Source organism: Streptomyces sp. NPDC013317, from assembly GCF_055563155.1.
The window spans coordinates 111421-224181 of sequence record NZ_JBVHDX010000007.1; the positions used below are offsets into that span (position 1 = coordinate 111421).

General features: G+C 73.0%; 99 protein-coding genes and 1 riboswitch (2 of these 100 cut by a window edge). Of the genes, 37 read left to right on the forward strand and 62 right to left on the reverse strand.

What is annotated here, in order from left to right; translation table 11 throughout:
- The 3 genes in view from ACZ3IJ_RS19855 to ACZ3IJ_RS19865 are tightly spaced (at most 1 nt apart) and all read right to left on the reverse strand, a layout consistent with a single transcriptional unit that may run on beyond the window.
- On the reverse strand, positions 1-437 hold the 5' portion of the coding sequence (locus ACZ3IJ_RS19855) for an ABC transporter permease (RefSeq protein WP_467469889.1). The gene continues 385 nt to the left of window position 1, outside the view; only the first 437 of its 822 coding nucleotides appear in the window; it begins with the start codon at positions 435-437; its stop codon lies beyond the left edge, outside the window.
- Positions 434-1408 carry an ABC transporter ATP-binding protein gene (locus tag ACZ3IJ_RS19860; RefSeq protein ID WP_467469891.1) on the reverse strand — a complete coding sequence of 325 codons (975 nt, stop codon included), beginning with the start codon at positions 1406-1408 and terminating at the stop codon, positions 434-436. The genes ACZ3IJ_RS19855 and ACZ3IJ_RS19860 overlap by 4 nt, the downstream gene beginning before the upstream one ends.
- A 1-nt stretch (position 1409) precedes the next feature.
- The gene (locus ACZ3IJ_RS19865) at positions 1410-2213 is read right to left on the reverse strand and encodes an ABC transporter permease (protein ID WP_467469893.1); all 804 of its coding nucleotides are present in this window, start codon (positions 2211-2213) and stop codon (positions 1410-1412) included.
- A gap of 185 nt (positions 2214-2398) precedes the next feature.
- On the opposite strand from ACZ3IJ_RS19865, the gene ACZ3IJ_RS19870 reads away from it, so the two are divergent.
- Positions 2399-3280: a winged helix-turn-helix transcriptional regulator gene (locus ACZ3IJ_RS19870; RefSeq protein WP_467469895.1), complete on the forward strand. Its 882-nt coding sequence runs from the start codon at positions 2399-2401 to the stop codon at positions 3278-3280.
- Here the strand turns inward: ACZ3IJ_RS19870 and pdxH are convergent.
- The gene (gene pdxH, locus ACZ3IJ_RS19875) at positions 3272-3976 is read right to left on the reverse strand and encodes a pyridoxamine 5'-phosphate oxidase (RefSeq protein ID WP_467470266.1); all 705 of its coding nucleotides are present in this window, start codon (positions 3974-3976) and stop codon (positions 3272-3274) included. The genes ACZ3IJ_RS19870 and pdxH overlap by 9 nt on opposite strands.
- 285 nt (positions 3977-4261) lie before the next feature.
- Here pdxH and ACZ3IJ_RS19880 point away from each other — a divergent pair, with 285 nt between their 5' ends.
- Positions 4262-5371: a citrate synthase 2 gene (locus tag ACZ3IJ_RS19880; protein ID WP_383171123.1), complete on the forward strand. Its 1110-nt coding sequence runs from the start codon at positions 4262-4264 to the stop codon at positions 5369-5371.
- Positions 5372-5666: 295 nt separating this feature from the next.
- On the opposite strand, the gene ACZ3IJ_RS19885 is transcribed toward ACZ3IJ_RS19880, so the two are convergent.
- Positions 5667-6719 (reverse strand): isopenicillin N synthase family dioxygenase, encoded by a 1053-nt coding sequence (locus ACZ3IJ_RS19885; RefSeq protein ID WP_467469898.1) that lies wholly within the window; start codon positions 6717-6719, stop codon positions 5667-5669.
- Positions 6720-7075: 356 nt separating this feature from the next.
- Here ACZ3IJ_RS19885 and ACZ3IJ_RS19890 point away from each other — a divergent pair, with 356 nt between their 5' ends.
- On the forward strand, positions 7076-8827 hold the full coding sequence (locus ACZ3IJ_RS19890) for an FAD-dependent monooxygenase (protein ID WP_467469900.1): 1752 nt from the start codon (positions 7076-7078) through the stop codon (positions 8825-8827).
- Between the two features lie 57 nt (positions 8828-8884).
- Here ACZ3IJ_RS19890 and ACZ3IJ_RS19895 read toward each other — a convergent pair whose 3' ends face one another.
- The 10 genes from ACZ3IJ_RS19895 to ACZ3IJ_RS19940 form a co-directional block, all read right to left on the reverse strand.
- Positions 8885-9463: a TetR/AcrR family transcriptional regulator gene (locus ACZ3IJ_RS19895; RefSeq protein WP_467469902.1), complete on the reverse strand. Its 579-nt coding sequence runs from the start codon at positions 9461-9463 to the stop codon at positions 8885-8887.
- On the reverse strand, positions 9451-10158 hold the full coding sequence (locus tag ACZ3IJ_RS19900) for an enoyl-CoA hydratase family protein (RefSeq protein WP_467469904.1): 708 nt from the start codon (positions 10156-10158) through the stop codon (positions 9451-9453). Before ACZ3IJ_RS19900 ends, ACZ3IJ_RS19895 begins: the two co-directional genes overlap by 13 nt.
- Before the next feature lie 19 nt (positions 10159-10177).
- Entirely contained in the window at positions 10178-11755 is a 1578-nt protein-coding gene (locus ACZ3IJ_RS19905) for a 4-coumarate--CoA ligase family protein (RefSeq protein WP_467469906.1), read from the reverse strand.
- A 61-nt stretch (positions 11756-11816) separates the two neighbouring features.
- Entirely contained in the window at positions 11817-12950 is a 1134-nt protein-coding gene (locus tag ACZ3IJ_RS19910; RefSeq protein ID WP_467469908.1) for an acyl-CoA dehydrogenase family protein, read from the reverse strand.
- Complete coding sequence (locus tag ACZ3IJ_RS19915) at positions 12947-14869, reverse strand: acetyl/propionyl/methylcrotonyl-CoA carboxylase subunit alpha (protein WP_467469910.1); 1923 nt, start codon at positions 14867-14869, stop codon at positions 12947-12949. Before ACZ3IJ_RS19915 ends, ACZ3IJ_RS19910 begins: the two co-directional genes overlap by 4 nt.
- 8 nt (positions 14870-14877) lie before the next feature.
- The gene (locus ACZ3IJ_RS19920) at positions 14878-16476 is read right to left on the reverse strand and encodes an acyl-CoA carboxylase subunit beta (RefSeq protein WP_467469912.1); all 1599 of its coding nucleotides are present in this window, start codon (positions 16474-16476) and stop codon (positions 14878-14880) included.
- A gap of 19 nt (positions 16477-16495) precedes the next feature.
- Complete coding sequence (locus ACZ3IJ_RS19925; RefSeq protein WP_467469914.1) at positions 16496-18193, reverse strand: acyclic terpene utilization AtuA family protein; 1698 nt, start codon at positions 18191-18193, stop codon at positions 16496-16498.
- Positions 18194-18982, reverse strand: coding sequence for a TIGR03084 family metal-binding protein (locus ACZ3IJ_RS19930; RefSeq protein WP_467469916.1), 789 nt, complete (start codon positions 18980-18982; stop codon positions 18194-18196).
- Positions 18983-19213: 231 nt separating this feature from the next.
- Positions 19214-19456, reverse strand: coding sequence for a hypothetical protein (locus tag ACZ3IJ_RS19935; RefSeq protein WP_467470268.1), 243 nt, complete (start codon positions 19454-19456; stop codon positions 19214-19216).
- 58 nt (positions 19457-19514) lie between these two features.
- The gene (locus ACZ3IJ_RS19940) at positions 19515-20477 is read right to left on the reverse strand and encodes an EamA family transporter (RefSeq protein WP_467469918.1); all 963 of its coding nucleotides are present in this window, start codon (positions 20475-20477) and stop codon (positions 19515-19517) included.
- A gap of 141 nt (positions 20478-20618) precedes the next feature.
- On the opposite strand from ACZ3IJ_RS19940, the gene ACZ3IJ_RS19945 reads away from it, so the two are divergent.
- Entirely contained in the window at positions 20619-21476 is an 858-nt protein-coding gene (locus tag ACZ3IJ_RS19945) for a LysR family transcriptional regulator (protein WP_467469920.1), read from the forward strand.
- Between the two features lie 22 nt (positions 21477-21498).
- On the opposite strand, the gene ACZ3IJ_RS19950 is transcribed toward ACZ3IJ_RS19945, so the two are convergent.
- Positions 21499-22092: an MBL fold metallo-hydrolase gene (locus tag ACZ3IJ_RS19950; RefSeq protein ID WP_467469922.1), complete on the reverse strand. Its 594-nt coding sequence runs from the start codon at positions 22090-22092 to the stop codon at positions 21499-21501.
- A gap of 94 nt (positions 22093-22186) precedes the next feature.
- On the opposite strand from ACZ3IJ_RS19950, the gene ACZ3IJ_RS19955 reads away from it, so the two are divergent.
- Positions 22187-23170 carry a GlxA family transcriptional regulator gene (locus tag ACZ3IJ_RS19955; RefSeq protein WP_467469925.1) on the forward strand — a complete coding sequence of 328 codons (984 nt, stop codon included), beginning with the start codon at positions 22187-22189 and terminating at the stop codon, positions 23168-23170.
- A gap of 10 nt (positions 23171-23180) precedes the next feature.
- Here ACZ3IJ_RS19955 and ACZ3IJ_RS19960 read toward each other — a convergent pair whose 3' ends face one another.
- The 3 genes from ACZ3IJ_RS19960 to ACZ3IJ_RS19970 are packed head-to-tail and all read right to left on the reverse strand — an operon-like array spanning position 23181 to position 27240.
- On the reverse strand, positions 23181-23768 hold the full coding sequence (locus ACZ3IJ_RS19960) for a DUF2867 domain-containing protein (RefSeq protein ID WP_467469927.1): 588 nt from the start codon (positions 23766-23768) through the stop codon (positions 23181-23183).
- Positions 23707-24504 carry a TetR/AcrR family transcriptional regulator gene (locus ACZ3IJ_RS19965; protein ID WP_467469929.1) on the reverse strand — a complete coding sequence of 266 codons (798 nt, stop codon included), beginning with the start codon at positions 24502-24504 and terminating at the stop codon, positions 23707-23709. The genes ACZ3IJ_RS19960 and ACZ3IJ_RS19965 overlap by 62 nt, the downstream gene beginning before the upstream one ends.
- A 9-nt stretch (positions 24505-24513) precedes the next feature.
- The gene (locus tag ACZ3IJ_RS19970) at positions 24514-27240 is read right to left on the reverse strand and encodes an FAD-binding and (Fe-S)-binding domain-containing protein (protein ID WP_467469931.1); all 2727 of its coding nucleotides are present in this window, start codon (positions 27238-27240) and stop codon (positions 24514-24516) included.
- 50 nt (positions 27241-27290) lie between these two features.
- Between ACZ3IJ_RS19970 and serC the strand changes: the two genes are divergently transcribed.
- On the forward strand, positions 27291-28409 hold the full coding sequence (gene serC / locus ACZ3IJ_RS19975) for a phosphoserine transaminase (RefSeq protein WP_467469933.1): 1119 nt from the start codon (positions 27291-27293) through the stop codon (positions 28407-28409).
- A gap of 82 nt (positions 28410-28491) precedes the next feature.
- Here serC and ACZ3IJ_RS19980 read toward each other — a convergent pair whose 3' ends face one another.
- The 3 genes from ACZ3IJ_RS19980 to ACZ3IJ_RS19990 form a co-directional block, all read right to left on the reverse strand.
- Complete coding sequence (locus ACZ3IJ_RS19980) at positions 28492-28857, reverse strand: cupin domain-containing protein (protein ID WP_467469935.1); 366 nt, start codon at positions 28855-28857, stop codon at positions 28492-28494.
- A gap of 68 nt (positions 28858-28925) precedes the next feature.
- Positions 28926-29780 carry an ABC transporter permease gene (locus ACZ3IJ_RS19985; protein ID WP_467469937.1) on the reverse strand — a complete coding sequence of 285 codons (855 nt, stop codon included), beginning with the start codon at positions 29778-29780 and terminating at the stop codon, positions 28926-28928.
- Positions 29777-30805: an ATP-binding cassette domain-containing protein gene (locus ACZ3IJ_RS19990; RefSeq protein ID WP_467469939.1), complete on the reverse strand. Its 1029-nt coding sequence runs from the start codon at positions 30803-30805 to the stop codon at positions 29777-29779. Before ACZ3IJ_RS19990 ends, ACZ3IJ_RS19985 begins: the two co-directional genes overlap by 4 nt.
- Positions 30806-30882: 77 nt before the next feature.
- On the opposite strand from ACZ3IJ_RS19990, the gene ACZ3IJ_RS19995 reads away from it, so the two are divergent.
- Positions 30883-31638 carry a TetR/AcrR family transcriptional regulator gene (locus ACZ3IJ_RS19995; protein WP_467469941.1) on the forward strand — a complete coding sequence of 252 codons (756 nt, stop codon included), beginning with the start codon at positions 30883-30885 and terminating at the stop codon, positions 31636-31638.
- Here the strand turns inward: ACZ3IJ_RS19995 and ACZ3IJ_RS20000 are convergent.
- Positions 31604-32596 (reverse strand): WD40 repeat domain-containing protein, encoded by a 993-nt coding sequence (locus ACZ3IJ_RS20000; protein ID WP_467469943.1) that lies wholly within the window; start codon positions 32594-32596, stop codon positions 31604-31606. The two genes, ACZ3IJ_RS19995 and ACZ3IJ_RS20000, sit on opposite strands and share 35 nt — an antisense overlap.
- Before the next feature lie 91 nt (positions 32597-32687).
- Here ACZ3IJ_RS20000 and ACZ3IJ_RS20005 point away from each other — a divergent pair, with 91 nt between their 5' ends.
- Positions 32688-33383 (forward strand): GDSL-type esterase/lipase family protein, encoded by a 696-nt coding sequence (locus ACZ3IJ_RS20005; RefSeq protein ID WP_467469945.1) that lies wholly within the window; start codon positions 32688-32690, stop codon positions 33381-33383.
- 71 nt (positions 33384-33454) lie between these two features.
- On the opposite strand, the gene ACZ3IJ_RS20010 is transcribed toward ACZ3IJ_RS20005, so the two are convergent.
- Positions 33455-33925, reverse strand: coding sequence for a carboxymuconolactone decarboxylase family protein (locus ACZ3IJ_RS20010; protein WP_467469947.1), 471 nt, complete (start codon positions 33923-33925; stop codon positions 33455-33457).
- 43 nt (positions 33926-33968) lie between these two features.
- On the opposite strand from ACZ3IJ_RS20010, the gene ACZ3IJ_RS20015 reads away from it, so the two are divergent.
- The 3 genes from ACZ3IJ_RS20015 (at position 33969) to ACZ3IJ_RS20025 (ending at position 36330) form a co-directional block, all read left to right on the forward strand.
- Positions 33969-34502: a MarR family winged helix-turn-helix transcriptional regulator gene (locus ACZ3IJ_RS20015; protein WP_467469949.1), complete on the forward strand. Its 534-nt coding sequence runs from the start codon at positions 33969-33971 to the stop codon at positions 34500-34502.
- A 102-nt stretch (positions 34503-34604) separates the two neighbouring features.
- Positions 34605-35594: an aldo/keto reductase gene (locus ACZ3IJ_RS20020; protein WP_467470270.1), complete on the forward strand. Its 990-nt coding sequence runs from the start codon at positions 34605-34607 to the stop codon at positions 35592-35594.
- 118 nt (positions 35595-35712) lie between these two features.
- Positions 35713-36330 carry an HD domain-containing protein gene (locus ACZ3IJ_RS20025; RefSeq protein WP_467469951.1) on the forward strand — a complete coding sequence of 206 codons (618 nt, stop codon included), beginning with the start codon at positions 35713-35715 and terminating at the stop codon, positions 36328-36330.
- A gap of 78 nt (positions 36331-36408) precedes the next feature.
- On the opposite strand, the gene thpR is transcribed toward ACZ3IJ_RS20025, so the two are convergent.
- The 3 genes from thpR to ACZ3IJ_RS20040 form a co-directional block, all read right to left on the reverse strand.
- Positions 36409-36981, reverse strand: coding sequence for an RNA 2',3'-cyclic phosphodiesterase (thpR, locus tag ACZ3IJ_RS20030; RefSeq protein WP_467469953.1), 573 nt, complete (start codon positions 36979-36981; stop codon positions 36409-36411).
- A gap of 639 nt (positions 36982-37620) precedes the next feature.
- Positions 37621-38958 carry an MFS transporter gene (locus ACZ3IJ_RS20035; protein WP_467469955.1) on the reverse strand — a complete coding sequence of 446 codons (1338 nt, stop codon included), beginning with the start codon at positions 38956-38958 and terminating at the stop codon, positions 37621-37623.
- A 56-nt stretch (positions 38959-39014) separates the two neighbouring features.
- Positions 39015-39458, reverse strand: a complete 444-nt coding sequence (locus ACZ3IJ_RS20040; RefSeq protein WP_391800396.1) for a MarR family winged helix-turn-helix transcriptional regulator — start codon at positions 39456-39458, stop codon at positions 39015-39017.
- Positions 39459-39590: 132 nt separating this feature from the next.
- On the opposite strand from ACZ3IJ_RS20040, the gene ACZ3IJ_RS20045 reads away from it, so the two are divergent.
- Positions 39591-39800, forward strand: a complete 210-nt coding sequence (locus ACZ3IJ_RS20045; RefSeq protein WP_391800395.1) for a ribbon-helix-helix protein, CopG family — start codon at positions 39591-39593, stop codon at positions 39798-39800.
- On the opposite strand, the gene ACZ3IJ_RS20050 is transcribed toward ACZ3IJ_RS20045, so the two are convergent.
- Entirely contained in the window at positions 39793-41214 is a 1422-nt protein-coding gene (locus ACZ3IJ_RS20050; protein WP_467470272.1) for an NCS2 family permease, read from the reverse strand. The genes ACZ3IJ_RS20045 and ACZ3IJ_RS20050 overlap by 8 nt on opposite strands.
- Before the next feature lie 169 nt (positions 41215-41383).
- Between ACZ3IJ_RS20050 and ACZ3IJ_RS20055 the strand changes: the two genes are divergently transcribed.
- Both ACZ3IJ_RS20055 and ACZ3IJ_RS20060 read left to right on the forward strand, forming a co-directional pair.
- Positions 41384-41671, forward strand: a complete 288-nt coding sequence (locus tag ACZ3IJ_RS20055) for a DUF2530 domain-containing protein (protein WP_467469958.1) — start codon at positions 41384-41386, stop codon at positions 41669-41671.
- A gap of 129 nt (positions 41672-41800) precedes the next feature.
- Positions 41801-44209 carry a cation-translocating P-type ATPase gene (locus ACZ3IJ_RS20060; RefSeq protein ID WP_467469961.1) on the forward strand — a complete coding sequence of 803 codons (2409 nt, stop codon included), beginning with the start codon at positions 41801-41803 and terminating at the stop codon, positions 44207-44209.
- Between the two features lie 43 nt (positions 44210-44252).
- Here the strand turns inward: ACZ3IJ_RS20060 and ACZ3IJ_RS20065 are convergent, their stop codons facing one another.
- From ACZ3IJ_RS20065 to ACZ3IJ_RS20075, 3 genes are all read right to left on the reverse strand, one after another.
- The gene (locus ACZ3IJ_RS20065; RefSeq protein WP_467469963.1) at positions 44253-45659 is read right to left on the reverse strand and encodes a glycosyltransferase 87 family protein; all 1407 of its coding nucleotides are present in this window, start codon (positions 45657-45659) and stop codon (positions 44253-44255) included.
- 96 nt (positions 45660-45755) lie between these two features.
- Positions 45756-48911, reverse strand: coding sequence for a sacsin N-terminal ATP-binding-like domain-containing protein (locus ACZ3IJ_RS20070; protein WP_467469965.1), 3156 nt, complete (start codon positions 48909-48911; stop codon positions 45756-45758).
- Positions 48912-49113: 202 nt separating this feature from the next.
- Positions 49114-50025, reverse strand: coding sequence for a DUF3027 domain-containing protein (locus ACZ3IJ_RS20075; protein WP_467469967.1), 912 nt, complete (start codon positions 50023-50025; stop codon positions 49114-49116).
- Positions 50026-50350: 325 nt separating this feature from the next.
- Between ACZ3IJ_RS20075 and ACZ3IJ_RS20080 the strand changes: the two genes are divergently transcribed.
- The 4 genes from ACZ3IJ_RS20080 to ACZ3IJ_RS20095 all read left to right on the forward strand — a co-directional run bounded on the left by ACZ3IJ_RS20080 (position 50351) and on the right by ACZ3IJ_RS20095 (position 53998).
- Positions 50351-51715, forward strand: a complete 1365-nt coding sequence (locus tag ACZ3IJ_RS20080) for an MFS transporter (RefSeq protein WP_467469969.1) — start codon at positions 50351-50353, stop codon at positions 51713-51715.
- Positions 51716-51985: 270 nt separating this feature from the next.
- Positions 51986-52465: a DUF2771 domain-containing protein gene (locus tag ACZ3IJ_RS20085; RefSeq protein WP_391800388.1), complete on the forward strand. Its 480-nt coding sequence runs from the start codon at positions 51986-51988 to the stop codon at positions 52463-52465.
- A gap of 7 nt (positions 52466-52472) precedes the next feature.
- On the forward strand, positions 52473-53150 hold the full coding sequence (locus tag ACZ3IJ_RS20090) for a futalosine hydrolase (RefSeq protein WP_467469972.1): 678 nt from the start codon (positions 52473-52475) through the stop codon (positions 53148-53150).
- Entirely contained in the window at positions 53147-53998 is an 852-nt protein-coding gene (locus ACZ3IJ_RS20095; protein ID WP_467469974.1) for a 1,4-dihydroxy-6-naphthoate synthase, read from the forward strand. Before ACZ3IJ_RS20090 ends, ACZ3IJ_RS20095 begins: the two co-directional genes overlap by 4 nt.
- 31 nt (positions 53999-54029) lie before the next feature.
- On the opposite strand, the gene ACZ3IJ_RS20100 is transcribed toward ACZ3IJ_RS20095, so the two are convergent.
- Positions 54030-54413, reverse strand: coding sequence for a cold-shock protein (locus ACZ3IJ_RS20100; RefSeq protein WP_129767066.1), 384 nt, complete (start codon positions 54411-54413; stop codon positions 54030-54032).
- Positions 54414-54567: 154 nt separating this feature from the next.
- Between ACZ3IJ_RS20100 and ACZ3IJ_RS20105 the strand changes: the two genes are divergently transcribed.
- Positions 54568-54837: a hypothetical protein gene (locus ACZ3IJ_RS20105; RefSeq protein WP_391800385.1), complete on the forward strand. Its 270-nt coding sequence runs from the start codon at positions 54568-54570 to the stop codon at positions 54835-54837.
- Here ACZ3IJ_RS20105 and ACZ3IJ_RS20110 read toward each other — a convergent pair.
- Together ACZ3IJ_RS20110 and ACZ3IJ_RS20115 are read right to left on the reverse strand one after the other, a co-directional pair.
- Positions 54825-55463 carry an HAD family hydrolase gene (locus tag ACZ3IJ_RS20110; protein WP_391800384.1) on the reverse strand — a complete coding sequence of 213 codons (639 nt, stop codon included), beginning with the start codon at positions 55461-55463 and terminating at the stop codon, positions 54825-54827. The two genes, ACZ3IJ_RS20105 and ACZ3IJ_RS20110, sit on opposite strands and share 13 nt — an antisense overlap.
- Before the next feature lie 259 nt (positions 55464-55722).
- Entirely contained in the window at positions 55723-56640 is a 918-nt protein-coding gene (locus ACZ3IJ_RS20115; protein ID WP_467469977.1) for a hypothetical protein, read from the reverse strand.
- Between the two features lie 62 nt (positions 56641-56702).
- Between ACZ3IJ_RS20115 and ACZ3IJ_RS20120 the strand changes: the two genes are divergently transcribed.
- Together ACZ3IJ_RS20120 and ACZ3IJ_RS20125 are read left to right on the forward strand one after the other, a co-directional pair.
- A complete protein-coding gene (locus ACZ3IJ_RS20120) occupies positions 56703-59429 on the forward strand; it encodes a helicase-associated domain-containing protein (protein ID WP_467469979.1) in 2727 nt (908 codons plus the stop codon).
- A gap of 210 nt (positions 59430-59639) precedes the next feature.
- Entirely contained in the window at positions 59640-61298 is a 1659-nt protein-coding gene (locus ACZ3IJ_RS20125) for a DNA repair helicase XPB (protein WP_467469981.1), read from the forward strand.
- Between the two features lie 25 nt (positions 61299-61323).
- Here the strand turns inward: ACZ3IJ_RS20125 and ACZ3IJ_RS20130 are convergent, their stop codons facing one another.
- Complete coding sequence (locus ACZ3IJ_RS20130; protein WP_467469983.1) at positions 61324-61713, reverse strand: hypothetical protein; 390 nt, start codon at positions 61711-61713, stop codon at positions 61324-61326.
- 47 nt (positions 61714-61760) lie between these two features.
- Complete coding sequence (locus tag ACZ3IJ_RS20135; RefSeq protein ID WP_467469985.1) at positions 61761-61940, reverse strand: hypothetical protein; 180 nt, start codon at positions 61938-61940, stop codon at positions 61761-61763.
- Between the two features lie 235 nt (positions 61941-62175).
- Here ACZ3IJ_RS20135 and ACZ3IJ_RS20140 point away from each other — a divergent pair, with 235 nt between their 5' ends.
- Positions 62176-64206, forward strand: a complete 2031-nt coding sequence (locus tag ACZ3IJ_RS20140) for a HelD family protein (RefSeq protein ID WP_467469987.1) — start codon at positions 62176-62178, stop codon at positions 64204-64206.
- On the opposite strand, the gene ACZ3IJ_RS20145 is transcribed toward ACZ3IJ_RS20140, so the two are convergent.
- Together ACZ3IJ_RS20145 and ACZ3IJ_RS20150 are read right to left on the reverse strand one after the other, a co-directional pair.
- Complete coding sequence (locus tag ACZ3IJ_RS20145; RefSeq protein WP_467469988.1) at positions 64203-64931, reverse strand: esterase/lipase family protein; 729 nt, start codon at positions 64929-64931, stop codon at positions 64203-64205. The two genes, ACZ3IJ_RS20140 and ACZ3IJ_RS20145, sit on opposite strands and share 4 nt — an antisense overlap.
- Positions 64932-65016: 85 nt before the next feature.
- Positions 65017-65886, reverse strand: a complete 870-nt coding sequence (locus ACZ3IJ_RS20150) for an aminoglycoside phosphotransferase family protein (protein ID WP_467469989.1) — start codon at positions 65884-65886, stop codon at positions 65017-65019.
- An 84-nt stretch (positions 65887-65970) separates the two neighbouring features.
- On the opposite strand from ACZ3IJ_RS20150, the gene ACZ3IJ_RS20155 reads away from it, so the two are divergent.
- Positions 65971-66708: an SDR family NAD(P)-dependent oxidoreductase gene (locus ACZ3IJ_RS20155; RefSeq protein ID WP_467469991.1), complete on the forward strand. Its 738-nt coding sequence runs from the start codon at positions 65971-65973 to the stop codon at positions 66706-66708.
- A 527-nt stretch (positions 66709-67235) separates the two neighbouring features.
- Here ACZ3IJ_RS20155 and ACZ3IJ_RS20160 read toward each other — a convergent pair.
- Together ACZ3IJ_RS20160 and ACZ3IJ_RS20165 are read right to left on the reverse strand one after the other, a co-directional pair.
- Complete coding sequence (locus ACZ3IJ_RS20160; protein ID WP_467469993.1) at positions 67236-67925, reverse strand: copper homeostasis protein CutC; 690 nt, start codon at positions 67923-67925, stop codon at positions 67236-67238.
- 51 nt (positions 67926-67976) lie between these two features.
- On the reverse strand, positions 67977-68942 hold the full coding sequence (locus tag ACZ3IJ_RS20165) for a hypothetical protein (RefSeq protein ID WP_467469995.1): 966 nt from the start codon (positions 68940-68942) through the stop codon (positions 67977-67979).
- Between the two features lie 165 nt (positions 68943-69107).
- On the opposite strand from ACZ3IJ_RS20165, the gene ACZ3IJ_RS20170 reads away from it, so the two are divergent.
- Positions 69108-69398 (forward strand): cation transporter, encoded by a 291-nt coding sequence (locus ACZ3IJ_RS20170; protein WP_467469997.1) that lies wholly within the window; start codon positions 69108-69110, stop codon positions 69396-69398.
- 176 nt (positions 69399-69574) lie between these two features.
- Positions 69575-71839 carry a heavy metal translocating P-type ATPase gene (locus tag ACZ3IJ_RS20175; protein WP_467469999.1) on the forward strand — a complete coding sequence of 755 codons (2265 nt, stop codon included), beginning with the start codon at positions 69575-69577 and terminating at the stop codon, positions 71837-71839.
- Positions 71840-72026: 187 nt separating this feature from the next.
- On the opposite strand, the gene ACZ3IJ_RS20180 is transcribed toward ACZ3IJ_RS20175, so the two are convergent.
- The 4 genes from ACZ3IJ_RS20180 to ACZ3IJ_RS20195 all read right to left on the reverse strand — a co-directional run bounded on the left by ACZ3IJ_RS20180 (position 72027) and on the right by ACZ3IJ_RS20195 (position 83874).
- A complete protein-coding gene (locus tag ACZ3IJ_RS20180; protein ID WP_467470000.1) occupies positions 72027-72731 on the reverse strand; it encodes a hypothetical protein in 705 nt (234 codons plus the stop codon).
- Between the two features lie 35 nt (positions 72732-72766).
- Positions 72767-79249 (reverse strand): RHS repeat domain-containing protein, encoded by a 6483-nt coding sequence (locus ACZ3IJ_RS20185; protein ID WP_467470002.1) that lies wholly within the window; start codon positions 79247-79249, stop codon positions 72767-72769.
- Between the two features lie 152 nt (positions 79250-79401).
- Positions 79402-83091, reverse strand: a complete 3690-nt coding sequence (locus ACZ3IJ_RS20190; RefSeq protein ID WP_467470274.1) for a LamG-like jellyroll fold domain-containing protein — start codon at positions 83089-83091, stop codon at positions 79402-79404.
- A 249-nt stretch (positions 83092-83340) separates the two neighbouring features.
- Entirely contained in the window at positions 83341-83874 is a 534-nt protein-coding gene (locus ACZ3IJ_RS20195) for a GNAT family N-acetyltransferase (RefSeq protein ID WP_467470004.1), read from the reverse strand.
- Positions 83875-83960: 86 nt separating this feature from the next.
- On the opposite strand from ACZ3IJ_RS20195, the gene ACZ3IJ_RS20200 reads away from it, so the two are divergent.
- Entirely contained in the window at positions 83961-84269 is a 309-nt protein-coding gene (locus tag ACZ3IJ_RS20200; RefSeq protein ID WP_467470006.1) for a hypothetical protein, read from the forward strand.
- Between the two features lie 30 nt (positions 84270-84299).
- Here the strand turns inward: ACZ3IJ_RS20200 and ACZ3IJ_RS20205 are convergent, their stop codons facing one another.
- The 3 genes from ACZ3IJ_RS20205 to ACZ3IJ_RS20215 form a co-directional block, all read right to left on the reverse strand.
- Positions 84300-84926 (reverse strand): LysE family transporter, encoded by a 627-nt coding sequence (locus ACZ3IJ_RS20205; RefSeq protein WP_467470008.1) that lies wholly within the window; start codon positions 84924-84926, stop codon positions 84300-84302.
- Positions 84923-85222 (reverse strand): DUF2087 domain-containing protein, encoded by a 300-nt coding sequence (locus tag ACZ3IJ_RS20210; protein ID WP_352191620.1) that lies wholly within the window; start codon positions 85220-85222, stop codon positions 84923-84925. The genes ACZ3IJ_RS20205 and ACZ3IJ_RS20210 overlap by 4 nt, the downstream gene beginning before the upstream one ends.
- Positions 85223-85287: 65 nt before the next feature.
- On the reverse strand, positions 85288-85563 hold the full coding sequence (locus ACZ3IJ_RS20215) for a hypothetical protein (RefSeq protein WP_467470010.1): 276 nt from the start codon (positions 85561-85563) through the stop codon (positions 85288-85290).
- 202 nt (positions 85564-85765) lie between these two features.
- Here ACZ3IJ_RS20215 and ACZ3IJ_RS20220 point away from each other — a divergent pair, with 202 nt between their 5' ends.
- Complete coding sequence (locus ACZ3IJ_RS20220) at positions 85766-86425, forward strand: HD domain-containing protein (RefSeq protein WP_467470012.1); 660 nt, start codon at positions 85766-85768, stop codon at positions 86423-86425.
- Positions 86426-86569: 144 nt separating this feature from the next.
- Positions 86570-87865 carry a Cmx/CmrA family chloramphenicol efflux MFS transporter gene (locus tag ACZ3IJ_RS20225; protein ID WP_467470276.1) on the forward strand — a complete coding sequence of 432 codons (1296 nt, stop codon included), beginning with the start codon at positions 86570-86572 and terminating at the stop codon, positions 87863-87865.
- Positions 87866-87921: 56 nt separating this feature from the next.
- Here the strand turns inward: ACZ3IJ_RS20225 and ACZ3IJ_RS20230 are convergent, their stop codons facing one another.
- Positions 87922-88191 (reverse strand): DUF4031 domain-containing protein, encoded by a 270-nt coding sequence (locus tag ACZ3IJ_RS20230; protein ID WP_467470014.1) that lies wholly within the window; start codon positions 88189-88191, stop codon positions 87922-87924.
- Positions 88188-88544 carry a hypothetical protein gene (locus ACZ3IJ_RS20235; protein WP_467470016.1) on the reverse strand — a complete coding sequence of 119 codons (357 nt, stop codon included), beginning with the start codon at positions 88542-88544 and terminating at the stop codon, positions 88188-88190. The genes ACZ3IJ_RS20230 and ACZ3IJ_RS20235 overlap by 4 nt, the downstream gene beginning before the upstream one ends.
- A gap of 122 nt (positions 88545-88666) precedes the next feature.
- Here ACZ3IJ_RS20235 and ACZ3IJ_RS20240 point away from each other — a divergent pair, with 122 nt between their 5' ends.
- Genes ACZ3IJ_RS20240 through ACZ3IJ_RS20250 form a run of 3 tightly spaced genes read left to right on the forward strand, consistent with a single transcriptional unit; the run spans position 88667 to position 92175 of the window.
- On the forward strand, positions 88667-89686 hold the full coding sequence (locus ACZ3IJ_RS20240) for a MurR/RpiR family transcriptional regulator (RefSeq protein ID WP_467470018.1): 1020 nt from the start codon (positions 88667-88669) through the stop codon (positions 89684-89686).
- A 29-nt stretch (positions 89687-89715) separates the two neighbouring features.
- Positions 89716-90651 (forward strand): N-acetylmuramic acid 6-phosphate etherase, encoded by a 936-nt coding sequence (gene murQ, locus ACZ3IJ_RS20245; protein ID WP_467470019.1) that lies wholly within the window; start codon positions 89716-89718, stop codon positions 90649-90651.
- A gap of 39 nt (positions 90652-90690) precedes the next feature.
- Positions 90691-92175 (forward strand): PTS transporter subunit EIIC, encoded by a 1485-nt coding sequence (locus ACZ3IJ_RS20250; RefSeq protein WP_467470021.1) that lies wholly within the window; start codon positions 90691-90693, stop codon positions 92173-92175.
- Between the two features lie 105 nt (positions 92176-92280).
- Here ACZ3IJ_RS20250 and ACZ3IJ_RS20255 read toward each other — a convergent pair whose 3' ends face one another.
- The 4 genes from ACZ3IJ_RS20255 to ACZ3IJ_RS20270 all read right to left on the reverse strand — a co-directional run bounded on the left by ACZ3IJ_RS20255 (position 92281) and on the right by ACZ3IJ_RS20270 (position 97133).
- Positions 92281-93492: a barstar family protein gene (locus tag ACZ3IJ_RS20255; protein ID WP_467470023.1), complete on the reverse strand. Its 1212-nt coding sequence runs from the start codon at positions 93490-93492 to the stop codon at positions 92281-92283.
- Positions 93493-93542: 50 nt separating this feature from the next.
- Entirely contained in the window at positions 93543-95087 is a 1545-nt protein-coding gene (locus ACZ3IJ_RS20260; protein ID WP_467470025.1) for an alpha/beta hydrolase, read from the reverse strand.
- Positions 95088-95302: 215 nt separating this feature from the next.
- A complete protein-coding gene (locus ACZ3IJ_RS20265) occupies positions 95303-96397 on the reverse strand; it encodes a calcium-binding protein (protein WP_467470027.1) in 1095 nt (364 codons plus the stop codon).
- A gap of 121 nt (positions 96398-96518) precedes the next feature.
- A complete protein-coding gene (locus tag ACZ3IJ_RS20270; protein WP_467470029.1) occupies positions 96519-97133 on the reverse strand; it encodes an isochorismatase family protein in 615 nt (204 codons plus the stop codon).
- A gap of 104 nt (positions 97134-97237) precedes the next feature.
- Between ACZ3IJ_RS20270 and ACZ3IJ_RS20275 the strand changes: the two genes are divergently transcribed.
- Both ACZ3IJ_RS20275 and ACZ3IJ_RS20280 read left to right on the forward strand, forming a co-directional pair.
- Positions 97238-98266 (forward strand): GlxA family transcriptional regulator, encoded by a 1029-nt coding sequence (locus tag ACZ3IJ_RS20275; RefSeq protein WP_467470031.1) that lies wholly within the window; start codon positions 97238-97240, stop codon positions 98264-98266.
- A 68-nt stretch (positions 98267-98334) separates the two neighbouring features.
- The gene (locus ACZ3IJ_RS20280) at positions 98335-98679 is read left to right on the forward strand and encodes a deoxyxylulose-5-phosphate synthase (protein ID WP_467470033.1); all 345 of its coding nucleotides are present in this window, start codon (positions 98335-98337) and stop codon (positions 98677-98679) included.
- A gap of 63 nt (positions 98680-98742) precedes the next feature.
- Here ACZ3IJ_RS20280 and ACZ3IJ_RS20285 read toward each other — a convergent pair whose 3' ends face one another.
- The 6 genes from ACZ3IJ_RS20285 to thrC all read right to left on the reverse strand — a co-directional run bounded on the left by ACZ3IJ_RS20285 (position 98743) and on the right by thrC (position 104178).
- A complete protein-coding gene (locus tag ACZ3IJ_RS20285; RefSeq protein WP_467470035.1) occupies positions 98743-99282 on the reverse strand; it encodes a GNAT family N-acetyltransferase in 540 nt (179 codons plus the stop codon).
- Positions 99279-99746, reverse strand: a complete 468-nt coding sequence (locus tag ACZ3IJ_RS20290; protein ID WP_467470037.1) for an SRPBCC family protein — start codon at positions 99744-99746, stop codon at positions 99279-99281. The genes ACZ3IJ_RS20285 and ACZ3IJ_RS20290 overlap by 4 nt, the downstream gene beginning before the upstream one ends.
- Positions 99747-99894: 148 nt before the next feature.
- Positions 99895-101523, reverse strand: coding sequence for a chaperonin GroEL (gene groL / locus ACZ3IJ_RS20295; RefSeq protein ID WP_352191606.1), 1629 nt, complete (start codon positions 101521-101523; stop codon positions 99895-99897).
- A gap of 323 nt (positions 101524-101846) precedes the next feature.
- Positions 101847-102050, reverse strand: a complete 204-nt coding sequence (locus ACZ3IJ_RS20300; protein WP_005315736.1) for a cold-shock protein — start codon at positions 102048-102050, stop codon at positions 101847-101849.
- Positions 102051-102491: 441 nt separating this feature from the next.
- Positions 102492-102767 (reverse strand): MoaD/ThiS family protein, encoded by a 276-nt coding sequence (locus tag ACZ3IJ_RS20305; RefSeq protein WP_352191605.1) that lies wholly within the window; start codon positions 102765-102767, stop codon positions 102492-102494.
- A gap of 118 nt (positions 102768-102885) precedes the next feature.
- Entirely contained in the window at positions 102886-104178 is a 1293-nt protein-coding gene (thrC, locus tag ACZ3IJ_RS20310) for a threonine synthase (protein ID WP_383225932.1), read from the reverse strand.
- 17 nt (positions 104179-104195) lie between these two features.
- A riboswitch (SAM riboswitch) is annotated at positions 104196-104347 on the reverse strand.
- Positions 104348-104480: 133 nt separating this feature from the next.
- On the opposite strand from thrC, the gene ACZ3IJ_RS20315 reads away from it, so the two are divergent.
- The 4 genes from ACZ3IJ_RS20315 to ACZ3IJ_RS20330 all read left to right on the forward strand — a co-directional run bounded on the left by ACZ3IJ_RS20315 (position 104481) and on the right by ACZ3IJ_RS20330 (position 111312).
- Positions 104481-105422 carry a glucosyl-3-phosphoglycerate synthase gene (locus tag ACZ3IJ_RS20315; protein WP_467470040.1) on the forward strand — a complete coding sequence of 314 codons (942 nt, stop codon included), beginning with the start codon at positions 104481-104483 and terminating at the stop codon, positions 105420-105422.
- A gap of 56 nt (positions 105423-105478) precedes the next feature.
- On the forward strand, positions 105479-107305 hold the full coding sequence (locus tag ACZ3IJ_RS20320) for a DUF7927 domain-containing protein (RefSeq protein ID WP_467470042.1): 1827 nt from the start codon (positions 105479-105481) through the stop codon (positions 107303-107305).
- Positions 107306-107370: 65 nt separating this feature from the next.
- The gene (locus ACZ3IJ_RS20325; RefSeq protein WP_467470044.1) at positions 107371-108810 is read left to right on the forward strand and encodes an alpha,alpha-trehalose-phosphate synthase (UDP-forming); all 1440 of its coding nucleotides are present in this window, start codon (positions 107371-107373) and stop codon (positions 108808-108810) included.
- 186 nt (positions 108811-108996) lie between these two features.
- Entirely contained in the window at positions 108997-111312 is a 2316-nt protein-coding gene (locus ACZ3IJ_RS20330) for an immune inhibitor A domain-containing protein (RefSeq protein WP_467470046.1), read from the forward strand.
- Between the two features lie 41 nt (positions 111313-111353).
- Here the strand turns inward: ACZ3IJ_RS20330 and otsB are convergent, their stop codons facing one another.
- The 3 genes in view from otsB to ACZ3IJ_RS20345 are tightly spaced (at most 23 nt apart) and all read right to left on the reverse strand, a layout consistent with a single transcriptional unit that may run on beyond the window.
- On the reverse strand, positions 111354-112196 hold the full coding sequence (gene otsB, locus ACZ3IJ_RS20335) for a trehalose-phosphatase (protein WP_467470048.1): 843 nt from the start codon (positions 112194-112196) through the stop codon (positions 111354-111356).
- A gap of 23 nt (positions 112197-112219) precedes the next feature.
- A complete protein-coding gene (locus ACZ3IJ_RS20340) occupies positions 112220-112585 on the reverse strand; it encodes a DUF3263 domain-containing protein (protein ID WP_467470050.1) in 366 nt (121 codons plus the stop codon).
- Positions 112586-112597: 12 nt separating this feature from the next.
- A protein-coding gene (locus tag ACZ3IJ_RS20345) for an extracellular solute-binding protein (protein WP_467470051.1) crosses the window boundary here: on the reverse strand, positions 112598-112761 show its 3' portion. Its footprint extends 1108 nt past the window's final position; 164 of the gene's 1272 nt are visible here — the last part of the coding sequence; the start codon falls outside the window, past its right edge; it ends in the stop codon at positions 112598-112600.

Consider the following 112761-nt stretch of genomic DNA (forward strand, 5'->3'; position numbering starts at 1 on the left):
GCCGAGACCGACAGCGCGCCGAAGCCGGTGAGGGCGGCGACGGTGAAGCAGGTGAGCAGCCAGGCGTTCTGGAGGAGCGCTCCCGCCCCGTTGGCGATCATGAGCGTGAGGCGGCCGGCCGGAGAGAGGAAGAGCAGCTCCAGGGTGCCGGTGGAGCGCTCGAAGGAGAAGTGCCAGGCGCTCTGGACGAGGGAGAAGAAGAAGGCGTACGCGAGGGTGCCGGTGGCCAGGAAGGCGAGGAGGCGGTCCGGGTCGGCGGCGAGCGGCCAGTTCGCGGCGGCCGGCGAGGCCGTGGCGACGGGGCGCAGCGTGTAGTAGGTGGTGGCCAGTTGGAGCACCGGCCAGACGAGCATCGAGAAGGCGACGAGCGGCTGGCCGAAGAGGCGGCGGTGCTGCTTCAGCGCCTCCGCCGCGAAGACCCTGAGCGCGTGGCTCATACGAGGGCCTCCTCGCCGGTCTCCGCGAGGGCGAGGATCGCGTCCTCCAGGCTGGCCTCCGCGATCTCCAGGCCGCCGATCGAGCCGCCCGCCGCGACGACGGCCGCGGCGAGGGGGCCCGCCATGTCGTCCGGGTGGCGCAGGGTGATCAGCTCGGCCCCCTCGGGCAGGGGCTCGCGAGCCGCGCCGAAGCGTTCCGCGACCGCGGCGGTCGCCGGGCTCGGGTCGGTGACCGTGAGGCGGATCGTGCGGTGGCTGCCGGTGGCCGCCTTGAGCTCCGCCGGGCTGCCTTCGGCGAGGTGGCGGCCCGCGGAGATCACGTACACGTGGCCGCAGAGCTCCTCGACCTCGGCGAGGTAGTGGGAGGTGAGGAGAACACCCGTACCCTCCTCGGCGAGGCGGGCGACGACGCGGCGCAGGTCGCGGGCGATCGGGGCGTCGAGGCCGAGGGTCGGCTCGTCGAGCAGGAGGTAGGCGGGCCGGTTGATCAGCCCGCGGGCGATGGCGAGGCGCTGGGTCATGCCGCGCGAGTACCGCTCGACCATGGTGTCCGCCGCGTCCGTCAGGCCGACGAGGGCCAGCAGCTCGTCGATCCGGGGCCGCAGTTCACGCTTGGGCACGTCGTAGAGCTGGCCGAAGTACCAGAGGTTCTCCCGGCCGGTCATCCGCGTGTAGACCATGCGCTCGCCGCCCGCGATGAGGTTGATGCGGCGGCGGACGGCGCGGGCGTCGGCGACGGTGTCGAGGCCGTCGACCGTGACCTGTCCGGAGGTGGGGCGCAGCAGGGTGGCGAGGACCTTGATGGTGGTGGTCTTGCCGGCGCCGTTGAGGCCGAGGAGGCCGGTGATCCGGCCGGGCGGGATGTCGAGGTCGAGGCCGTCGACCGCCCGCTTGAGCGAGCGCGGGCCGAAGAAGCCCTTGTCGCGTACGGGGAAGTCCTTGCGCAGCGCGCGCACCTGGATGCCCGTCATGTCAGTAACTCCTCTCTACGGCCCGGGCCTCGGCCCGCGGCAGGTACGTCAGGCCGAGCAGCAGGTACACGGCGCTCACCGCGACGCCCACCGCCAGCCTCGGCAGGAGGTCGGGCAGCGACTGGCCGCCGGTGGTCGCCGCGTGCAGGACGTCCGTCGCCGCGGTCGTCGGGAGCAGTTCGGCGAACCACTGGACGGGCTCGGGCAGGTAGGCGCGGGGGAAGGTGAAGCCGCCGACGAGGCCGAGGACGATGAAGACGGTGTTCTGCGAGATGTGGGCCTCGCCGGCGGCGATCATCAGCCCGCCGAGCCCGACCGAGAGCGCGAAGACCGCACCGGCGAGGGCGAGGACGCCGAGGAGCAGCCCGGCGGCGGAGGCCACGGGGACGGAGAGCCCCAGCAGGGCCACGAAGACGCCGAGCGCGAGGAACTCGACCAGGCTGCTGAGCACGGCGAAGGCGGTGAAGCCGGCGAGGTACGGAAAGCGGCCGGCCGGAGCGACGAGAAGGGCGCCGAGCGTGCCCTCCCGCTGCTCGGTGATCAGCGCCTTGGCGGACCAGAGGATGAGGCGGACGGTGAACTGGAAGGCGGTGGCGCCGACGACGATGTAGGCGAGGTAGGCGGTGGTGCCGCTGCCCGTGGCGAAGTCGTCGGCGACGGCTCCGCCTCCGACGACGTGGTAGCCGAGGTACGCCAGTGAGATGGCGAGCGCGGCGGGCAGGACCGTGCCGACGGCGTAGGTCCATGGGTAGGCGCGGCGGGTCATCTGCCAGGTGCGCCAGGCGGTGGCCCGGGCTATGGGCATGCGGGTGATCCCTCCCCCTGTGGATCTCCGTGGATCAACGTGGATCTCCGTGGATTCCGACGGAACTCCGCGATCGGTCTCTGCTGCTCGACGCGCGAGTTCCCTTTCGGAACTTACACTGAGTTTCTATCGGGAACTCACTCGATGGCGCAAGATGGAGCGGTTGCCCGACCGAGGAGGAGCGCATGGTCCGAGCCGTGCCCGAGCGCGACGCCGCCTGCGCGATCGCCCACGCCGCCGCCGTCGTCGGCGACTGGTGGAGCCTGCTGCTCGTCCGGGAGACCGCGCGCGGCCGGCACCGCTTCGACGAGCTCCAGGGCGAGCTCGGCATCTCCCGCAAGGTCCTCGCCGAGCGTCTCGGTCACCTCGTCGACAGCGGCGTGCTCGACAAGGTGCCGTACCAGGAGGGACCGGTGCGCCACGAGTACCGGCTCAGCCCGGCCGGGCGTGCCCTCCTCCCCGTCCTGGTCGCGATGCAGGACTGGTCCGACCGCTGGCTGCTCGGCGACGGCACCCTCACCGGCTCCGCGGACGAGGGCAGCGCCGAGGCCGTCCGCGTCCACGAGCTGCCCGGCACCCGGCTGCCGCGCCTGACCCTGCCCGCGCACACCGGCGCCGAGCGGGACCCCGTGGACCCGGACGCCGCCGCCACCGTCCTCTTCTGCTACCCCGCCACCGGGCGGCCGAGCCCGCTGCCCGAAGGCTGGGACGACATCCCCGGGGCGGTGGGCTGCACCCTGGAGAACCGGCTGTTCAGGGACGCGTACGGAGACTTCACCGCGGCCGGGATCGCCGTCCACGGGGTCTCGACGCAGCGACCCGACGAGCAGCGGGCCTTCGCCGCCGCCGAGGACATCCCGTTCCCGCTGCTCTCCGACATGGACGCCCGGCTCTCGGCGGCGCTCCGGCTGCCGACCTTCCGCACGGCCGGTCAGGCGCTGCGGCTGAGGCGCGCGGTGCTGGTGGTGGACCGGGACCGGACCGTACGGCACGCACGCTTCCCGGTCACGGACATCCCGCACGCCGTCGGGGAAGCGCTCGCGGAGGCGACGAAGCTGTCAGGGTGAGAGGCGCTCCACGCGCCAGTGGGCCTCGCCCGCCACGCCCTCTCCCCCACCCGCGGCATCGCGCACCGCGTCCTCGCCCCCGCGCACCGCGTCGGCCCCGTCGCCCTCGCGTACGTACCGCAGCCGGTCGTGCAGCCGGTTCTCGTGCCCCTGCCAGAACTCCACCGCCTCCGGCACGACCCGGATGCCGCCCCACTCCGGCGGCACCGGCACCTGCTCGTCCGCCGGGTAGCGGGCCGCCAGCTCCTCGTACCGGGCGAGCAGCTCCTCGCGCGACTCGATCACCGCGGACTGGTGGCTGGCCCAGGCGCCCAGCTGGGAGCCGTGCGGGCGGGTCCGGAAGTACGCGACGGTCTCGTCCCTGCCCGTACGGACCGCGCGGCCCGTGACGATGACCTGGCGCGCCAGCGGGTGCCAGGGGAAGAGCAGCGAGACCTGCGGATTGACCGCGAGCTCGCCGCCCTTGCGGGAGCCGTAGTTCGTGTAGAAGACGAAGCCGGCCTCGTCGTAGTGCTTCAGGAGCACCGTGCGGGAGGAGGGGCGGCCAGCGGGCGTCGCCGTCGAGACGATCATGGCGTTCGGCTCGTGGATCGCCGGGTTCGTGGCGGCGGTCTTGAACCAGCGCGTGAACTGTTCGATCGGTTCGGGGGCGAGGTCGGCCACAGTCAGCTCCGTGGTGCGGTACTGCTCGCGCATGTCGGCGGGATCGAAGGCGTCGGTCACGGGAATCATCCTGCCGCAGAGGCGGAGCCTGCCCGGCATCACGTGCCGCTAATCCTTCCTCGCCGGATCGGCGCACTGTGCCGGATGTCACGCTTCCCCGCATCATCGGAACCGTACAGACTCTTGGGCTGGACGACTGTTCATATCCGACCAAGAGGCCTCAGCGGGCCGACAGGTCCCCCTCAGACCTCCCGGTCCTTCCGACCGAAAGGTCCGCCAACCCGCCGGATGATTGATCATCGATTGAGGAGCCGCATGATGTCCGACTTCGTACCCGGGCTCGAGGGAGTCGTCGCGTTCGAGACGGAGATCGCCGAACCGGACAAGGAGGGCGGCGCCCTGCGGTACCGCGGCGTCGACATCGAGGATCTGGTCGGTCACGTCTCGTTCGGCAACGTCTGGGGCCTGCTGGTGGACGGGGCGTTCGACCCCGGTCTGCCGCCGGCCGAACCGTTCCCGATCCCCGTGCACTCCGGTGACATCCGTGTCGACGTGCAGTCCGCGCTCGCCATGCTCGCCCCGGTCTGGGGTCTCAAGCCGCTGCTCGACATCGACGCCGAGCAGGCCCGCGAGGACCTCGCCCGCGCCGCCGTCATGGCCCTGTCGTACGTCGCCCAGTCGGCGCGCGGCCAGGGGCTGCCGATGGTGCCGCAGAGCGAGATCGACAAGGCCCAGTCGGTCGTCGAGCGGTTCATGATCCGCTGGCGCGGCGAGCCGGACCCGCGACACGTCAAGGCCGTCGACGCGTACTGGACGTCCGCCGCCGAGCACGGCATGAACGCCTCCACGTTCACCGCCCGCGTCATCGCCTCGACCGGCGCGGACGTGGCCGCGGCGCTGTCCGGCGCCGTGGGCGCGATGTCCGGCCCGCTGCACGGCGGCGCCCCGTCCCGGGTCCTCGGCATGATCGAGGAGATCGAGCGGACCGGCGACGCCACCGCGTACGTGAAGAAGGCGCTGGACAAGGGCGAACGCCTGATGGGCTTCGGCCACCGCGTCTACCGCGCCGAGGACCCGCGCGCCCGCGTCCTGCGCCGTACGGCCAAGGAGCTGGCCGCACCGCGGTTCGAGGTCGCGGAGGCGCTGGAGAAGGCGGCGCTGGAGGAGCTGCACAACCGCCGCCCGGACCGTGTCCTGGCGACGAACGTGGAGTTCTGGGCGGCGATCATGCTGGACTTCGCGGAGGTCCCGGCACACATGTTCACGTCGATGTTCACCTGCGCGCGTACGGCGGGCTGGTCGGCGCACATCCTGGAGCAGAAGCGCACCGGCCGCCTGGTCCGGCCCTCGGCGCGGTACATCGGCCCCGGCCAGCGCAACCCGCAGGAGATCGCGGGCTACGCCGACATGGCGGCCTACGCGGGCTGAGCCCGCAACAGCGCAGCGACTCTCCCGGGGCCGGCCCGCACAGCCCGCCCCGGCCCGAGCCCGGGACCGCCACGCGGTCCCGGGCTCGGCCACGCGAGGCGGTCGGGGCCCGGGGCCCGAAAGACGCGGAAGCCCCGGCACGGGGCCCGAAAGACCCGGAAGCCCCGGCACGGGGCCCGAAAGACGCGGGAGCCCGGGCACGAAGCTCGGCTGCCCGCTCTCGGCCGGAACCCGGCCCCGTCAGGGATGCGCGCGGTCAGGGCCCGGACGTCAGGCCGGGCCCGGCCCCCGGGCGTCAGGCCGTGGTGAGGCGGCGGTCCTCGGCGAGGAGCAGGTCCGCGTGGTGGCGGGCCGCGGCCAGCGGGTGGGCGCGGAGCTTGCCCTTCAGCTCGTTGCGGCCGTACTCGGCGAACAGCGGGTTCGCCGGGTCGGTCGTGATCCCGGGCGCCGTCGAGGCGTGCGGGAACGGCAGCGGCGCGATCCGGGCGTCGAGCCTCGGGTTGTAGAAGAACGGGACCGAGAAGCGCTCCGTCGCCCCGCGCGGGGAGACCACCCGGTGGTTGGTGGCGCGCAGATAGCCGTCCGTCGCCACCTCGAGAAGCTCGCCCAGGTTGACGACGAACGCACCGGGCAGCGGCGGGACGTCGTGGAAGAGGCCGTCCTCCCGCTCGACCTGGAGCCCCCCGACGTGGTCCTGCAGGAGCAGCGTCAGGAAGCCGTAGTCCTTGTGCGCGCCCACTCCCTGGTCGGCGCCGTCCCCGGCGCTGCCCGGGTAGCGCACCAGCTTGAGGTGCGGATGGGCCTGCGCCCCGAAGATGTCGTCGTAGAAACCCGTCGGCGCACCGATCGAGGCCAGCAGCTCGTGCAGCAGCCGCTGGGCGACCGCGCTGAGCCGCTCGACCCAGTTGAGCGCGGCGAGGCGCAGCTCGGGGAGGGCGGCGGGCCACTGGTTCGGGCCCTGGAGCCACCAGTACGGGGCCTCGCCGGGGCCCGGGACGCGCGCGGGCCGCTCGGCGCCGATGTCGAGCTGGTCGCGCCAGTCGCGGGAGCCGCCGGTGCGCTCGTCGCCGATGCGGGTGTAGCCGCGGAAGTGCGGTGAGTTGGTGGTGTCGAGGGCGAGCCGGTCGGCCTCCGGGAGGGCGAAGAACGCCTTCATCGCGGAGGTGAGGGCCGCCGTCTCTGCCTGCGTGATGCCGTGCCCGACGAGCTGGAAGAAGCCGACGTCGTGGGCGGCGGAGTGCAGCTGGGCATGGAGGAGACGTCGGTCCTGCGGGCCGCGGTCGGCGGCGGAGAGGTCGACGATCGGGAGCTGGGAGCTGTACGGCTGGGTGTGCGACGAGTGCGTCATGGTGTGCGTCCGCGGGGTGTACGGGTGCCCGGGCGCACCGCCGGGGATGGGGCGGGGGCGCGGGTGCCTGAAGAGAAAGAGAGGGGCTCGGAGGTCAGGCGGAGCGCCGACAGCCCATGCTCGTGACGCGGACGAAGTCCACGTGGCGGCGGCGTACGAGCGGAAGCATGGAACCAGCGTACTGCGGGGCGGCCGGGACGTATGTGGCGTGGGTCACGACCGCCTGTGGGGTCGGTCACGGCGCCCGACCCGGCCGGCGACGCCCCCTCGGTCCCGCCCGGCTCGCCGCCCGCCGCCCGGCGGGTGACCATGATGGTCGGAACCGGTCCGGGGGCCCGACGCGGTGGGAGGCACCCGTGGCAGAGACCCGTACGACCGACGTACTGATCGTGGGCGCCGGCCCGGTGGGGCTGAGCGCCGCCGCCGAGCTGCGCCGCCGCGGCGTGGAGTGCCGGCTCGTCGACCGACTGCCGGCCCGCCTCCCGTACGCCAAGGCGGTCGGTGTCCAGCCGCGCACGCTGGAGATCTGGGACCGGATGGGACTGGCCCGCGCCGTCCTGGAGCGCGCCGTCCCGCTGCGCGGCCAGCTCGTCTACGTCAACGGCCGGGAGCAGGCCCGGTTCGAGCTCGCCCTGCCGCCGGAGGTCCCGTACCGGTTCGCCGCGCTGCCGCAGTACGAGACGGAGCGGCTCCTCGAGGAGTACGTCGCGGGTCTGGGCACGGTGATCGAGCGCGGCTCCGAACTGCTGTCGTTCGCCCAGGACGCGGACGGGGTGACCGCCCGGCTCCGTACCGCCTCCGGCGCCGAGGAGGAGCTGCGGGCCCGGTTCCTGGTCGGCTGCGACGGCGCGCACAGCACCGTCCGCAAGGGGCTCGGCCTCAGCTACGAGGGCGGGGCCTTCCCCGAGGAGTACATGCTCGGGGACGTCGAGACCGACTGGGACCTGCCGTACGGGTACGGCCTGCGGTCCCTGCGCCGCGCCGAGGACGGCTCGACCGACGACGTGCTGGTCTGCATCCCGCTGCCGGGAACGCGCCGCTACCGGATGTCGATGAGCGTGCCGGCCGAGCTGTCCACGGACGGCGCGGGGAAGGCGCGGGGCGACGGCGTCGCGCACGGCCTGGAGGGCGGCCGGGTCCCCGAGCTGGCCCACATCCAGGCCGTCGTCGACCGGCTGGCCCCGACCCCGGCCCGGGTCTCCGCGCTGCGCTGGTCATCCGTCTTCCGCATCAGCCACCGGATCGTCGACCGGTACGGCGAGGGCCGGGTCTTCGTCGCGGGCGACGCCGCCCACATCCACCCGCCCACCGGCGCCCAGGGCATGAACACCGGCATCCAGGACGCCTGCAACCTGGCCTGGAAGATCGCGCTCGTCGTACGCGGTGAGGCCGGGCTCGCGCTGCTCACCAGCTACGACGCCGAACGCCGCCCGGTCGGCGAGGAGGTCGTGGGCCGGACCGTGCGGCACGCGAACCGGGGCATCGAGAGCGGCTCCGAGGACCCGGCCAAGGTGATGCTCCGGGAGGCCCAGCTGCTCGTCTCCTACCGGGGCGGTCCGCTCGCGGGCAGCCCCTACGGGCCGGACGACGCGCCCCAGCCCGGCGACCGGGCCCCCGACTGCGGCGGCCTGGCGCTTCCCCTCGCCGGCTACCCGCTGCGGCTCCTCGACGTCCTGCGCGGCCGCACCGGGCACGTCCTGCTGCTCTACGCGGACCAGGCCGCCGAGCTGGCCAGGGCCGCCGAGGCGGGCGCCGTGGTCGCCGCGGCCGTCGGCGGACGGGAGCCTTCGGAGACCGGCCTCGCCACGGAAGGCGGTCTGGCCTCGGAGGACGGCCTGGCCCCGGCCTCAGGCCGCCGGTCCGGCGGGGGCGGCCCGGCGCCGGAGGGCGGGCTCGCGACGGTCGCCGTGCTCGCCCGCGGCGCCGACGCCGACGGGGCCGACGGGCTCTACCTGGACGCGGCGGGAGAGTTCGCCCGGCTCTACCGGCCCGAGGGCCCGACCGGCTTCCTGGTCCGTCCGGACGGACAGCTCGGCGCCCGTTTCCCGCTCGCCGGCACGGCGGCGGCGCTGACGGGCTACCTCGCGGCCCTGTCGGTACCGTCCTGACCGCCGGGGCCGACGGGTCCGTTGTCGGGCCGCAGCCGACGGGCGGGCCTGCCCGTCTCAGCCCAGCGCCTCGTCCAGGAGCTTCGACCACTGGGCCACCACCCGGTCCCGGCGGGCCCGGTCGTCCGTCAGGAGGGTCGCGAGGCCGAGGCCACGGGCCATGTCCAGGAAGCCCTGGACCGTCTCCCGCACACCGGGGACCGACTCGTCCGCGGCGAGCAGGGTCACCGCCATGCGGTGGGACTCGCGGCCGACACGCGCCTCCAGCTCGGTCACGCGCGCGTGGAGCTGCGGTTCGTGGGCCGCCGCCACCCAGAGGTGGAGGGCGGCTCGGAAGAGCGGCCCGGTGAAGAGGTCGACCAGGGCCGAGACGGCCTCGCGGCGGTCGCGGGCCGGAAGGGTGCGCAGCGCCTCCGACCGCTCCTCGGCGACGTACTCGACGGCCGCCGTGAAGAGGTCCTCCCGGGTCGGGAAGTGATGCTGGGCCGCGCCCCGCGAGACGCCCGCCCGCTCGGCGACCGCCGCGACGGTGGAGCCCGCCCAGCCGTGTTCGGCCAGGCAGGACACCGCCGCCTCCAGGAGCCGCTGCCGGGTGGCGCGGCTCCTGTCCTGCTTCGGGCCGGTCACAACCGCCATTCGGGGTCCCGTCGTTCGAGGAAGGCCGTCATCCCTTCGCGTGCCTCGGCGGAGGCGAAGAGCGTGGCCGACCTCTGGACCAGGTCCTCCGCTTCGCGTTCGAAGGTTTCCAGGACTTTAGCCGTGACCAGGCGCTTCGATTCGGCCAGCCCCTGCGGGGAACCCTTGCGCAGCCCGTCGAGGATCGCGTCCAGGGCGTCCTCGCCGGCGGTCACCAGGCCCATCGCCCGGGCCTCGGCCGTCCCGAAGCGCTCCCCGGTGACGTAGTACCGGGCAGCCGCGCGCGGCTCCAGCTTCGGCAGCAGCGTCAGAGAGATGACGGCGGGCGCGACCCCGATCCGTACCTCCGTGAGCGCGAAGTCCGACGCGTCCGAGGCCACCACGATGTCGCACGCCCCGAGAAGCCCGAGTCCGCCCGCCCGGACGTGTCCCCGCACCACGCCCACCACCGGCTTGGGCAGCTCGACGATCTGCCGGAGCAGGTCCACGAAGGCGTACGGGCTCGGCGGGGCCTTCAGGTCGGCGCCCGCGCTGAACGTCGAGCCGGAGTGGGTGAGTACCACCGCCCGTACGGCCGGATCCCGCCCGCACTCGCCGAGCGCCTGCGCCAGCTCGGCGACCAGCGCCGCCGAGAGCGCGTTGCGGTTCTCCGGGGAGTCCAGCGTCAGTGTGGCGATGCCACCGTCCAGCTTCATGCGTCGTCCCTCAGCTCGGTCACTCGCGGTCCCTCAACTCACGACGCAGGATCTTCCCCGACGCGGCGCGCGGCACTCCGTCGATGAACTCCACGCGCCTGATCTTCTTGTACGGGGCGACCTTTCCGGCCACGTACGCCATGACGTCCTCGGCGCTCAGCCCCGGGGCGGTCGGCTGCCGGACGACGTATGCCTTGGGGATCTCCGTGCCCTCCTCGTCGGTGACGCCGATCACGGCCGCGTCGGCGATGCCCTCGTGGGTGAGGAGCAGGGCTTCGAGTTCGGCCGGGGCGACCTGGAAGCCCTTGTACTTGATGAGTTCCTTGACCCGGTCGACGACGAACAGCCAGCCGTCCTCGTCGACGCGGCCGATGTCGCCGGTGTGGACCCAGCCGTCGGCGTCGACCATCGCGGCGGTGGCGTCGGGGCGTCCCAGGTACCCCTTCATGACCTGCGGGCCCCGGATGGCGACCTCGCCCTCGGCCCCGGGCGCGGCGTCCTTCGACGGGTCGTCGAGGGACAGGATCCGCATCTCGGTGGAGGGCAGCAGCCTGCCGACGGCGCCGGGCGGAGGGCTGACGGCGTCGAGGGGCACGACGTGCGTGCCGGGCGACAGCTCGGTCATCCCGTACGCCTGGCGGACGGGCGGCAGCCCCAGCCGGGCCGAGCAGGCCTCGGCGAGGGAGGCGTCGAGCGGTGCGGCGGCGCTGACGATGTACTCCAGGGAGGAGAGGTCGTGGTCGGCGACGGCCGGGTGCTTGGCGAGCGCGAGGACGATCGGCGGAGCCACGTACAGGCCGTTGATGCGGTGCTTCTCGATCGCCGAGAGGAACTGGTCCAGGTCGAAGCGGGGCAGGACCACGACGGTCGCGCCCTGCCGCAGGGGCGCGTTCATCAGGGCCGTGAGGCCGTAGATGTGGAAGAACGGCAGGACGGCGAGGATGCGGTCGCCGGGGCCCATGGGGACGAGGGGGTCGAGCTGGGCGAGGTTGGTGGCGATCGAGGTGTGGGTGAGCATCACGCCCTTGGGGACTCCGGTGGTGCCGGAGGAGTACGGCAGGGCGGCGACGTCCTCGTCGGGGTCGAAGGCGATGTCCGGTTCGGGGGCGGTGGTGGCCGCCAGGGACTGCAGGGAGCGGATCCACTCGCCCTCGGGTGCCTGGTCGCAGACGAAGATCTCCTCGACGCCGCCGGCGAGTTCGGCGGCCCGGCGGGCCGGGGCGAGCAGCGGGGAGACGGTGACGATCCAGCGCGCGGAGGAGTCCTGGAGCTGCTTGGCGAACTCCTCCGGCGTGGCGAGCGGGTGGACGGTGGTGACGGAGGCGCCGGCGCGGGTGGCCGCGTAGAACGCGACGGGGAACAGGACGGTGTTGGGGCTGTGCAGGGCGACGACATCCCCCTTGCGGACCCCTGCCTCGGCGAGGCCGGCGGCGACGCGCCGGTGGAGGGCGTCGACCTGGGCGTGGCTGAGGGTCGTCCCGCCCACCCCGTCGATCAGGGCCGGCGCGTCCCCGAACTCGGCGGACCGGCCGAGGACGGCCTCGTGGATGGGGAGGGATACGACCGGGACGTCCGCGTACTCGCTGTGAAACACCATGCGTGCCCCCTGGGAGAGGTGGAAGGTGCGGAGATGGCGTGCCGGGTCAGGATGGACCGGGTCAGTACGACTTGGGGAGACCCAGGGACTGGTGGGACACGTAGTTGAGGATCATCTCCCGGCTGACCGGTGCGATCCGGGCGACGCGGGAGGCGGCGATCAGGCGGGCGAGGCCGAACTCGCGGGTGAGGCCGTTGCCGCCGAGGGTGTGGACGGACTGGTCGACGGCCTTCACGCAGGCCTCTCCGGCGGCGTACTTGGCCATGTTGGCGGCCTCGCCCGCGCCGATGTCGTCGCCCGCGTCGTACAGGGCGGCGGCCTTCTGCATCATCAGCCGGGCCAGCTCCAGTTCGATGTGGGCCTGGGCGAGGGGGTGGGCGATGGCCTGGTGGGCGCCGATGGGGGCCTTCCAGACGGTGCGCTCCTTGGCGTACTTCACGGCCTGGGCGAGGGCGTAGCGGCCCATGCCGATCGCGAACGCCGCCGTCATGATGCGCTCGGGGTTGAGCCCGGCGAAGAGCTGGAGCAGGCCGGCGTCCTCGTCGCCCACGAGGGCGTCGGCGGGGAGGTGGACGTCGTCGAGGGTCAGCTCGAACTGCTTCTCGTTCGCGTCGAGTTCCATGTCGATCTGACGCCGCTGGAAGCCGGGGGCGTCCCGGTCCACGACGAAGAGACAGGGCTTGAGGTTGCCGGTCCTGGCGTCGGAGGTCCTGCCGACGATCAGGGTGGCGTCGGCGATGTCGACGCCCGACACGAACACCTTGCGGCCGTTGAGGACCCAGCCGTCCTCGGTCTTCGTGGCCGTGGTGGTGATCCGGTGGGAGTTGGAGCCGGCGTCGGGCTCGGTGATGCCGAAGGCCATGGTGCGCGAGCCGTCGGCCAGGCCCGGCAGCCAGGCCGCCTTCTGCTCCTCGGTCCCGAAGCGGGCGATGACCGTGCCGCAGATGGCGGGCGAGACGATCATCATCAGGAGCGGGGCTCCGGCGGCCCCCGCCTCCTCCAGGACGATCGACAGCTCGGCCATGCCGCCGCCCCCGCCGCCGTACTCCTCGGGCAGGTTCACGCCCAGGTAGCCGAGCTTGCCCGCCTCCGCCCAGAGCGCGGCACGGTCGAAGCCGGGACCGTGGCGGTGTCCGAGCGCCGCGACGGCGGCCCGGAGCGCGGTGAGCTCTTCGCTTTCGATCATGGTGCTCATACGGTCTGGTCCTCCTGTGCTTCGGTCTGTACGGACTGCTGTACGACGGCGAGCAGGGCGCCGACCTCGACCTGGCGGCCGGGGGCGGCGTGGAGCGCGGTGAGCGTGCCGGAGGCGGGAGCGACGACGCGGTGCTCCATCTTCATGGCCTCGAGCCAGAGGAGCGGCTGCCCGGCGGTGACGTGCGCGCCGGGCGCGAGGCCTTCGGCGACGCGGACGACGGTGCCGGGCATGGGAGCGAGCAGGGAGCCGGGTTCGCGCTGCTCGGTGGGGTCGGGGAAGCGGGGTACGGCGGTGAGCCGGTGCGGGCCGACGTACACGGTGTCGCCGTGCCGGGCGACCTCGAAGTCCCGTACGACACCGTCGACTTCGAGCCGTACGCGATCGGGGGTGACGTTCACGGGCCGGACGCCCTCGGGGGCGGTGACGGCGTACCCCTCGCGGGTGGGCCGGTAGCGGACCTCGTGCTCGCCGTACGCGGCGATCCGGTCCTGCGAGCGCACGTTGCGCCAACCACCGCCGAACCGGCCCCCGTGGGCGGCGGCCTGCGCGAGCGCGGCGGCGACGGCCGCGTACGCCTCGCCGGGCGGGGCCTGGGTGAGCGCGTCGAGGTTCCGTTCGTAGAACCCGGTGCCGAGACGGGCGGGGTCGCCGAACTCCGGATGCCGCAGGCTCGCCACGAGCAGGTCGCGGTTGGTCACGGGCCCGTGGATCCTGGCCCGTTCCAGCACGTGGGCGAGCTTGCGCACGGCCTCGGCGCGGGTGGCCGCGTGGACGACGACCTTGGCGAGCATGGCGTCGTAGTGCACGCCGATCGTGTCGCCGGAGACGTAACCGGTGTCGACACGGACGCCCGCCGGGAACTCCAGGGTGTGCAGCGTGCCCGTCTGCGGGGTCCAGCCCGAGGCCGGGTCCTCCGCGTAGAGGCGGGCCTCGATCGCGTGGCCCCGCGCGGCGGGCGGCTCCGGGGCCAGCGGCCCGCCCTCCGCGACGGTGATCTGGAGGGCCACCAGGTCCACGCCGTGGACCTCCTCCGTCACCGGGTGCTCCACCTGGAGGCGGGTGTTCATCTCCAGGAAGTGCGCCTTGGGGGTCCCCCCTGCTCGAGCGGAGCCGAGAGTTCGGGGGACGTCGGCGATCAGGAACTCGACCGTGCCCGCGCCGACGTACCCGACCGCCTTCGCCGCCGACACCGAACGGTCATGGAGCTCCGCGAGCAGCGACGGCGGCAGACCCGGCGCCGGCGCCTCCTCGATCACCTTCTGGTGGCGGCGCTGGAGCGAGCAGTCGCGGGTGCCGAGCGCCCACACCGTGCCGTGCGCGTCGGCGAGGATCTGCACCTCCACGTGGCGGCCGTTCTCCACGTACGGCTCGACGAACACCTCGCCGTCCCCGAACGCGCTCGCCGCCTCCGCCGAGGCGGCCGCCATCTCCTCCTCGAGCGCGGCCAGTTCGCGGACGATCCGCATGCCACGGCCGCCGCCGCCCGCGGCCGCCTTCACCAGGACCGGCAGGTCCGCCTCGGTGACGTCCACCAGGGGCTCGACTCCGAGGACCTCCTTCGCGCGGGTCTTCGAGGCCATCGCCTCGATCGCCTCCGGCGGAGGGCCGATCCAGACCAGGCCGGCGTCGAGGACGGCCCGCGCGAACTCCGCGTTCTCCGACAGGAAGCCGTATCCCGGGTGCACGGCGTCCGCGCCCGCCGCGAGCGCCGCCTTCACCACCAGGTCCCCGCGCAGATACGTCTCGGCGGGCGTCGCCCCCGGCAGCCGTACGGCCGCGTCGGCCTCCCGTACGTGCAGGGCGGAGGCGTCCGCGTCCGAGTACACGGCGACGGTCCCGACGCCCAGCTCGCGGCAGGTGCGGAACACCCGGCAGGCGATCTCGCCCCGGTTGGCGACCAGCAGCCTGGAGATCATCACTCGCCTCACATTCGGAAGACGCCGAAGCCGCCGCGCGCGCCCTCGACCGGTGCCGTGTGGATCGCGGACAGGCACAGCCCGAGGACCGTGCGGGTGTCGCGGGGGTCGATGACGCCGTCGTCGTACAGCCGCCCCGACAGGAACATCGGCAGCGACTCCGACTCGATCTGCGCCTCGACCATGGCGCGCAGCTCCGCGTCGGCCTCGTCGTCGTACGGCTGCCCCTTCGCGGCGGCGCTCGCGCGCGCGACGATGGAGAGCACGCCGGCCAGCTGCTGGGGGCCCATGACGGCCGACTTGGCGCTCGGCCAGGCGAAGAGGAAGCGCGGGTCGTAGGCCCGGCCGCACATGCCGTAGTGCCCCGCGCCGTACGACGCGCCCATCAGCACGCTCAGATGCGGCACGCGCGAGTTCGACACCGCGTTGATCATCATCGCGCCGTGCTTGATGATGCCGCCCTGCTCGTACTCCCTGCCGACCATGTAGCCGGTGGTGTTGTGCAGGAAGACCAGTGGGATGTCGCGCTGGTTGGCCAGTTGGATGAACTGCGCCGCCTTCTGCGACTCGGCGCTGAACAGCACGCCCTGGGCGTTCGCCAGGAGGCCCACCGGATAGCCGTGCAGCTCCGCCCAGCCCGTCACCAGGCTCGGCCCGTACAGCGGCTTGAACTCGTCGAAGTCGGAGCCGTCGACGATCCGGGCGATCACCTCGCGCGGGTCGAAGGGGGTCTTCAGGTCCCCGGGAACGATCCCGAGCAGCTCCTCCTCGTCGTACTTCGGGGGCTCGGCGAGGACCGGATCGGCGTGCGCCTTGCGGTGGTTGAGGCGCGCGACGATGCGCCGGGCCTGGCGCAGGGCGTCGACCTCGTCGACGGCGTAGTGGTCGGCGAGGCCGGAGGTGCGGGCGTGCATCTCGGCGCCGCCGAGCGACTCGTCGTCGCTCTCCTCGCCCGTGGCCATCTTCACCAGCGGCGGACCGCCGAGGAAGACCTTCGACCGCTCCTTGATCATCACGGTGTGGTCGGACATCCCTGGGACGTACGCACCGCCGGCCGTGGAGTTGCCGAAGACCACGGCGATCGTCGGGATGCCGGCGGCGGAGAGCCGGGTCAGGTCGCGGAAGAGCGCGCCCCCGGGGATGAAGATCTCCTTCTGGGAGGGCAGATCGGCGCCGCCGGACTCGACGAGCGAGATGACCGGGAGGCGGTTGGCGTACGCGATCTCGTTGGCGCGCAGGGCCTTCTTCAGCGTCCACGGATTGGAGGCGCCGCCGCGCACGGTCGGGTCGTTGGCGGTGATCAGGCACTCGACGCCCTCGACGACACCGATGCCGGTGACGATGGACGCGCCGACGGGGTAGTCGCTCCCCCAGGCGGCGAGCGGGGACAGCTCCAGGAACGGGGAGTCGGGGTCGACGAGCAGCTCGATCCGCTCGCGGGCGAGCAGCTTGCCGCGCCCCCGGTGACGCGCGACGTACTTCTCGCCACCGCCCGCGAGCGCCTTGGCGTGCTCGGTGTCGAGGGCGGCCAGCTTGTCGAGCATGGCGGCGCGATGGGCCGCGTAGTCGGGTCCGCCCGTGTCGAGGGCGGTGGCGAGGACGGTCACAGCAGTTCCTCCGGGGCGGTCACAGGAGTTCCTCCGGTACGTCGAGTTCGCGGGCGCGCAGCCACTCGCCGAGGGCCTTCGCCTGCGGGTCGAAGCGGGCCTGGGAGGCGACGCCCTCGCCGAGGATCCCGGTCACGACGAAGTTCACGGCGCGCAGGTTCGGCAGGACGTGCCGGACGACGTCCAGGTCGGCGGTCTCCGGGAGGAGCCGCGTGAGGCGTTCGACCGTGAGGGTGTGGACGAGCCATCGCCACGCGGCGTCGGTCCGGACCCAGACGCCGATGTTCGCGTCACCGCCCTTGTCGCCGCTGCGGGCCCCGGCGAGGCGGCCGAGCGGCACGCGCCGCGTCGGCCCCTGCGGGAGCGGCTCCGGCAGGGGCGGCGCGTCGACCGGCTCCAGCTCCCGCGTCCGGTCGGGTACGGGGAGGCCGACGCGGCTCCCGTCGGGCAGGACGGCCGTGTGCGGGACGTCGGCGGCGGGGACGTGGACGGCCTCGAAGACGCCGTAGGGCGCGCCCCTGCCGGGTGGGGCGGTGACGTGGAAGCCGGGATAGCTCGCGAGGGCGAGTTCGATCGCGGCGCCGCTGAGGGCGCGGCCGACGGGCTCCGGCGCGGGGTCGCGGACGACGAGCCGGAGGAGCGCGCTCGCGGTCTCCTCGGTGCCGGCGTCCGCCCGGTCCGTCCGGGCCAGCTCCCAACGGACCTCGGCGGGGCGGGACTTGGAGTGGTCGAAGGCGTCCTCGACCTGCTCCCTGACGAGTTGGGCCTTGGCCTCGATGTCGAGCCCGGTGAGGACGAAGACGACCTCGTTGCGGTGGCCGCCGATCCGGGTGAGCCCGGCCTTGAGGGTGGGCGGCGGGGCCTCGCCCCGTACGCCGTCGATCCGCACCCGGTCCGGCCCGTCCTGGGTGAGCCGTACGGTGTCGAGCCGGGCGGTCACGTCGGGACCGGCGTAGCGCGCGCCGGACGTCTCGTACAGGAGCTGCGCGGTGACGGTGCCGAGGTCGACGACGCCGCCGGTGCCGGGGTGCTTGGTGATGACGGCGCTGCCGTCCTCGTGGAGTTCGGCGACCGGGAAGCCGGGGCGACGCATCGCGCGCCGGTCGTGGGCGGTGAAGAAGGCGTAGTTGCCGCCGGTGGCCTGGGTGCCGCACTCCAGGACGTGTCCGGCGACGACGGCTCCGGCCAGCTTGTCGTACTCCTGCGCGCCCCAGCCGAAGCGCCACTGCGCGGGGCCGGTGACGAGGGCGGCGTCGGTGACGCGGCCGGTGACGACCACGTCGGCGCCGGCGGTCAGACAGGCGGCGATCCCGGCGCCGCCGAGGTAGGCGTTGGCGGTCAGGACTCCGTCCCGGGGCGGCAGCCGGTCGCCCTCGACGTACGCGACCCGGGTGGGCAGGCCGAGCCGGGCGGCGAGCGCGTCGAGGGCCTCGGCGAGACCGGCGGGGTTGAGGCCGCCCGCGTTGGTGACGATCCGGACGCCGCGCTCGTGGGCGAGGCCGAGGCCCTCCTCCATCTGGCGCAGGAACGTCTTGGCGTACCCGGCCTTCGGGTCCTTCAGGAGGTCCCGGCCGAGGATGAGCATGGTCAGTTCGGCGAGGTAGTCGCCGGTGAGGACGTCGAGGGAGCCCGGTTCGCCGCCGGTGAGCATCTCGCGGACGGCGTCGAAGCGGTCGCCGTAGAAGCCGGAGGCGTTGCCGATGCGCAGGAGGTCCACCTACGCCCCCTGCGGCGCGCGGCCGGTGCCGGCGGGGCCGGCGAAGGCCTGGGCGATGGTGAGCCAGTGCGCGGCGTCGGCGCCCTCGGAATCGAGCGCGGTGTCGTCGAGGTGGACGCGCTGGGTGACGAGGAGGCAGAAGTCGAGGGCGGGGCCGGTGATCCGCTGGGCGGCGTCTTCGGGTCCGTACGCCCACTCCTGGCCGTCGGGGGCGGCCAGTTCGACCCGGAACGGCTCGGCGGGCGGGGTGACCCCCCGGACGAGATAGGCGTAGTCGCGGGCCCGGATGCCGATCCAGGCGACGTGGCGCAGCCGGGCGGTCGGCTCGCGGACGACGCCGAGGGCGTCGGCGACGTCCTGGCCGTGCGCCCAGGTCTCCATGAGCCGGGCGGTACCCATCGAGGGGGCGCTCATGGGCGGCCCGTACCAGGGGAAGCGGGCGCCGGGCGGGGCGGTGCGCAGGGCCATCTGCAGCCGCTCGCGTCCGACGCGCCACCGCCCGAGGAGTTCGGCGGGCGGCAGCGCGGCCCCCGCCTCCGCTCCCTCGTCGACGAACGTGTCGGGCGCGGCGAGCGCCTTCTCGGCCTCGGCGCCGAACCCCTCGGGGTCGGTGACGGCGAGCAGGGCGGCCCGGTCGGTCCAGGCGAGGTGGGCGATCTGATGGGCGACGGTCCAGCCGGCGGCGGGGGTGGGCACGGCCCATCCGTCGTCGCTCAGCTCCCGTACGAGCCGGTCGACGTCCTCGCTCTCACTGCGCAGATCGTCGAGTACGACGACGGGGTCGGACACGGTTCGCTCCCCTCGGGACACGGGCGTGTGCCGAGGAGCATGGCAGCGGCGCGAGAAACAATCAAGCGTGCTTGCTTTACTTTTTCGGCCGACTCTCGGCACGCCCTCAAGCGGCCCTGTCGCGGGGCGGCGCGGCGCGCGTCACGCTCCCCGGCTGCGGACCCCGGCCAGGAGGCCGTCCAGCGCGCGCACCGTGAGGTCGAGCGACTCGGGCGCACCGCTCCGGGCCATTCAGAGGGCGGCCTCGTTCATCGCGCCCGACAGCAGGCGCGCCAAGGGCTCGACGGGCTGCTCGGCGATGACCCCGGCCTCGACCAGGGCGGTCAGCGCCTCGGTCAGGTGCCGGGCGGAGGACTCCTCGTCCAGGGCCCGCCACTCGTCCCACCCCAGCACCGTCGGCGCGTCGACCAGCACGATCCGCCGCACGGCGGGGTCGGATCCGGCGGCCAGGACGGCGCGGTAGCCGGCGCGCAGCCGCTCCCAGGGGTCGTGGGGAGTACGCGGAGCAGTACGTGCCCGGGGACCTCAGGCCCTAGGCCTGCGGCGGCAGGGCGGCGGCGCGCTTCATCTGGGTACGGACGGCGCCCATGCTCGCCGCGATGACCAGGGCGATCGCGAGCGCGTCGGTCAGGGAGAGTGCCTGGCTCAGGACGAGGAAGCCGGCGCCCGCCGCGATGGCCGGTTCCAGGCTCATCAGGATCGCGAAGGTGGGGGCGGGGAGGCGGCGCAGCGCGAGGAGTTCGAGGGTGTAGGGGAGGACGGAGGACATCAGCGCGACGGCGAGACCGAGGCCGATCGTGGAGGGGACGAGGAGCTTGTCGCCCGCCTCGACGATGCCGAACGGCAGGCTCAGGACCGCGCCGAACGCCATCGCCAGCGCCAGCCCGTCCGCCTGCGGGAAGCGGCGGCCGGTCCGGGCGCTGAAGACGATGTACGTCGCCCACATCGCGCCCGCCGCGAGCGCGAAGGCCGCGCCGGCCGGGTCCAGCCGGTCGAAGCCGCCGCCGCTGAGCAGGACGACGCCGCCGAGGGCGAGCCCGGCCCAGAGCAGGTTCACCAGCCGGCGTGAGGCGATCACGGAGAGGACGAGCGGGCCGAGGACCTCCAGGGTCACGGCGGCGCCGAGCGGGATCCGGTCCGCGGCCTGGTAGAAGAGGATGTTCATGCCCGCCATGGCGGTGCCGAAGGCGACCACGGTGCCCCAGTCGGCGCGGCCGTAGCCGCGCACCTTGGGGCGGCAGACGATCAGCAGGACGAGGGCGGCGAGGACGAGCCGCAGCGTGACGACGCCGAGGGCGCCGGCGCGGGGCATGAGCATGACGGCGACGGCGGACCCGAACTGTACGGAGAGCCCGCCGGCGACGACGAGCGCGACGGGCCCGAGCCGGGCGGCACGAGTGGAGGCGGGCGCGGCGGCGGCACCCGGCTCGGGCCCCTGCGCGGAACCCGCCGCCGGTGCCGAGCCTGCGGCGATGTCCTTGACCGGACTGTCCACCGGCTTACTCCCTGCTTAGTTCATCAAATTGGACCTTCGAGTCCAGAATAATGGACTCGTCAAGTGGGCTCCGCCTCTCACGCTACGAGCGCCCGCGCGGCACGTGAAATGCCGATTGGGCTGCGGTTATGCTGCGGATGCATGAGCATCGAGCTGCGTCATCTCCGCTGCTTCCTCGCCATCGCGGAGGAGGGCAACGTGACCAGAGCGGCCGCCCGGCTCCACCTCACCCAGCCCGCGGTCTCCCGTACGCTCGCCGCGCTGGAGAAGCACCTCGGCGTCCGGCTCGTCGACCGCTCCACACACCACCTGGCGCTCACCGCCGAGGGGCGCGCCTTCCACGACCGCGCGGCGGCGGCGGTCGCGGCGTTCGACACGGCCCTCGACCCGGAGCGGCTGCGCCACCGGCCGCTGCGGCTCGGGCACGCCTGGTCGGCGTTCGGTCCGTACACCACGCCGCTGCTGCGGCGCTGGCAGCGCGAGCACCCCGAGACCCCGCTGGAGCTCCTCCGCATCGACGACCGCACGGCGGGCCTGGTCCGCGGCGAGGTGGACGCGGCGCTGCTCCGGGGGCCGGTGGACGCGCCGGGCCTGGCGACAAAGGAGCTGGCGACCGAACACCGGGTGGCCGCGGTGGCGACGGACAGCGCGCTGGCGTCCCGTACGACCCTCACGCTCGCGGACCTGGCGGACGAGACGGTCGTCCTCAACACGGTCTCCGGTACGACGACCCCCGCCCTCTGGCCCGCGCCACACCGCCCGGCCGCCACCCTGACGGTCGGCAACACCGACGACTGGCTCACGGCGATCGCGGCGGGCCGCGGGGTCGGCGTCTCCTCGGCGTCGACGGCGGCGATGCACCCCCACCCGGGCGTCACCTATCGCCCCCTCCCGGACGCCCCACCGGTCCACGTCCTCCTGGCCTGGCGCGACGCCTCCCCCCACCCGGCCACGGAGCAACTGGTGGCACTGGCTCGGGAGATCGCCGAGGGCGCCTGAGCGGGACCGTGGGCGCGGCCGGTCAGAGGACCGCGTCCGGGCCCGCGGGGAAGGGGCGGCCGTGGCCCGGGACGATGACGGTGGAGGCCGCGAGGACGCGGCGGCGTGAGGTGCGCAGTCCGTCGCGGTCGGGAGCCACCGGGTCCTCCGCCGGGCCGTCCGGGCGCCACCAGAGGTCGCCGACGAAGGCGACGACGCCCTCGGCCGTGCCGGCGAGCAGCGTGATGTCCTCCGGGCTGTGGCCGGGGGTGCGGATCAGACGCAGGGACGGGGTGAGTTCGTGGCCCTCGGCGTCCCGGTCGGTCCACTGGTCGTTCAGGTACTCGGCCTTGTGGTCATGGACGCGCGCCCGGCCGAACAGGCCCACGTTCATGGTGTTGTCGGGGTGGTGATGGCTGAGCACGACGTCGGTGATGTCATCCGGCCCCAGGCCCAGTTCGGCCAGCGGACCGAGGATGCGGTCGCGGCTCGCGACCATGCCCGGGTCGACGATCACATGGCGGTCCCCATCGGTCACGTACGAGACGGTGGCGGCGACGCCGGGGCCCGTGGACGTGGTGTAACCGGTGGTCAGGACGGTGTAGGTGGCGGTGTTGGCACGCGGCTCGTCTGTCATGTCCGCAAGCTTCGCCGGGCCCGAGGCCGTCGACGAGTGGCCGTGCTGCCACCCATCGCAGGTTTTGTGCCAGCCGCGTGCCAGACTCCCCCGCATGCCGCCCTTCCTCAGTGTCGCCGCCTACACCCCGCCGCGCGTCGGCATGCTCGCCGTCGGGCTCGTCTCCGAGGTCTTCGGCGCACCCCCCGAGGGCCTGCCCCGCTTCGACTTCGCGCTCTGCTCCGACCGGCCGGGGACGGTCACCACCGACCTCGGCGTGCCGCTCGCCGTCACCCACGGCCTCGACCGCCTCGCCACCGCCGATCTCGTACTCGCCCTCCCCTGGGCCGACTTCCGCACCCCGCCGCCCGCTCCGGTGCTCGACGCGCTCAGGGCCGCCCACGCACGCGGCGCGCTCGTCGGGGCGCACTGCGTCGGGGCGTTCGCGCTCGCCGCCGCCGGGCTGCTCGACGGGCTGCGGGCCACCACCCACTGGCGGTTCGCCGACCTGCTCGCGCGCCGCCACCCGTCCGTCACCGTCGAGCGGGACGCCCTGTACGTCGACGAGGGCCGGATCCTCACCGGCGCGGGCGCCGCGGCCGGCTTCGACCTCTGCCTCCATCTGCTGCGCCGCGAGTACGGATCCGCCGCCGCGAACACCGTCGCCCGCGACCTCGTCCTCCCGCCCCACCGCGACGGCGGCCAGGCGCAGTACGTCACCGCTCCCGTCCCCGAGGACTGCGAGGACGAGCGGCTGGCCGGTGTCCTCGCCTGGGCGCGCGAACACCTCCACGAGCCGCTGCCGGTGGCCGAACTGGCCCGCCGCGCCCTGATGAGCCGCCGCTCCTTCTCCCGCCGCTTCGCCGCCGCGACCGGGACGACGCCCCATGCCTGGCTCCTCGGCCTGCGGCTCGGCCGGGCGGAGGAGCTCCTGGAGACGACGGACCTCCCGGTCGAGGAGATCGCCCGGCTGGTCGGGTACGGCAGCGCGGCGGTCCTGCGGGAACAGTTCGTCCGCCGCCGGGGCGTACCGCCGCGCACCTACCGCCGCGCGTTCACCAGGACGAACGCGGCGCCCGGACCGCCGGCCGGCCGGTGACCGGCCGCCCTCACCCCCGTGGGGCGGACTCGCGCCACTCGCGGCCGATGTCACGCATCAGCGGCGGGTACACGATCAGGTGCCGGAAGGGGGCGATCGCGGCCATGTAGGCCTTGCCGAAAAGGCCGTTGGGCTTCACCAGGACGGCCATCTGGCCGCGGTGGCCGCCCGCGCCGTCGGGGACCCAGCTCAGGTGCAGGACTCCGTGCACGGTCCGGTTGGCCATCTCCGCCGCCCACTCGTCGTCCCTCAGGTAGAGGGGCGTGAAGGGCAGGCGCTCGAACTCCGGTCCCGTCGGGCCCTCGCGCAGGTCCTGCGGCAGCCTGTCGCGCAAGGTCGGCACCCGGGAGCCGAGCCCCTCGTCCCTGTCGTCCCAGCCGAGCAGCCTGCCGAGCCTCCAGCGGATCGCGAAGAGCTTGCGCGCGATCCAGGAGGAGTTGTCACCCGTGTCCCCGCCGGCGAAGTTCCGTACCAGGCGCGGGAAATCGTCGGGGCCGCCGGGCGTGGGCAGGGCCCAGACGTCGTAGAGGCGGAAGTCAGGCGTGATCTCGTGGATCCGCCACGGGCGGGACGTGTGCGCCGACTCGGGAAGTTCCATCCTGTGCCTCCTGCGGTTCGTTCCGTACAGAGGAGTGCGTCGTGCGGGGGTCGGGGCCGGGGGCGCCAGCCGTCGTGCGGGGGGCGGGGCCGGGGGCGCCTGCCGTCGTGCGGGGGTCGAGTCCGAGGGCGCCCGCGACCGCGGCGGCGACGAGCGACGTGTCGTCGGGGACGCGGCCGGCGAGGGCGATCGAGGTGCCTTCGAGCGCGCCGACGTAGGCCAGCGCGACATCCCCGGCCGGGGGACCGTCGGGGATCGATCCCGTCGCGCGCCCGGCCGTCACGTATCCCGTGCAGAGGTCGACGAGCCGGCGGTAGCCCGTCTCCACCCGTTGCCCGATCGGGTGGTCCTGCCCGGAGAACTCCAGGCGCAGCGCCACCGCCACGCGCGCGATGTCGCGCCGGCAGAAGACGGTGTGGGCGCGCGCGAGCGTCAGCAGTGCCGCGAGCGGTTCCCGCTCCCGCTCGACCTGGTGCCCGACCTCCCGGTCCCAGGCCCCGAAGACCCACTCGGACACGGCGAGAGCGAGGTCCTGCTTGTCCTTGAACTGGTGGTAGAGCGCACCGCGCGTGTAGCCGGCGTCCCTGGCGACCTGCTCCAGGACGAGGTTGCTGTACCCGTTCCGGGACAGCCCCCGAGCGGCCGACTCGAGGAGCGCGTTGCGCGTACGCTCCCTCCGCTCCGCCTGCGTCGAACGCCGTGGCGCCGGGGAGCCGGACTGCTCACGTACATTCATGTATGTATGTTACTGCTCCCGCACCGCCTCCGCCAGGACCTCCGCCATGTGCCGGGCCGTGCGGCCCGCCAGGGAGTCGAGCTGAGTGCGGCAGGAGAAGCCGTCGGCCAGGATCACCGCGTTGTCGTCCGCCGCGCGGATCGCCGGGAGGAGCTGGTCCTCGGCACAGGCCACCGAGACCTCGTGATGGCCCGGCTCGAAGCCGAAGTTGCCCGCGAGACCGCAGCAGCCGCCGCTCAGCTCGCCCACCAGGCCCATCCGTTCGCGCAGCCGCCGGTCCGGCCCGTCGCCCAGGACCGCGTGCTGGTGGCAGTGGGTCTGGCCGGCGACCGGGTGGTCAAGACGGGGCGGCTCCCACGTGGGGGCGAACTCCTCCAGGGCCTGGGCGAAGGTCCGTACGGAGGCGGCCAGTTCCCGGGCGCGCGGGTCGTCCGGGAGGAGCTCCGGGAGGTCCGTCCGCAGGGTCGCCGCGCAGGACGGTTCGAGGACGACCACGGGGTGGCCGAGCCCGGGTTCCATCGCGTCGAGCGTCCTGGTCATCGTCGCCCGCGCCCGGTCCAGCTGCCCCGTCGACACGTACGTCAGCCCGCAGCACACCCGCCCCGGCGGCAGCCCCACCCGCACCCCGGCCGCCTCCAGGACCCGTACCGCCGACCTGCCGACCCGGGGCGCCAGATGGTTGGTGAAGGTGTCCGGCCAGAGCCACACGTCCGAAGCCGTCTCCAGACGCGTGCCGAACCAGGAGACGAACGTCCGCGACGCCACCTTCGGCAGCTCCCGCTCCGGAGCGACGCCCGCGAACCGCGAGGGGAGCATCCGCGCCAGGTTCAGGGCCGGGCCGAACATCCGCAGCCACTCCGGCAGCCGGCCCATCGTGACGTGCGACCACGGCCGCCGCCGGTCCGCGTAGTGCCGGTCCAGGAAGTGCGCCTTGTACGAGGCCATGTCCACGCCCACCGGGCAGTCGCTCCGGCACCCCTTGCACGACAGGCAGAGATCGAGCGCCTCCCTGACCTCCTCCGAGCGCCAGCCGTCCGTGATCACCTCGCCGAGCGCCATCTCGTGCAGCAGCCGCGCCCGGCCCCGCGTCGAATGCCGCTCCTCCCCCGTCGCCCGGTACGAGGGGCACATCACCTCCGGCCCCGACGTCGGCCCCTCCACCCGGCACTTCGCCACGCCCACGCAGCGCGCCACCTCCCGGCCCACGACCGGCAGGGCCGTGAAACGCAGGCCCTCGTCCAGCGGCAGCGGCCGCACCAGCATCCCCGGGTTCAGCCCGCCGTCCGGATCCCACACGTCCTTGACCTCGCCGAACAGCGCGACCAGCTCGGATCCGTACATCCTCGGCAACAGCTCCGCCCGCGCCTGGCCGTCCCCGTGCTCCCCCGACAGCGAGCCGCCGTGCGCGACCACCAGGTCCGCCACCGCCTCCGAGAACGCCCGGAAGCGGCCCACGCCCGCGCCCGAGTACAGGTCGAAGTCGATACGGACGTGGATGCAGCCGTCGCCGAAGTGCCCGTACGGCGTCCCCCGCAGACCGTGCTCGGCCAGCAGGGCGCGGAACTCCCGCAGGTACGACCCCAGTCGGGCCGGCGGCACCGCGCAGTCCTCCCACCCCGGCCACGCCTCGCCGCCCCCGGGCATCCGGGTCGCCGTGCCCGCCGCGTCCTCCCGGATCCGCCACAGGGCCCGCCGGTCCGCCGCGTCGACCACCACCGAGGCGTCCACCGCGTCCGCCGCCCGCACCAGCGCGCGCGCCGCCGCCTCCCCGTCGGTCTCCACGAACAGCCAGGCCCCGCCGCGCGGCAGCCCGGAGGCGCCCCGCACCAGATCGGCCGCCATTCCCTCGACCGTCAGCGGCCCGTACGGCAGGAGCCCGGCCGCCGCGTCGGCCGCCGCGCTCTCGTCCGCGTACCCGAGGACCACCAGGACCGGCGAGGCGGGCAGCGGCACGAGCCGTACGGTCGCCTCCGTCACCACCCCCAGCGTCCCCTCGCTGCCGCAGAGCAGCCGGGCCACGTCGCCGCCCCGCTCCGGCAGCAGCGCGTCGAGCGCGTAGCCGGAGATCCGGCGCGGCAGCCCCTCCGGGTACCCGGTCCGCACCAGGGCCAGATTCCGGTCGATCAGCTCCCGCAGCCCCGCCGGGGCCCCCTGCCACCCCGGCCCGGGGCGCAGCGCCTGGCCCCCGTACGTACGGACGTCGAGCGCGAGCACGTTGTCCGCGGTCGTGCCCCAGGCCACCGAGTGCGCGCCGCAGGCGTTGTTGCCGATCATTCCGCCGAGGGTGCAGCGGCTGTGCGTGGAGGGATCGGGCCCGAAAGTCAGCCCGTACGGGCGAACCGCGTCCCGCAGCCGGTCCAGGACCAGGCCCGGCTGGACGACGGCGGTCCGTGCCTCGTGGTCGACCGAGACGACCGAACGCATATGACGGGTGAGGTCGAGCACGACGCCCGTCCCGGTCGCCTGCCCCGCGATCGACGTGCCGCCGCCCCGGGGGACGACCGGCACCCCGCGCGCACGGCAGACGGACAGCACCGCCGCCACGTCGTCGGCGTCCCGGGGCGCGACCACACCCACCGGCACCCGGCGGTAGTTGGACGCGTCCATCGTCATCAGCGCCCTCGCCGTGGTGCCGAAGTCGACCTCTCCTGCCACGGCCGCGCGCAGCGCCGCCTCCAGCTCGGACCGCTCGTGGTGTTTTCGCACGAGGTCAGGATGTCTCACCTGTCGTCTCATCCGGCGGACATCGTCGGCCGTGTGCGGTCCGACCCGATACGCTCCGCCTCGTGGCTGAGATCCAGATTCCCGCTGACATCAAGCCCGCCGACGGCCGTTTCGGCGCGGGCCCCTCCAAGGTGCGTACGGAGGCGCTGGACGCCCTGGCCGCCACCGGCACCTCTCTCCTCGGCACGTCCCACCGCCAGGCTCCGGTCAAGAACCTGGTCGGCGAGGTACGGGCCGGAGTGCGTGACCTCTTCTCGCTGCCCGAGGGCTACGAGGTGATCCTGGGCAACGGCGGTTCGACCGCCTTCTGGGACATCGCGACCCACGGGCTGATCGAGTCGAAGTCGCAGCACCTCACCTTCGGCGAGTTCTCCTCCAAGTTCGCGAAGGCCGCGAAGCTGGCCCCCTGGCTGGCCGAGCCGACCGTGATCTCCTCCGACCCGGGCACCCACCCGGAGCCGCAGGCCGAGGCGGGCGTCGACGTGTACGCGTACACGCACAACGAGACCTCCACGGGTGTCGCGGCGCCGGTCAAGCGGGTCGCGGGCGCCGACGAGGGCGCGCTCGTCCTGGTCGACGCGACCTCCGGCGCGGGCGGCCTCCCGGTCGACATCACCGAGTCGGACGTCTACTACTTCGCCCCGCAGAAGTCCTTCGCCGCCGACGGCGGCCTGTGGCTCGCGGCCTTCTCGCCGGCCGCCCTGGAGCGCGCCGCGCGGATCCAGGCGTCCGGCCGGCACATTCCCGAGTTCTTCTCGCTCCCGACGGCGATCGACAACTCGCTGAAGAACCAGACGTACAACACCCCGGCCCTGTCGACCCTCTTCCTGCTCAACGAGCAGCTGAAGTGGATCAACGGCCAGGGTGGTCTGGACTGGGCCGTGGCCCGGACGAAGGAGTCCTCGCAGGCGCTGTACGGCTGGGCCGAGGAGTCCAAGTACGCGACCCCGTTCGTCACGGACGCGGCCAAGCGCTCGCAGGTCATCGGCACGATCGACTTCGCCGAGGACGTCGACGCGGCGGCGGTGGCGAAGGTGCTGCGCGCCAACGGCATCGTGGACACCGAGCCGTACCGCAAGCTGGGCCGCAACCAGCTGCGGATCGCGATGTTCCCGGCGGTCGACCCGGCGGACGTGCGGGCGCTGACGGCCTGCATCGACTACGTGATCGAGAAGCTGTAACCCCTGGGTGTACGGAAGGCCCGGCATCGGACGCGACCGATGCCGGGCCTTCCGCCGTTCCCAGGGGCGCCCGTCGAGCGGTTCAGCCCATCTGCGCCTTGACGTGGTCGACGACCTCGTTGAACTCGACGGTCGGCGAGAACTCCACCGCATCGACCTCCTCCAGGGCCTCCGGGGCGTGGCCGGGTTCCCAGTAGTACGCCTGGCCGGCTTCGTAGATCGTCTCTCCCGAAGCGGTCCGCATCCTGAGCCGGCCCTTGAGCAGGTATCCCCAGTGGGGGCACTGGCACAGGTCGTCCTTCAGCCCCTTGAACGCCGGAGCCATGTCCAGCCCTGCGGGGAGGTGGATGAAGCCGAGGGTCATGCCACCGCCGACGTCCTTCAGGCGGACCTCAACGCCACCGCCCTCCATGGCGACAGGTGTGTCTTCGCGAGTGAATCCCGTCATGGTTCCTCCACGCGTTTTCCGGTCCCCTTCCAGTCTCGACCCGTCGGCGGCTCCGGTCGAAACGGGAGTCAGCGGCTGAGGCGCTGGAAGCGGCGGACCGCCAGCGGGAGGAAGACCGCCGTGATGGCGAGGGGCCAGACGAAGGCCATGAGCACGGCGTGCTGCTCCACCCAGCTGCCGCCGCCCGTCCCGGGGTTGCCGAACAGCTCGCGGGTCGCGGTGACCGTCGAGGAGATCGGGTTCCACGCGGCGGCCGGCGCCAGCCACGAGGGCATCAGGGCGGGGGCGACGTACACGCTGGAGACCATCGTCAGCGGGAAGATCACGGCGTACAGGGCGCCCGCGGCCTCGGCGTTCGGCAGGACGAGGCCGGCCCACACCCCGACCCAGATCAGCGCGAAGCGCAGGAGCAGCAGCAGGCCGAAGGCGAGCACCGTGGCGGCGAGGCCGCCGTCGGATGTCCAGCCGATGGCGAGGGCGGTCGCGGCGAGGATGGCGAGCTCGGCGCAGGCGACGAGGAGGTCGGCGACGCCACGGCCGGTGGTGACGGCGGACGGGGCCATCGGCATGGAGCGGAAGCGGTCGACGACCCCCTTGCGGACATCCATGACGACGGTGGTGGCCGTGTTCATGAAGCCGAAGGCCATGGTCGTGGCGAACATGCCGGGCATCAGGAACTCGCGGTAGTCGCCGCCGCCCGGGACGCGCATGGCGCTGCCGAAGACGAATCCGTAGAGGAGGACGGAGACGATGGGGAAGCCGAGCACCCAGAGGATCGCGAGGGGCTGGCGGCGGTAGTTCAGCAGGGTGCGGCGGACCACGTTCCAGCAGTCCACGACGGCCCAGTAGGCGCGTCCGTGGCGGGTGTCGGGGGTGAGGTCGAGGGGGGCCGCGACGGTGGAGATCGGGTCGGCGGTCGTCATTCGGCTGCTCCGTCCGTACGGTTCCGGGTCCGGTCGTCGTCCGAAGCCTGACCGCCCTCGTCTTCCTTCTCGTCCGTGCCGTGGCCGGTCAGGCTGAGGAAGACGTCGTCGAGGCTGGGGCGGCGCAGTCCGATGTCGTCCACCGCGATGCGTTCGTCCTGGAGCGTCCTGGCCACCTCGGTCAGGGCGGTGACCCGGTCGGTGACGGGGGCGTGGACGCGCCGTTCGCGGGCGTCCACGACCGGTTCGCCGGCGGCGAGGCGCGCGACGACCGCGCGGGCCGCGGCAAGGTCGGCGGGTTCCGCCGTGACGACCTCGATCCGGTCGCCGCCCACGCGGTTCTTGAGCTCGTCGGGGGTGTCGTCGGCGATGGCCCGGCCGCGGTCCATGACCGTGATCCTGGACGCGAGCCGGTCGGCCTCGTCGAGGTACTGGGTGGTGAGCAGGACCGTCGTACCGCCCTCGACCAGGGTGCGGACCGCGTTCCAGACCTCGCCGCGGCCGCGCGGGTCGAGCCCGGTGGTCGGTTCGTCGAGGAAGAGGACGCGCGGGGCGAGGATCATCGAGGCGGCCAGGTCGAGACGGCGCCGCATGCCGCCGCTGTACTTCCCCGCGCCCTTGTCGGCGGCCTCGGCGAGGTCGAAGCGGTCGAGCAGGTCAGCTGCCCGGTCGCGTGCGCGGCGGGCGCCGAGGTGGAAGAGGCGGCCGAAGAGCTCCAGGTTCTGCCGGCCTGTGAGGCCCTCGTCGACGGCGGCGTACTGGCCTGCCAGCCCGATCCGGGCGCGGACGGCGCGCGGGTCGCGGCCCACGTCGAGCCCGGCGACCTCGGCCCGGCCCGCGTCGTGCCTCAGGAGGGTGGCGAGGACGCGCACGGCGGTGGTCTTGCCGGCGCCGTTGGGCCCGAGGAGTCCGTGGACGGTGCCGGGGCGGACGGTGAGGTCGAGGCCGTCGAGGGCGTACGTGCTCCCGCGCCTCCCTCCGTACCGCTTGCGCAGACCCTCGGCGAGGACCGCGTGTTCGTACATGGGAATCCTCCGCTCGGTGAAACTGAGTACACCGTACCCGATTCAGGGTACGGTGTACTCAGTTTTAAGGTGAGCCCATGAAGGACGCGACGACGAGCAGCCTGGAACTCCTGTGGGGCACGGGCGGACGCCCCAGCCGCGGCCCCAAGCCGGGCCTCACCCTCGACCGGATCGTCACGACCGCGGTCGGGATCGCCGACGCGGAGGGCCTGGACGCGGTGTCGATGCGGCGCGTCGCCGCCGATCTCGGGGTCGGGACGATGTCGCTGTACCGGTACGTCCCCGGGAAGACCGAGCTGCTCGACCTGATGCTCGACCGCGTCCAGGGCGAGTCCCTCCAGGGCGACCCGGAACCGCCCGCCCCCTGGCGGGACACCGTCGAGAAGCTGGCCCGCGCCCACCTCGACCTCTACCGCGCGCATCCCTGGCTGATCCGGGTCAACCAGGCCCGCTCGGTCGTCGGCCCCAGCGCGCTGCGCGGCCTGGAACTCTGCCTGACCGGGCTCAAGGGCCCGCACGGGATGGGGCTGAGCGACCCCGAGACGATCGGGGTGATCATCACCGTGCAGAGCTATGTGGCAGGCGTCGCCCGCATGGAGATCGACACCGTGGATGCGGTGAAGGACACCGGCGTGAGCGACGAGGACTTCTGGGCGGACCAGAGCCCGTACCTGGAACGGGCGATGGCGACCGGCGACTACCCCCGCATGGCGGCCCTCGCCGACGACACCTTCTCCAGGGAGTTCGACCACTTCGCCTTCGGCCTCGAACGGCTCCTCGACGGCTTCGAGGCGCTCGTCAGCCGCGCCGCAGGAGGCGCTTCGCCCCGATGACCAGGGCGGTCGCGGCGCCGAGCACGATCACGCCCACGGTGAAGTTGCCGCGCTCCTCGGCGGTCGCCGACGAGTCCGCGCCGCCCTGGTCCGGGTCCTTCGGCGATCCGCCGGGAGCCTCGGTCGAGGGGCGCGGGGCCGGGTCGTCGCGGTCCACCCGGACGACCCTGCTGTTCGCGCCCTCCGAGCCGAACATCAGCGCCGAGCCGTCCCTCGTGTACGTGACGGACTCCGCCTGCCCCTGGAAGGGCGCCCCGGCGGAGGTGCCCTCGTCACCGAGGCGGCCGTCCTTCCACACGTACTCCTTCGCGCTGAAGTAGCCGCGCAGCAGGAGCCGTTCGCCGTCGGGCGAGAAGGCGCCGTCGGTCACCCACGGCACGTCGTCGACGCGCCGGAAGACGTTCGCGCCCGACGCCGAGAGCCGCTCCGGGCCCGCGTACAGCCCGCCGGTGTTCTCGTTCTTGCTCGCGATGTAGACCCGGCCGGTCTTCGGATGCACCATCAGGGCCTCGGCGTTGCGCGGCCCGTCGGCGTACTTCACGTCGTACTGCGTCGCCGTCACTGTCTGGTTCCTGAGCTGCTTCGGCTCCGGGAAGCGATAGATCCAGACGTGGTCCCAGGTGCCGTCCTTGTTGTCGCCGATGTCGCCGACGTAGATGGCGCCGTCCGGGCCGACGGAGATCGCCTCCATGTCGCGGGGCGTGCCGACGCCCTTCATGGTGAGCGTCGCGACCGTCTCGCCGGTACGGGAGTCGATGCCGTAGATCAACGGCGCGTCCTGGTCGTTGTGCGTCCAGTAGACCCCGGGGTGGGCGCGGCTCGCGGCCAGACCACTGGACTCCGTGATCCGGGGGTCCTTGATCGTGAAGTCCTGGTCCGCCTCGGCGGCCGCGGCGGGGGCGGCCGCCACGGTCAGGACCAGCGCGGCGGCGCCGACAACGCCCAGGAGTGATCGCATGCCCTCCAGCCTGCCATGCCACGGGTCGGGCGGCCGCCGGGTGGCCGGGATCACGTCGCAGGGGGCGGGCGGCCTCCGGGATGATGTGACCATGCGTTTCATGTTCGTCGGCGACAGCTGCACCATCGGACAGGCCGGCGACCACACCTGGCGCTACCGGATGTGGCAGCACCTCGAATCGGCGCTGCCCGGCGGGTACGAGATCGTCGGTCCGCGCGCCGAGCTGTACGACTCCGTCGCCGAGGCGCCCGTCTCGCACGCCTACGCCGACCCCGCCTTCCCCGCGGCCGCCCGCCGCCATCTGGCCGGCTGGGGCGAGGGCTGGCTGCACATGGCGCCGCTGATCGGCGAGGCGGTGACCGCGACCGGGGCCGACGTCCTGCTGGTCTCCCTCGGCCTGATAGACCTCGGGTTCTACACCAACAGCGCGCAGACCGTGGAGAACACACGCGCCTTCGTCGCCGCCGCCCGCGCGGCGAACCCGCACGTCAGGGCTGTCGTCATGCCGGTCATCCCGAACGTCCGGGCCACGTACGACCCGCCCTTCGCCGCCGAGTGCGAGCGCTTCAACGAGCTGCTCGCCAAGGCCGTCGCCGACCTCGACACGGCCGCGTCGCCGCTGTTGCTCGCGACGGCACCGGAGGCGTACGACCTGCCCACGGACACGTACGACGGCACGCACCCGGGGCCCTCCGGCGAACACAAGCTGGCGGCCGCGTTCGCCTCGGCGATGCACCAGGCGTGGGGCCTCGGCACCGCGTACGCGGGCCCGTACGGCGGTCGCTGACAGACTCCGGCAGAACATCCGCCACGCCATGTCTTCGGCGGCTCCGCCCCTGTCGGCCGCCGAGGACGTCATCAGGACGAGCGGGTCAGCCGGTTGGCGAGGGTCGACAGGGTGTACGCCCCGATGCCGAGGACGACCTCAAGGGCGTTCCGGCGGGTGTACCCGAACCCGAGGAAACGCTCCAGCTCCTCGTCGCTCACGGCTCCCGAAGCGGCGAGGACTTGGTGCGTGAACTGCCGTACGGCCTCCAGGCGTTCGGGGTTCTCCGCCGGACCCAGCTTCGCGAGCTTCGCCTCGTGGATCCCGACGCACAGATGGCACTGGTTGCGGATGGCCACGGTCAGGACCACGGTCTCACGGGAGTGCGGGTCGAGCGTCGTGGCCTCGAACATCGCGCTCAGCCGGAGAAAGCCGTCCAGCGCGTGCGGGGACTCGGCCATGCGGGCCACGGCCTGCGGCACGTGACCCCAGGCGGCGGCGACGCCCTCCATCGGGCCGCGCGAGGCGGCGGGGGCGGTCTCTACGGTGTGATCGGTGAACAAGGCGACTCCAGGGCAGACGCGAGCAGAGAGTAGGATCGACAACATGGTTGACCAGTTCGGTGCGAGAAACGTAAACCAGGTTGTCGATAACGGCAAGAGGGAACCGGCCGCCGCCGGCTACGAGCTGCCCCTGCTCCTCTTCGCCGGCTTCCGCACCCTCATCGACCGGCTCCACGCCGAACTCGCCCGCCAGGGCCACCCCGACATCCGCCCCGCCCACGGCTTCGCCCTGCAGGCCATCGCGGCGGGCGGCCCGCGCGGTACGACCGCCAGCGACATCGGCCGCCACCTCGGCGTCTCCAAGCAGGCCGCGGGCAAGACCGTCGACCGGCTCCTCGACCTCGGCTACGCCGAGCGCGCCGACGACCCCGCCGACGCCCGCCGCAAACTCGTCCGCCTCACCGCCCACGGCCTCGACGCCCTCGCCCGCTCGGCCGCGGTCTTCGACCGGCTCCACGCGGAATGGTCCGCGACCCTCGGCGCCGAGCGCGTAAGGGACATGGAGGGCGCACTGCGCCGGGTCGTCCCCCCGGAGACCGCCTTCCGCCTCGACGCCGGCAGCTGGCTCGGCGGCTGACCTGGGCGGGCGACCGGCCCGGCGGCCGGCTGGCCGACTCCAACGACCGCGCGCGGGAACCCCCTTGCCTGGAGCGCGCTCCAAGGAGTTGGCTTGGGGACCATGAAGTACACGCAGCTCGGACGCACGGGACTCAAGGTCAGCCGACTCGTCCTCGGCACGATGAACTTCGGCCCGCAGACCGACGAGGCCGACAGCCACGCGATCATGGACGCCGCGCTGGACGCGGGCATCAACTACTTCGACACCGCCAACGTCTACGGCTGGGGCGAGAACAAGGGCCGCACCGAGGAGATCATCGGCAGCTGGTTCGCCCGGGGCGGCGGCCGCCGCGAGAAGACCGTCCTCGCCACCAAGGTCTACGGCTCCATGTCCCGCGAGGGCGAGACCTGGCCCAACGAGGACAAGCTCTCCGCCCTGAACATCCGCCGCGCCGTGGACGCCTCCCTCACCCGGCTCGGCACCGACCACATCGACATCTACCAGTTCCACCACGTCGACCGGCTGACCCCCTTCGACGAGATCTGGCAGGCGATCGACGTCCTGATCCAGCAGGGCAAGATCCTCTATGCCGGCTCCTCCAACTTCCCCGGCTACAAGATCGCCCAGGCCAACGAGACCGCCGCGCGCCGCGGCGCCGTCGGCCTCGTCAGCGAGCAGTGCCTCTACAACCTCTTCGAGCGCCGCGCCGAGATGGAGGTCATCCCGGCGGCGCAGGAGTACGGACTCGGGGTCATCCCCTGGTCCCCGCTGCACGGCGGACTGCTCGGCGGCATCCTCAAGAAGCAGGTCGAGGGCGGACGGCGGGCGAGTGGCCGGGCGGCCGACAGCCTCGCCGACACGGCCGTACGCGCCAGGATCCAGGCGTACGAGGACCTGCTTGACAAGCACGGCGTCGAGCCCGGCGAGGCGGCGCTCGCCTGGCTGCTCACGCGCCCCGGAGTCACGGGACCGATCGTCGGCCCGCGCACGGCGGAGCAGTTGGAGAGCGCCCTGCGGGCGGTCGAGCTGGAGCTGTCCGACGACCTGCTGGCCGGACTCGACGAGGTCTTCCCGGGCCCGGGACCGTCACCGGAGGCCTTCGCCTGGTGAACGGGCGGTCGGTGCGCGCCCCGGCCGGGGTATGCACGGGTACCCACCACCTGCGGGCCGTCGGCCGAGGGGCAAGCCCCCTCGGCCGGCGGCCCGCCCGCGGGTGATACTCGCGGACATGACACCCGACATGATCAAGACGCCCGACACCCCGGCCTGCGCCACCGCACTGGAGGTGGCCACCGCCTACTGCTCGCCGGCGCTGCTGAACCACTCGGTCCGGGCCCATGTGTGGGCCGCCGCGTACGGCACGGCGCAGGGCATCGACTTCGATCCCGAGCTGCTGTACGTCGCTTCGCTGCTCCACGACATCGGGCTGACGCCGGAGTTCGACAGCCACACGGTGGGTTTCGACCACGCGGGCGGCCATGTGGCGTGGGTGTTCGCCGCGGGCGCGGGGTGGCCGGCGGCCAGGCGGCAGCGGCTGGCGGACGTGATCGTCGCGCACATGGCGAACGATGTCGACGTCCAGGCGGACCCGGAGGGCTTCCTGCTGGAGCGCTCGACCAGTTTGGACATCTCCGGCCGGTACACGGACGACTTCTCCGCCGCGTTCAAGGCGGAGGTACTGGCGCGCCACCCGCGCCTCGGGATCGCGGAGGAGTTCCTCGGCTGCTTCCGCGACCAGGCGGAGCGCAAGCCGACGAGTTCCGCGGGGGCCTCGATCCGCGCCGGTATCGCCGAGCGGGTCCTCACGAACGCGCTCGACGCGGAGTCACTGGCCGAGCACCGATGACAGGGCGACGATCGCGAACATCAGTACGAGCACACCGGCCATGATCCGGTTTCGGGTCTTCGGGTCCACCCGACGAGGTTAACCTGCGCCGCCGAGCGGCCATGCGGCGACCGTCTCGTACCGGGGCTGCTCCCCCCGCACCCCGCCGGCCGGGAGGTTGCTGCGGACGAGGGCCAGCTCCGGTACCTGCCAGCGGGTGCCCTCGAAGGCGGCGAGCGCGTCGACGAAGGGGTGCAGGTCGAGGTCGGCGGCGCGGGAGCGGGCGACGGTGAGGTGGGCCTGGTAGCGGCGGTGCTCGTCCATCGCGACACCCGCGCGGCGGGCGGCGGCGTCGGCGCGCTCGGCGAGCAGGCGCATCTCGTCGAGGTCCCCGGCGGCCCCCGTCCACAGCACCGCCCGGCCGAAACGACCGCCGCCGTGCAGCCGCAGGCCGAACGGCGGCGTGCGGTGGGCGGCGCGGGCGAGCCGCGCGTGGAGGTCGGGGAGCAGCGCGTCGTCGACCTCGCCCATGAAGGCGAGCGTGAAGTGCCAGCCAGGCCGGGAGGTCCACCTCAGCCGCTCGGCGCCGGGCAGGTGGGCCAGGCGGTCGACGACGCCGGCGAGTTCCGTGAGCTGCTCCCGGGGAGGCAGCACGGCAGCGAAAAGCCTCATGCGGAAAGTCTCGCAGCGGCGGCTGCGCTCCGGGGACCGGCACTGTCCGCCGCTGCGAGGGGGGGGCGGCGGCTGTCAGGCCGCGCCCGGGGCCGGGGCCAGTCCGCCGCTGCGGGGCCGACGCTGTCCGCCGCTCCGGGGACCGGCGCTGTCCGCCCCTGCGGGGGGGCGGGCGCTGTCCGCCCCTGCGGGGGGGGCGGGCGCTGTCCGCCGCTGCGGGGGGGGGCGGGCGCTGTCCGCCGCTCCGGGGGCCGGCGGCTGTCAGGCCGCGCCCGGGGCCGGGGCCTGTCCGCCGCTGCGGGGGCCGGCGGCTGTCCGCCGCTCCGGGGGCCGACGCTGTCCGCCCCTGCGGGGGGCGGGCGCTGTCCGCCCCTGCGGGGGGCGGGCGCTGTCCGCCCCTGCGGGGGGGCGGGCGCTGTCCGCCGCTGCGGGGGGGCGGGCGCTGTCCGCCGCTGCGGGGGGGGGCGGGCGCTGTCCGCCGCTCCGGGGGCCGGCGGCTGTCAGGCCGCGCCCGGGGCCGGGGCCTGTCCGCCGCCCTCGGAGGCCGCCGCCCGTCGGCCGGTCCGGCCCCCCGGGGTCGGCGCCTGTCCGCCGCTCCCGGGGGCCGGAGCCTGGCGGGTCCGGCCCCCCGGGGGCCGGCTACGCCGCCGTCGCGAGCGCCTCGCGTTCCACGAACCGCACCCGCGGGTGCCCGTGGTGCCAGCCCAGGGACATCCTGAGGCCGCCGACCCGGGCCAGGACCAGGCCGATCGCACCGGCCGCCACGAGCGAGACCAGGCCGCCCGTCGCGAAGCCCACGCGCGGTCCGTACGTGTCCGTGATCCAGCCCAGCAGCGGCGCGCCGATCGGCGTACCGCCCGCGAAGACCATCATGTAGAGGCTCATGACCCGGCCCCGCATCGCCGGGTCGGTCGCGAGCTGGACCGCCGAGTTGGCGGTGATGTTGACCGTCAGGCCGAACATGCCGATCGGCACGAGCAGCAGCGCGAAGAGCCAGAACGACGGCGAGAGCGCCGCCGCGATCTCCAGGACGCCGAAGACGACGGCCGCGCCCACCAGCTTCCGTAGCCGCGTGGAGCCGCGCCGGGCGGCGAAGAGCGCGCCCGCGAGCGAGCCGGCCGCCATGAGGGTGTTCAGGAAGCCGTACGTCCCCGCGCCGACGTGGAAGATCTCCTCCGAGAAGGCCGTGAGCCAGATCGGGAAGTTGAAGCCGAAGGTGCCGACGAAGCCCACGAGGACGATCGGCCAGATCAGCTCCGGCCGCCCGGCGACGTACCGCAGTCCCTCACGGAGCTGGCCCTTGCCGCGCGGCGCGCGCTCCACGGGGTGGAACTCGCTCGGACGCATCAGCCACAGTCCGGTGAGCGGGGCGAGGAAGAACAGGCCGTTGAGCAGGAACGACCAGCCGCTGCCGACGGTCGCGATGAGCAGGCCGGCGACGGCGGGGCCGACCAGCCGGGCGGACTGGAAGTTCGCGGAGTTCAGCGAGACGGCGTTGCGCAGCTGCTTCGGGCCGACCATCTCGGAGACGAACGACTGCCGGGTCGGGTTGTCGACCACGGTGACCATGCCGAGCAGGAAGGCGACCAGGTAGACGTGCCAGACCTGGATGTGACCGGAGAGCGTCAGGACGGCGAGCGCGAGTCCGCAGAGGCCGAGGGCGGCCTGGCTGATCATGAGGATGAGCCGCTTCGAGTAGCGGTCGGCGATGACGCCGCCGTACAGACCGAAGAGCAGCATCGGGAGGAACTGGAGCGCTGTCGTGACGCCGACCGCGGCGGCGGAGCCGGTGAGGCTCAGGACCAGCCAGTCCTGGGTGATGCGGGCCATCCAGGTGCCGGTGTTGGAGACGATGGCACCGGTGAAGAACAGCCGGTAGTTGCGGATGCGGAGTGAGGAGAAGGTTTCCCCCCGCCCGCGGGTGTGGGTGTCGGGTTTGTGGACGGGTGCGGAGTCTGCTCCGGGTCCCGTACTCAAAGTGCGTCGCCTCCTCGGCGTCGGGGCTGGGGGGCCGGAGGCCGTCCCCCCGAGGGTCAGAGGTGTGCGAGCTTCTCCAGGACGGGGGCGGCCGCGCGCAGCTTGGCCCAATCGTCCTCGTCCAGGCCCTCGGCGAGGGCGGCCAGCCAGGCGTTCCGCTTGCGGCGGGACTCTTCGAGCATGGTCTCGGCCCGCTCGGTCTGGCTGACGACCTTCTGCCTGCGGTCGTCGGGGTGAGGCTCCAGCCGGACCAGTCCCTTGGCTTCGAGCAGCGCCACGATGCGGGTCATCGACGGCGGCTGGACGTGCTCCTTGCGGGCCAGCTCACCGGGGGTGGCCGAGCCGCAGAGCGCCAGAGTGCCGAGGACCGACATCTCGGTCGGGCTCAGCGACTCGTCGACGCGCTGGTGCTTGAGTCGTCGGCCGAGGCGCATGACGGCGGAGCGGAGCGCGTTCACGGCGGCGACGTCGTCGGCGGTGCCGTGGGACAGGTCAGGCATGTTCGTTAGCATAACTCATTAGCGGAGCTAAATACCACTCGGAATGCCCGTGGCCGAATCAGTCACCCGAACGAGTGAGAAGGATCCGAAAAGTGACGCACCGGGCCCATCCGTGCCGCGACCCTGACTGGCATGGGATCGACCGTGCTCAGCCTGCGCATCGACGGTGAGCTGTTCGACCGTCTCAAGGGACATGCCGCCAAACGCGGAATGAGCGTCCAGGACTACGTGGTCCGGACGCTCATCCGCGATGACTTCGACGAACGGTTCCAGTCGGCCGTCGACGAGACAGAGAAGTTCTACGGGCTGACGAAGCCCGATCAGGTCAGTCCGCTCACGTGAGGCCGAGGGCCGGCATCGCGTAGTAGAAGACGAACACCGCCGACACCACGTACATGGCGACGGGCACCTCGCGGCCCCGGCCGGCGGCGAGCCGCAGCACGCTGAAGGCGATGAAGCCGATGCCGATGCCGTTGGTGATCGAGTACGTGAACGGCATCATCACCATCGCCAGGAACGCCGGCACCGCGATGGTGAAGTCGCTCCAGTCGATCTCCTTGACCGACCCGGCCAGGATCAGGAAGCCGACCGCGAGCAGCGCGGGCGTCGCCGCCTGGGACGGGACCATCGTGGCGAGCGGCGTGAGGAACAGCGCCACCGAGAACAGCGCGCCGGTGACCACCGAGGCGAGTCCGGTACGGGCTCCCTCGCCGACGCCCGCCGTGGACTCCACGAAGCAGGTCGTGGCGGAGGACGAGGTGGCACCGCCGGAGGCGACGGCCAGGCCGTCCACCAGCAGGACCTTGTTGATGCCCGGGAAGTTGCCGTCCTTGTCCATCAGCTTGGCCTCGTCGCCGACGCCGAGGATGGTGCCCATCGCGTCGAAGAAGCAGGACAGCAGCACGGTGAAGACGAAGAGGACGCCGGTCAGCATCCCGACCTTCTCGAACCCGCCGAAGAGGCTCACCTCGCCGACCAGCCCGAAGTCGGGCGAGGCCACCGGGTTGCCGGGCCAGGTCGGGGTGGTCAGGCCCCAGGACGGGACGGTGGCGACCGCGTTGATCACCATCGCCACGATCGTCATGACGACGATGGAGATGAGGATGGCGCCCGGCACCTTGCGGATGATCAGCGCCAGGGTGAGCAGCGTGCCGAGGACGAAGACCAGGACCGGCCAGCCGGCGAGGTGGCCGTCGCCGCCGAGCTGGAGCGGGACGGTGGTGTGCGCGGCGTCGGGGATACGGGAGACGAAGCCCGAGTCGACGAGGCCGATGAGCATGATGAAGAGGCCGATGCCGATCGCGATGCCCTTGCGCAGGCCGACCGGGACCGCGTTCATCACGCGCTCACGCAGACCGGTGGCGACGAGCAGCATCACGACGAGGCCCGCGAGGACGACCATGCCCATCGCGTCCGGCCAGGACATCCGGGGCGCGAGCTGGAGGGCGACGACCGTGTTGACGCCGAGGCCGGCCGCGAGGGCGATCGGCACGTTGCCGATGACGCCCATGAGGAGCGTCGAGAAGGCCGCGGTGAGCACGGTCGCGGTGACCAGCTGGCCGCCGTCGAGCTGGTGCCCGTACATGTCCTTGGCACTGCCGAGGATGATCGGGTTCAGCACGATGATGTAGGCCATCGCGAAGAAGGTGGCGAAACCGCCGCGGACCTCGCGGGCGACCGTGGAGCCGCGCTCGGAGATCTTGAAGAAGCGGTCGACGCCGGAGACGGGAGTGCCGTTCTCCGGGGCGGGGGGCATGGCCTTGGCGGTGGCCGTGGTGGTCATGGGGGGTTCCTCGCGGGTGGCGTATTCGGCGGTTCATACGAAGAAAACCCGCCTCAGGCAAACCGTTTCAGTATGAACACATGAACGAAGGAGCGTCCATCTCCGCGCGTAGACCCCTTGTGCCGCCGCCTAGACTGACCGCATGGCGAAGTGGACCCCCAAGCACGAGGCACCCGAGCCCCTGGAGGGGCCCGTCGTCGCCACCATCACCGGCGGCACGATCCTCTGGTTCGTCCTCTTCCTCGTCCAGGTCCCTTTCTACGGCTGGTTCGACGACCGCGACCTGACATGGTGGGTGTGGACGTGCCTGGCCGGGGCCGGCCTCGGCCTGATCGGCATCTGGTACGTACGGAAGCGCGACGCGGCCATCAAGAGGGACGCGGCGCGCAAGGCCGCCGAGGCCGCCGAGGGCGCCGCCCCCACCCCGTAGGACGGCAGGACACCGCCCACGACCGCCGGACACCCCCGTAGTACCCCGGGACGATTCCGGTCCTCCCGCGGTCTGATGTTCACCCCTCTCGGCGGGTGAACGGTCCGTTCCGGTCGTACCGTCGAGAACATGACTCAGCGGGCGAAGATCGACTCGGGCGGCAGCGGGAACGCGGCGGACGAGCACCCGGTCGTCCACAGCGTCACCGGCCTGACCTCCGCCGAGGTCGCCGAACGCGTCGCCCGGGGCGAAGTCAACGACGTCCCCGTCCGCAGCTCCCGCTCCACCGTCGACATCGTCCGCGGCAACGTCTTCACCCGCTTCAACGCGATCATCGGCGTGCTCTGGGTGATCATGCTCTTCGTCGCGCCGATCCAGGACAGCCTCTTCGGCTTCGTGATCATCGCCAACACCGGCATCGGCATCATCCAGGAGCTCCGCGCCAAGAAGACCCTCGACGGGCTCGCCGTCATCGGCGAGGCGAAACCCACCGTCCGCCGCGACGGGGCCGCCGCGGAGGTCTCCACCTCCGAGATCGTCCTCGGGGACCTGATCGAACTCGGCCCCGGCGACAAGGTCGTCGTCGACGGCGAGGTGGCGGAGGCCGAGAGCCTGGAGGTCGACGAGTCGCTGCTCACCGGCGAGGCCGACCCGGTCGTGAAGAAGCCCGGCGACCGGATGATGTCGGGCTCCTTCGTCGTCGCGGGCGGCGGTGCGTTCACCGCCACCAAGGTCGGGCGCGAGGCGTACGCCGCCCAGCTCGCCGAGGAGGCCTCGCGCTTCACCCTCGTCCACTCCGAGCTGCGCTCCGGCATCTCCACGATCCTCAAGTACGTGACGTGGATGATGGTCCCGACCGCGATCGGCCTCATCATCAGCCAGCTCGTCGTCAAGGACACCAACTTCAAGGACTCCGTCGCCCGGACCGTCGGCGGCATCGTCCCGATGATCCCCGAGGGTCTCGTCCTCCTCACCTCCGTCGCCTTCGCGATCGGGGTGATCCGCCTCGGCCGCAAACAGTGCCTCGTGCAGGAACTGCCGGCCATCGAGGGCCTCGCCCGCGTCGACGTCGTCTGCCTCGACAAGACGGGCACACTGACCGAGGGCGGCATGGACGTCACCGAGCTGCGCCCCCTGAACGGCACGGACGAGTCGTACGTACGGAAGGTCCTCGGCGCCCTCGGCGAGTCCGACCCGCGCCCCAACGCCTCGCTGCAGGCCATCATCGACGCCTACCCCGACTCCGAGGAGTGGCGCTGCATCGAGTCGCTGCCCTTCTCCTCGGCCCGCAAGTACAGCGGCGCGGCCTTCAGCGAGGGCGACGGGGACGCCTCCTCCTGGCTGCTCGGCGCGCCCGACGTGCTGCTGAAGGCCGACGACCCCACGCTCGCCGAGATCGACCACCTCAACGAGCAGGGGCTGCGCGTCCTGCTCCTCGCCCGCACCACGCGCGAGCTCGACGCCCCCGACGTCGCCCATGACGCGCGCCCCACGGCCCTCGTCGTCCTCGAACAGCGGCTGCGGCCCGACGCCGCCGACACGCTCGCCTACTTCGCCGACCAGAACGTCGCCGCCAAGGTCATCTCCGGCGACAACGCGGTGTCGGTCGGCGCGGTGGCGGGCAAGCTCGGCCTGCCAGGCGCCGAGAACACCGTCGACGCCCGTCTGCTGCCGGCCGAGCCGTCCGCGATGGCCGACGAACTCGACCGCAACGCCGTCTTCGGCCGGGTCAGCCCGCAGCAGAAGCGGGACATGGTCGGCGCGCTCCAGTCCCACGGCCACACGGTCGCCATGACGGGCGACGGCGTGAACGACGTCCTCGCGCTCAAGGACGCCGACATCGGCGTCTCCATGGGCTCCGGCTCGGAGGCGACCCGCGCGGTCGCCCAGATCGTCCTCCTGAACAACTCCTTCGCGACCCTCCCGTCGGTGGTGGCCGAGGGCCGCCGGGTCATCGGCAACATCACCCGGGTCGCGACGCTCTTCCTGACGAAGACGGTCTACTCCGTCCTCCTGGCGATCCTGGTGGTCTGCTCCCAGGTCGAGTACCCCTTCCTGCCCCGGCACCTGACCCTGCTGTCCACGCTCACCATCGGCGTCCCCGCGTTCTTCCTCGCACTCGCCCCCAACAAGGAGCGCGCGAAGCCGAACTTCGTGAAAAGGGTGATGCGGTACGCGATCCCGGGCGGGATCGTCGCGGCGGCGGCCACCTTCACGACGTACCTCGTGGCCCGCTCGTACTACAGCGGCCCGGGCTCCCTGGACGCCGAGACGAGCGCCGCGACCCTGACCCTCTTCCTGGTCTCCATGTGGGTGCTGGCGATCGTCGCCCGCCCCTATACCTGGTGGCGCATCGCCCTGGTCGCGGCCATGGGCGGCGCCTTCCTCCTGGTCCTGGTCGTGCCCTGGCTCCAGGAGTTCTTCGCTCTGAAACTGGTCGGCGTGACGATGCCCTGGACGGCGGTGGCGATCGCGGCGGCCGGCGCGGGCCTGCTGGAGCTGGCCTGGCGCTGGGTGGACCACCGGTTCCCGGCCTGAGCGCCCAGGGGCTCGCCTTGAGGGCCCCGGCGCGCGGAGGGCCTCACGCCTCGAGGGTGTCCTGCTTGCCGGCCGTCGCCCTCCACAGGTGGTGGCAGGAGACCAGGGTCGCCGCGAGCAGCAGGCTGTTGCGGACGACCATCAGGGTGTTGCCCAGGGTCGTGCCCAGCATGACCTCCTGGTAGTACGTCGGGAAGACGAGCGCCGTCACCGCGGTCGCGGCGAGCAGCAGCCAGGCAACCGGGCGCTGGGTGGTGTGCCGGGAGGTGAGGCAGACCGCCGCCAGGCCCAGGAGCCAGACCATGTACTGCGGACTGATCACCCGGCTGGTGACCGTGAACAGCAGGACCGCGGTGAGCGCCGCGTCGAACGGTGTCGCCCCGGTCCACCGCGAGGCCCGGCCCCGCCAGAGCATCAGCCAGCCGAAGGCGGCTGCCGTCGCCATCAGCGAGAGCTGCGTCACGGTCGCCACGTGCGCGCCGACGAACTCGATGGCGCCGTAGCGGACCTCGATCCCGATCGGCATCCCCGAGGCCCGCATCAGGGACAGCGCCGTGCCGCCCATCGACTCGATCTGCACGCCACGGGCGCCCTGTTGCAGGAGGAAGTCGAAACTGTGCCGGAAGGCGAGGGCCAGGAAGGCCAGCAGTGCCACGGCGGTCAGGGCCGCGGACCGCCACGCCTCCCGGCTGGTCCGGCCACGCTCGGTGCCCACCAGGGTGAGCAGTGGCCACACCTTGACCAGGGCGCCGAGCGCGGCGAACGCCCCGCCGAGGCGCGGATGGCGGCGCCCGGCGAGCAGCGCGAGGACGGCGAGAGCCGTCACCTGGATGTCGAACCGCCCGTGCGGGAGGTTCAGGAGCAGGGCGAGTCCGGCGGTCCACAGCCAGGCGCCCGCGAGCCGGCGGCCCGGGCGGGCCAGGGCCAGCGTGACCACGGCGTCGGCGGCGAGCGTGAGCACGAGGAACGCCGCGAAGTAGTCGAGGAAGGGCAGCAGCGACGGGAAGAGGAACAGCAGCCCGGCGCCCGGCGGGTACTGCCAGGTGACGTCTCCGACCGGGTAGGAACCGTCGGTCAGCCGCTCCGACCACAGCGGGTAGAGGTACTCCACCTCGGCCGAGACGTTGCTGACGCCGATGTCGTCCTGGACCAGCAGGTGGACCATGACGATCCGGGTCAGGACCCAGGCCGTCCAGATCGCCGCGAGCGACGTCCGGGTGGACCAGGAGGCCGCCCACACCTCCCTGAGCCCGGCCGCCCGGGCAGGGCGGGGGGCGTCCGGGCCGGCGGGGGTGCGGTCGGGTTCGGCGGGCTCGGCGGGCTCGGCGGGCTCAGCGGGCTCAGCGGGCTCAGCGGGCCCAGGGTCAGAGGTGGCCCGGTCGGCGGTGGCCCCGTGCGGGTGCTCCTCGGGAGAGGCGCCGCCCAGCAGGCCGGCCTTCTGCTGCGTCATGGCTCGGGAATGTAGGCCGGTACGTCCCCGCCTCCCGTGAACGCACCGCCCGCGCCCGCCGACGTCCCCCCGTCGGGCGGGCGCTCACAGGGCCAGTCAGTCGAACCACCTGTCGCGGGCCAGTTCCGCCGTACGCGAGGGGTCCTCCAGGAGCGCCGCGACCTCGAAGCGACGCGGCCACTGGCCCGCCGCCCAGGCGAGGCCGGCCGCGACGCCCTCCAGGGTCGCGGCGTGGATCGTGCCGTCCGGGGTCTGACGCCAGTCCAGTTCGACGCCCGCGGCGCGGAGCTCCTCGTGCTCGACGTACGACTCCGGGGTGGCCGGACCGAGGAGCGCGTGGACCGAGGGCGGGACGTCGTGCTCCTCGCCCACCGTGGTCACCTCGGCCTCGACGGACTCGCTCAGCCGCCGCACCTGGAACAGCTCCGCCAGGTCGGCCGCCCGCGCCGGGGCCACCGGCAGCAGCGGAAGCCCGCCCGCGAGCGGAAGGAGGTCGGGGGCGTCCGCGACCAGGGCCTCGGAGGCGTCGACGACCACGAGTTCGCCGTCCACGACCGCGCGCAGGTCGTCCGGGAGGGTGACCTGCTCGGGGTCCAGGTCGGCCAGCGCCGTGTACAGGGCGTGCAGTTGGGCGCCGGAGACCGTACGGTCCGGGTCGGCGAGCCGGCCGAGCAGCTCGGCCGCGCCGCCCGGCTCGTCGAGGAGCGCGGGGACGGAGGTCCGCACGCCGAGCGCCCGCAGGACCTGCTCGTCCTCGAAGCCGGTCGCGTCGGCGGAGTCGTACAGGCCGATGAGGAGGGGGTCCGTGCCCGCGGCCCGCAGGCCCGCCGGTCGCCGGCCGTCGAGGACGGGGTGGTCGCGCAGCCACCAGGCCGTGTACGACCGTACGGTCTCGGTGGTGCCGTCCGGCATCAGGACCCGTACGGGCTGGGTGAGCGCGTCCCGCAGCGGCGGCCGCGCGAGCAGGGCGAGCGCCTGCGGCCAGGCGTCGTCGTCGACCAGGTCCAGGTCCCGTACGGCGACGATCTCGGTCGCGACCGGCGGCACGGGAGCCTCCGGCAGCCGGTCGAGGACGTCCTCGCACCAGACGTCGACGGCGTCGAGCAGTCCGGCGTCGTCGGTCTCGGCGAAGTCGCCCTCGCGGGGCTCCAGTTCGTCGGGGTCGAGGACGAGGTCGGTGGCCCGGACGAGGGCGAAGCCGGCGAGCACCCCGCAGGCGGCGAGCGGCTGCTCGCCCCAGCGGTCGGCCAGTTCGGCGTCGCAGAGGGCGAGTTCGTCCTCGCGCATCACGGCGGCGAAGGCGCTGCCGGGCAGGACCAGTTCACCGGCGGGCGCGAGCTCCCCGTCCTCGTCCGGGAGGGCGAGCGCGCCGAGCCAGGGCTCGTCGCCCGGCTCCAGCTCCGCGTCCCGGACCAGCGCGAGGACCGTCTCGGCCAGCTCGTCGGCGTCCAGGGTGTCGGCGTCCTCGTCCCAGATCTCGCCCGCGTCGAGGGAGGCGGCGACCGCCGCCCTGACCTGGGGAGTCGTCAGGACCGCGCGGGGCGTGGCCGGGAGCGCGCCCAGCTTCTCCAGGATCGGGTGGGCGGCGTCCGGGTGGGCGACCTTGAGGCCGAGCCGGGTCAGGTCGGCGGGGGTGCCGTCCTGGGGAAGGAGCACGTGCCGGGGGCCGATGGTGGTGCGGATCCTGGCGTCCTCGGGCGCGTCGGCCGGGGCGGCCAGCGGCACCGGGAGGCCGGTCAGCCGGTCCGGGTCCACGCCCGCGAGGGAGTCGTACAGCCGCCACCACCACGACGGCGGGCGGTCGACGCCGGCGAGACGGTCGATCGCCTCGGTCAGCGGGACCCGACCGATGCCGAGCGTGCGCAGCTCCGCCCGTCGTTCGAGCCCGGCGGGCAGCAGGGTCGGGAAGACCTCCGCCAGGACGGCGACGGTGTCGCGGCCCGCGCCCTCCACGACCTCGGCCTCCACCGGCCGCAGCGCGGGCACCTCCTCCGAGGGCGCCTCGGGCGCCAGGAACGCGACGCGCGGCAGCCGCTGGAGGATCGCCGCGCGGACCGCGCCGTCCAGGGCGCCCTTGCCGAGCGGTCCGGGCACCAGGTCGATCGTCGCGGACGTCACCGGCTCCCAGTCTGCGAGGAGTTCGGCGTACGCGTCGGCCGCGCGCTCGACGAGGAAGTCGGTGAGCGGCCCGGGGGCGGGGTGGCGGCGGGCGGTGTCCAGCGGGAGGGAGGCGATCAGCAGGGCGGGCACGCCGAGCGGCTCGTCGGTGGGGGTGGGGGCGTGGACGACGGGGGCGGTACGGGGGTGCAGCGGGGCGCCCTGGGCGTCCACGGGCACGGCCCAGGTCACCGACCAGAACGGGCGCAGCCGCTCCTCGACAGGCCGGTCCTTGAGGAGTGCGGCGTCGAGGGGGCCACCGTGGGCGACGGTCCGCCAGCGGTGGGTCTCGCGGGTGGCGGAGTCCTCGATGTGGACGTACGACTCGTGCTCGGCGCGGGTGAGGACCCGTACGCCCTCCGCGGTCTCGACGACGACCTCGGCGAGGCCGGGCAGCGTGAGCAGCAGGGCGTCGTCGACGGAGGCGAGGAGCCGCTCGGCGAGGTCGACGGCGGCGGAGTCCCGCAGCGGAAGGACGACGACGGTGTCGTAGCCGTCGGGCGCCGTGCCCTCGGCGGGCAGCGGGAGGCGCAGGAGAGGTACGTGGCCGTCCCGGCGGCGCAGCTCGTCCCCGAGGCCGGGGCTGTGCCGGGCGGCCCCGGCGGCCAGTTCACGGGCCTCGGCGAGCGACCAGCGGACGCCGCCGTGGCGGCCGAGGACGGCGGGCTCGTCGGAGACGGCGAGGACGGCGGCGAACCCGACGCCGAACCGGCCGACGGCTCCGCGGTCGTGCTCGCGCTTGGCGGAGGCGCGGAGGGTGGAGAGCGACTCGACGCCGGTCGCGTCGAGCGGGGCGCCCGTGTTGGCCGCGGCGAGGAGCGCGGGGGCGTCGGGCCCTGCGGGGTGCAGGGTGAGCCGGAGCCGCCCGGTGACGCCGGCGCGGTGGGCGGCGTCGGCGGCGTTCTGGGCGAGTTCGACGACGAGGCGGTCGCGGTAGCCGCCGAGGGCGAGGTCCTCCTCGGCGTTGGCGTCCTCGCGGAACCGGGCGGGCCCGGCGCCCCAGGCATCGAGCACGCCTCTCCGCAGCCGGGCGGTGCCGAAGGGGTCGGCTCCGTCGGTCGACGTCCTGACGCTGACGCTCACGTCTGACTCCACTCTGCGGGCGGGTGTGTACCGGTGCCCGAAGGTACCGCGCGCAGGGACGGCCGAGCGCGCCGCTCCCCCGTGTACACGGCCGTCCCGCCGGCTCGTCCCGGCACCCCGGGCCCGGGGTGCCGTGCGCGTGACGAGTGGCCCAGGTCTTCCGGGGTGCCGTGCGCGTGACGAGTGGCCCAGGTCTTCCGAGGTGCCGTACGGGTTACGAGTGGCCCAGGTCTTCCGAGGTGCCGTCCGGCTCCGTCGTCGAACCCGAGTCCTTCGCCGGACGGAGCGGGAACGCGTCCGCGCCCATCGAGTCCAGCACCGGCGGCGCCGGACGCGGCGGCTTCGGCATGACCGCCGCCTCCGAATGCCCGCCGCAGCCGTACGCGAGCGAGACGACCCGCCCGTCGGCCGGCGAGAACTCGTTCGCGCAGACGCCGAACGCCTGCTTCAGCGAGCCCGCCAGCGGCACCAGGAACGCGCAGGACTCGCAGGAGGCGGGCGCCGCCTGCGCCATCGGGGTCTTCGCCCCGAACGACTCGTCCCAGCGGTCCGCCGCCACGTGCAGCCCGTACCGCGACAGCACCCGCGCCCGGCGCATGCCGAGCTCCTCCGCCACGGCGGCGATCGCGCCCCGGGACGGCGTACGGGAGACGATCTCGGCGTCCTCCGCGTCGAGGTGGTCCGCCATCTCCTCCGAGACCGCGGAGTTCGGCGGCGGCGTGTCCTCGCCCGTGTACCCCGGCTCCAGCCTGAGGTCGTCCTGCTCCGTCGGCAGCAGGTCTCCCGGGCCCATGTCGCCCGGCCGCAGCCGCTCGCTCCACGGCACCCACTCGGGGGCCATCAGGGCGTCCGAGCCGGGCAGCAGGACGGTTTCGTCAAGGGTGACGTTCTTGGCCCGGGAGGCGCGGGTGACCGTCACGGCCCAGCGCCAGCCGCGGTAGCCCGGCTCCTTGCACTCGAAGAAGTGCGTGACGACCCGGTCGCCCTCGGCGACGGCCTCCACATGGGCCCCGACGATGCCGGGTGCGGCAGCCTCCTCGGCGGCCGTCCGCGCCAGGTCTACCGCCTCGGCGCACAGGCGGTCGGGGGTACGCGGGGTACGGCTTCGCGTCGTCGCAGCACTCACAGGTCTCGCTTCTCTCCTACGCCGTCTCACGGGTGCGCCGGCCGAGGAGCGGGAGCGAAAGCCCCGGGCGGCGGGCGGAGCGGACCAGGGGGCCGCATCGACGTCCGCGCCCGACATGTCTCGCGTCTCTCGGGCACACCTATCGTCATCCATTCTGCGGGATGCCGAAGAGGCGCGCGGCCGAGATCTTCCGCCGGTGGCGCGCTACGCACGCTACCCCCTCCGCCGCCCGCCGCCCACCTGCCCGCCCCAAGTGGCCCGGATCGTGGACCGCCTCCCGCCGTGGCACGGTTCACAAGTCCTGACCGTGGGGCACTATGACGGAGTGGCAGCCGCACGGTCGTCCGCACGATCCGACGATCATGCCGGGCCGCTCAGCCGAGCGGGCCGGAAGGTCGGGCGCGCCCTGCACTGGCCGGTCACGGGCACGGCCAAGGGCATCCGCAGGGCGACGCACGCCCATGGCGCGGGCGAGTCGGGCCTCGGCAAGCTGATCGAACTCCACGCCGTGAACGGCGCCGGAGACGTCATGATCACGGTCGCGCTCGCGTCCACGGTCTTCTTCTCGGTGCCCACGGACGAGGCTCGCGGCCGGGTCGCGCTCTACCTGGCGATCACCATGCTCCCGTTCACCCTGCTGGCCCCGGTGATCGGCCCGCTCCTCGACCGCCTGCCGCACGGGCGGCGCGCGGCGATGGCCGGGGCGATGCTGACCCGCGCGGTCCTCGCGATCACCATGTCCGGAGCGGTGGCGACCGGCGGCATCCAGCTCTATCCGGCGGCGCTCGGCGTGCTCGTCGCGTCGAAGGCGTACGGCGTGGTGCGCAGCGCCGTCGTGCCGCGGCTGCTGCCGCACGGATTCTCGCTGGTCAAGGCGAACTCACGGGTCACCCTCGCGGGTCTCCTGGCGACCGGGATCGCGGCGCCGATCGGCGCCGGGCTCCAGCAGATCGGGCCGCAGTATCCGCTGTACGGGGCGTGCGCGCTGTTCCTGCTGGGCGCGTACTGGGCGTTCCGCATGCCGCACAAGGTCGACTCGGCGAAGGGCGAACGGCGGGCGCACCTGCTCACGCACGGCGAGAAGAAACCGAGCCTGCGGACGGTGGGGCCCTCGGTGCTGCACGGGCTGCAGGCGAACGCGGCGCAGCGGATGCTGTCCGGGTTCCTGATCTTCTACCTGGCGTTCCTGCTGCGCGAGCATCCGCTGTCGGGGCAGAGCGCGGCGGTCTCGCTCGCGATGGTGGCGGTGGCGGCGGGCGTGGGGAACGCGTGCGGGACGGGCGTCGGCTCGCTCCTGAAGGAGCGCGGCCACGCGCCGGAGGTGATCATCGCCGTGATGATCACGACGGTGTGCGGTGTGGCGGTCCTCGCGGCGGCGTTCTTCAGCGGGGCGATGGTGGCCGTGCTGGGCGCGGTGGCGGGTCTGACGCAGGCGCTGTCGAAGCTGTCGCTCGACGCGCTGATCCAGCGGGACGTGCCGGAGGTGGTGCGCACGTCCGCGTTCGCCCGTTCGGAGACCCTGCTCCAGATGGCGTGGGTGGTGGGCGGCGCGATCGGCATCTCGCTGCCGCTGAGCGGCCCGGTCGGCATGTCGGTGGCGGCCGGCTTCCTGGGCCTGGGCGCGCTCCTCTCGGTCCGCGGCCTCCTGACGGCCGCCCGCAAACCCCTGCCGTCCCAGCACCCCGAGTGACGGCCCGGCCCCGGGGCGACGGCCCGCGCCCCGGGGCCGCCGGCCGGGGTTCCGCGGCGCCCTCCGGGTTTCCGTGGTGCCCGCCGGTCCTCGGGCCGCCCATCGGCGGGGGGGGCACCTTCCGGGCCCGTGTCCGGCCGGCCTCCGGGCGGCCCTGGGATGCGCGGCACGCCGGACCGTTGCCGCTTCCGCGCCGCCACACCGGGGGGAAAACGCGGCGCGCCGCACCCCCGCGTGGCGGAGTTCGACACGCCCGATAGCCTTCGGGCCATGACCGTTGCGTTCTTCACCGGCTCGCGCCGCCGGGCCGCCGTCGCCCTCGGGGCCGTCTCCGCCGGCCTCCTCGTACTCTCCGCCTGCGACAAGCCGACTCCGCTCGCGACCCTGACGGTCGGGACCGACTCGGTGCACTCCGAGGCCGCCTGCTACAACGACGGCGACGCCATCAAGGAGTCGCAGATCCAGCAGTGCCTCAACAAGAAGGCCGAGAAGTCCATCACGGTCGCCGCGGACGACAAGATCCGCTTCGGCGTCGACCCGTCGATCGCCGAGAACGGCTGGACCATCTTCCTCGGCGGGCAGAACGCCGAGCCGGAGCCGTACCACAAGACGTACCGGACCATCCCGGCCAGCGCGTTCTTCTCCTCCCAGACCGGCGAGGCGACCAACGAGACCCAGGTCACCATCGTCGAGAACGACGGCAAGAAGCTGACCGGCGTCTGGCACTTCCTGCTGAAGAAGGAATCCTGATCCTCCGGTGACGGTCCGGATCCTGATCGTGACGGCCGTGGAGGCGGAGGCGGACTCCGTCGCCCGCGGCCTTCGCCACGACGGACCGCACTCCGACGCCGACGTGCTCGTCGGCGGTGTCGGGCCCGCGGCCGCCGCCGCGGCCACCGCCACCGCGCTCGCACGGGCCGTCACCCCCTACGACCTCGTCGTCTCCGCCGGGATCGCCGGCGGGTTCCAGCCCCTCGCGCCCCTCGGCTCCGTCGTCGTGTCCGACACGATCGTCTCGGCCGACCTCGGCGCGCAGACGCCCGACGGCTACCTCACCGTCGAGGAGCTCGGGTTCGGGCGGTCCACGCACCCCGTGGCGCCCGAGCTGGTCCGGCGGATCTCCGACGCCCTCGCCCGCGGCGAGCGGCGCCACACCGTCGCGCCGGTGCTCACCGTCTCCACCGTCACCGGCACCGCCGAGCGCGCCGCCGAGCTGGCGGCCCGTCACCCCGGCGCCGCCGCCGAGGCGATGGAGGGCTTCGGCGTGGCCGAGGCCGCCGCCGCCCACGGCGTGCCCGTGGTCGAGATCCGCGCCGTCTCCAACGCCGTCGGCCCGCGCGACCGCGCCGCCTGGCGCATCGGCGAGGCCCTGGAATCGCTGCGGCACACGTTCCAGCTGCTCAAGCCCACCGTCTTCGCGGAGCCCGCCCCATGACGCCCAAGCTCAAGATCGCGTACTCGCCGTGCCCGAACGACACCTTCGTCTTCGACGCCTGGGCCCACGGCCGCGTCCCCGGCGCCCCGCGCCTGGACGTGACGTTCGCCGACATCGACCTCACCAACGGCTGGGCCGAGGCCGCCGACCCCGCGTACGACGTCCTGAAGGTCTCGTACGCCGTGCTGCCCTGGATCCTCGACGAGTACGCCCTGCTGCCCTGCGGCGGCGCGCTGGGGCGCGGCTGCGGCCCCCTGGTGCTGACCCGGGAGCCGGGGGTGGACCTCACCGGGAAGACGGTCGCGGTGCCGAGCGAGCGTTCGACGGCGTACCTGCTCTTCCGGCTCTGGGCGGCGGACGTCGTCCCGGGAGGGGTGGGGAACGTCGTCGTGATGCCGTTCCACGAGATCATGCCCGCGGTGCGCGACGGGAAGGTCGACGCGGGGCTCGTCATCCACGAGGCCCGGTTCACCTACCAGAACTACGGCCTGCACGCGCTGGCCGACATGGGCGCCCACTGGGAGGACACCACGGGCCTGCCGATCCCGCTCGGCGCGATCGTCGCCCGCCGCTCGCTCGGCCCGGACGTGCTGCGGAGCCTCGCGGAGGCGGCCCGTACGTCGGTACGGATGGCCTGGGACGACCCGGCGGTCTCACGCCCGTACGTACTCGAGCACGCGCAGGAGATGGACCCCAAGGTGGCCGATCAGCACATCGGTCTCTACGTCAACGAGTTCACGGCCGACCTCGGCGAGGCCGGCTACGCGGCCGTGCGCGGGCTGCTCACCCGCGCCGCGGCCGAGGGGCTGGTGCCGCCCCTCGGCCCGGACGCGCTGTCGTTCCCCTAGGCGACGCCCCGGGGGCATGGCCCGGGCGGGCTCACACGTCGAGCTGGTCCGCGACCGCCCGCAGCAGGCCCGCGATCTTGCCGCCCTGCGCCTTGTCGGGGTAACGGCCGCGCTCCAGCATGGGCGTGATGTTCTCCAGGAGCGTCGTCAGATCCTGCACGATGGACGCCAGTTCGTCGGGCTTACGGCGCTGCGCCGCGGCGACGGACGGGGTCGGGTCGAGGACCGTCACGGAGAGCGCCTGGTCACCGCGCTGACCCGCGACCACCCCGAACTCCACACGCTGCCCCGGCTTGAGGGCGTCGACTCCGGCAGGGAGCACCGACGAGTGGACGAAGACGTCGCCGCCGTCGTCGCGGGAGAGAAAGCCGAAGCCCTTCTCGCTGTTGAACCACTTGACCTTGCCGGTAGGCACGTCTGTCCTCGTCCTCGTACTCGATGGGAATGCGCCGGGAATCCGGCTCTGGAGACCGATTGGCGGGTCGCCGAGGCACCAAGGCTAATGGGCTTCGGGCCGGTGACAAGACGTCGCCGGTCTGTTCCTTCGGCCTGGGAACTACCCTGGCCGAATGCGTAGTGAAACCCCTTCGGCCCCGTCGGACGAGAGCGCTCCGGGTGACGGCCTCGTCCGCGCCGGTGCGATTGTCTTCATCATCGGCGCGGTGGCGACGCTGGTCACGGTCGCGCCGCTGTTCCTGGGCACCGACCCGTTCCCGCCGATCGCGTACGCCGTGTGCATGCTGATGGGCGTCGGTTTCCTCGTCGCGGGTGCCGGCGTGCTGCGCTCGATCGGCGCGCAGCGGCGCCAGGCGAGGGCGGCCGCGGTTCAGGGCCGGTAGGCCTGGTACCCCTCCAACCAGGTACGGAACGCGGTCAGGTCGGGCAGCACGACGTCCGCGCCGGCCGCGCGCAGCTCGGCCTCGTCGCACGGTCCGGTCGCCACGGCCACCGACAGGGCGCCCGCGTGCGCTGCGCCGCGCACGTCGCCGGTGTGGTCGCCGACGTACACGCCCGCGCCGTACTCGCGCAGCGCCTCCGCCTTGCCCTCGGCCCACAGTCCGCCGATGACGGCGTCGGGGTCGATGCCCAGGTGGGAGAGGTGCAGCTTGGCGTGGGGCTCGTTCTTCGCGGTGACGACGATGGCCCGGCCGCCCGCCTCGCGAACGGCTTGAATCGCATCCCCGGCGCCCGGCAGCGCGAGCGACGGCTCGATCGCGTACGTCGGGTAGAGCGCGCGGTACTGGGCGACCCGCTCCACGATCTCCGCCTCCGGGAACCAGTGGGCCAGCTCGTGCTCCAGCGGCGGCCCGAGCCGCGAGACCGCCAGATCGGCGTCGATCGGGACGCCCACCTGCGCGGAGAAGGCCTCGTAGGTGGCCTTGATGCCCGGGCGGGAGTCGATCAGCGTCATGTCCAGGTCGAAGCCGACGGTCAGCGGGAGTCGCGGGAGAGTCATGGGTGACATTGTGCCCGGGTGTTCGAATACGGCCGCTGCTTGGACTGTGCCACCGGCCGGCTCCACTGAGCCACGGCTCACCGAGGCAGTCGCCCTGTTCCGCAGCACCCGCATCTGCGTGCGTGGCGCGGCGGGCTGCACGCGACGCGCCCCGTGCTCATCGGGATCGGGATCGGCTTCGCGATCGCGCTGCGCTCGCTGATCAACCTGTTCATGACCAAGGGCGACCGCCTTGTCGCCCAGCCGGACTCGGGCGCGGGCGCGGGGGCTAGCGGGCCCGGCGGGCGCGCCAGAGGAGGAAGGCCGCGGAGGCCAGCGCCGCGGCCTTCACGGTCCACGGCCAGGTCTCCGAGAGCGCCGCACCCATCGCCTCTCCGCCCTTCGCGACCGGCTCCCCCCAGCGGCCCTGCACGCGGCCCCACAGCCAGACCGCGCCCGCCGTGGCCGCCAGGACCGGGAGGAAGACGACCGCCACCCTCGTCTCCGTACGGGACAGGCGGCGCGAGGCGTACGCCAGGAGCCAGCCCAGGGCCAGCGCCAGGAGGTTGCCGAGGACCACGCCTCCGAGCAGAAGGAGCGCGGCCAGCACGAGGACCGGGGCGCCCAGCCGGAAGCCGCCACCGCCCCCCTCCTCCTCCGTCACGGGCCGGCGTCCGCGCAGGACCCGACGCCAGAGCGGCGCCCGCGCCACCGCCCCCGTCTGGGACGCGGCGCCCTCCTCGTCGTCCTCCGTCTCGCCCGGCGGGGGCTTCAGGATCTCCGGGATCTCCACCCCGCCCCGGAACCCCGGCACCAGGCCGTCCCCGGGCAGCGACTCCTCGGGCTCGCCGTCCAGCCGCCACCAGTCCGGCTCCGTGTCCGCCGCGCCGACCTCGTCCGTCCCCGCCAGGTGGGGAGGCGTCGGCCCGGTCCCGGTCCGCGGCTCCGGCACGGTCCTCGCCTCCGGGTCCTCCCGCCCGCCACCTGCCGCGCGGTCCACCACCTCGTCCGGGGAGCCCAGCTCGTCGAGGAGGGTGCGGACGGCCGCCGGACTCTCCCGGCCGTACGTGGCGCGCCGGCGGTCGATCTCGCCCCGGAGCGACGACACGAGCCGCATCCGCTCCCCCGACGGCAGCTGCCGCCGCTGCGCCAGATCGCCCACCCGGCTCAGGTAGTCGAAGACCAACTGGTCGCTCTCGATGCCCACAGTCCCCTCCACGGCCGGTACGCCCCGACGTTAGCGCCCGCGCAGGGGCTAACGTGGGGCGGATGGGGATCGGTGAGCTCGACCGGGAGGCGCACGTGCCCGCAGGAACCGGCGGTGCCGCCGCGCCGCGCACGCTCGCGGAGGCGCTGCGCGCGCGGGGCGACGAAGGGCTCGCCGCGCTGCTGCGCGCCCGCCCCGATCTGCTCTCGCCCGTGCCGAACGACCTGACCCAGCTCGCCACCCGGGCCGGCACCCGCGGTTCCGTGGTCCGCGCGCTCGAACGGCTCGACCGGTTCACGCTCCAGACCGCCGAGGCGCTGGCCGTGGCCCCGGACCCCGCCCCGTACCCCGTCCTCCTCGCCCTCCTCACCGGCGACGACGGCGACCCGGACATCGAGTCGGCGCTGCCCCGCGCCGTGGAGGTGCTGCGCGAGCAGGCCCTGGTCTGGGGCGAGGACGAGCGGCTGCGGCTCGTACGGACCGCGCGCGAGCTGCTCGCGCCGTCCCCGCAGCACCCGTCCCCGACCGGCCTCGGGCCGACCGTCTCCGAGGCGACGGCGGGCATGTCGCCCGGCCGGATCCAGGAGATCCTCGCGGCCGCCGGGCTGCCCGCGACGCACGATCCCGTCTCGGCGGTGGCGGCGCTGACGGAGCTCTTCACGGACCGGGACCGGATGGGCGCGCTGCTCGACACGGCTCCCCCGGACGCGCTGGCGGTGCTCGACCGGCTGGTGTGGGGGCCTCCGTACGGGGAGGTCACGGCGAACCCGGCGCCGCCGGTCCGCTGGCTGCGCGACCGGGGCCTGCTGCTGCCCGCCTCGCCCCGTACGGTCGTCCTGCCCCGGGAGGCCGCGCTGCACCTGCGCGGCGGCCGGGCGCACCGCTCGCCCGAGCCGCACGCGCCCGTGCTCGCCGTCCTGCGCGAGTACCGTCCCCAGGTTGTGGACAACGCTGCGGCCGGCCAGGCGTACACCGCGCTCGCGACGGTCGAGGAGCTGCTCAAGGGCTGGGACCAGGGCGGGCCCGCCGTCCTGCGCGCGGGCGGGATGGCCGTCCGGGACCTCAGACGCACCGCCGCGGCGCTCGACGTGACGGAGCAGGTCGCGGCGTTCTGGCTGGAGCTCGCGTACGGGGCCGGACTGCTCGCCTCGGACGGGGAGGCGGACGAGCGGTACGCGCCGACGCCCGCGTACGACGACTGGCTCGATCTGCCGCCCGCCGAGCGCTGGGCGCGGCTCGCCACGTCCTGGCTGATGGGGACGCGGACCCCGGGGCTCGTCGGCGGCCAGGACGCGAAGGGCCGCGCGCTCTCCGCGCTGGGCCCCGACCTCGACCGGGGCGCGGCGCCGGAGGTGCGGCGCCGGGTGCTCACCCTGCAGGCGACGCTGCCGCCGGGTGCCGCGGCGGACCCGGAGACGCTACTCACCCGGCTGCGCTGGGAGCGTCCGCTGCGGGGCACGACGGCGGGCACCCCGGGCGCGCCGGACGCGGGCTCCGGCGCCGGATCGGGTACGGGCACGGCCCCGGGCGGCCGGGGCGGTGCGGGTACGGCGGGTGCCGCGGTCGGCGGGGCGTACGGCGCGGGCTCCGGCACCGGGCCCGGCAGCGGCTTCGGCACCGGTCCCGGCTCCGCCGTAGGCCCGGGCGTCGGCGTCGCCCACGGGCCCGCCGACCTCCGTTCCCGGCTCGCCCTGTGGACCCTCGCCGAGGCCGAGCTGCTCGGGATCACCGGACGCGGCGCCCTCGCCTCACCCACCAGGGCGCTGCTCAACCTGCCGCTCGCCGAGGCGGTCGCCGAACCCGTCGCCGAGCACGGCGTCGAGCTGTCGGTCGCCGCCTCCCGCGCCGCGACCCTGCTCGGCCCGCTGCTCCCCGAGACCGTCGACCACGTGCTCCTCCAGGCCGACCTCACCGCCGTCGCGCCGGGACCGCTCCGCCGCCCGCTCGCCGACATGCTCTCCGTCCTCGCGGACGTCGAGTCGAAGGGCGGTGCGACCGTCTACCGGTTCACGCCCGGCTCGGTCCGTCGCGCGCTCGACGCCGGACGCAGCGCGTCCGACCTCCAGGACTTCCTGACGGCCCACTCCCGTACGCCGGTCCCGCAGCCGCTCTCGTACCTCATCGACGACGTGGCCCGGAAACACGGCCACCTCCGGATCGGCGCCGCCTCCGCCTACGTGCGCTGCGACGACGACGCGCTGCTCGGCGAGATCCTGGCCGACAAGCGCTCCGCGTCGCTGCGGCTGCGCCGCCTCGCGCCGACCGTCCTCGCCGCCCAGACCGACCCGGCGGCGCTGCTCGACGGGCTGCGGTCGATGGGGTACGCCCCGGCCGCCGAGTCCGCGGCGGGCGACGTCCTGATCACCCGCGCCGACACCTACCGCACCGGCGCCCGCACCGCGCCCGCCCCCGTCCCCGACGGCCCGCCCGCCCCGGACAGGACCCTGCTCGGCGCGGCGGTCCGCGCGATCCGGGCCGGGGACGCGGCGGCGACGGCCGTCCGCAAGGAACGCCCCGAGACCTCTCAGGCCCCGGCGCGGGCCGCCGGCGAGCTGCCCCGCACCTCCCCCGCCGAGACCCTGGCCACGGTCCAGGCCGCCGCCATGACCGGCTCCGCCGTCTGGATCGGTTACGTCAACGCGGAGGGCGCGGCCAGCCAGCGCGTCATCGCCCCGGTACGGGTGGAGGGCGGCTTCGTGACGGGCTACGACCACACGGCGGACGAGGTCCGCACGTACCCCCTCCACCGCATCACGGGCGTCGCGGAACTGGCCGACGACCAGGTCTAGGGGGTGTCGGCCTTGCCCCGCGGACTGACGAGGGCGGCCGGATCGACCTCCACCGCGAACGGCGGGCCCGTAGTGCGGATCATGCGCGACGCTCACCGCTCGCCACCTCCCTCTCGTGGAACCGGCCGCCTTCCGTGTGGCAGCCCCCGCCGACAACGGCCGGACCTCAGGCACACTGGATGTTTGGCCGTGCGGAAGGGATGTACGTACGTGAACGGACCACTCATCGTCCAGAGCGACAAGACGCTGCTCCTGGAGGTCGACCACGAGCTCGCCGACGACTGCCGGCGGGCCATCGCGCCGTTCGCCGAGCTGGAGCGGGCGCCCGAGCACATCCACACGTACCGGGTGACGCCCCTCGGCCTGTGGAACGCGCGTGCCGCCGGGCACGACGCCGAGCAGGTCGTCGACGCGCTCGTCGAGTTCTCCCGCTACCCCGTGCCGCACGCGCTCCTCGTGGACGTCGCCGAGACGATGGCCCGCTACGGGCGCCTCACGCTCTCCAAGCACCCCACCCACGGGCTCGTCCTCACCAGCACCGACCGGCCGGTCCTGGAGGAGATCCTCCGCTCGAAGAAGGTGCAGCCGCTGGTCGGCGCCCGGATCGACCCCGACACGGTGGCCGTGCACCCCTCCGAGCGCGGGCAGATCAAGCAGACGCTCCTGAAGCTCGGCTGGCCGGCCGAGGACCTCGCCGGTTACGTCGACGGCGAGGCGCACGCGATCGAGCTCGCCGAGGACGGCTGGGCCCTGCGCCCGTACCAGAAGCAGGCCGTCGAGGGCTTCTGGCACGGCGGATCCGGTGTCGTCGTGCTGCCCTGCGGCGCCGGAAAGACGCTGGTCGGGGCCGGGGCGATGGCCCAGGCCAAGGCCACGACGCTGATCCTGGTCACGAACACGGTCTCGGCCCGTCAGTGGAAGCACGAGCTGGTGAAGCGGACCTCGCTCACCGAGGACGAGATCGGCGAGTACTCCGGTACGAAGAAGGAGATCCGGCCGGTCACCATCGCCACCTACCAGGTGCTGACGACCAAGCGGAAGGGGATCTACCCCCACCTGGAGCTCTTCGACTCCCGGGACTGGGGCCTGATCGTCTACGACGAGGTGCACCTGCTGCCCGCGCCGGTCTTCAAGTTCACCGCCGACCTCCAGGCCCGCCGCCGGCTCGGCCTGACGGCGACCCTGGTCCGGGAGGACGGCCGCGAGTCGGACGTCTTCTCGCTCATCGGCCCGAAGCGGTTCGACGCGCCGTGGAAGGAGATCGAGGCGCAGGGGTACATCGCGCCCGCCGACTGCGTCGAGGTCCGGGTCAACCTCACGGAGTCGGAGCGGCTCGCGTACGCGACCGCCGAGACGGAGGAGAAGTACCGCTTCTGCGCCACGACGGCGACGAAGCGGAGGGTGACCGAGGCGCTGGTGCGGAAGTTCGCGGGGCAGCAGATCCTCGTCATCGGCCAGTACATCGACCAGCTGGACGAGCTCGGCGAGCACCTGGACGCGCCGGTCATCAAGGGCGAGACGTCCAACGCGCAGCGCGAGAAGCTCTTCGACGCCTTCCGGAACGGGGAGATCAGCGTCCTCGTCGTCTCGAAGGTGGCCAACTTCTCCATCGACCTGCCCGAGGCGACGGTCGCCATCCAGGTGTCCGGCACGTTCGGCTCCCGGCAGGAGGAGGCCCAGCGGCTCGGACGCGTGCTGCGGCCCAAGGCGGACGGGCACCAGGCCCACTTCTACTCGGTCGTCGCGCGGGACACGATCGACCAGGACTTCGCGGCGCACCGCCAGCGGTTCCTGGCCGAGCAGGGCTACGCCTACCGGATCGTGGACGCGGACGAACTGATGGCGGGCGACGGCGGGCAGGCCGGCTAGCCAGCCACCCCCCTGGGCCGGGCGGTCAGTCCATCAGCGCGATCACCGGGGCGATCGCCGCCAGCGCGTACTGGACTCCGATCACCCGCTTGCGCGCGCCCCGGGGGAGGACCGCGCGGGGCGCCACGGCGGCGACGAGGCCGGCCAGGGTGCCGAGGCCCAGCGTCCAGAAGCCGGCGACGGCCGCGGCGCCCATCGTTCCGTCGTCGCCGATGGTGTCCTCCAGCACGACGACCACGGTGGCGATCAGCGAGAGGAAGAGCACCAGGAGGCCGCCGAGGGCGACCAGACGCAGCGCGGTGGTGGATTCGGGCGTCACGGGGGCGTGATCGGCCGTCGCAGGAGCGGGATCGGTCGTCGAGGATTCGGTCGTCGAGGCGGATTCGGTCGTCGCGGGGGCCGTGGTCGTGTCCATGCCCCGATCACATCAGCCCGGGACGCCCGGGGCATGGGCGGTCGTACTCAGTCCGGGCCGCCCACGTACCTGGGGCGCGGGTTGCGCACACCCGCCTCCTCGGCGTACTCGCCGAGGAGGACCACGCTCACGGCGGCGGCGCCGTAGGCGCCTATCGCACGGAGCACGAGGCCGAGGCGGTGCGGGCGGGGGATCGAACGGTGCGTGGTGAAGGTCGCTGAGGTCATGCCTCCATCATGGAATCCGGACATTCCGAACACATCAGGCTGGGGGTGGAACCCTCGTCCACCTCAGGGGGGACCCCACCCCCTACGGGCCGTCCCTCACGAAAACCATTCGCCTCCTCCTGAGGCCCGAAGCTACAATCTCCGACTTCCCCGCCTCCCTCCGTGGAGCGCCGTCGTCCGGTCGGAAACCGGCGGCCGCCCTGACCCGTACGCACACCGGCCCGGAGGCTCCCGCATGTCCACGTCCGTCGATCCGCTCGCGCGCGAACGCGCCCATCTCGCCGACTCGCGCGCCGCGCTGCGGGCGATGCGTGAGGACGTCGAGGCGCTCGACATCAAGGACGTCACCGCGAACTGGGTCAACTCGCTCGTCCTCGGTCGCCAGATCGAGGAGCGCATCAAGGCCCTCGCCGACCTCTCCCACACCCCGCTCTTCTTCGGCCGGCTCGACTACCTGCACACCACGCAGGAGGGCCAGCGCTTCTACATCGGCCGTCGGCACGTCCACGACGCCGACGGGGACCCGATGGTCATCGACTGGCGCGCGCCGGTCTCCCAGCCGTTCTACCGCGCGTCGAAGAAGGACCCGCAGGACGTGGGGCTGCGGCGCCGGTTCGGCTACACGGGCGGCGAGCTCACCGCGTACGAGGACGAGCACCTCTCCGACCCTGCCGAGCAGGAGCGGACGAGCCGGCTGCTCCAGGCCGAGATCGAGCGCCCCCGCGTGGGTCCGATGCGGGACATCGTCGCCACCATCCAGCCCGAGCAGGACGAGATCGTCCGGTCCGGTCTCGGCGGCACCGTCTGCGTCCAGGGCGGCCCCGGCACCGGAAAGACGGCCGTGGGCCTGCACCGGGTCGCGTACCTCCTCTACGCGCACCGGGAGCGGCTCGCCCGCACCGGCACGCTGGTCATCGGGCCGAACCGCTCCTTCCTCCACTACATCGAGCAGGTCCTGCCCGCCCTGGGCGAGCTGGAGGTCCAGCAGGCCACCGTCGACGACCTCGTCGCGCACGTCGAGGTACGCGGCGCGGACGAGGCGGCGACGGCGACCGTCAAGGGCGACGCGAGGATGGCGGAGGTGCTGCGCCGGGCGGTCCGCTCGCACGTCACGCTGCCGGCCGAACCGCTGATGGTGGTGCGCGGCTCGCGCCGCTGGCGTGTCCCCGCGTACGAGCTGGAGGAGACGGTCCGCGAGCTGCTGGACCGGGACATCCGTTACGGCGCCGCCCGGGACGCGCTTCCGCAGCGCATCGCGCACGCGGTCCTGGTGCGCATGGAGCAGGCGGGCGAGGCCCCCGACGACCGGGTGCAGGACGCGGTGGCGCGGAACACGGCGGTGAAGGCGGCCGTGAAGACGCTCTGGCCGCCGGTCGACCCGGCCAGGCTGGTGCTGCGCCTGCTGAGCGACGCCGGGTTCCTCGCCGAGCACGCGGCCGGGATCCTGACCGAGGACGAGCAGAAGCTGCTGCTGTGGGCGAAGCCTGCCCGTTCGGTGAAGTCGGCGAAGTGGTCGGCGGCGGACGCGGTCCTGATCGACGAGGCCAAGGACCTGGTGGAGCGCACGCACTCGCTCGGCCACGTCGTCCTCGACGAGGCGCAGGACCTCTCGCCGATGCAGTACCGGGCCGTCGGCCGCCGCTGCACGACCGGTTCGGCGACGATCCTGGGCGACCTGGCGCAGGGCACCACGCCGTGGGCGACCGAGAGCTGGGCGCAGGCGCTTGCCCACCTGGGCAAGCCGGATGCCGTGGTCGAGGAGCTGACCGCCGGCTTCCGCGTGCCGCGCGAGGTCATCGCGTACGCCTCCCTGCTGCTGCCGCACATGTCACCGGGGCTCGCGGCCGTCGAGTCGGTCCGGGAGAACCCGGGCTCGCTGTCGATCCGCCACCGCGAACCCGCGGAGCTGGACGCGGGCGTCGTGGCGGCCTGCGTGGAGTCCCTGGAGCACGAGGGCTCCATCGGCCTGATCGCCGCCGACGCCCGGATCGAACCGCTCGCCGAGGCGCTGGCGGCGGCCGGGCTCGCCTGCCTCTCCCCCGGTGAGGAGACGACGGCGGAGTCCCGGCTGACGCTCGTCCCGGCCTCGCTCGCGAAGGGCCTGGAGTACGACTACGTGGTCCTCGACGATCCGGCCGCCGTCGTGGACGGCGAACCGGACGAGCGGACCGGGCTCCGGCGGCTGTACGTGGCGCTGACGCGTGCGGTCTCGGGGCTGACGGTCGTCCACTCCTCGCCGCTGCCCGCGCAGTTGGTCGCCTCCTAGGAGGCGAGGAAGGCGCGGACGCCTTGGGAGACCCCGTCGTCGCCGAGCAGCGCGTTGTGGTCCAGGCAGCCCGCGGCGTTGTTGGCGGCGCCGGTCAGCGGCACGCTGGTGTCGGGGTTGATCACCTCGTCGCAGTTCGACCACCAGGTGGCGTACCGCACGGAGCCGGGTGTCTCGTCGCCCTCGGCAAGCTTGTTCTGGACGTAGGAGCCCGGGGTCATGTCGCGGCAGGCCTGGTCCCACAGGGCGCAGGCCCACGCGGTGCTCGTGCCGTGGTTGGGGCCGGCGAGCGAGACCCAGTGGGCCACGGAGGACTGGCCGGCGGCGTCGAACTTCACGTACCAGCGGGTGAGGAGGCTGCCGAAGGAGTGGGCGACGAGGTCCACCCGGCTCGCGCCGGTCCGCCGCTTGACGTCCGCGACGTACGCGGCGAGTTCACCGGCGAGGACCTCGTTGACGGACCGGTGGGTGTCGTAGCCGAAGGAGAACAGCTCGGCGTCGGTGTACCCGTCGGCCTTGAGGTCCTCGCGCAGCCCGCCCCAGACGCCGGGGTCCGCGTTGAATCCGTGGACGAGGACGACGGGGACGCGGGCGTGCGGCGCGGTGGCCGCGGCGGCGGTCGGCGCGGCGGCGGTCGGCGCGGTGGCCGCCGTGGCCGTGGTCGGGACGAGCAGGGACGCGACGATCGCGAGCAGCGGGACGAACCTGACACGGAGTCTCAACACGCTTCCCCCTACGCGGTGTTACGCACGAGTAGTCAGGTGCATGGTGAGGCTTGCGGGTCGGGATGAACAGCCCTGTGCGCGAACCTCACGCGCCGGACGCGAACTCGGGGAGCGCCTCGGTCCACGCGCGGTGGGCGACGGCGGCGAGGACCTCGTTCCTGCCCCGGTAGTAGTGCTCCGTGACCAGGCCCCAGCCCAGCGCCCAGCCCCGGCCGCGGGCCCACGTGGCGTCGTCGACCCGGGCTGCCTCACGGAAGAGCGGCCGGGTCTCGGCGGTGAGGAGCGTCCAGCCCGCCATCATGTCGCAGGCGGGGTCGCCCAAGCCGACCCCGCCGAAGTCGATGACGGCGCTGAGCCGCCCCTCGCGGGTCAGCACATTGCCGGGCAGCAGGTCGCCGTGGATCCAGACGGGTTCGCGGTCCCACTGCGGAAGGCGCAGCACCGCCTCCCAGGCCGCCTCGGCGGCGGCGCCATCGACCGTGCCGTCGGCTCCGAGCTCACGGATCGCGCGGTCGATGTGGTCGCCGGTCCAGTCGGTGACGTGGCCGCGCCGGAAGGACTCCGGACCACCGGTGGCGTCCACGCCCCGCAGCGCGACGCCGAAGCGGCCCAACTCCACTGCGGCGTGTGCCGGATCGGCGATCGGCGCGTCGAACGCGTTGGCGCCGTCGAGCCAGTCGTACACCGACCAGGGCAGGCCGAAGCCCTCTCCGGGCCGGCCCACGCCCACGGGAACGGGCACGGGCAGCGGGAGGTGCGGGGCGAGGTGCGGCAGCCAGCGCTGCTCCTTGACCACGCTGCCCGCGGTCTCGGCGGTCTTGGGCAACCGGACCGCCAGCGCGTCGCCGAGGCGGTACATGTCGTTGTCCGTGCCGGCCGACGCCACGGGCGTGACGGGCAGCCCGGCCCACTGCGGGAACTGGGCGGCGACGAGAGCGCGTACGAGGTCGGCCATGGCGGGGAGGGTAGCCAGCGGGCCCGGGCACGGACCATCGAATTACGGTGGGGGGCGGCGCGACCGCGAGAAGGGTGGACCAGCATGTCCCGTACGACCGTCGTCACCGGTGGGAGCCGTGGGATCGGCGCGGCGACCTGTGTACGTCTGGCGGCAGAGGGGCACGATCTGGTGCTCGGGTACGTCCGTGACGTGGGCGCCGCCGAGGAGACGGCCGCGGCGGTCCGGGCCGCGGGCGCGCGGTGCGTCGTGGTCCGGGCGGACACGTCGGTCGAGGCCGACGTGGAGCGGCTGTTCGACACGGCCGAGGCCGAACTGGGGCCAGTGGACGGCCTGGTGAACAACGCGGGCGTGACGGGCCCGCTGGGGCGGCTCGCGGACGCGTCGACGGAGAACCTGCGCCGGGTGGTGGAGGTCAACCTCCTCGGCTACCTGCTCTGCTGCCGGCGCGCCGCCCGCGACATGGCGGCCCGGGGCGGCGGGGCGATCGTGAACCTCTCGTCCGCCGCGGCGACGCTCGGCAGCCCGGACGAGTACGTCCACTACGCGGCGACGAAGGCGGCGACGGACGCGCTGACCGTGGGCCTCGCCAAGGAGCTGGGGCCGGAAGGCATCCGGGTCAACGCGGTGGCGCCGGGTGTCGTCGAGACGGACATGCACGCGGCGATGGGCGACCCGGACCGCCCGGCGAAGGCGGCCCCCACGATCCCGCTTCGCCGCCCGGGCCGCCCCGAGGAGATCGCGGCGGCGGTGGCCTGGCTCCTGTCCCCGGACGCCTCGTACACGACGGGCACGATCCTGAGAGTCTCGGGCGGCCGCTGAGGGGAACGCACCCCGGGCGAACGCGAGGCGGGCCGGGTGGACGCGAGGCGGGCCCGGCTGGCGCGGGGCGGGCCGGGTGGACGCGAGGACCCCGGCGCACGCGGGGCCCCGGCTGGACGCGAGGCGGCCCCGGCTGGACGCGAGGCGGCCCCGGCTGGCGCGGGGCCCCGGGCGGGCGCGGGGCGGCCCCGGCTGGCGCGGGGCGGCCCCGGCTGGCGCGAGGCGGCCCCGGCTGGCGCGGGGCCCCGGGCGGGCGCGGGGCGGCCCCGGCTGGCGCGGGGCGGCCCCGGCTGGCGCGGGGCCCCGGCTGGACGCGAGGCGGCCCCGGCTGGCGCGGGGCCCCGGGCGGGCGCGGGGCGGCCCCGGCTGGCGCGAGGCGGCCCCGGCTGGCGCGGGGCCCCGGCTGGCGCGGGGCGGCCCCGGGTGGACGCGGGGCGGCCCCGGCTGGCGCGGGGCGGGCCGGGTGGACGCGAGGACCCCGGCGGAGGCGGGGGCGCACGCGCGCCCGGGCCCGGGTCGCGGCGCGGTTACGCGTCCAGGGCCTCGCGCCAGACCCTGACCGCCTCCGGGGAGACCGGGGCCTTCCAGCCGTTCGGGCGGGCCGCGCCGCCGATGTGGAAGGCGTCGAGGCCCGCCGCGCGGAGTTCCGGGAGGTGGTCGAGGCGCAGCCCGCCGCCCACCAGGATCTGCGGCTCGTAGCCCGGCTCACCCGATCGCGCGGCCTCCGCCCCGAGGACCGCGAGGCCGTCGTCGACGCCCGTCGCCGCGCCCGCCGTCAGGTAGGTGTCCAGGCCGGGCAGGTCCGCGAGCTGCTTGCGCAACGCGTCGCGGTCGGCCGCGCGGTCGATCGCCCGGTGGAACGTCCACCGGCAGCCGTCCAGCACGGCGATCAGCCGCTCCACCGCCACCAGGTCCGCGTCGCCGTCGGCCGTCAGGAAGCCGAGTACGAACTCCTCCGCGCCCGCCTCCCGGAGCTCGCCGGCGCGGGCCACCAGGGCGTCGATGTCACCCGCCGCGAAGCCGTCGGTCAGCCTGAGCATCACGCGCAGCGGAATGTCCACGGCGGACCGGATCGCGGCGAAGCCGGTCCGTGACGGGGTCAGCCCGTCGGCCGCCATGTCGGTGACCAGCTCGAGGCGGTCCGCCCCGCCGGCCTGGGCGGCGACGGCGTCCTGCTCGTCGAGGGCGATCACCTCAAGGACTGCACGGTTGCTCATCGAGCCCATTCCTCCATGAATGACGGCTACAGGTCTAGTCCAATGACCACCCTAGCCGTGCGGGTGGCCCCCCGCATCGTGCGGTGCCTCATCCGCACCGTCCGTCGTCGTCTGCCCCGCGTGCCCCGCATGGACCGTGAACGCCGCCGTCCGCACCCTGCCGTCGTGCAGGAAGTCCAGGAACAGCCGGTACGAGCCGGCGCTCGGCGCCGTCGCCGTGAAGGAGACGTCCGGGCCGGGACCGCCTTCGTTGGGGTGGACGTGCAGATAGGCCATGTCACCGTCGCGCAGCGCGACGAGATGACCGTACGCCCCGAGATAGGGCTCCAGATCGGTGACCGGCCTGCCGTCCTTGCTGACCGTGAGCTTCAGCTCGCCCGCCCTGCCCGGGACGAGCGCGCCGCCCAGCGTGACCTCGTAGCCGTCGACGGTCGCGGTCCGCGCGGCGGCCGGGAGCGGCCGGGGGGCGTAGGCGCCGGGTACGGACAGGTCCACCCCCAACGTCACGCCCGTGGCGTTCTTCGCGGCGGGCTTGAAGTCGGCGAAGGCCTTGTAGCCCCCCGCGGCCGGGAGGTCGACGGGGGTCGACCAGGTGCCGTCGGCCGCGCGCACGGGGTGGAGGTGGCGGTAGACGGTGAGGTCCCGCGAGGCCACGACGACGTGCATTTCCTTGCCATGCTCGGTGCTGTACGCGGTGACCTTCCCGCCCGCCGCGTCCTTGATCGAGAACTTCAGCACGCTCTTGCCCGCGGCCGGCTTCGGAGTCTCCATGGCGAGCGTGTAGCCGCCCTCGGAGATCTGGAGGCCCCCGGCGACGGGCGCCTTCGCGGCCCCTTCCTTGTGGCCGTTGCGCCCGGCCGCCTCCTCCTCGGGCTCGGCCGTCCCGGCCGCGTGCTCCCCGTGGGCGGCCTTCGCCGGTTCGTCCACGGGGCCGACCCCCTGGCCGACCCCGTACGCGGTGCCGAAGGTCGCGGCGAGGGCGGCGGCGAAGGCGGTGATCTTCACTCCGGTGTTCATGGCGGCTCTCCCGTACGTGAGTCGGCGTTCGATGCATCTCACGATACCCCTAGGGGGTATGAAGTCAAGCGGGGTGAACGCTTGCGCCGTGTACCCGAGGGGGGTATACATGGAATCGACGAACAGATACCCCCCGAGGGTATTCACCCCAGCGAGGAGGACGACATGGGTTCCTGCTGTACTCCTGACGGCAGCTGCTCGACCGGCTCCGGCGAGGCGGCGACCGGCACCGCCGTCGCCGACACCACCGCCACCGTCTACGCCGTGTCGGGCATGAGCTGCGGGCACTGCAAGGCCGCGATCACCACCTCCGTCTCCGCGCTCGACGGCGTCGTCTCCGTGGACGTCGACCTCGCCGGCGGCCTGGTGACCGTGACCACCGGGGGCGCCCCGGACGACGCCGCGGTCTCCGCCGCCGTCGACGACGCCGGCTACGAGCTCACCGGCCGCGCCTGACCGTCCGCCCCCAGCCCGACCCGACCGCCCGACCCGACCGCCCGACCCGACCGCCGGGGCCCGTCCCCCGGCGGACCCCGGCCCCCGCCAGAGATTTCGAGGGCGCGACCACGCGGGCGAGTGAGGCAAAGGGGCGTCCGGAGGCGAACCGAGCCCCAAAAAAAGAGGAGCAGGCAGTGACTACGAGCATTCCGGGCGCCGCCCAGGTCGAGCTCGCCATCGGCGGCATGACCTGCGCCTCGTGCGCGGCCCGTATCGAGAAGAAGCTCAACCGCATGGACGGGGTCGAGGCCACCGTCAACTACGCCACCGAGAAGGCGAAGGTCACCTTCGACGCGGACGTCTCCGTCCAGGACCTGATCGCCACCGTGGAGGCCACCGGCTACACCGCCGAGGAACCCGCTCCCCCGCGCGCCGGGTCCGGCGGCGAGGACGGGCCGGGCGACGAGGAGAAGGCCGACGAGGAGCTACGGCCCCTCAGGCAACGGCTGATCACCGCCGTCGCCCTCGCCGTCCCCGTCATCGCGATGGCAATGGTCCCGGCGCTCCAGATCGAGTACTGGCAGTGGCTCAGCCTCACCCTCGCCGCCCCTGTCGTCGTCTACGCCGCCTGGCCGTTCCACAAGGCCGCCTGGACCAACGCCCGGCACGGCGCCGCCACCATGGACACCCTGATCTCGGTCGGCACGATCGCCGCGTTCCTCTGGTCCCTGTGGGCGCTGTTCTTCGGGACCGCCGGTACGCCGGGGATGACCCACCCCTTCGAGTTCACCATCGCCCGCACCGACGGCGCCGGGAACATCTACCTGGAGGCCGCCGCCGGCGTCACCGCCTTCATCCTGGCCGGGCGGTACTTCGAGGCCCGTTCCAAGCGCAAGGCGGGCGCCGCGCTGAAGGCGCTGATGCAGCTGGGTGCCAAGGAGGTCACCGTCCTGAAGGACGGCCGCGAGGTCACCGTGCCGACCGCCGAACTCCAGGTCGGGACACGGTTCCTGGTCCGCCCCGGCGAGAAGATCGCCACCGACGGCACCGTCGTCGAGGGCTCCTCCGCCGTGGACGCCTCGATGCTCACCGGCGAGTCCGTGCCGGTCGAGGTCTCCGTCGGCGACTCCGTCACCGGCGCCACCCTGAACGCGGGCGGCCGGCTCGTCGTCGAGGCCACCCGCGTCGGCGCCGACACCCAGCTCGCCCGCATGGCCAAGCTGGTCGAGGACGCGCAGAACGGCAAAGCGGCCGCCCAGCGGCTCGCCGACCGGATCTCCGCCGTCTTCGTACCGATCGTGATCGCGCTCGCGCTCGGCACGCTCGGCTTCTGGCTCGGTACGGGATCCGGCCTCACGGCCGCGTTCACCGCCGCCGTCGCCGTACTGATCATCGCCTGCCCCTGCGCCCTCGGCCTCGCGACCCCGACCGCCCTCATGGTCGGCACCGGCCGCGGCGCCCAGCTCGGCATCCTGATCAAGGGCCCCGAGGTCCTGGAGACGACCCGCAAGGTCGACACGATCGTCCTGGACAAGACCGGCACCGTGACCACCGGCCGGATGGCCCTCCTCGCGGTCCACACCGCCGACGGCGTCGACGAGACCGACGTGCTGCGCCTCGCGGGCGCCCTGGAGCACGCCTCGGAGCACCCCGTCGCCCAGGCCGTCGCCACCGGCGCCGTCGCCCGGGTCGGCACGCTCCCCACCCCGGAGGACTTCGCCAACGTCCCCGGCCTTGGCGTCCAGGGCGTCGTCGACGGCCACGCCGTCCTCGTCGGCCGCGAGAAGCTGCTCGAGGAGTGGGCGATGGAGCTGCCCGAGGGGCTCAAGTCCGCGAAGGACGACGCCGAGAAGGCCGGCCGGACCGCCATCGCGGTCGCCTGGGACGGGGCGGCCCGCGCGGTCCTGGAGGTCGCCGACGCCGTCAAGGAGACCAGCCCCGAGGCGGTCCGGCGGCTGCGCGCGCTCGGTCTGACGCCGATCCTGCTGACCGGAGACAACAGGGCCGTCGCCGAGACCGTCGCCGCCGAGGTCGGCATCGACGAGGTCATCGCCGAGGTCATGCCCCAGGACAAGGTCGACGTCGTCAAGCGCCTCCAGGCGCAGGGCCGTTCGGTCGCCATGGTCGGCGACGGCGTGAACGACGCCGCCGCGCTCGCCCAGGCCGACCTGGGTCTGGCGATGGGCACCGGCACGGACGCCGCCATCGAGGCCGGCGACCTCACCCTCGTACGGGGAGACCTGCGGGCCGCCGCCGACGCGATCCGGCTCTCGCGCCGCACCCTCGGCACGATCCGCACGAACCTCTTCTGGGCCTTCGCCTACAACGTGGCCGCCCTGCCGCTCGCCGCGGCCGGACTGCTCAACCCGATGATCGCCGGCGCCGCGATGGCCTTCTCCTCGGTCTTCGTCGTCGGCAACAGCCTGCGCCTGCGCGGCTTCCGGGCGGCCGACGCGTGACCTGACACGAGCGCCCTGGCCCCAGGCGCCCGCGGCACATCGAGGGCCAGGTCCGGGCGGGCGGCGGACGGCGGACGGCCCCACCGGGTCGCCTTCAAGGGCCTCCGCCCCACATACGCGAGCGCCGTGGCCGAGGAAGGCTGAGCCTCCCCCGACCACGGCGCCGTCGCGCTGCGGTGCGCTGTGATCAGCGCGTCGCGACCACCGCCACGGCGAGCGCCGCGAAGCCCGCGGCCCACAGGGCCGTGCGGCCCACGACTCCCCCGCCGGTGATGCGGCCGTCCGCCGCCGGGCGCCACAGCGCCGCCGGCTCCGACCACAGGTAGGCGGGGAATCCGGCCCCGAACACCAGGCACGCGGTCAGCCAGTATCCGGCGCTCGGGGCCCGCAGCCGTGCCCGCACGACGATGTCGGCCAGCACGGCCACCCCTGCCGCGAGGACGGCCCAGGCGAGCCAGGTGGTGGAGATGAACCGCCAGTACAGCACCGGGACCAGGGAGGCGAGCCCGCCCAGCCTCTCCAGCGGATCCTTCCGGTCGAACACGACCGGCGTGGTGCCGAGCTCGTCCCGCACGAGCTCCTCGAACTCGGCCTCACCGCCCTCGCCTCCCGGAAGGGTCGCGAAGCGGTGGGTGAGCTCCCTGTCGCCGGCGAACCCGGTGGTCCACCGCACGCCGACCGCGTCGGGTGCGGTGTAGAAGACATGAACCACCGAGGTTCGGCCGGCGCGCACGTCGTCGAGCAGCTCCCGCATCGAAGCCTGGCGCGGGACTAGGTTCGACAGCAGGTCGACAGCCGCGGCGAGCAGAAGCAGCAGCGCGAGCACGCGGAAAGCCCGGTGCACCGAGCCTCGGGCCCGTACGGGCAGACGGTCCAGCACAGGCACTGCCACTTCCGTCCCCTCTCTCATCTTCGATCAGCGGCCGGTCACGGACCGACCGTGATCGTCCAGTAGTAGGTCTGGTGCAGGGTGCCCATCTGCTTGCCCTGCCCGATGTCCGGGATGACGTGCGTCAGGGACTCCGTGCCGGTCTCGTTGTAGGCGGCGAACGCGACCGTGAAGGACCGTTCGCGCTTGTTGACGTTGATGACCTGGTGGATCTGATCGTAGGAGCCCATGAAGGCCTCCGGAACCCCGGACCCCTTCGCGCCGTCGGTCAGCATGCCGGTGATGTCGTTGAAGAAGTTGGTCTTGGGGTCCTTGTAGGAGGATCTTCCGCCCATCGAGGCGGGGTCGATGTCGTAGTCGGCGGCCTCGATCTGGCTCTTGAGCTGGTTGACGATGTTGAGGCTGTGCTTGTTGGCGGCGAGCTGCTGGGTCATGAAGCTGCCGACGCCGAAGGCCCGGTTGCCTCCCTTGCCGTTCATCCACTCGTTGAGCAGGTCGTTCCAGGTGTCGGTGGAGCCGATGCCGGCGATGTCGGCACAGCCCGCCGCGACCCCGGAGGAGACCATGGCACCCTCGACGCACGGGGTGGTCTCGTGGGTGAGGACCTGGACGTACTTCTTCAGGTCGACGCCCAGCGCGTGGTAGAGGCCACCCTTCCACTTCTTGGCGATGTTGTTCAGCGCGCGCTGGCAGGCGGCGTCGCAGCCGCCGCCACCGCCACCGCCGCCACCACCGCCGCCACCGCCGCCACCGCCGCCGCCGCCCTGGTACTCAGGGCACTGCGGGTTGGTCAGGCTGGGGCAGGGAGCGCCGCCACCGCTGGAGACCGGGATGCCGCCCTTGCAGGTGATCCCGTACTTGCTCGGGTTGTCGCACTCGGGCACCTTCTCGCCCGTCGGGTCGGCCTGGGTGACCGGGTTGTTGTTGGCGTAGGCGTACCCGTTGAGCGACTGGGCCTGGTCCAGGGTCAGCTTGGGGTCGGCGCTGATGAACTGCCCGATGGACGGGTCGTACTGGCGGGCGCCCACATGCGTCAGACCGGTGGTGGCGTCGGTGGTCTTCCCGAGGAAGCCCTTGTCGTCCGGCCAGGCGGCGCCGGTGACGGTTCCGCGGTTCTCGCCGAAGACACCGGTGTAGCGCTTGGTGAACGTCTGCGTGCTGTCCGAGCCGACGGCCAGGCTCTGCGTGCCGTGGTGGTCACCGGCCAGGTAGGACACCTTCTGGGCACCCGACTGGTTGGTGCGGACGGCGACGTTCATGCTGCCGGAGGAGTACGAGCGCTGGGCCCAGGTGGTGCCGTTGGCCCGCAGATGCACCTCGGTGGCACCGGCGTACAGGATCCGCTCGCCGCCGGTGGTGGCACGGACGAGCAGGGTGCCGTCGGCGTCGTAGAGGTAGTCCGTGGCCTTGGTGCCCTCGGTCAGCTTCGTGAGCTGACCGGACTCCGACCACTTGAGGTCCTGGGCGCCGGTGGCGCCGGGACGCTTGGTGGTGTTGCCGGTGTTGTCGTAGACGTAGGAGCGGTCGGGCGTGGTGCAGTTGCCGCTTGCGCTGGTGCCGTTCAGTGTGTGCTTGCGGGCGGTCCAGCAGTACGTCGTCTTCGTGTCGCCGGTGCTCTTGTGCGAGGTGACGGAGGTGCGCTGGCCCGCGGTGTTGTACGTGTACGAGTCCCAGTACGGCGCGGGGCCGGACAGGGACGTCGCGCTGCGCGGGTCGGAGCACTTCTGCGAGGACGGGGTCCAGGCCTCGGTGAGCCGCCGGTGGCCGTCGTAGCCGAAGCACTGGGTCTCGGCCTTGCCGGCGCCGCCGAGCAGCGTCGGGTCGGTGATCGACAGGACGTTGCCGGACAGGTCGAAGGTGTAGTTGAGGTCCTGCAGCATCCACGGGTGGGTCTGGTCGGTGACGTGCGAACGCGTCAGCCGGCCGGTGCCCTCCTCGTAGGTGTTCGTGACATAGGTCTTCTTCACGGCCTCGGTGTTCGCCGTGCCGAGGGTCAGCTGCTGGGCCCGGCCGAGGGCCGAGTAGTCGACGCCGAGGAGGTAGCCGGTGGAGCCGCCGATCGAGGTGACGAGACCGAGGTCGTCGTACCCGTAGGCGACGGTCTCCGAGGCCAGTCCGCCGAGCGCGGGCTCGGTGGTGTTCTGCAGCGAGCCGTCGATGTTGTAGTAGCTGCTGTACGAGAGGGTCGTGGGCACCCCGGCGGTCACCAGCGGATCGGTCGCGGGCAGCGTCAGGGTCGAGGCGGTGGGCCGGGACATGGTGTCGTAGGCGGTCACCGACCGCGTGTACGCCTGGCCTGCCTTGCCGCCGACGTAGCGGGTGGCACCGGCCCGCTGGCCCTTGAGGACGGTGTCGTAGGTGTATCCGGTGAGCTGGTTGGCGTCGGTGACCGAGCCCGTCCAGGTGCCGGTGACGCGGCCGAGCTCGTCGTAGCCGGTGACGACCGTGCCACGGGGGTCGGTGACCTTGGTGGGCCGGTCGAGCGCGTCGTAGTACGTGGTCGAGGAGCCCTTGTCGGGGTCGCCGACCACGCGCTCACGCCCGAACACGTCGTGCGTGTAGGTCCACTGGGCGCCGTCCGGGCCGGTCACCGCGGTCTGCTTGCCGTCCAGGGTGTAGCCGAAGCGGGTGGACGCGTAGGTGACGCCGAGGGCGCCGCCGTACTGGGTGTCGGTCGGCAGCGGCCCCGCGTATTCGCGGGTCTCCACGGCGCGGCCGCGGGCGTCGGTGATCGTCCGGGTCGCCGTGCCGCCCTCGGCGGCGGTGGTGGCGGTCGAGTCACCGGTGTACGTGGTGGACGTCGACCACTTCTTCACGCCGTACACGAGCAGGGTGCTGGTCGTGGCCCGGCCGGCACCGTCGAAGACGGTCTCGGTCTGCTTGGGCGCCTCGCCGTACTCGGCCCGCGTGTAGGTGCCGTTCGGAGTGGAGGTGGTGTCGAAGATCTCCTCGTACGACTCGTAGGCGAGGCCGCGCGAGTCGTAGCGGGTGTCGGTCAGGAGCCGGCCCCCGTCAGGGGTCGGCGCCTGGACCTGCAGCGGGCGCAGCAGCGCGTCGTAGATCGCGTACGAGGTGTTGTAGGTGGTTCCGTCCTTCTTCAGCTTCGCCGTGGAGACCCACGACTGCCTGGTGTCGGACATGCTGTACGTGTACTTCTGGCTGGGCGCGTAGCCGCCGCCCCGGTTGCGGTCGGGGAGCCAGACGTCGGTGAGCCGGCCGAGGGCGTCGTACGCGGTCTCGGTCTTCTTCAGGTTCGCGTCGTAGCTGCGCTCCGGCTGGCCGCGCCGCGCGTCGAGGAAGGTCGTCGCCTTGAACCCCTTGGGGTCCGTGGTGATCGTCTTCGTCAGCGGGCCCTGGTCGGCCGGGGTGTAGGCGGTCGTGGTCGCCTTGTCGTGGGCGTCCGCGAGGCTGACCGGGCGGCCGAGGGTGTCGTAGCCGGTGGTGGAGAGCTTCTGCCAGACGGGCTGGTTGTCCGTCCCGTAGCTCTTGGCCCGTCCGGTCCAGGTCGCCAGGCCCTTGGTGGGCTTCATCGTGGCCGACCAGGCGGCACCGTCGTAGGCGGTGGCGGTGTCGGAGAGCACGTCACCGCGGCGCGTGTCGTCGGCGGGCAGGTCGAGGTCGGCGTCCGCGACCGTGCAGGCCCGGCCGACGGTCCGGGTACGGGAGGCCAGCGAGACGAGCCCGATGGCGGTGTCCCGGGCGTACCAGGTGTACTCGCAGGTCTCGTCGCCGCTCTTGGCGTCGTCGCCCCGGTCCTCGACCTGGTACGGCATGCCGAACGCGTCGTGGTCGGTGACGGTGGTGTGGGCGCGCCAGGTGTTCGACGCGGTGAGCAGGGTGTAACTGGTGGACTCGCCGACACGCACGAAGCGGGCGACATGGTCGGCCGCGTCGGGGACGTCCTGGCGGGCGGTCTCCTTCAGCCACGGCTTGTGGACCTCGGCGCCGATGGCGGTGGCGCCGTCGTAGGTGACCTTCTGCCGCAGCTTGCCCTGGAAGGCGTCGGTGTCGGCGACGGACGCCACGCCGAGCGCGGGCGCGGAGAGCGGGGCGAGGCTGACGGACTTGGTGGTGCCGTCCTTCTTCTTGTCGCCGTCCATGCCCTGGAAGAACAGCGAGACGCTCTTGGAGCGGGTGGTGTTCAGGGCGCCGCCGTACGCGGTGACCTGACGGTAGCCGCGCCAGTCGGACCAGGTCCGCTCGTCCTTCGGGGTGAAGGGCTCGTCGCTGTGGTGCCAGGCGGCACCGCTGTACTCGTAGGAGTTCTCGACGGTGTCGTTCTGGCCGGCCGGGTCGGAGACGGTGACGGCCAACACCCGGTACTTGTGGAACCAGTCGATCGAGGCCTCCTCGGCCCCGTTGATGTTCCAGAACTGCGGGTAGCAGCTGCGGGTGTTGGTGTCGGGGGCCGCTCCGAGCACCTCGCCGCGCACGCACTCGGGCGCGGACAGGGACACGGTGGTGATGGCACCGGTCTCGGAGGTGACGGTGGAGATCCGGGGCCGGGACAGCGGCAGGATGTCGTCCGTGCCGTCCACCCGGTTGGGCCGCATGTGGTAGGTGAAGGAGACCGGCCTCAGCTCGATCGCGGTGCCCGCCTTGGCGGTGCGCACGATCGACTGGAGCGAGAGCACATGGTCGGAGCTGTCGCCGATGTCGCCGCCGTCCAGGTACTTCTGGTTCAGGGCCCAGGAGTCGACCGGGTCGTAGGCGCTCGTGGCGGCGTTCCACGAGAAGGTGTCGACGCTCGTGGTGCGCTTGCGGGAGAAGAACGACGGGCCGCCTGACTTGCAGTCGGTGTCGTCCTTGGAGCAGATCGCGTCGAAGGGGACGTCCGGCCAGTTGTCGGAGGTGGCGTCGGTCAGCGAGCCGCAGTCGGCGACCGTGCACCGCTCGGCGTGGCCGAAGGTCACCTTGGCGTCGGCGGTGTCGGTGAACAGGGCACCCTTGCGCAGGCCGTACTTGACCTCGGTGAGGTAGCCACCCCGGACGTACGAGGTGCTGGCCTTGGTGGCCTTGTTCTTCTCGTAGTAGTTCGACTCGGCGGTGTACCAGTACGTGGAGGCGTTCCCGGAGGGGTCCTCGACGAGGTCCACGTTCCAGCGCCAGGCCTGGGTCAGCGCCCGGTCCGCGAACGCGGTGCCCTTGTCGTAGCCCGGCTCGCCCGTGTCGTCACCGAAGACGGGGACGGTCCAGGTGCTGTTGGTGCGCTCCGTCGCGGCGCCGTCGAGCTTGTTCCTGCCGAAGGTGTAGGTGGTGCCCTCGGTGACGACGGTCCAGTACTCGCCGTTGTCGTCGCCGTTGTCGGCGCCGGTGTGACGGGTCACGGTGGAGGCGTCGTCGCCCTCCAGGTGCCATGCACCGCTGGTGTTGTCCTTGACCAGCCGGTCGGACTTGCCGTTGAGGACGAGCCGGGCGTTGTCGTACTTCCAGCAGCGGTCGTAGACGTCCTCGTGGCCGTCGTCGTCACAACTGCCGTAGCCACGCTCGATGTAGGACTCGCCGAGCGAGAAGCCCTCACCGACGGCGCTGCCCTGGTTGTTCGAGGTCGCGGTGCGGCCGTCGACCGAACCGGAGTCGTAGGAGAGCGCGAGGGAGGGTGTCGGACCGGCCGCGGCCGGCGGCAGGGTGAAGCCGTAGTTCCAGGTGAACGAGCCCGAGCCGGAGCCGGCCTCCCAGGAGGACGACGCGGCGAGCGGGGTCGCCGCGAAGTCACCTGAGCCGTTCGCGGCCTCGCCGCCGCCGACACCGTCCGCCGTGAGCGCGAACACGGTCGCACCGGAGGCGGCGGCCGGGGCGGTCAGCAGCTGGGTGGACGGTCCGCCGACGGCCTCGGCGAGCGCGAGATCGGCCGACACGGTCTGGGCGGACCGGTCGTTGTGCGACGTCACCGGGGTCTGCGTCCGGCACTCGGCCTTCGTCGGCGTGGTCAGCGCACATGCGGGCAGGGTCACCAGGCGCAGCCGCCCGGACCAGCCGCCGCCGACCGCGGAGGCGAAGGAGCCGTAGTCGACGGTGACCTTCGCCGTGCCGGCGGAGTCGGCCTCGGCGGTCAGCAGGACTCCGGTGACCCCCGCCCTGCGGGTCGCCTGCTGGTCGAGGACGGTCACGCGCGCGTCGGCGCCGGGCGCCCAGCCGGCCTTGCCCGGCTTCGGGGTCAGCGTGACCGGCAGCCCGCCGGGCTCTGCGCTCCCCGCCCTGCCCGCCGTGAGCGGCAGCTCAGCCGAACCGCGCGCGGGCCAGGCGGCCCGCTGTTCCCGGGCGGCCTGGGCGGCCTGGCCGTCGTTGGCCTTCCGCTCCCTGGCGACCAGGTCGCGGGCCTTCTTCGCCCCGCCGCCCGTGATCTCCCTGACCTTGCTGACCCGCTGCTCGGGTACGTCGGGACGGCCGAGGCCGCCGGGGCCCGCCGCCTGGGCGACCGGTGTCCAGCCGACCGGTACGGCCAGCGCCAGTGCCAGCGCGGCCGCGAGGGTCCGGGCGCGACGACCGCCGCCACCGTCCCCTCTGTCGAATCTGCCCATGCCTGTCAACATCTTGGATCCACCCCGAAAGTACGTAAGAGAGAAACATCGGAAACGAGTTGTGGAACGGCCACGCGCCCGTGTGTCCGGCGCGTGGGTACGACAGGGGCGGGAGGCTTCCTCGCCGGAAGCCCCCCGCCCTCACCCGTCGGTCAGTCGCCGACGGTGGTCTCGATCTGGTCCGCGCCGGCCATCGCCCCGGCCCAGAGCCGCACTTCGGCGATCCGCGCGGGCAGGTGGTGGCCCCACCCGCCGGAGGTGAAGCCCTTGCCGAGAGCGAAGTCACCGGAGCCGACCTGCGCGGTGAACGCCGTGGCCTCGCCATTGCGGTTGTGGCCCAGGTAGAGGCTGATGGCGCCGTCCTGGGCGTCGAAGACGCCGGTCAGCCGGACCAGGCTGTCCATGGCCGCGACCTCGTCGGAGACGACCGAGGAGAACGTGCCGTCGGCGTTGAGCCGCCCGAAGTGCCACTTGCCGACCGGTGTGGTCCCCTCCTCCATGGTCTCCGGGTCGAGGGCGGTCTCCTTGCCGGTCAGCTGGAACCAGAAGCCCCAGGCCGAGCCGCTCGCGGACCGCTGGCCGAAGACCTGGCCGGTGTGGCCGACGGGCTTGGTCAGCAGCTGCGCGCTGTCCAGCCGTACGGTCGTCGTGGCCGTGAACGACCCCGTGTCGTCCAGGACGGGGCCGGCGGCGGTGGCCGCGTCGTCGAGGCCGTCGAGGACGATCTCGCCGCCCTCGACGGCGGCGCCGCCGGACAGGGTCAGCGCGGGGCCGTAGCCGACGGCCGAGTTGGGCACGGTGGAGCCGGTGGCGTCGGCCGCGTTCCAGTCGGCGACGAGCTCGGCACCCGCGTACGTCTGCGAGGTCGGCAGCTTCGCCTCGTCGGCGATCTCCCGTGCCGTCAGGACCCGCTGCCAGACGGCGACCTCGTCGATGCTGCCCTTGAACGGCAGACCGTACTGGCCGTTGTACTTGTAGCGGCCGAACTGCATCGGGCCGGTCGCCGACCACGAGCTGACCACGTTGGTGTTGACGGCTTCCAGCTTGCCGTTCACGAACAGCTGGAGCGTCTTGGCCGCCGGGTCGTACGTGCCGGCGAGGTGGGTCCACACGCCGGTCCGCGCGGGGGTGACCGCCTTGCGGCCCCAGTACGCGTCGGCCGTCGCCTCGTCCTTCTCCTTCACCCCGAAGTACCAGGTGTCGTACGGCTTCTCGTAGGTGACCACGAACGGGCTGTAGTTGGCGCCGTCCTGGGAGAGGACGACGCCGGTGGTGTCCTTGCCGTCCAGCCGGACCCAGGTGGAGAACGAGTAGCCGGAGCGGGTCTCCAGGACCGGGGCGGAGGTGGCGGCGTGACCGCCGCCGTTCAGGAGCAGACCGCGGTCGGTGACCGGGCCGCCCGGCAGCGGGGCCCCGGCGGCGTCGGTGGTCAGTTCCCCGCGCCGGCCCCGGTCGTCCCGGACGGCCGAACCGGCGAGGGCGGCGTCCTGGCGGGTGGCGTCGGCACCGGTGTCGACGGCGGCACCGGAGGCCTCGCCGAAGCTCCACCGGCCGACGGGACCGTCACCGGAGGCGACGAGGTAGTCGATGACCTGCTGGGCACCGGCGCGGCCGAGTGAATCGACGGCCCGCGCGTACAACCGGTGCGTGCCGGAGCCGTTCGGTGTGACCGTGGCCTTGAAGGCGCAGGCGACCCCGGGGGTGCAGGTGTTGATCCAGACGGCCTGCTCGGTGGAGCGGTACTGGACATTGGTGATGTTGGTGTCCCCGACGGCCGGTGCGAAGGTGACCGTGGACGACACGCCCGGGCCACCGGCGGCGGTACACGCGTTCGGAAGGCACTCGGAGTACGGCGCCCCCATCGTGACCTTGGGCGCCTTCGGCGCCGTCGTGTCGACGGTGAAGTAACAGGCCGCGGTATAACCGGTGTTGAGGCGGTTCGTGCCGTCCTCGTAGTACGAGAGCGTCAACGCGAGGAGCCGGTGCTTCACGCCCTCGGCCAGGGCGGGGAGGCTCTTCGTCTGGTTGACGTTGTCACCTGTGTACCCGGTGGTGGGGCTGTCGACGTCGGTGTGGGCGGTCACCCAGGAGGTGCCGTTCCACTTCTGCGTACGCCAGCGGATCCGCAGGCTGGCACCGGACTCGCCGCCCGCCGCGGTCTGCGGCCTGCCGTTCACGGCCGGTGTCGGGTCGCTGATGACGGCGGGGTCGTTCTCGTTCGGCGCGCAGACCGTGCCGTTGCCACTGACCACACCCACGCCGGTGGGCAGTGCGGGCAGCGCCACGAACTTCACGGACAGGACGGCGTCGTTCCTGAACCGCTTCCACGCGGAGGTGTCCGACTCGTCGTTCGCGCGGATCTCCAGCGTGAGGCGGGAGAACTTGCCCGCCGCGAACGACTTCACCGTCGGGGTGAGGTTCTCGTTCGTCTCTGCCGGGTTGTCGTTGAACTCGATGGGAGCGTCCGGCGAGTCCGGGTCGCAGAGCGAGCCACGGCCTGCCGAGACGTCCCGGTCGACCATCCAGTCCAGTTCCTTGGGCCGTGTGGTCCAGGTGGTGGAGGAGGAGATGTTGTCGGTGCGGACCAGGTCCACGGTGCGCGGGTCGCACTGGAACGCCCACGGCTCGGTCACCCGGAACGTGGCGTCCAGGACGTGCTTTCCGGCGAGGGAGGACGGGGAGAACTCGAAGTACAGCCGCTGCACATAGCCGGGACCGCAGTAGTACCCGTTCCAGGAGCCGCACTTGCCCGCTCCCATGCCGCGGTTGTCGTCGCCGTTGCCCCAGCCGTACGACTCGTAGCCGTCGCTGCGCAGCAGCGTCCGCTCCGACTCGCCCCATGTCACCGTGGGATCGATGAAGAGCGGGAAGGCGGCGTCGGGGGTGTTCGCCAGCATCGCGGCGTCAGGCATGACGGAGAGCGAGCCCTTGCCGAGCTTCACGCCCATCCGCCTGACCTTGTCGCCCTGGCCGGGGGCGCGCCCGGTGCCGGAGGGTGCGGACTCCGAGGCATCCGCGGAGGTGACGGGTGCGGGGGACGCCGACGGGGCGGCCGCCAGGGTCCCGGCCGGGCCGTTCGCGAGCGCCGGCTTCGTCACGGGGCGCACGGTCGCGCCCGGCCGCCCGGCCGCGCCCCTGCCCGCCGAGTCCCACATCTGGGCCGGCGGCGCCCTGAACACCGTACGGCCGTCGCCGTCCACCGCCGCCAGCGCGCCGGACGCGCTCGTGCGGACGGAGAGACCACGCGTCTTCAGGCCGAACGTCAGGGTCCTGAGCTTCGGATCCGCCGCCGCCTCGGGCGTCTTGACGACGAGCACGTGCTGGAAGCTCTCCGCCGTCGCCGTGACCTTCAGGTCCACGTCCGGCAGCACGTCCGGGTACACCGCGCTCGCGCCGTCGAGTCGAGGGGCGGGCAGCCTGCCGGGCCATGCGAGGGCAAGCGAACGCCCGGACTCCGCGATCGAGACCAGCGCGTCCTCGTTCCCGCCGCGTGAGAACGACATCTCGGCCGCGGCGGCCTTGGGCCCGATCGACCCGTCGGAGCGCCGCACCAGCGTCGCGTCCGGCGCACGCCAGCCACCGCCCGGGGCAGCCACGCGTACGGGCACAGCGGACTCCTCCAGGGTGAACGTGGAGCCGTCCGGATTGGCGAACACAGTGGTCCGCTCCGAGCGTTCGCTCGTCACCTCCACCCGGTGTCCGGTGGCCCTGGCCGCCTTCAGCGCCCGTTCGGCCTCCGGTGTCGCGGTCGTCGCGGGCGCTCCGGCGGGTTCGGCCTGCGCCGCCGCCACCGCGGAGCCGGCCGGAATCACTCCGAAGAGGACGGAGGCCGCCGTCGCCAGCGCCACAGCGGCCCCACCTGTCCGCGAACTCCCCCGTCTGTACCGCGATCTACCGGGATGTCTGCCAGCCCCCACGTCCCTACCCCCACTGTTCACGTCTCAGAGATCGCACTGAGTCGCCGGATTGAACCCTGGGCGCTCACGCAGCGTCAAGGATTGGCCGAAGATCGTGGGACAAACCACTCCGCACGTGATCTGCCTCACGGGTGCCGGCGTTCTCCGGGCGGGACGAGCTACCTGTGCGCGGGGTCAGGCGGTTCGTCCGCCCCGCTTCACGTGCACGTGCCCCTCACCGGGGTACGCGGGCGGCTCCGCGGGCAGCGTCCTGTCGAGCTCGTACCCGCTCTTCTCCGCCACCCGGCACGAGCCGAGGTTGTCCACCTGGTGCAGGAGTTCCAGGCGGGTCAGTCCGTGCGGACCGAACACGGCGAAGGCCCACGTGCCGAGCGCCTCCAAGGCGCGGGGCGCCACGCCCCGGCCGCGTGCGTACGCCGCGGTCCAGTAGCCGACCTCGGCCGACGGCTCTCCCGGGACGACGTCCTTGAGAACGACATGACCGACGGGCCGTTCGTCCTCAAGTACCGCGAAGGCGAGCCTGGTTCCGTCTTCCCAGCCGCGCTGCTGCTCCTCGACGTACCGGGCACCGTCGGAGGCGTCGGACACCGACGTGCTCGTCCAGCGGCGCAGTTGGGCGACCCCGCCCGCCCGGACCAGGGCGGGAACGTCGTCCAGGCGCCAGGGACGGAGGACGAGACCGGGCGCGTGGAGGGTCACAGAGTCCATGGGCGGATCGTAGAGGCGTGATCGTCCGGGCGGAGCGGCCCGCGAGCCGACGTGTGGGCCGGCCGCCTCGCACCTACGATCGGACCATGGCTGCCGCACTCTCGCTCTGGTCCCGGGACTCCGTGCTCTCCATCGGCTCCACGGGGTCCGTGCTCTCCATCGGCTCCGTCGGTTCGGTGCTCTCCGTCGGCTCCGTCGGATCGGCCGCGTCCATCGCCTCCGTCGGCTCCTGGCTGAGCGCGGGATCGCTGCTCTCCGCCCAGTCGTGCTGGTCGGTCATGTCCTGGCGTTCCAGGGGCGGTGTCATGGCGGCCGGCGCGCTCACCGTCGCCGGCGCCCTGCTCGTCTCCCGGTCCTCGGGGCTCGTGCGCCGCGGGCGTCACGCACGGCGGTAGCGGCCGGCGCCCGCTCTTCCAGGGGTCCGCTCAGCTCACGAGGTGGACCGCCAGTCCCGCGATGAGCGTGCTCGACACGAGCGCCGTCCCGAGCCGTCCCCTCGGGCCCGTCAGTCCCCGGCCGAGGAGCGCGCCCCCGGAGGCGAGGAGGAGCTGCCAGCTGGCGGAGGCGACCAGGGCCGCCAGGACGAAGACCGTACGGTCCAGAGGAGTCGCCGGACCCGAAGGGCCCGTCGCCAGGATCAGGGCCACGAAGTAGATCACGGTCATGGGGTTCAGGATCGTGATGCCCAGGAACGTGAGGAAGGCGCGCGCCGGGGTGAGCGGTCCTCCGCGGTCGTCCCGGTTCGCGAGGTCCCGTGCGCGGTAGGCCCGTACGGCCGTCCACGCGGAGTGGGCGGCGAGGCAGACGAGGACCACCGCCGAGACCCGGCGCAGCGGGGTCATGACCGGTGTGAGGAGCGGCACGAGCGCCGAGCCGCCGAGGACCGCGACCAGGGCGTACACCCCGTCCGCCGCCGCGACGCCGAGCGCCGCGCCCGCTCCCGTACGCCAGCTCGTGCGCGCCGTGACCGCCACCAGGTAGGCGCCGACGGCGCCGACCGGGATCGCGATGCCGTAGCCGGCGAGCAGGCCGGCCACCACCGCGGCGGTCACGCGACGGACAGGATCGGGCCTCCGGTGGAGCCGGGCTGCTGCTGTCGGCGGTAGCTGGCGCCGTCCTTCGTACGGGAGAGCAGGCCACCGGTCACGAGATAGCGGCGCAGGGCCGGGAAGTCCTCGTGCACGGTCAGGAGCGCCTCGTTGACCTCGCGCTCCGTGTAGGAGCGGGCCGGCTCGAAGAGCGTCTCGGCCAGGTGGGCGAGGAGCTGCGCACGGCGCGGGGCCCTGCGCGGGATCGCCTTCAGTCGTCCTTCGGCGGAGAACAGGTCCGCCACGGGGTGGGAAGTCATGCGCCGAAGCGTGCCGCGCGGCGTCCCGCCCCGGCAACGCAATTTCGTGAGCGCGCCCGACCGTCCTACGGCGTGATCCTGGTCGCCGAACTGTAGATCGTCGGCCGGATCTCCTCGGTGCCGAACTCCGTGAAGATGTCCGCCCCCTGCCGCATGAACGCCTCGAAGTCCTCCGCCGACTCCCACAGGTCCACCACGAACCACCCGCCCTCGGCGGGCGCCCCGGCGTGGGAGATGAACCCCTTGGGGGGCCAGAACGACGAGGCTTGAAGCTTCTCGTTGACCGACTCGTACTGCTGCTTCGTGACACCCGGCAAGGAGACGGTGACGATCACGGTCATGAGGGTGCTCGCTCTCTGAGGTGGGTGTGGATGCGCCGCTTTCCAGTCGAACAGCGCGTCCCGCGCCCCGCACCACGACGGGTCCGTCCGGACGAACGGCCCGCCGGTGCACCGCCGGCCCGTCGGCGCGAGGGAGATGAGGACCCGTCAGGCACCCCCGGAACACGAGCGGGCCGGGCCCCTGGGGCGGCAGAATGCAGCCATGACGGAATCCGTGGACCCCGCCCTGCTCCAGCGCTGGAACGCCACCCTGCGCGCCGCCCGCGCCGGCCGCGAGGGCCCGGACCCGACCCCGTACGGCCGGAACCTGCTGGCCCGCTGGGCGGAGCCGCAGCGCAGGTACCACACGGTCGACCATCTGCGGGCCGTTCTCGACCGCATCGACGAGCTCGCCGACCTGGGCGGCGAGGGCGGGGAACTGGAGCTGGTCCGGCTGGCCGCCTGGTTCCACGACGCGGTCTACCGGCCGGAGCGCTCGGAGAACGAGGAACGCTCGGCGCTCCTGGCGGAGAAGGCCCTCACCGAGGCGGGCCTCACCCCCCACGAGGTGGCCGAGGTGGCCCGCCTGGTCCGCCTGACGACCACCCACGACCCGGCCCCCGGCGACCTCAACGGCGAGGCCCTCTGCGATGCGGACCTGGCGGTCCTGGCGACGGACGAGGATACGTACGGGGGGTATACGCGCGCGGTCCGGGAGGAGTACGCGTTCGTCCCGGACGCGGACTTCCGGCAGGGCCGCGCGGCGATCCTCCGCCAGCTCCTCTCCCTCCCCCGCCTCTTCCGCACCCCGTACGGCGCGGCGGCCTGGGAGGAACGGGCCCGCAGGAACCTGGCCCGGGAACTGAAGGAACTGGGGGCCTGAGAACCGCCCGGTCCGCATCGCGAGACACCCGTCACGGCGGGAATGACAGGCACAAACCACAGGTTGACGCATGTCATGCCGTCAACCTCCGCCGAGCGCGCCGAAGCCGCCACCGCCCCCGCGGCGCCGTCCACGCCCACCCGCATGCCGCTGGCCGTCTACATCCTCGGCCTCTCCGTCTTCGCGCTCGGCACGAGCGAGTTCATGCTCTCCGGCCTCCTCCAATCCGTCGCCGACGACATGAACGTCTCCATACCCCGCGCCGGCCTGCTGATCTCGGCCTTCGCGATCGGCATGGTGGTCGGCGCCCCGCTGCTCGCCGTCGCGACCCTCCGGCTCCCCCGCAAGACGACCCTGATCGCCCTGATCACCGTCTTCGGCCTCGGCCAGGTCGCCGGTGCGCTGGCCCCGAACTACGCGGTCCTCTTCGCCTCGCGTGTCGTCAGCGCGCTCGCCTGCGCGGGCTTCTGGGCGGTCGGCGCGGCCGTCGCCATCGCGATGGTCCCCGTCGGTTCGCGTGCCCGCGCCATGGCGGTCATGATCGGCGGCCTCTCGATCGCCAACGTCCTCGGCGTGCCCGCGGGCGCCTTCCTCGGCGAGCACCTCGGCTGGCGCGCCGCGTTCTGGGCGGTCGGCGTGGCCTCGGCCGTCGCCCTCGTCGGCGTGGTCACCCGCATCCCGCACATTCCGCTGCCGGAGACCCGCCCCCGCCTCAAGAGGGAGCTGTCGATCTACCGCGACCGGCAGGTCCTGCTCTCGATCGTGATCACCGCACTCGCCGCGGGCGGCGTCTTCTGCGCCTTCTCGTACCTCGCCCCGGTCATCACGGACGTCGCCGGGATCGACACCCGCTGGGTCTCCGCGATCCTGGGCCTCTTCGGCATCGGCGCGCTGATCGGTACGACGATCGGCGGCCGGGTCGCCGACGCCCACCTCTTCGGGGTCCTGCTCAGCGGCATCACGGCATCGACGGTCTTCCTGGTCGCCCTGGCCGTCTTCGCCTCCAGCCCGGTCGCCGTGATCACCCTCTCCTTCCTCCTGGGTGTCTCGGCCTTCTACACCGCGCCCGCCCTCAACGCCCGCATGTTCAACGTCGCCGGTGCCGCCCCGACGCTGGCGGGCGCGACGACGACGGCCGCCTTCAACCTCGGCAACACGGCCGGCCCCTGGCTCGGCGGCACCACGATCGACGCCGGCCTCGGCTTCCCCTCGACGGCCTGGGCGGGAGCGGCGATGACGGTGGTGGCCCTGGCGACGGCCGCCCTGGCCCTACGCCTGAGCCGCCGCACCTCGAACAGCCACGTCGTGGCCTCGTCGACGTCGCCCCCACGCAAGCCCGACGAGCGGACCGACCAGCGGACCGACCAGCCGCCCGCCCCCCAGGCCGACCGGCAGACCGCCACCCAGGCCGACCTCGTCGCCTGCCGCACCGCCGACTGACCCGCCGCCCGCGGGCCGCCGTGCGCCCGCCGCCCGCGGCCCGCCGCCCGACCCGGTCACGGCGCGGGCCGCCCCTTGGGCCGGCGTAGACCCGCCTCCGTGATCAGGCGCACGAGTTCCTTCGAGCCGACCTCGACCGCGCCCGCCTCCACCGCCGAGGCGTAACGCTCCGACGGGATGTCGTAGTGGTCGCGCTCGAAGGCGCGGGGCGGGGCGCCGATCCCGGCCGCGAAGGCGTGGAGCTCCTCGTACGAGACGTCGCTCACCAGGTGCGACCACATGCGGCCGTGACCCGGCCAGGTCGGCGGGTCGATGTAGAGGGTCACCTCAGGCCGCCCACCGGGGCGACCACGACGCCGGCCTTGCCGCAGACCCAGTGCGGGTCCGGGCCGAGCTCGGGTTCGACGTCCAGGGCGTGCGGGTCGCCCGAGGAGCAGACCGGGCACAGCGGCCAGCGGCCGTGCTGCTCCAGGAGGGAGTCCTGGACGTCCTGGGCGATGAGCCCGGCGACGAACGTAATGCCCTCGGGCCACTGCTCCACCCACCAGCGCCGGTGGGTGACGGCGTCCTCCACCATCGACACGACCTCGGCCGCGGCCACGTCGCGTGCCGCCAGATCGGCGAGGACCAGGGCGCGGGCGGTGTGGAGTGCCTGCTCCAGCGGGTCGATGTCGTCCATACACACATTGTCACCTGCCCAGCCTCAGGGGCGAAGGTCCTGTCCGCATCCGGGGTTCGTCCGGGACTTTCCGGGACCGATGGGGTCTTGACGCTCCCCGTGCTCGAAAATATCTTTCAGGTGTGACCAATGACGTGAAGGAAAGTTTCAGCGGCCAGGTGCCCCCACCCGGGGCCCCTCCCTCCGCGCCGCCCTCCGCCGCGTCCGGCGCCGGGTCCGGTCCCGAGGCGCCGCCCTCCCCCGGAGCCTCCCGGGCGCGGGAGGTGCCCGCGCCCGCCGCCCTCGCGGCCAAGGTGCGCACCCTCGCGCCCTCCATGACCCGTTCGATGCAGCGGGTCGCCGAAGCCGTCGCCCGTGACCCGGCCGGCTGCGCCGCCCTCACCGTCACCGGCCTCGCCGAGCTCACCGGCACCAGCGAGGCGACCGTCGTCCGCACGGCCCGCCTGCTCGGCTACCCCGGCTACCGGGACCTCCGCCTGGCCCTCGCCGGCCTCGCCGCCCAGCAGCAGTCCGGCCGCGCGCCCGCCGTCACCGCCGACATCGCCGTCGACGACCCGGTGGCCGACGTCGTCGCCAAGCTCGCCTACGACGAGCAGCAGACCCTCGCCGACACCGCCGCCGGACTGGACACCGTCCAGCTCGGCGCCGCCGTCGCCGCCCTCGCCGCCGCCCGCCGCATCGACATCTACGGCATCGGCGCCTCCGGGCTCGTCGCCCAGGACCTCGGCCAGAAACTCCTCCGCATCGGCCTGATCGCGCACGCCCACAGCGACCCGCACCTCGCCGTCACCAACGCCGTGCAGCTCCGCTCCGGCGACGTCGCCATCGCCATCACCCACTCCGGCTCGACCGGCGACGTCATAGAACCCCTCCGCGTGGCCTTCGACCACGGCGCCACCACCGTCGCGATCACCGGCCGCCCCGACGGGCCCGTCTCGCAGTACGCCGACCACATCCTCACCACCTCCACGGCCCGCGAGAGCGAGCTGCGCCCGGCGGCGATGTCGTCCCGTACGAGCCAGCTCCTCGTCGTGGACTGCCTGTTCACCTGCGTCACCCAACGTACGTACGAGACGGCGGCCCCTGCCCTCGCGGCCTCGTACGAAGCCCTGGCCCACCGCCACTCGCCCCGCACCCGGTAACGCCGGGAAACCCTCGAAAGAGCCCGCACGTGTCTTCAGCTACGTACTCCGAACTGCGCGCCCAGCTGGCCACCCTGACCACCGAGGCGTTCCGTCCCGAGCTCGCGGAGATCGACCAGCTCCCGACGCTCGAGATCGCCCGCACCATGAACACCGAGGACCAGACCGTCCCGGCCGCCGTCGCCGCGCAGCTGCCGCTGATCGCGGCCGCGATCGACGCCACCGCCGCCCGCATGGCCCGCGGCGGCCGGCTGATCTACGCCGGCGCGGGCACCGCCGGCCGGCTCGGCGTCCTCGACGCCAGCGAGTGCCCGCCCACCTTCAACACCGACCCCTCGGAGGTGCTCGGACTGATCGCGGGCGGCCCGTCGGCGATGGTGAAGGCGGTCGAGGGCGCCGAGGACTCGGCGGAGCTCGCCGCGGCCGACCTCGACGCGCTGGACCTCACCGCGGACGACACGGTGGTCGGCATCTCCGCCTCGGGCCGTACCCCGTACGCCATCGGCGCCGTCGCCCACGCCCGTACCCTGGGCGCGCTCACGATCGGCCTCTCCTGCAACGCGGACAGCGCGCTCGCGGCCGCCGCCGAACACGGCATCGAGGTCGTCACCGGTCCCGAACTCCTCACCGGCTCCACGCGGTTGAAGGCCGGCACGGCGCAGAAGCTGGTCCTCAACATGATCTCGACGATCACGATGATCCGGCTCGGCAAGACGTACGGAAACCTGATGGTCGACGTCCGCGCCTCCAACGACAAGCTCCAGGCTCGCTCGCGGCGGATCGTCGCCCTGGCCACCGGCGCGCCGGACGAGCAGATCGAGACGGCCCTCACCGCCGCCGACGGCGAGGTGAAGACCGCGATCCTGATGATCCTCGCCGACATCGACGCCAAGGACGCCGACCGGCGCCTCACCGATTCGGCCGGCCATCTGCGGGCCGCGCTCCACGCCGACGACACCCCCTGAACCTCCCCCCACCCCCGCACAGCAAGGCACCACCGCACCATGAGCACAGACGACAAGAACCGCGCCATCGCCGCCGCGATCCTCCCCCTCGTCGGCGGCGTGGAGAACATCGACTCCGTGGCCCACTGCATGACCCGGCTCCGGCTGGGCCTGCGGGACCGCTCGCTCGTCCAGGACGAGGCCCTGAAGGCCCTGCCGTCCGTGATGGGTGTGGTGGAGGACGACACGTACCAGATCGTGCTCGGCCCGGGCACGGTCGCCCGCGTGACGCCGGAGTTCGAGGCTCTGGTGGCGGCGGCCCCGAAGCCCTCGGCCGACGGTCTCGCCGCCCAGGGCGCGGCGATCAGGGCGGCGCGGAAGGAGAAGAACCAGACACCGTTCAAGCTCTTCCTCCGCAAGATCGCGAACATCTTCGTCCCGCTGATCCCCGCGCTCATCGGCTGCGGCATCATCGCCGGCCTCAACGGCCTGCTGATCAACCTCGGCTGGCTCCCCGCCGTGACACCCGCCCTCGCGGCGATGGCGAGCGGCTTCATGGCGCTGATCGCGGTCTTCGTCGGCTTCAACACGGCGAAGGAGTTCGGCGGTACGCCGATCCTGGGCGGGGCGGTCGCCGCCATCATCGTCTTCCCCGGCGTCGCGAAGATCGACGCGTTCGGCCAGACGCTCTCGCCCGGCCAGGGCGGTGTGCTCGGCGCGCTGGGCGCGGCGGTGCTCGCGGTGTACGTCGAGAAGTGGTGCCGCCGCCGGGTACCCGAGGCCCTCGACGTGCTGGTCACGCCGACCCTCACGGTCCTGGTCTCCGGCCTGGTCACCCTCTTCGGCCTGATGTTCGTGGCCGGTGAGATCTCCACCGCGATCGGCGACTTCGCCAACTGGCTCCTCGCCCACGCGGGTGCGGGCGCGGGTCTCGTCCTGGGCGGTCTGTTCCTGCCGCTGGTGATGCTGGGACTGCACCAGGCCCTGATCCCCATCCACACGACCCTCATCGAGCAGCAGGGCTTCACCGTCCTGCTGCCGATCCTGGCGATGGCGGGCGCGGGCCAGGTCGGCGCGGCGGTCGCGGTCTACTTCAAGCTCCCCCGCAACGGCTCCATCCGCCGCACCATCAAGTCCGCCCTCCCGGCCGGCTTCCTGGGCGTGGGCGAGCCCCTGATCTACGGTGTCTCGCTCCCGCTGGGCCGCCCGTTCATCACGGCCTGCGTCGGCGGCGCGTTCGGCGGCGGCTTCGTCGGCCTCTTCAACATGCTGGGCGACAAGGTCGGATCCACGGCCATCGGCCCCTCGGGCTGGGCCCTGTTCCCGCTCCTCGACGGCAACCGGGGTCTCGGCGAGACGATCGCGATCTACGCGGGCGGGCTGCTGGTCGGCTACGCGGTGGGCTTCGTGGCAACGTACTTCTGGGGCTTCAGCCGCGAACTCCTGGAGGAGTTCGACGTGGACACGGACCCGGCGGAGGTCCCGGTGGCGTCGGGCGGGACGGTGACCCCGACCCCGCAGACCCCGGAGCCCGTGAAGCTCTGACCCGTACGGAAGGGGCGGGTGCTGCCGAGACCGGCGCGGCCCGCCCCTCGCGCGTCGCCCGGTAGCAGTCCTCCGTACGCACTGTCGTTCGCGGGACGCCCCGCCTCACGCCTCCTCGACCGTGATCCCCGACTGTTCCAGCAGCCGTACGACGCTGTCGAAGTAGGTGAGTTCGCCCGCCGCGTCAACGCTCACCGACGCCAGCGCCTCCCGGGCGATGTGCGCGTCGTGCCAGACCAGGGTGGCCGGACCCGGCAGCCGATCGCCGCCGCAGGGGCAGCCGCGCAGAACGCCCCAGCACATGGCGAAGCGGGCACCGGGCCCGCCGACGGCCTCGCCGACCGCGCACTGGACGCCCGGGACGTCCGTCGCGAACCGGCCGTCCAGGTGGCAGACGTCGCCCACCCGGTCCTCGCCTCCGACGGGCCTGGCGAACCGAAGCCACTGCGCCCTGCCCCTCGTGTCGAGCCCGGCCCACCCGTTCGCGTCGCTCGGGGCGCCCTCGTACCAGACGTTCCAGGCCGGGCGGGCTCCGTAGGGCTGCTGAGGGACGAAGCCGCCCTCCAGGCGGATGTCGACGAGCGCGCCCCCGAGCGCCGAAGGGCGCGCCTCACCGACGCGCAGGAGGAGGTGCTCCTCGACAAGGATCACCCGGCCCGCGCGATCGAGCACGAACAGATTCACGGGATCCCCGGCCTCTCGCCGGGTGGTCAGACGTCGCAGCAGCAGTTCCTCCGGTTCGCACCCGACGAGGGCGAGTTCCGGAGGGGTGCCGGCCGCGGGGCGTTCCGGGACATAGAGCCCCTCCACCCGTCGGCACTCGCCGAGCCACCCGCCGCCCCACCCGTTGTAGATCCGCACACGGGCCGGCCCGGGCTCGGTGCGCCCGCCCACCCGGCCGTCGACCTCCGCCTCGATCACGACGTCCACGCGTGAGGCGTCGTCCGCGTTCGGCCGACTGTCGAGGACCACGACGTCCGTCAGCTCCCAGTCGTGCGAGGCCGCCGCCCCGTCCCCGTCCTCGTCGATGTGCAGGGACAAGTCGCCCAGCCGGTCCCACGCCCGCGCCGCCCCCTCGACCGCCTTGCGCAGCCGCCCCTCGGGCAGGCACCCGGTCAGCGTGAGCCGCTCGCGGGGCGCTGGATCCTCGGCGAACAGACCCCGGACGGCAGCGCACCGCGCCCACACCGTCTGCTCCCCGTCCCACTCCTCGGTGACCAGCAGGTACCGCAGAGGGTACGGCCGTTCCCAGGTCCAGACCCGGTTCTCGTACCGCTGTCCGTACCGCGCGCCGTACAGCTCCCCGCCCTCGCTCATGCGCCCGATCCTAAGAAGGGGGCACCGCTCCCGGACGGGCGGCTGCGCGCTCAGTTCGCGCAGTACGTGTCCCGGGCCGGGCGCTTCCCCGTCCGGAGGTACTCCGTCACCGCCGCGTTCCCGCACGCGTTGCCGTTCCCCACGTACATGCCGTGCCCGCCCTGGTCGACGGAGACCAGCCGGGCACGGTCGCCGAGGGCCGCGCGCATCTTCAGGCCGGCGGTGTACGGGGTCGACGGGTCACGGAGGCTCTGGATCATCAGGATGTTGGACGGACCCCGGTCGGTGATCCGGGTCGGCTTCTCGGCCGGGGCCTTCCAGAACGAGCAGGGCGTGATGTTCACCGGGAACCCTGCCGTGAGCGGGTGTCGCGCCCGGTCCGCCGCGACGGCCCGCTCGTGGGCGGGGACGGAGCGCGGCCAGCTCACGTCGTTGCAGATGACGCCGACCATCAGCGCCGCGTCCTCGTCCGGCAGCGCGGCGGTGAGCTCGGGCGGAAGCGCGGGCCTGGTCCTCGGGTCCTGGGCGTCCACCACCAGACGTGCGAACCCGGCGAAGGCCGCGTCGCTGTAGAGCGCGTTCTGCAGGGCCTGCCGGAGGACGGTTCCGGTGAGCGGGGCGCCGGGGACGGCGGACTCGACCGGTGCCCGGTCCAGCCGCTCCGCCAGCGCGATCACCAGCGGACGTACGCCCTCGGGACGCTCCGCGAGCCGCAGCCCCTGGGCCGCCCGGTCCGGGTGCGCCGCCCACGCGGCGAAGTCGGGGAAACGGTCCTCAGCGCCCTGCCCCAGGTACGCGAGCCAGCCTCTGGCGACCCGCTTCGGGTCCGGGTCGCTGCTGCTGTCCAGGACCCAGCGGTCCGTACGGTGCGGGAACCTCTGCGCGTACACCGCGCCGACATACGTACCGTACGAGACTCCCCAGGCCGACAGCTTCTCCTCGCCCAGCGCCTGCCGGAACCGGTCCAGGTCCCGCGCCTGGTTCGCCGTCGTCATGCTCGCGAGCTCGTCGCCGCCGTTGCGCGCGCACGCCTCCGCGGTACGCCGGGACCGGGCGACGTTCTCGGCGATGCTCCCGTCGGCGCCCGGCCAGGACCGGAGGGTCACCATGCGCCGGTCGTCCTCCTCCAGCCGGCAGTTCGCCTTCACGCTGCCGCCCACCCCGCGCGGGTCCATCGCCACCAGGTCGTACGTGCCGCCCAGTTCCCTCCGCAGCGCCTCCGCCTTGGTCGTCAGCCGCTGCACCCCGGAGCTCCCCGGGCCGCCGGGGATCACGGCCAGCGCCCCGCGCCGCTCACCGGGGCGGTCGCTGCGGATCCGGGAGACGGCGATCCCGACCTGGCGGCCCCGGGGGTCGCTGTAGTCCAGGGGTACGGAGAGGGTGGCGCACTCCTGCCCGGGCAGCGGCGTCGGCCTGAGGTGCGGACGGGTGACGGCGCACTCGGTCCACACGAGTCCGGCGGGCGAAGGGGCGGCGGAGGCGGAGGCGGAGGAGGTGGATGCCGTGGCGGAAGCGGGTCCGGCCACCGTGAGACCGGCCACGACGGCGGCCGAGGAGAGGGCGGTCAGCAGGGCCTTGGATGCGTAAGTCGTCATGCGGCAAGCCTCGTTGACGTGCCGTCATGATCCCATCCGGCAGCCGGGACGGTCGGGGGTGGGGCTGCCCCCCGGACCCGACCCCGGCCCGCACCGCACGGCACCGACCCGCAGCGCACCAGCGCGCACCGCACCGACCCGCACCGGCCCGCACCGGCCCGCCCCCGGCGGCCCCACCCCCGTGGGGGCCGTCCGTCAGGGCGCGTTCGGGACCGTCAGGGCGCGTTCGTGACCGTCTCGCAACCGCCGGCCGCCACGTCCGTGCCGGTTTCGCCGTCACAGACGTCGGGGGAGCCGGCGCCTCCCACGAGGATGTCGGCGCTCGGACCGGCCTTCAGCCGGTCGGCGCCCGCGCCGCCGAAGAGCTGGTCCTCGCCACCGGCCGTACCGACCGTGTTCTCGATGAAGAAGTCCGCGTTGTCGCCGAGCAGCCGGTCGTCGCCGCCCCGCCCTTCGATGAGGTCGTCGCCCGCGCCGGTGGGCGCCGTGGTGTTCACGGAGCTGTCGCCCAGGAGGACCTCGCCGGCGCTGCCGCCGACGATCCGGTCGTCGCCTGCCCCGGAGGCCGTCCCCTCCGCCGCGTTGTGGTCGCCGATGGCGAAGAACCCGCCGTCCGCGCCCAGCTCCAGGAGGTCGTCCCCGCCGCCGCCCGACGCGTTGCGCTGCGCGTTGTTGTCGCCGATGAGGATGTCGGTGCCGCTGCCTCCGCGCAGCACGTCGTCACCGGCTCCGGAGGCGTCGGTGAGGGTCGCGACGGAGTCCCCGGTCATGTCGTCGACGCCGGAACCGCCGTCCAGCACGTCGTCGCCGCCACCGGTCGCGCTCCTGCCCCGGCTGTCCCCGGCCACGACGTCGTCGCCGGGCCCCGCGAACACCTGGTCGTCCCCGCCGCCGGAGGCCGCCCCGGCGAGTGCGAAGCTGTCGCCGCCGAGCCGGTCGTCGCCCTCCCCGCCGTAGACACGGTCGTCGCCGCCGCCCACCGCGTCGCCGGTGAGGGCGAGGACGTCGCCACGGGCGTTGTCGTCGCCCGCCCCGGCGTTGACGTGGTCGTCGCCCAGGCCGCCCGCGACGGTGTCGTCCCCGCCCAGTGCGCAGATCAGGTCGTCTCCGCCCCCACCGTCGATCACATCGGCACCGGCCGAACCGACGATCACGTCGTCGCCGGCGGTCCCCTGGATCGTCCCCGCTCCCGTGAGGGTCGCGGGTACGCCGAAGCACCTGGACGGTGCGGCGGCGGCGGTCCCGGCCGGCAGGCCGAGAGCGAGGAGCGCGGCAGCGGCCAGCAGGCCGGAAACGCGGTAGGGAATCACGCGGACCTCCAGAAGCCCGAATCATCACGGAACGTCACATTCATGGACGCTCGGTCACCGATCCGGACGCTACGTCGCCCCCGGCGGGGCGGCGACCGCTGGCCGCATTCGGGTGCACCGCTCAGCGCTGACCGCCGCCGAGGTCCGCCGCGGAGGCCACCACGACCCCGTACAGGTCGGCGATCGTCGCGAGCGCACCCCGGTGGAGCTGTTCGGCGGATACGCCTGCGACCGCCGTCCGCAGCGGGCGGGTCGCGCAGGCGTCGGCGACGACCGTGGGCCGGTTGCCCCGCAGGAACGCGCCCTCCGCGGTGAACGTCACGCACATGTGCGTCATGAACCCGGCGACGACGACGTCCTTGTGCCCCGCGGCGTCCACGTGGGCGGCCAGGTCGGTGTCGACGAAGGCGTTCGGGACCTTCTTGACGACGACCGGCTCCCCCTGGACCGGGGCCACGCTCGGGTGGATCGCGCCGATGTCCTCACGGATGTCGTACGGCGTGCCCTCACCGCCGTCGTTGACGACATGCACGACCTTCGCCCCCTCCTCCCGGGCCCGGGCGAGGAGCGCGGCGGCGGAGTCGAGCGCGGCCTGCCAGCCGTCCAGCTCCATCACGCCCCGCGTGTAGGTGTTCTGGTAGTCGACGAGGATCAGCGTCGCGTCGGAGAGCGACGCGGGCGTCTGGTCGAAGCCGTTGAGTTCGCGCAGAGTCGTGGTCGTACGAGTCGTACCCATGGATGGAATACCCCCTGGCTCGGGCTGTTTCGCTACGTCTGAAACGCTATGGTCGACCGCGCGGCGTCGGCAATGTCGCCCGACTTGCAGATACGGACATCGAGATGAGCCAGGTGGAACGACTGATCGTCATCGTCCTCTTCGAGGGCGTCGATCTGCTGGACGTCACCGGACCGCCGGAGGTCTTCGCCCTCCTGCGCCGCGAGACGGAGGACGCGTCCGGCTACCGCGTCGTCCTCGCCGCCGAGACCATCGACCCCGTCACCACCTCCGCGGGCGTACGGATCGTCCCGGACGTCACCTTCGACGAGCTGCTCGGCGCGGCGGACGCCCGCGGCATCGACACCCTCCTCGTCCCCGGCTCCGTCGAGGTCGACGACCGGCGGCGGGTCCAGGCCCTCGCCGAACCCGCCGTCGTCGAACGGGTGAAGGCCCTCGCCGGGCGGACGCGCCGGGTCGCGTCCGTCTGCGTGGGAGCGCACATCCTCGCCGCCGCCGGCCTCCTCGACGGCAAGCGCGCCACCACCCACTGGTCGACCGCCCGGCAGCTCGCCTCCGACCATCCGCTGGTCGAGGTCGACGCCGACCCGATCTTCATCCGCGCGGGTGACGTGTGGACGGGCGCGGGGATCAGCGCCTGCCTCGACCTGTCCCTGGCCCTCGTCGCCGAGGACTTCGGCGAGACGGTCGCGCTGCGGGTCGCCCGCCAGCTCGTGATGTACCTGAAGCGCCCGAGCGGCCAGAGCCAGTTCAGCGTCCCCCTCGAACCCCTCTCCACGACCCGGCGCATCGAGGACCTCCGCCACCACATCACCCGCCACCTCGACGAACCGCTCACCGTCGACGACCTCGCGGAGTACGCGCACGTCAGCAGCCGCCAGCTGACCCGGATCTTCAAGGAGGAACTCGGCGTGACCCCTGGCGTCTACGTCGAGTCCGCGCGCGTCGAACGAGCCCGCGCGGCGCTGGAGACGACCGACGCCACCCTCGAACGGATCGCGTCCACCTGCGGCTTCGGCACGACCGACACCCTGATCCGAGCCTTCCGCCGCCGCCTCGACACGACCCCCACGGAATACCGCCTCCGCTTCCGCACGTCCCCCGGGCACCGGACGGCCCCGGCCCCGGGCTGAGGCTGGCCACGGGCGGTCCGGGCCGGAAACCAGGGAGCGGACCGCCCCTCGCCGCGTAACCTGGCCGCATGTACGGAGCCCACAGCAAGACCTCGTTCGTGTGTCTGCCCTGCCGGGCCTCGTACAAGCAGCCGTACGGCGACCCGGACAGCCGTGCCCGGCGACGCTGCCCGCGCTGCGCTCGGCCGCTGATCCACGTCGGCTCCGCCTTCGCCCCGCCACGCAGACGGGACACGGCCGCCTGGCGCACACTCTCGGTGCTGCTGAACGCGGGAGTACGGTTCCACAAGAGCTGCTGCGGAGGGCCGGGATACCGGCCCCGGACCATCGGCGAGGTCCGGGAACGGATGGCACACGCACGGAGGACGGGCGAGCCGTTGGCCCGGTCGCTGGTCCGCCGCGACGTGCACTGAACGACCGGCAGTGACCGTCGCCGCGACCGGCGTGGGTGTCCCGGCCCGTCGGCCATGACTCCCCTACGGCACCCGCACCCGCCCGTACATCACCATGTCCCGTCGTTCCCCGCCCACTTCCTGCCAGGACCGCAGCAGGCCCTCCCGGGCGAAGCCGGCTCGTTCCGCCGTCTTCGCCGAGGCCTCGTTCCAGGGTTCGACGAGCAACTGGAGTCGGGGGATGCCCAGTTCGCCCATGGCCCACGCGCTCAGCGCCGTCAGCGCCGCGCCGGCCGCGCCCTCGCCCCGGCAGGAGGGGGCGACCCAGTAGCCGACGGTCGCGCGGCCCTCGGGGAGGTCGCGGAGCCAGAGGCCGATCATGCCCGCGGGGCGGTCGTCGCGACGGCGGACGATGACGAAGGAGTAGCCCGCGCCCGACTCCGAGCGATGCCACTGGCGGCGTACGAACCCCTCGCCCTCCGCCTCCGAGTACACCGGCGGGACCGTGGTGGTCAGCGGGATGTACGGGTCCGTCGACGCCTCCTCCACGAGCGGGAGGTCCGCGCGTTCCCAGGGGCGCAGGTCGTACGCCCCCGCGGGCAGCCGCGGCACGTCGAGGCTCACATCGTCCCCAGATAGGCCGCGAGACGGTCGTACTCCTCCTTGACCCCTGCCTCCATCCCCGTCGCCAGCGCCTGGTCGCGGATCTCCGAGGACGGCCAGATCGATGTGCTGGTGAGCGCCGTGCCGCCGTCCGGGGTGTCGTCGAAGGTGAGGGTGACATGGACCGGGGGCCCCGGCATGAGCTCGAAGACCTCGGTGTAGACGAGGCGCTCGTTCGGGACGATCTCCTCGTACGTGCCCGAGAAGACGATCTCCCGTCCGTCGGGGGCCTTCTGGCCCCAGCGCCACGCGCCGCCGACCCTGAGGTCGACGTCGGAGATCACCGTGGGCAGGGCCGCCACGCCGTACCACTGACGCACGTGCTCGGGTTTCGTCCACGCCTCCCAGACACGGGCGGGCGGGGCGTCGAAGGTCCGGGTGATGACCAGCTCGCGGTCGGCCGGTGTCGTCAGCAGCGTGATCATGGATCGCTCCCGCCTTCCGAGAGGCTCCGCTTCCGGGAGGGGCTGACCACCCCCACCCCACCAGCATCACCCCGAACGCCCGAGGGCGGCACCCCCAGCAGGGGTGCCGCCCTCGGTCGCGTACAGCGAGGAACTACCGAGCCGAGGCTCAGAAGTCCATGTCACCGCCCGGCATGCCGCCCGGAGCGGCCGCGGAGGCCTTCTCCGGCTTGTCGGCGATGACGGCCTCGGTGGTCAGGAACAGCGCGGCGATGGAGGCCGCGTTCTGCAGGGCGGAACGCGTCACCTTCGCCGGGTCGATGATGCCCTCGGCGATGAGGTCGACGTACTCGTTGGTCGCGGCGTTCAGGCCGTGGCCGACGGGCAGGTTGCGGACCTTCTCCGCCACGACGCCACCCTCGAGGCCGGCGTTGACGGCGATCTGCTTCAGCGGGGCCTCGAGGGCCAGCTTCACGATCGCGGCACCCGTGGCCTCGTCGCCCGAGAGGTCGGCCTCGAGCTTCTCGAAGACGTTGGAGGCCTGGAGCAGGGCCACGCCACCACCGGCGACGATGCCCTCCTCGACGGCCGCCTTCGCGTTGCGAACGGCGTCCTCGATGCGGTGCTTGCGCTCCTTGAGCTCGACCTCGGTCGCGGCACCGGCCTTGATGACCGCAACACCGCCGGCGAGCTTCGCCAGGCGCTCCTGCAGCTTCTCGCGGTCGTAGTCGCTGTCCGAGTTCTCGATCTCGGCGCGGATCTGGTTGACGCGACCGGCGACCTGCTCGCTGTCACCGGCACCGTCGACGATCGTGGTCTCGTCCTTGGTGATGACGACCTTGCGGGCGCGGCCCAGCAGGTCGAGGCCGGCGTTCTCGAGCTTGAGACCGACCTCCTCGGAGATGACCGTGCCGCCCGTGAGGATGGCGATGTCGTTCAGCATGGCCTTGCGGCGGTCGCCGAAGCCCGGAGCCTTGACCGCGACGGACTTGAAGGTGCCGCGGATCTTGTTGACGACCAGGGTCGACAGGGCCTCGCCCTCGACGTCCTCGGCGATGATCAGCAGGGGCTTGCCCGACTGCATGACCTTCTCCAGCAGCGGGAGCAGGTCCTTCACGGAGGAGATCTTGGAGTTGACGATCAGGATGTACGGGTCGTCCAGGGACGCCTCCATACGCTCCATGTCGGTGGCGAAGTACGCCGAGATGTAGCCCTTGTCGAAGCGCATACCCTCGGTGAGCTCCAGCTCCAGACCGAAGGTCTGGGACTCCTCGACGGTGATGACGCCTTCCTTGCCGACCTTGTCCATCGCCTCGGCGATGAGCTCGCCGATCTGGGTGTCGGCGGCGGAGATGGAGGCCGTGGAAGCGATCTGCTCCTTGGTCTCGACATCCTTCGCCTGCTCGAGCAGGGCGCCGGAGACGGCCTCGACGGCCTTCTCGATGCCACGCTTGAGGGCCATCGGGTTGGCGCCGGCCGCCACGTTGCGCAGGCCCTCGCGGACGAGCGCCTGGGCGAGGACGGTCGCGGTGGTCGTACCGTCACCGGCGACGTCGTCCGTCTTCTTGGCGACTTCCTTGACCAGCTCGGCGCCGATCTTCTCGTACGGGTCCTCGAGCTCGATCTCCTTGGCGATGGACACACCATCGTTGGTGATCGTGGGGGCGCCCCACTTCTTCTCGAGGACGACGTTCCGGCCCTTGGGGCCAAGGGTGACCTTGACGGCGTCGGCGAGCTGGTTCATCCCGCGCTCGAGACCGCGCCGTGCCTCCTCGTCGAACGCGATGATCTTGGCCATGTGAAGTGGTCCTCCCGGACATGGGGTGGATAACGCTCCAGGACCGCGCCGACGCCCGCGACGGACGGCCTGCGTGCCCTGTGGTTCCTTGCCCCACCTGGCCGCGGACCTCGTCTGCCCGATCCTCGTAAGCACTCTCACCTTCAGAGTGCTAACGCCAATGATTAGCACTCGGCCCATGCGAGTGCAAGCGACTCCCACAGATCGAGAGAGGCCGCCGCCACCTCCCCGCGCACGCACGAGGGGTCCGCATCCCGGTCAGGATGCGGACCCCTCGGCGTGAGAACGCGTGAGTGCGTACGTGGTGGCCGATCGCGCCGTGCTCAGACGGCGAGCTTGACCATGTCCGCCTGCGGACCCTTCTGGCCCTGCGAGATCTCGAACTCGACCCGCTGACCCTCTTCAAGGGTGCGGTAGCCGTCCATCTGGATCGCGCTGTAGTGGACGAATACATCCGCACCACCGTCGACCGCGATGAAGCCGTAGCCCTTCTCCGCGTTGAACCACTTGACGGTGCCCTGAGCCATGCCTAACTCCCCTATTACTGGCCCTTGCGCGGGACCGCACTTCGCGACCCCGGGTCAGACCCTGCGCCGGAACGCGTCGACCGCGGCTGAATGTATCTGCCCAACTGCCCTCTGCAACAGGTCAATCGGGCGAGAATTCTGGGCATGGCGTAAAGGAGAATTGAGGAGAATTCACTGAATTCCGGGGCAAGTCGGGCCCGGCAAAGCGCGCAGAAAGGTACACAACGCACGTGCACTTTGGCTGCTTCTTGTCGCGTGCGGGCGCATTCTCATATGCGTCTGGCACGAGCAGCGGGGGAAAGCCGGGGGGACTTCCCCAACTCTACCGCGCTCAACCATGCAGAATTGCCCCCTCCGCTTCTCTCGCGGAAGGGGCAATTCGGTTACGCCGGGTAACGCGGGGCGCCGAGACGGCCGGGCCGCCCGCACCGCGCCGGACGGTCAGCCTCCGGCGACGGCCGGGATGATCGAGACGCCGGCGCCGTCCGGCGTCGCCGTCTCCAGGCCCTGCTCGAAGCGGACGTCGTCGTCGTTGACGTAGACGTTCACGAAGCGGCGCAGCTTGCCCTGGTCGTCCAGGACACGGGCCGCGATGCCCGCGTGGTTCTTCTCCAGGTCTGCGATGACCTCGGACAGGGTCGCGCCCTCGGCGGCGACCTCGGCCTGGCCGCCGGTGTAGGTGCGGAGGATGGTGGGGATGCGGACCTTCACGCTCATGGGGTGTTCACCTTCGGTGGCTTCGGGCGGGGCGGGGGCTGGGCGGACGAGGACGGGGTGGCGGGGTGCGGGCGCGGCCGGGTCACCGGCCGGTCCCGCACCTCGGCGGTCGCGGGCGTCAGCCCGCCAGGCCTGCCTCACGGAACGCGTCCAGGCTCGGGCGGATCGTCGCGGTCGCCTGCGAGGTATCGGCCACCGCGTCCAGCGTCTTGAGGCCGTCACCCGTGTTGAGTACGACCGTGGTGAGGGCCGGGTCGATGAGGCCGGCCTCGACCAGCTTCTTCGTCACGCCGACCGTCACACCGCCCGCCGTCTCGGCGAAGATGCCCTCCGTGCGGGCGAGGATCTTGATCGCCTCGACGACCTGCTCGTCGTCGACGTCCTCCACCGCGCCGCCCGTGCGGCGGGCGATGTCCAGGACGTACGGGCCGTCGGCCGGGTTGCCGATCGCCAGCGACTTGGCGATGGTGTTCGGCTTCTGGGGCCGTACGACGTCGTGACCGGCCTTGAAGGCGGCCGACACCGGCGAGCAGCCCTCGGCCTGCGCGCCGAAGATCTTGTACGGCTTGTCCTCGACGAGGCCCAGCTTGATGAGCTCCTGCAGACCCTTGTCGATCTTGGTGAGCTGCGAGCCGGAGGCGATCGGGATCACGAGCTGGTCCGGGATCACCCAGCCCAGCTGCTCGCAGATCTCGTACGCGAGCGTCTTGGAGCCCTCGCCGTAGTACGGACGCAGGTTGACGTTGACGAAGCCCCAGCCCTCGCCCAGCGGGTCGCCGATGAGCTCGGAGCAGAAGCGGTTGACGTCGTCGTAGTTGCCCTCGATGCCGACCAGCTCACCGCCGTAGACGGCGGCCATGACGACCTTGCCCTGCTCCAGGTCGTGCGGGATGAACACGCAGGAGCGGAAGCCGGCGCGGGCGGCGGCGGCGCCGACGGCGCCGGCCAGGTTGCCGGTGGAGGAGCAGGACAGCGTGGTGAAGCCGAAGGCGCGGGCCGCCTCAAGGGCCTGGGCGACGACGCGGTCCTTGAAGGAGTGCGTCGGGTTGCCGGAGTCGTCCTTGACGAAGAGCTTGCCGGGCTCGACACCCAGCTCACGGGCGAGGTTGTCGGCCTGGACGAGCTTGGTCCAGCCGGGGTTCAGGTTCGGCTTCTCTGCGACGTCGGCCGGGACGGGCAGCAGCGGGGCGTAGCGCCAGATGTTGGCGGGGCCCGCCTCGATCTGCTTGCGCAGCGCCTCGGGGTCACCGGTGGGAAGGTCGTAGGCGACTTCGAGCGGGCCGAAACAGAGCTCGCAGGCGAAGATCGGGCCGAGCGGGAAGACTTCACCGCATTCCCGGCAGGAAAGGCCCGAAGCGGGACCGAGATCGACGGTCCGGGAGGTTTCGGTGGAAACAGTCTGTACAGCCATGGAGGCGAGGCCCTTTCTCCTCATCTTTCCCATGACGAATGTCGTCATGAGACGGATTTGGCACCTTCCCTAGCCGGGAGCCTCGCTGGCGCGTGTGTCGCGGACGAGACCGACTGGAGGGTTGCCGGGGCTTCAACGGGCCGTTTCCCTCTGCCCCTCTGGATGAGCGGTATTCGATTGTGTGAAGCGGTTGTCAGACGCGGGTGGGACCCCGACATGCATCGGGCATCCGCGTTGTTCAAGACTGTAACCGAAGGCCCGGAGGGTTGAACCTGCCGTCCGAACCGCGAGATGGAGATCACGTGCTGGAGGAAGTGGAGCGCTGGCTGGGCCGGCGGTCCTGGTCCGTGGCGGACCGTTCGCTCGACCGCATTCTGGCGGCGAAGCACGGGACGACGGTGAGCGTCGTCCTGCCCGCACTCGACGAGGAGGCGACGGTCGGCGACATCGTCTCCGTGATCCGCCGGGAGCTGATGACCGAGGCGGTGCCGCTCGTGGACGAGCTGGTGGTGATCGACTCCGGTTCCACCGACCGTACGGCGGAGTTCGCGGCGGCGGCCGGGGCGCGCGTCGTGGCGCGCGACGCGATCCTGCCCCGGATTCCGGCCGTGCCCGGCAAGGGCGAGGTGCTGTGGCGGTCACTGATGGTGACGCGCGGGGACATCGTCTGCTTCGTCGACGCGGATCTGCGGGACTTCTCCGCGGACTTCGTCACCGGGATCGTCGGCCCGCTGCTCACCGAACCGGACGTCGACTTCGTGAAGGCCATGTACGACCGTCCGCTGGGCGACTCCCCAGGTCAGGGCGGGCGGGTGACCGAGCTGGTGGCACGGCCGCTGCTCAATCTGCACTGGCCGCAGCTGGCCGGCTTCGTCCAGCCGCTCGGCGGCGAGTACGCGGCGCGGCGCTCGCTGCTCGAACGGCTGCCGTTCCCGGTCGGTTACGGAGTGGAGCTGGGCCTGCTCGTGGACGCGCTCCACACGGTCGGCCTGGACGCGCTCGCCCAGGTCGACGTCGGCGTCCGCAAGCACCGGCACCAGGACGGCCGCGCGCTGGGCAGGATGGCGGCGGCGATCTACCGGACGGCGCAGCTGCGGCTCTCCCGCGGGCATCTCGTGCGGCCCCGGCTGACACAGTTCGAGCGGGGCGACGACGGCTTCACCCCGCGGACGTACGCGGTGGACACCGAGGAGCGGCCGCCGATGATCGACATCGCGGAGTACACGCACCGCCGCGTGGCGTAGCGCCGGATGATGATGCTTTTTGCATACATTTCCGTTCCATGCCGTTCACCCCACGAATGACCACGTTTCCGGCGGCGCTCGGCCTCGCCGTCGGCTCCCTCGGCTCGCTCACCCTCGCCGCGGCCGGTCCGGCGGCGGCGGACGTGGTGGAGCCCTTCGGCAAACGCTACGAAGCCTCGCTGTACGGCGACTTCACGACCATCGGCGCCACCGCGGCCGTGACCGCCGGCACCGGGACGGGCTCGGGGGCCGAGTCCGGCTCCGGGGCCGAGTCCGGGTCCGGGTCCGGCGACGAGCCCGGCTCCGGGACCGGCTCCGGGACCGCCCGCGTCATGATCCCGGCCGGCGCCAAGGTCGCGTACGCCCGGCTCTTCTGGGGCGGGCACGACGGCACGTACAGAACGGCCAGTGGGGCCCTGGCGAAGCGGTGCGCCGGCTCCGGCCGCGAGGCCGCGACCACGTCGGGCGACCACGCCACCACCGAACCGCGCATCAAGGTCGGGGCGGGCCGGGAGACGACGGTCTCGATCGACAGCATGGTGACCGACCCGGCCGACATCGGCGGCGCGCATCACTACACGGGCGAGTCGGACGTCACGGCCGCGTTCGCGGGCGTGAGCGGTACCGACGCGACGGTCGCGGTCGGCGGCATCTGGACGGCGCGGGGCACGGGCTGTGTGGCGGGCTGGTCCCTGACGGTGGTCCACGAGTTCCCCGGCCCCGAGCCGGCCTTCGCCCCGGAACGGCGGGCCGTCCGCGTCTACGGCGGGCACGTCCTCCAGCGGCCCACCTCCCCCGCGACCACGGTCGCCGTCGACGGCTTCCACCGGACGGCGGGCCGGGCGCGGGCGAGCGTGACGGCCTACGGCGGCGGGAACGCACCGGGCGCCACCTTCCTCGTGGACGGCAGGAGCGTCACCGCGGCCCACCCCTCCGGTGGCACGGGCGCCTCCCTCGTCACAGCGTTCGACATCCCGGAGGGCACCCTTCCGGAGGGCGCCCGTTCGACGGAGCTGACGTTCACCCCGACGGGCGACACGTACGTGCCCTCCGCGCTCGCCTTCTCCGTACCGGTGCCTGACCTGGAGATCACCAAGACGGCGAACCCGCGGAAGGTGAAGCCCGGCGACACCGTCACGTACACGATCACGGCGAGGAACACCGGCCGCCTCGACCATCAGGACGCCCGGTTCGGCGACGACCTGACGGGCAACCTGGACGACGCCGTCTACAACGGCGACGTGAAGGCGTCGATCGGTACCGCGACGTACGACGGGCGCTCGATCGCCTACACGGGCGACATTCCGGCGGGCGCGACGGCGAGGATCACCTACTCGATGACGGTCGACGACCCGGTGCGCGGTGACGGCAGGCTGACGAGTGGCGTCGAGGCCGCGTCGCCGCGCACCAACTGCGGTCCGGGCAGCGAGGATCCGGCCTGTGCCGTGACCCCGGTCATCGCCCTGCCGAAGCCGAGCGCGACGCCCACACCCACACCCACACCCACGCCGACTGCTACGACCACCGGGACCGAGACTCCGGCTCCGACCCCGACCCCGAAGCGGACGGACCCGGTGGACCCGAAGGCCGCGGAGGGCCCGGAGGGTCCGGACGCCACCGCATCCCCCTCGCCGACAGGGGATCCGACGCCGACCCCGTACCCGTACCCGGATCCGAGCGAGCCCGAGGTCGGCCTGCTCGCCGCCCCCGCCACCCACGCGCCGCGCGCCACAGCCCCCCACGGCCCGCACGGCCCCGGCGGCACGATGGCCGAGACCGGATCGAGCGGCGAGCGGCTGTGGCTGCTGGCCGGTCTCGCACTGGCCATGGCCGCCACCGGTGTGGTGGCCAAGGCGGCCCTCCGCGGGCGCCGCGAGCCATGAGGCGTGGATTCGCCAGACTTGTATACGTACGTTTGAGCGTTTACGTGACGGGCTAGGTTCGCGACATGGCTTCTGTGCTCGTGGCGTCCAACCGGGGTCCGGTCTCGTACGCCCTCGCCGCCGACGGGACGCTCACCGCCCGGCGCGGCGGGGGCGGTCTCGTCTCCGGGCTGAGCGCCGTGTCCTCCCAGGACAGCGTGTGGGTGTGCGCGGCGCTCGGCGACGGCGACCGCGAGGCGGTGCGGCGCGGGGTGACCGAGCCCGGTGTGCGCATGCTGGGAATCGCCCCCGAGGTGTACGCCGACGCGTACAACGGGATCGCGAACTCGGTGCTGTGGTTCCTCCACCACCATCTGTACGACGTGCCCCACGAGCCGGTCTTCGACGCGGAGTTCCGGCGCCGCTGGGAGTCGTACCGCGCCTACAACCGGGCCTTCGCCGAGGAGCTGGCGGCCCGGGCCGACGAGGGCGCGGCGGTCCTGGTGCAGGACTACCACCTGGCGCTGGTCCCCGGGCAGCTCCGCGAGCTGCGGCCGGACCTGCGGATCGGCCACTTCACGCACACGCCGTGGGCTTCGCCGGAGTACATGCGGATGCTGCCCGAGGACGTCCGCGAGGAGCTTCTGTGGGGGATGCTCGGCGCGGACGAGCTCGGCTTCCACACCTGGGGATGGGCGTCGTCGTTCGTCGCCGGCGCGCATGTCGACAGCGCGCGCGGGTCGGCGGACGGATCCACGCCGAGCGGTGATCCCTGGCAGGGGGTGCACCACCGCAAGGCGGGGGGAGAGCCGCGGCGCACCCGCGTCCGGGTCCATCCCCTGGGTGTCGACGGCGACGACCTCCGCTCGCTCGCCCACACCCCCGAGGTCGACGACCGGCTGGCCGCGCTGCGGGCCGAGATCGGCGACCGGAGGACGATCGTGCGGGTGGACCGCACGGAACTGTCGAAGAACATCGTCCGTGGCCTGCTGGCGTACCGGGAGCTGCTCCGCGAGCGCCCGGAGTGGCGGGGCGGGGTCGTCCACCTGGCCTCGGCGTACCCCTCACGCCAGGACCTGGAGGTCTACCGCTCCTACACGGCGGCGGTCGCCCGGCTCGCGGAGGAGATCAACACCGAGTTCGGCACCGACGACTGGCAGCCGGTGCTGCTGTCGGTGAAGGACGACTTCCCGCGCTCCCTCGCGGCGTACCGGCTGGCGGACGTGGCGCTGATCAACCCGGTCCGCGACGGGATGAACCTGGTGGCGAAGGAGATCCCGGTGGTCTCGGAGGCGGGGTGCGCGCTGGTGCTCTCCACGGGCGCCGGCGCCTACGACGAGCTGCGCGAGGACGCCCTGACGGTCAATCCGTTCGACGTCTCGGAGACCGCCCGCGCCCTGCACCGCGCGCTGACGATGCCCCCCGCCGAGCGCGCGGACCGTTCGAAGCGCCTGGCCGCCGCCGCGACCGCGCGGCCGCCGCAGCGGTGGTTCCTGGACCAGCTGGACGCCCTGCGTCGGGCCTGACCGACGCGCCCCTGGCCGCGGTCCGGTGGAAGCCGGTCCGCGGCGGCGGATTTTCCGCGATCAACCCCTCCTCGCAGCGACTCCTTTCGTGTCAGACTCTGCCGCGATCGTTCCCCCAGGCGATCCGCAGGCGACGAAGAGAACCACGCGAACCATGCGACGCATGCATGCGAAGGGATCGCAGACGTGAAGAGATTTGTCGTGGGCATGACCATCGGGTCGGCGCTCACCGCGCTCCTCGCCACGGGGCTACAGCCCGCCGTGGCGCAGGAGCTCCAGAACACGTCGTCGGAAGCCTCGGGGACGGCCTCCGCGCCCCGGTCCGACAACCGTCCAGGACCGCTCACGAAGCAACGCACCGAGCTGCGCGAGCAGGCGATCGACAAGATCGCCAAGGGGAAGGCCAAGGCTGACGCCCGCGGAGTGGTCGAGGTGGCCCCCGGCAAGTTCGTCGAGACCACGACCACCACGGCCGTCCGCGAGGAGAAGATCTTCACCATCCTCTCCGAGTTCGGCGACCAGGCAGCCGGGAAGTACGGCACGGTCCCCGGCCCGCTCCACAACGAGATACCCCGGCCGGACCGGACCGTGGACAACTCCAATGCCTGGACCGCCGATTTCGACAAGGCGTACTACGAGAACCTCTTCAACGGCTCCGGCGAGTCGATGAAGACGTACTACGAGAAGCTGTCGGGCGGCCGCTACTCGGTCACCAACACCGTCGAGGACTGGGTCAAGGTCCCCGGCAACGCCTCCCTCTACGGCGACAACGCCGTCGAGGACAACGGCGGTTCGTGGGCCTTCGTCCAGGACACCGGCGACGCCTGGTGGAACGCCCGGATCGCGGCGGGCGAGACCCCGGCGGAGATCGACGCCTACCTCGCCCAGTTCGACGTCTGGGACCGCAACGACTGGGACCACGACGGCGACTTCGACGAGGCCGACGGCTACATCGACCACTTCCAGGCCGTCCACGCCGGCATGGGCGAGGACGCGGGCGGCGGCGCACAGGGCGAGGACGCCATCTGGTCGCATCGCTGGTACGTCAACGGTGACGACTTCGGCCTCACCGGCCCTGACGTCGCCGGCACCCAGAACAAGGCGGGCGGCGCCCGGATCGGCCAGTCGAAGTACTGGCTGGGCGACTACACCACCGAGGGCGAGAACGGCGGACTCGGCGTCTTCTGCCACGAGTTCGGCCACGATCTCGGCCTGCCGGACTACTACGACACCGACGGCGGCGAGAACTCCACCGCCTTCTGGACACTGATGAGCTCCGGCTCCTGGCTGAGCCACGGCGCCTCCGCCAACGCCGGCATCGGCACCCACCCGGGCCTGATGGGCGCCGAGGAGAAGCTGTTCCTCGGCTGGCTCGACCACGCGAACGCCGAGCTCGGCACCTCCGGCTCGTACACCCTGAACCCGGCGCAGCTCCAGGTCACCGGCAAGGAGCAGGCGGTCCGCGTCGCCCTGCCGGACAAGACGAGCAGCACGAGCTACGCCACCCCGACCTCGGGCACGCACGCCTGGTGGACCGGGTCGGCGGACGGCCTGAACCAGTCCCTCACCCGGTCGGTCCCGGCCGCCTCGCGCGTCACCGTCAAGGCGAGCGCCTGGTACGAGATCGAGGCCGACTTCGACTACCTCTTCGCCGAGTACTCCCTCGACGGCGGCACGACCTGGGCCCGCGCGGGCGCGGCCGTCGACGGCTCCTCCGCCGGCAAGTGGACGACGCTGCGGTACGCGTACGACACCCAGGGCAAGGCCTCGCTGTTCCGCTTCCGCTACCAGACGGACGGCGGTGTCCACTTCGCCGGCGCGTTCCTGGACGACATCTCGTTCTCCGCCGGCGGGACGACGCTGGCGAGCGACGACGTCGAGCAGGGCGTCGGCGGCTGGACCGCCGGCGGCCGCTGGAAGATCTCGACCGGCACCGAGACGGCCACGTACCCGCGCTACTACCTGGTGGAGAACCGCGAGTACGTCGGCAGCGACGCACTCCTGGCCGAGGGCCCCTACCAGTTCAGCAAGGGCGTCACGGCACCCGACTGGGTGGAGTTCTTCCGGTACCAGAACGGCATGCTGGTCTGGTACGTCGACCGGTCCTACGACGACAACAACGTCAGCGCGCACCCGGGCGGCGGCCAGGCCATGGCGGTGGACGCCCGTCCGGCTCCGTTCCGGTTCGCCGACGGCACCGCCCCCAGCAACCGCCGTCAGCCCTTCGACGCGACCTTCGGCCTGGAGGCCACGGACGCGACCTGCCTCCACAAGGAGGCCCTGACGGGCAAGGGCAAGAGCCAGACGGTCGTCACCATGGCGGCGTGCGCGCCGTCGGTCCCGGGCATCGCGGTCTTCGACGACACGGACCCGAACGCGTACTACGACCCGGCCGCACCGCAGGCCAGCGTCAAGGTCGCGGGCCACGGCGTGAAGGTCACGGTGACCGGCGACGCCGGTGACGACCTGACGATCAGCGTGGTCAACCCGGCCGCGCACTGACACCCGGCGCGCACCACCCCGCGCGGGCGGTGCGGGGCCTCTCAGGCCTCCCGCACCGCCTGCGCCAGGTCCGTCAGGAACCGCACCACCCCCTGCGGCCCCGCCACCGACAGGTCGGCGCGGTCCGCGAGCTCCTTGACCTCCGTCGAGCCGCTGCAGACCAGCAGGCCCGGAGTGCCGTTCGAGCGGAGCTTCTCCACGGCCGCGAAGGCCGGCAGGTCGCCCAGGTCGTCCCCCGCGTACAGGACGGACCCGGCGCCCACCTCCCGTACGTACTCCGCGAGCGCCACGCCCTTGTCCATGCCGGGAGGGCGCAGTTCGAGGACCATGCGGCCGGGTTCGAGGACCAGGCCGTGGCGGGTGGCGAGGTCGGCGAGCGGGGCCTTGAGGGCCTCGAACGCCGCCTGGGGGTCGGTCGAGCGGCGCGTGTGCACGGCGACCGCGCGGCCCTTCTCCTCGATCCAGGTGCCCGGCCACGCGCCCACGCCGGCGAGGAAGCCGGGGAGTTCGGCGCGTACGGACGCCACTCCGGGGTGGACGGCGGAGGCCTGGACGGTGCCGGTGACCGCGTCCCAGCGCTCCGCGCCGTAGTGGCCGAGGACGACGAGGCGTTCGAGGCCGGGGACACCGGCGAAGCCGCCGTACCGTACCGCCACGCCCGCGGGACGGCCGGTCACCACCGCCACCGAGGCGATCCGCGGGGCGAGGGCGGCGAGCGCGGGGACGGCGCCGGGGTGGGCACGGGCCTGTTCGGGGTCGGGGACGATCTCGGCGAGCGTCCCGTCGAAGTCGAGGGCGACGACGGCCTTCTCCGGCCGCGCGAGAAGCGCGGCCAGACCGTCGCGGCCTGCGGACGTGGTCGGGTGCGGAAGGCTGCTGACCATACGACGACCCTACCGACGCCGGCTCACCGGCGCTGCTCCTTCTCGGCACGGACCCGGCGCAGCCGGTTGACGGTCACCGGGTCGTGCCGGAGGGCGCGCGGGTCGTCGAGGAGGGCGTTGAGGAGCTGGTAGTAGCGGGTCGCGGAGAGGCCGAGCTGCTCGCGGACGGCGCGCTCCTTGGCACCGGGGCCGGGCCAGGAGCGGCGCTCGACGGCGAGCACGGCGCGCTCCCGCTCCCGGAGCCCGGTGTCACCGGGACCCGCTTCCGCCTCGCCCGCTCCCGCGTCACCGGCTCCCGCGTCACCGGCTCCCGCGTGGCCCGCTTCCGCGTCACGGGCCCCGTCGCCGAGCCGCTCGTCGACGGGTCCGGAGTCGCTCGTGTCGGTCATACGAACAACCTATTACTCCGCGCCCTCGGCCGCCGTCGCCGCTCGTGCGATCTCGCCCAGCACGTCCGAGGGCTTCGCACCCGGGGTGACGGCCCTGCCGATGTTCTGCTTGACGAGGTCGCTGACCTGGGCCCAGGACGTCTTGCCGACCGGCGGGAGCTGCGAGTTCGGCAGCT

Bases quoted from the DNA above. Each gene is read 5' to 3' on its own strand.
- ACZ3IJ_RS20320 (WP_467470042.1), top strand. From the start codon at position 105,479: ATGACCACGTTTCCGGCGGCGCTCGGCCTCGCCGTCGGCTCCCTCGGC.
- ACZ3IJ_RS20050 (WP_467470272.1), bottom strand. From the start codon at position 41,214: ATGCCCCCCGCCCCGGAGAACGGCACTCCCGTCTCCGGCGTCGACCGC.
- ACZ3IJ_RS20290 (WP_467470037.1), bottom strand. From the start codon at position 99,746: ATGATCACGCTGCTGACGACACCGGCCGACCGCGAGCTGGTCATCACC.
- ACZ3IJ_RS20040 (WP_391800396.1), bottom strand. From the start codon at position 39,458: ATGCCTGACCTGTCCCACGGCACCGCCGACGACGTCGCCGCCGTGAAC.
- ACZ3IJ_RS20105 (WP_391800385.1), top strand. From the start codon at position 54,568: ATGCGTAGTGAAACCCCTTCGGCCCCGTCGGACGAGAGCGCTCCGGGT.
- ACZ3IJ_RS20150 (WP_467469989.1), bottom strand. From the start codon at position 65,886: ATGGCCGACCTCGTACGCGCTCTCGTCGCCGCCCAGTTCCCGCAGTGG.
- thpR (WP_467469953.1), bottom strand. From the start codon at position 36,981: ATGAGGCTTTTCGCTGCCGTGCTGCCTCCCCGGGAGCAGCTCACGGAA.
- ACZ3IJ_RS19950 (WP_467469922.1), bottom strand. From the start codon at position 22,092: ATGACAGACGAGCCGCGTGCCAACACCGCCACCTACACCGTCCTGACC.
- ACZ3IJ_RS19990 (WP_467469939.1), bottom strand. From the start codon at position 30,805: ATGTACGAACACGCGGTCCTCGCCGAGGGTCTGCGCAAGCGGTACGGA.
- ACZ3IJ_RS20005 (WP_467469945.1), top strand. From the start codon at position 32,688: ATGCGTTTCATGTTCGTCGGCGACAGCTGCACCATCGGACAGGCCGGC.
- ACZ3IJ_RS19995 (WP_467469941.1), top strand. From the start codon at position 30,883: ATGAAGGACGCGACGACGAGCAGCCTGGAACTCCTGTGGGGCACGGGC.
- ACZ3IJ_RS19860 (WP_467469891.1), bottom strand. From the start codon at position 1,408: ATGACGGGCATCCAGGTGCGCGCGCTGCGCAAGGACTTCCCCGTACGC.
- ACZ3IJ_RS20255 (WP_467470023.1), bottom strand. From the start codon at position 93,492: ATGAGCGAGGGCGGGGAGCTGTACGGCGCGCGGTACGGACAGCGGTAC.
- ACZ3IJ_RS20130 (WP_467469983.1), bottom strand. From the start codon at position 61,713: ATGGACACGACCACGGCCCCCGCGACGACCGAATCCGCCTCGACGACC.
- ACZ3IJ_RS19985 (WP_467469937.1), bottom strand. From the start codon at position 29,780: ATGACGACCGCCGACCCGATCTCCACCGTCGCGGCCCCCCTCGACCTC.
- ACZ3IJ_RS19970 (WP_467469931.1), bottom strand. From the start codon at position 27,240: ATGAGACGACAGGTGAGACATCCTGACCTCGTGCGAAAACACCACGAG.
- ACZ3IJ_RS20220 (WP_467470012.1), top strand. From the start codon at position 85,766: ATGACGGAATCCGTGGACCCCGCCCTGCTCCAGCGCTGGAACGCCACC.
- ACZ3IJ_RS20210 (WP_352191620.1), bottom strand. From the start codon at position 85,222: ATGACTTCCCACCCCGTGGCGGACCTGTTCTCCGCCGAAGGACGACTG.
- ACZ3IJ_RS20155 (WP_467469991.1), top strand. From the start codon at position 65,971: ATGTCCCGTACGACCGTCGTCACCGGTGGGAGCCGTGGGATCGGCGCG.
- ACZ3IJ_RS19945 (WP_467469920.1), top strand. From the start codon at position 20,619: ATGAGCATCGAGCTGCGTCATCTCCGCTGCTTCCTCGCCATCGCGGAG.
- ACZ3IJ_RS20280 (WP_467470033.1), top strand. From the start codon at position 98,335: ATGTACGGAGCCCACAGCAAGACCTCGTTCGTGTGTCTGCCCTGCCGG.
- ACZ3IJ_RS19905 (WP_467469906.1), bottom strand. From the start codon at position 11,755: ATGGTGTTTCACAGCGAGTACGCGGACGTCCCGGTCGTATCCCTCCCC.
- ACZ3IJ_RS20215 (WP_467470010.1), bottom strand. From the start codon at position 85,563: ATGACCGTGATCGTCACCGTCTCCTTGCCGGGTGTCACGAAGCAGCAG.
- ACZ3IJ_RS20200 (WP_467470006.1), top strand. From the start codon at position 83,961: ATGGCTGCCGCACTCTCGCTCTGGTCCCGGGACTCCGTGCTCTCCATC.
- ACZ3IJ_RS20020 (WP_467470270.1), top strand. From the start codon at position 34,605: ATGAAGTACACGCAGCTCGGACGCACGGGACTCAAGGTCAGCCGACTC.
- ACZ3IJ_RS20225 (WP_467470276.1), top strand. From the start codon at position 86,570: ATGCCGCTGGCCGTCTACATCCTCGGCCTCTCCGTCTTCGCGCTCGGC.
- ACZ3IJ_RS20055 (WP_467469958.1), top strand. From the start codon at position 41,384: ATGGCGAAGTGGACCCCCAAGCACGAGGCACCCGAGCCCCTGGAGGGG.
- ACZ3IJ_RS20300 (WP_005315736.1), bottom strand. From the start codon at position 102,050: ATGGCTCAGGGCACCGTCAAGTGGTTCAACGCGGAGAAGGGCTACGGC.
- ACZ3IJ_RS19885 (WP_467469898.1), bottom strand. From the start codon at position 6,719: ATGACGCACTCGTCGCACACCCAGCCGTACAGCTCCCAGCTCCCGATC.
- ACZ3IJ_RS20120 (WP_467469979.1), top strand. From the start codon at position 56,703: ATGGGGATCGGTGAGCTCGACCGGGAGGCGCACGTGCCCGCAGGAACC.
- ACZ3IJ_RS20185 (WP_467470002.1), bottom strand. From the start codon at position 79,249: ATGGGCAGATTCGACAGAGGGGACGGTGGCGGCGGTCGTCGCGCCCGG.
- ACZ3IJ_RS20165 (WP_467469995.1), bottom strand. From the start codon at position 68,942: ATGAACACCGGAGTGAAGATCACCGCCTTCGCCGCCGCCCTCGCCGCG.
- ACZ3IJ_RS20195 (WP_467470004.1), bottom strand. From the start codon at position 83,874: ATGGACTCTGTGACCCTCCACGCGCCCGGTCTCGTCCTCCGTCCCTGG.
- ACZ3IJ_RS20260 (WP_467470025.1), bottom strand. From the start codon at position 95,087: ATGACGACTTACGCATCCAAGGCCCTGCTGACCGCCCTCTCCTCGGCC.
- otsB (WP_467470048.1), bottom strand. From the start codon at position 112,196: ATGGTCAGCAGCCTTCCGCACCCGACCACGTCCGCAGGCCGCGACGGT.
- ACZ3IJ_RS19955 (WP_467469925.1), top strand. From the start codon at position 22,187: ATGCCGCCCTTCCTCAGTGTCGCCGCCTACACCCCGCCGCGCGTCGGC.
- ACZ3IJ_RS19865 (WP_467469893.1), bottom strand. From the start codon at position 2,213: ATGCCCATAGCCCGGGCCACCGCCTGGCGCACCTGGCAGATGACCCGC.
- ACZ3IJ_RS20250 (WP_467470021.1), top strand. From the start codon at position 90,691: ATGAGCACAGACGACAAGAACCGCGCCATCGCCGCCGCGATCCTCCCC.
- thrC (WP_383225932.1), bottom strand. From the start codon at position 104,178: ATGGCTGTACAGACTGTTTCCACCGAAACCTCCCGGACCGTCGATCTC.
- ACZ3IJ_RS19900 (WP_467469904.1), bottom strand. From the start codon at position 10,158: ATGAAGCTGGACGGTGGCATCGCCACACTGACGCTGGACTCCCCGGAG.
- ACZ3IJ_RS20065 (WP_467469963.1), bottom strand. From the start codon at position 45,659: ATGACGCAGCAGAAGGCCGGCCTGCTGGGCGGCGCCTCTCCCGAGGAG.
- ACZ3IJ_RS20270 (WP_467470029.1), bottom strand. From the start codon at position 97,133: ATGGGTACGACTCGTACGACCACGACTCTGCGCGAACTCAACGGCTTC.
- ACZ3IJ_RS20235 (WP_467470016.1), bottom strand. From the start codon at position 88,544: ATGGACGACATCGACCCGCTGGAGCAGGCACTCCACACCGCCCGCGCC.
- ACZ3IJ_RS20140 (WP_467469987.1), top strand. From the start codon at position 62,176: ATGTCCACGTCCGTCGATCCGCTCGCGCGCGAACGCGCCCATCTCGCC.
- ACZ3IJ_RS19960 (WP_467469927.1), bottom strand. From the start codon at position 23,768: ATGGAACTTCCCGAGTCGGCGCACACGTCCCGCCCGTGGCGGATCCAC.
- ACZ3IJ_RS20110 (WP_391800384.1), bottom strand. From the start codon at position 55,463: ATGTCACCCATGACTCTCCCGCGACTCCCGCTGACCGTCGGCTTCGAC.
- ACZ3IJ_RS19880 (WP_383171123.1), top strand. From the start codon at position 4,262: ATGTCCGACTTCGTACCCGGGCTCGAGGGAGTCGTCGCGTTCGAGACG.
- ACZ3IJ_RS20095 (WP_467469974.1), top strand. From the start codon at position 53,147: ATGACGCCCAAGCTCAAGATCGCGTACTCGCCGTGCCCGAACGACACC.
- ACZ3IJ_RS20160 (WP_467469993.1), bottom strand. From the start codon at position 67,925: ATGAGCAACCGTGCAGTCCTTGAGGTGATCGCCCTCGACGAGCAGGAC.
- ACZ3IJ_RS19915 (WP_467469910.1), bottom strand. From the start codon at position 14,869: ATGATCTCCAGGCTGCTGGTCGCCAACCGGGGCGAGATCGCCTGCCGG.
- ACZ3IJ_RS19895 (WP_467469902.1), bottom strand. From the start codon at position 9,463: ATGGCGGTTGTGACCGGCCCGAAGCAGGACAGGAGCCGCGCCACCCGG.
- ACZ3IJ_RS20015 (WP_467469949.1), top strand. From the start codon at position 33,969: ATGGTTGACCAGTTCGGTGCGAGAAACGTAAACCAGGTTGTCGATAAC.
- ACZ3IJ_RS20135 (WP_467469985.1), bottom strand. From the start codon at position 61,940: ATGACCTCAGCGACCTTCACCACGCACCGTTCGATCCCCCGCCCGCAC.
- ACZ3IJ_RS19965 (WP_467469929.1), bottom strand. From the start codon at position 24,504: ATGAATGTACGTGAGCAGTCCGGCTCCCCGGCGCCACGGCGTTCGACG.
- pdxH (WP_467470266.1), bottom strand. From the start codon at position 3,976: ATGCGCGAGCAGTACCGCACCACGGAGCTGACTGTGGCCGACCTCGCC.
- ACZ3IJ_RS20085 (WP_391800388.1), top strand. From the start codon at position 51,986: ATGACCGTTGCGTTCTTCACCGGCTCGCGCCGCCGGGCCGCCGTCGCC.
- ACZ3IJ_RS20000 (WP_467469943.1), bottom strand. From the start codon at position 32,596: ATGCGATCACTCCTGGGCGTTGTCGGCGCCGCCGCGCTGGTCCTGACC.
- ACZ3IJ_RS20045 (WP_391800395.1), top strand. From the start codon at position 39,591: ATGGGATCGACCGTGCTCAGCCTGCGCATCGACGGTGAGCTGTTCGAC.
- ACZ3IJ_RS20275 (WP_467470031.1), top strand. From the start codon at position 97,238: ATGAGCCAGGTGGAACGACTGATCGTCATCGTCCTCTTCGAGGGCGTC.
- ACZ3IJ_RS20325 (WP_467470044.1), top strand. From the start codon at position 107,371: ATGGCTTCTGTGCTCGTGGCGTCCAACCGGGGTCCGGTCTCGTACGCC.
- ACZ3IJ_RS19910 (WP_467469908.1), bottom strand. From the start codon at position 12,950: ATGAGCACCATGATCGAAAGCGAAGAGCTCACCGCGCTCCGGGCCGCC.
- ACZ3IJ_RS19870 (WP_467469895.1), top strand. From the start codon at position 2,399: ATGGTCCGAGCCGTGCCCGAGCGCGACGCCGCCTGCGCGATCGCCCAC.
- ACZ3IJ_RS19980 (WP_467469935.1), bottom strand. From the start codon at position 28,857: ATGACGGGATTCACTCGCGAAGACACACCTGTCGCCATGGAGGGCGGT.
- ACZ3IJ_RS20025 (WP_467469951.1), top strand. From the start codon at position 35,713: ATGACACCCGACATGATCAAGACGCCCGACACCCCGGCCTGCGCCACC.
- ACZ3IJ_RS20170 (WP_467469997.1), top strand. From the start codon at position 69,108: ATGGGTTCCTGCTGTACTCCTGACGGCAGCTGCTCGACCGGCTCCGGC.
- groL (WP_352191606.1), bottom strand. From the start codon at position 101,523: ATGGCCAAGATCATCGCGTTCGACGAGGAGGCACGGCGCGGTCTCGAG.
- ACZ3IJ_RS20060 (WP_467469961.1), top strand. From the start codon at position 41,801: ATGACTCAGCGGGCGAAGATCGACTCGGGCGGCAGCGGGAACGCGGCG.
- ACZ3IJ_RS20305 (WP_352191605.1), bottom strand. From the start codon at position 102,767: ATGAGCGTGAAGGTCCGCATCCCCACCATCCTCCGCACCTACACCGGC.
- ACZ3IJ_RS20340 (WP_467470050.1), bottom strand. From the start codon at position 112,585: ATGACCGACACGAGCGACTCCGGACCCGTCGACGAGCGGCTCGGCGAC.